Annotated in this window: 96 protein-coding genes and 1 pseudogene (1 of these 97 running past the window's edge); 61 read left to right on the top strand and 36 right to left on the bottom strand. The window is 53.7% G+C overall.

Annotation, left to right across the window (positions count from 1 at the left end):
• Together JMJ16_RS45695 and JMJ16_RS45690 are read right to left on the bottom strand one after the other, a co-directional pair.
• Nucleotides 1–1,148: the 5' portion of a dihydrodipicolinate synthase family protein gene (locus tag JMJ16_RS45695; protein WP_201392473.1), read on the bottom strand. The gene continues 16 nt to the left of window position 1, outside the view; 1,148 of the gene's 1,164 nt are visible here — the first part of the coding sequence; the start codon lies at nt 1,146–1,148; the stop codon falls past the left edge of the window.
• Nucleotides 1,149–1,166: 18 nt separating this feature from the next.
• Entirely contained in the window at nt 1,167–2,327 is a 1,161-nt protein-coding gene (locus JMJ16_RS45690; RefSeq protein ID WP_201392472.1) for a Gfo/Idh/MocA family protein, read from the bottom strand.
• Between the two features lie 389 nt (nt 2,328–2,716).
• Here JMJ16_RS45690 and JMJ16_RS45685 point away from each other — a divergent pair, with 389 nt between their 5' ends.
• The 5 genes from JMJ16_RS45685 to JMJ16_RS45665 all read left to right on the top strand — a co-directional run bounded on the left by JMJ16_RS45685 (nt 2,717) and on the right by JMJ16_RS45665 (nt 9,357).
• Nucleotides 2,717–3,769, top strand: coding sequence for a LacI family DNA-binding transcriptional regulator (locus JMJ16_RS45685; RefSeq protein ID WP_201392471.1), 1,053 nt, complete (start codon nt 2,717–2,719; stop codon nt 3,767–3,769).
• Nucleotides 3,770–3,982: 213 nt separating this feature from the next.
• Complete coding sequence (locus JMJ16_RS45680) at nt 3,983–4,516, top strand: (2Fe-2S)-binding protein (protein WP_201392470.1); 534 nt, start codon at nt 3,983–3,985, stop codon at nt 4,514–4,516.
• The gene (locus JMJ16_RS45675) at nt 4,513–7,032 is read left to right on the top strand and encodes a molybdopterin cofactor-binding domain-containing protein (protein WP_201392469.1); all 2,520 of its coding nucleotides are present in this window, start codon (nt 4,513–4,515) and stop codon (nt 7,030–7,032) included. The genes JMJ16_RS45680 and JMJ16_RS45675 overlap by 4 nt, the downstream gene beginning before the upstream one ends.
• Nucleotides 7,032–8,018 carry a xanthine dehydrogenase family protein subunit M gene (locus JMJ16_RS45670; RefSeq protein WP_201392468.1) on the top strand — a complete coding sequence of 329 codons (987 nt, stop codon included), beginning with the start codon at nt 7,032–7,034 and terminating at the stop codon, nt 8,016–8,018. The genes JMJ16_RS45675 and JMJ16_RS45670 overlap by 1 nt, the downstream gene beginning before the upstream one ends.
• A 64-nt stretch (nt 8,019–8,082) precedes the next feature.
• The gene (locus JMJ16_RS45665) at nt 8,083–9,357 is read left to right on the top strand and encodes a phenylacetate--CoA ligase family protein (protein ID WP_201392467.1); all 1,275 of its coding nucleotides are present in this window, start codon (nt 8,083–8,085) and stop codon (nt 9,355–9,357) included.
• Nucleotides 9,358–9,393: 36 nt separating this feature from the next.
• Here JMJ16_RS45665 and JMJ16_RS45660 read toward each other — a convergent pair whose 3' ends face one another.
• Entirely contained in the window at nt 9,394–10,293 is a 900-nt protein-coding gene (locus JMJ16_RS45660) for a class I SAM-dependent methyltransferase (RefSeq protein WP_201392466.1), read from the bottom strand.
• Nucleotides 10,294–10,670: 377 nt separating this feature from the next.
• On the opposite strand from JMJ16_RS45660, the gene JMJ16_RS45655 reads away from it, so the two are divergent.
• The 4 genes from JMJ16_RS45655 (at nt 10,671) to JMJ16_RS45640 (ending at nt 15,635) form a co-directional block, all read left to right on the top strand.
• Nucleotides 10,671–12,779: an ATP-binding protein gene (locus JMJ16_RS45655; protein ID WP_201392465.1), complete on the top strand. Its 2,109-nt coding sequence runs from the start codon at nt 10,671–10,673 to the stop codon at nt 12,777–12,779.
• Nucleotides 12,780–12,811: 32 nt separating this feature from the next.
• Nucleotides 12,812–13,558, top strand: a complete 747-nt coding sequence (locus tag JMJ16_RS45650) for a GntR family transcriptional regulator (protein WP_007919239.1) — start codon at nt 12,812–12,814, stop codon at nt 13,556–13,558.
• A 210-nt stretch (nt 13,559–13,768) separates the two neighbouring features.
• Complete coding sequence (locus JMJ16_RS45645; RefSeq protein WP_201392464.1) at nt 13,769–15,082, top strand: cytochrome P450; 1,314 nt, start codon at nt 13,769–13,771, stop codon at nt 15,080–15,082.
• Nucleotides 15,083–15,335: 253 nt separating this feature from the next.
• Nucleotides 15,336–15,635: a GlsB/YeaQ/YmgE family stress response membrane protein gene (locus JMJ16_RS45640; RefSeq protein ID WP_201392463.1), complete on the top strand. Its 300-nt coding sequence runs from the start codon at nt 15,336–15,338 to the stop codon at nt 15,633–15,635.
• A gap of 80 nt (nt 15,636–15,715) precedes the next feature.
• Here JMJ16_RS45640 and JMJ16_RS45635 read toward each other — a convergent pair whose 3' ends face one another.
• Together JMJ16_RS45635 and JMJ16_RS45630 are read right to left on the bottom strand one after the other, a co-directional pair.
• Nucleotides 15,716–17,041, bottom strand: a complete 1,326-nt coding sequence (locus JMJ16_RS45635) for a sulfatase (protein WP_201392462.1) — start codon at nt 17,039–17,041, stop codon at nt 15,716–15,718.
• 132 nt (nt 17,042–17,173) lie between these two features.
• Nucleotides 17,174–17,764: an HNH endonuclease signature motif containing protein gene (locus JMJ16_RS45630; protein ID WP_201392461.1), complete on the bottom strand. Its 591-nt coding sequence runs from the start codon at nt 17,762–17,764 to the stop codon at nt 17,174–17,176.
• Between the two features lie 463 nt (nt 17,765–18,227).
• Here JMJ16_RS45630 and JMJ16_RS45625 point away from each other — a divergent pair, with 463 nt between their 5' ends.
• From JMJ16_RS45625 to JMJ16_RS45610, 4 genes are all read left to right on the top strand, one after another.
• Nucleotides 18,228–19,235 (top strand): ABC transporter substrate-binding protein, encoded by a 1,008-nt coding sequence (locus tag JMJ16_RS45625; RefSeq protein ID WP_201392460.1) that lies wholly within the window; start codon nt 18,228–18,230, stop codon nt 19,233–19,235.
• Nucleotides 19,236–19,450: 215 nt separating this feature from the next.
• On the top strand, nt 19,451–20,383 hold the full coding sequence (locus JMJ16_RS45620) for an aldo/keto reductase (protein ID WP_201392459.1): 933 nt from the start codon (nt 19,451–19,453) through the stop codon (nt 20,381–20,383).
• Between the two features lie 529 nt (nt 20,384–20,912).
• On the top strand, nt 20,913–21,476 hold the full coding sequence (locus tag JMJ16_RS45615; protein ID WP_201392458.1) for a hypothetical protein: 564 nt from the start codon (nt 20,913–20,915) through the stop codon (nt 21,474–21,476).
• Between the two features lie 237 nt (nt 21,477–21,713).
• Entirely contained in the window at nt 21,714–23,492 is a 1,779-nt protein-coding gene (locus JMJ16_RS45610) for a diguanylate cyclase (RefSeq protein ID WP_201392457.1), read from the top strand.
• Nucleotides 23,493–23,827: 335 nt separating this feature from the next.
• Here the strand turns inward: JMJ16_RS45610 and JMJ16_RS45605 are convergent, their stop codons facing one another.
• The 3 genes from JMJ16_RS45605 to JMJ16_RS45595 all read right to left on the bottom strand — a co-directional run bounded on the left by JMJ16_RS45605 (nt 23,828) and on the right by JMJ16_RS45595 (nt 28,670).
• A complete protein-coding gene (locus JMJ16_RS45605; RefSeq protein WP_201392456.1) occupies nt 23,828–24,559 on the bottom strand; it encodes a pentapeptide repeat-containing protein in 732 nt (243 codons plus the stop codon).
• A 314-nt stretch (nt 24,560–24,873) separates the two neighbouring features.
• Nucleotides 24,874–26,745 carry an ABC transporter ATP-binding protein gene (locus JMJ16_RS45600; RefSeq protein ID WP_201392455.1) on the bottom strand — a complete coding sequence of 624 codons (1,872 nt, stop codon included), beginning with the start codon at nt 26,743–26,745 and terminating at the stop codon, nt 24,874–24,876.
• Nucleotides 26,742–28,670, bottom strand: coding sequence for an ABC transporter ATP-binding protein (locus tag JMJ16_RS45595; protein ID WP_201392454.1), 1,929 nt, complete (start codon nt 28,668–28,670; stop codon nt 26,742–26,744). Before JMJ16_RS45595 ends, JMJ16_RS45600 begins: the two co-directional genes overlap by 4 nt.
• Before the next feature lie 425 nt (nt 28,671–29,095).
• Between JMJ16_RS45595 and JMJ16_RS45590 the strand changes: the two genes are divergently transcribed.
• Nucleotides 29,096–30,778, top strand: a complete 1,683-nt coding sequence (locus tag JMJ16_RS45590; RefSeq protein WP_201392453.1) for a hypothetical protein — start codon at nt 29,096–29,098, stop codon at nt 30,776–30,778.
• Between the two features lie 154 nt (nt 30,779–30,932).
• On the top strand, nt 30,933–31,940 hold the full coding sequence (locus JMJ16_RS45585) for a YafY family protein (RefSeq protein ID WP_201392452.1): 1,008 nt from the start codon (nt 30,933–30,935) through the stop codon (nt 31,938–31,940).
• A gap of 39 nt (nt 31,941–31,979) precedes the next feature.
• Here JMJ16_RS45585 and JMJ16_RS45580 read toward each other — a convergent pair whose 3' ends face one another.
• On the bottom strand, nt 31,980–33,194 hold the full coding sequence (locus tag JMJ16_RS45580) for a glycosyltransferase (RefSeq protein WP_201392451.1): 1,215 nt from the start codon (nt 33,192–33,194) through the stop codon (nt 31,980–31,982).
• A 246-nt stretch (nt 33,195–33,440) separates the two neighbouring features.
• Here JMJ16_RS45580 and JMJ16_RS45575 point away from each other — a divergent pair, with 246 nt between their 5' ends.
• The 7 genes from JMJ16_RS45575 (at nt 33,441) to JMJ16_RS45545 (ending at nt 43,528) form a co-directional block, all read left to right on the top strand.
• Complete coding sequence (locus tag JMJ16_RS45575) at nt 33,441–36,647, top strand: HEAT repeat domain-containing protein (RefSeq protein WP_201392450.1); 3,207 nt, start codon at nt 33,441–33,443, stop codon at nt 36,645–36,647.
• Nucleotides 36,648–36,853: 206 nt separating this feature from the next.
• Nucleotides 36,854–37,438: a hypothetical protein gene (locus JMJ16_RS45570; RefSeq protein ID WP_201392449.1), complete on the top strand. Its 585-nt coding sequence runs from the start codon at nt 36,854–36,856 to the stop codon at nt 37,436–37,438.
• A gap of 274 nt (nt 37,439–37,712) precedes the next feature.
• Nucleotides 37,713–39,812 carry a PAS domain-containing sensor histidine kinase gene (locus JMJ16_RS45565; RefSeq protein ID WP_201392448.1) on the top strand — a complete coding sequence of 700 codons (2,100 nt, stop codon included), beginning with the start codon at nt 37,713–37,715 and terminating at the stop codon, nt 39,810–39,812.
• Nucleotides 39,802–40,296 (top strand): response regulator, encoded by a 495-nt coding sequence (locus tag JMJ16_RS45560; RefSeq protein WP_201392447.1) that lies wholly within the window; start codon nt 39,802–39,804, stop codon nt 40,294–40,296. The genes JMJ16_RS45565 and JMJ16_RS45560 overlap by 11 nt, the downstream gene beginning before the upstream one ends.
• Entirely contained in the window at nt 40,262–41,419 is a 1,158-nt protein-coding gene (locus tag JMJ16_RS45555; RefSeq protein WP_201392446.1) for an ATP-binding protein, read from the top strand. Before JMJ16_RS45560 ends, JMJ16_RS45555 begins: the two co-directional genes overlap by 35 nt.
• A gap of 186 nt (nt 41,420–41,605) precedes the next feature.
• Complete coding sequence (locus JMJ16_RS45550) at nt 41,606–42,199, top strand: nitroreductase family protein (protein WP_236602010.1); 594 nt, start codon at nt 41,606–41,608, stop codon at nt 42,197–42,199.
• A gap of 156 nt (nt 42,200–42,355) precedes the next feature.
• On the top strand, nt 42,356–43,528 hold the full coding sequence (locus JMJ16_RS45545) for an alpha-hydroxy-acid oxidizing protein (RefSeq protein WP_201392445.1): 1,173 nt from the start codon (nt 42,356–42,358) through the stop codon (nt 43,526–43,528).
• Nucleotides 43,529–43,639: 111 nt separating this feature from the next.
• Here JMJ16_RS45545 and JMJ16_RS45540 read toward each other — a convergent pair whose 3' ends face one another.
• Nucleotides 43,640–49,069 carry a type I polyketide synthase gene (locus JMJ16_RS45540; protein WP_201392444.1) on the bottom strand — a complete coding sequence of 1,810 codons (5,430 nt, stop codon included), beginning with the start codon at nt 49,067–49,069 and terminating at the stop codon, nt 43,640–43,642.
• Nucleotides 49,070–49,801: 732 nt separating this feature from the next.
• On the opposite strand from JMJ16_RS45540, the gene JMJ16_RS45535 reads away from it, so the two are divergent.
• On the top strand, nt 49,802–50,935 hold the full coding sequence (locus tag JMJ16_RS45535) for a hypothetical protein (protein WP_201392443.1): 1,134 nt from the start codon (nt 49,802–49,804) through the stop codon (nt 50,933–50,935).
• Between the two features lie 167 nt (nt 50,936–51,102).
• Here the strand turns inward: JMJ16_RS45535 and JMJ16_RS45530 are convergent, their stop codons facing one another.
• Nucleotides 51,103–51,639, bottom strand: coding sequence for a hypothetical protein (locus JMJ16_RS45530; RefSeq protein WP_201392442.1), 537 nt, complete (start codon nt 51,637–51,639; stop codon nt 51,103–51,105).
• 657 nt (nt 51,640–52,296) lie between these two features.
• Nucleotides 52,297–53,322 carry a LacI family DNA-binding transcriptional regulator gene (locus tag JMJ16_RS45525; protein WP_201392441.1) on the bottom strand — a complete coding sequence of 342 codons (1,026 nt, stop codon included), beginning with the start codon at nt 53,320–53,322 and terminating at the stop codon, nt 52,297–52,299.
• Nucleotides 53,323–53,504: 182 nt separating this feature from the next.
• Here JMJ16_RS45525 and JMJ16_RS45520 point away from each other — a divergent pair, with 182 nt between their 5' ends.
• Complete coding sequence (locus JMJ16_RS45520; RefSeq protein WP_201392440.1) at nt 53,505–54,446, top strand: DMT family transporter; 942 nt, start codon at nt 53,505–53,507, stop codon at nt 54,444–54,446.
• Here the strand turns inward: JMJ16_RS45520 and JMJ16_RS45515 are convergent.
• Together JMJ16_RS45515 and JMJ16_RS45510 are read right to left on the bottom strand one after the other, a co-directional pair.
• Nucleotides 54,443–54,985: a hypothetical protein gene (locus JMJ16_RS45515; protein ID WP_201392439.1), complete on the bottom strand. Its 543-nt coding sequence runs from the start codon at nt 54,983–54,985 to the stop codon at nt 54,443–54,445. The two genes, JMJ16_RS45520 and JMJ16_RS45515, sit on opposite strands and share 4 nt — an antisense overlap.
• 179 nt (nt 54,986–55,164) lie before the next feature.
• On the bottom strand, nt 55,165–56,697 hold the full coding sequence (locus JMJ16_RS45510) for a chitinase (RefSeq protein ID WP_201392438.1): 1,533 nt from the start codon (nt 56,695–56,697) through the stop codon (nt 55,165–55,167).
• Between the two features lie 412 nt (nt 56,698–57,109).
• On the opposite strand from JMJ16_RS45510, the gene JMJ16_RS45505 reads away from it, so the two are divergent.
• From JMJ16_RS45505 to JMJ16_RS45495, 3 genes are all read left to right on the top strand, one after another.
• Complete coding sequence (locus JMJ16_RS45505; protein ID WP_201392437.1) at nt 57,110–58,129, top strand: helix-turn-helix domain-containing protein; 1,020 nt, start codon at nt 57,110–57,112, stop codon at nt 58,127–58,129.
• Nucleotides 58,130–58,212: 83 nt separating this feature from the next.
• Nucleotides 58,213–58,395, top strand: coding sequence for a hypothetical protein (locus tag JMJ16_RS45500; RefSeq protein WP_201392436.1), 183 nt, complete (start codon nt 58,213–58,215; stop codon nt 58,393–58,395).
• A complete protein-coding gene (locus JMJ16_RS45495) occupies nt 58,379–58,810 on the top strand; it encodes a nitroreductase family protein (protein ID WP_201392434.1) in 432 nt (143 codons plus the stop codon). Before JMJ16_RS45500 ends, JMJ16_RS45495 begins: the two co-directional genes overlap by 17 nt.
• A 58-nt stretch (nt 58,811–58,868) precedes the next feature.
• Here the strand turns inward: JMJ16_RS45495 and JMJ16_RS45490 are convergent, their stop codons facing one another.
• Both JMJ16_RS45490 and JMJ16_RS45485 read right to left on the bottom strand, forming a co-directional pair.
• Nucleotides 58,869–59,078: a hypothetical protein gene (locus JMJ16_RS45490; protein WP_201392432.1), complete on the bottom strand. Its 210-nt coding sequence runs from the start codon at nt 59,076–59,078 to the stop codon at nt 58,869–58,871.
• 186 nt (nt 59,079–59,264) lie between these two features.
• Nucleotides 59,265–59,408, bottom strand: a pseudogene (locus tag JMJ16_RS45485) (LuxR C-terminal-related transcriptional regulator); the annotation flags it as partial.
• Between the two features lie 424 nt (nt 59,409–59,832).
• Between JMJ16_RS45485 and JMJ16_RS45480 the strand changes: the two are divergent.
• Together JMJ16_RS45480 and JMJ16_RS45475 are read left to right on the top strand one after the other, a co-directional pair.
• Nucleotides 59,833–60,732, top strand: coding sequence for an aldo/keto reductase (locus JMJ16_RS45480; RefSeq protein ID WP_201392430.1), 900 nt, complete (start codon nt 59,833–59,835; stop codon nt 60,730–60,732).
• Between the two features lie 200 nt (nt 60,733–60,932).
• Complete coding sequence (locus JMJ16_RS45475) at nt 60,933–61,802, top strand: LLM class F420-dependent oxidoreductase (RefSeq protein ID WP_201392428.1); 870 nt, start codon at nt 60,933–60,935, stop codon at nt 61,800–61,802.
• Nucleotides 61,803–61,821: 19 nt separating this feature from the next.
• On the opposite strand, the gene JMJ16_RS45470 is transcribed toward JMJ16_RS45475, so the two are convergent.
• From JMJ16_RS45470 to JMJ16_RS45445, 6 genes are all read right to left on the bottom strand, one after another.
• Complete coding sequence (locus JMJ16_RS45470; protein WP_201392426.1) at nt 61,822–63,996, bottom strand: FUSC family protein; 2,175 nt, start codon at nt 63,994–63,996, stop codon at nt 61,822–61,824.
• Between the two features lie 36 nt (nt 63,997–64,032).
• Nucleotides 64,033–64,599, bottom strand: coding sequence for a GNAT family N-acetyltransferase (locus JMJ16_RS45465; protein WP_201392424.1), 567 nt, complete (start codon nt 64,597–64,599; stop codon nt 64,033–64,035).
• Between the two features lie 101 nt (nt 64,600–64,700).
• Nucleotides 64,701–65,888, bottom strand: coding sequence for an FAD-dependent oxidoreductase (locus tag JMJ16_RS45460; RefSeq protein ID WP_201392422.1), 1,188 nt, complete (start codon nt 65,886–65,888; stop codon nt 64,701–64,703).
• Between the two features lie 107 nt (nt 65,889–65,995).
• On the bottom strand, nt 65,996–66,802 hold the full coding sequence (locus JMJ16_RS45455) for an amino acid ABC transporter ATP-binding protein (RefSeq protein ID WP_305068378.1): 807 nt from the start codon (nt 66,800–66,802) through the stop codon (nt 65,996–65,998).
• Nucleotides 66,803–66,816: 14 nt separating this feature from the next.
• Complete coding sequence (locus tag JMJ16_RS45450; protein ID WP_201392420.1) at nt 66,817–67,572, bottom strand: amino acid ABC transporter permease; 756 nt, start codon at nt 67,570–67,572, stop codon at nt 66,817–66,819.
• Between the two features lie 81 nt (nt 67,573–67,653).
• Nucleotides 67,654–68,484: an ABC transporter substrate-binding protein gene (locus JMJ16_RS45445; protein WP_236602081.1), complete on the bottom strand. Its 831-nt coding sequence runs from the start codon at nt 68,482–68,484 to the stop codon at nt 67,654–67,656.
• A gap of 531 nt (nt 68,485–69,015) precedes the next feature.
• Between JMJ16_RS45445 and thiO the strand changes: the two genes are divergently transcribed.
• Nucleotides 69,016–70,140, top strand: coding sequence for a glycine oxidase ThiO (gene thiO, locus JMJ16_RS45440; protein WP_201392416.1), 1,125 nt, complete (start codon nt 69,016–69,018; stop codon nt 70,138–70,140).
• A 97-nt stretch (nt 70,141–70,237) separates the two neighbouring features.
• Here the strand turns inward: thiO and JMJ16_RS45435 are convergent, their stop codons facing one another.
• Nucleotides 70,238–71,047, bottom strand: coding sequence for a phytanoyl-CoA dioxygenase family protein (locus JMJ16_RS45435; protein WP_201392414.1), 810 nt, complete (start codon nt 71,045–71,047; stop codon nt 70,238–70,240).
• A gap of 175 nt (nt 71,048–71,222) precedes the next feature.
• Here JMJ16_RS45435 and JMJ16_RS45430 point away from each other — a divergent pair, with 175 nt between their 5' ends.
• From JMJ16_RS45430 to JMJ16_RS45410, 5 genes are all read left to right on the top strand, one after another.
• Nucleotides 71,223–72,083: a helix-turn-helix domain-containing protein gene (locus JMJ16_RS45430; protein WP_201392412.1), complete on the top strand. Its 861-nt coding sequence runs from the start codon at nt 71,223–71,225 to the stop codon at nt 72,081–72,083.
• A gap of 36 nt (nt 72,084–72,119) precedes the next feature.
• A complete protein-coding gene (locus JMJ16_RS45425) occupies nt 72,120–72,293 on the top strand; it encodes a hypothetical protein (protein ID WP_201392410.1) in 174 nt (57 codons plus the stop codon).
• Between the two features lie 235 nt (nt 72,294–72,528).
• The gene (locus JMJ16_RS45420; protein ID WP_201392408.1) at nt 72,529–72,963 is read left to right on the top strand and encodes a hypothetical protein; all 435 of its coding nucleotides are present in this window, start codon (nt 72,529–72,531) and stop codon (nt 72,961–72,963) included.
• 129 nt (nt 72,964–73,092) lie between these two features.
• Nucleotides 73,093–73,605, top strand: coding sequence for a pentapeptide repeat-containing protein (locus JMJ16_RS45415; RefSeq protein ID WP_201392406.1), 513 nt, complete (start codon nt 73,093–73,095; stop codon nt 73,603–73,605).
• A gap of 197 nt (nt 73,606–73,802) precedes the next feature.
• The gene (locus JMJ16_RS45410; protein WP_201392404.1) at nt 73,803–74,033 is read left to right on the top strand and encodes a heavy-metal-associated domain-containing protein; all 231 of its coding nucleotides are present in this window, start codon (nt 73,803–73,805) and stop codon (nt 74,031–74,033) included.
• A 64-nt stretch (nt 74,034–74,097) separates the two neighbouring features.
• On the opposite strand, the gene JMJ16_RS45405 is transcribed toward JMJ16_RS45410, so the two are convergent.
• A complete protein-coding gene (locus JMJ16_RS45405) occupies nt 74,098–74,622 on the bottom strand; it encodes a DUF1326 domain-containing protein (RefSeq protein WP_201392402.1) in 525 nt (174 codons plus the stop codon).
• A 326-nt stretch (nt 74,623–74,948) separates the two neighbouring features.
• On the opposite strand from JMJ16_RS45405, the gene cbiM reads away from it, so the two are divergent.
• From cbiM to JMJ16_RS45385, 4 genes are all read left to right on the top strand, one after another.
• Complete coding sequence (gene cbiM / locus JMJ16_RS45400; RefSeq protein WP_201392400.1) at nt 74,949–76,259, top strand: cobalt transporter CbiM; 1,311 nt, start codon at nt 74,949–74,951, stop codon at nt 76,257–76,259.
• 42 nt (nt 76,260–76,301) lie between these two features.
• Nucleotides 76,302–77,177, top strand: coding sequence for a cobalt ECF transporter T component CbiQ (gene cbiQ / locus JMJ16_RS45395; protein WP_201392398.1), 876 nt, complete (start codon nt 76,302–76,304; stop codon nt 77,175–77,177).
• Nucleotides 77,174–77,992, top strand: a complete 819-nt coding sequence (locus JMJ16_RS45390; RefSeq protein ID WP_201392396.1) for an energy-coupling factor ABC transporter ATP-binding protein — start codon at nt 77,174–77,176, stop codon at nt 77,990–77,992. Before cbiQ ends, JMJ16_RS45390 begins: the two co-directional genes overlap by 4 nt.
• Nucleotides 77,993–78,186: 194 nt before the next feature.
• Complete coding sequence (locus JMJ16_RS45385) at nt 78,187–78,468, top strand: hypothetical protein (protein ID WP_201392394.1); 282 nt, start codon at nt 78,187–78,189, stop codon at nt 78,466–78,468.
• Nucleotides 78,469–78,594: 126 nt separating this feature from the next.
• Here the strand turns inward: JMJ16_RS45385 and JMJ16_RS45380 are convergent, their stop codons facing one another.
• Both JMJ16_RS45380 and JMJ16_RS45375 read right to left on the bottom strand, forming a co-directional pair.
• Complete coding sequence (locus JMJ16_RS45380) at nt 78,595–79,560, bottom strand: carbohydrate kinase (RefSeq protein WP_201392392.1); 966 nt, start codon at nt 79,558–79,560, stop codon at nt 78,595–78,597.
• 68 nt (nt 79,561–79,628) lie between these two features.
• Entirely contained in the window at nt 79,629–81,041 is a 1,413-nt protein-coding gene (locus JMJ16_RS45375) for a glycoside hydrolase family 32 protein (protein WP_201392390.1), read from the bottom strand.
• Nucleotides 81,042–81,369: 328 nt separating this feature from the next.
• Here JMJ16_RS45375 and JMJ16_RS45370 point away from each other — a divergent pair, with 328 nt between their 5' ends.
• Both JMJ16_RS45370 and JMJ16_RS45365 read left to right on the top strand, forming a co-directional pair.
• The gene (locus tag JMJ16_RS45370) at nt 81,370–83,067 is read left to right on the top strand and encodes a phosphatidylserine/phosphatidylglycerophosphate/cardiolipin synthase family protein (protein ID WP_201392388.1); all 1,698 of its coding nucleotides are present in this window, start codon (nt 81,370–81,372) and stop codon (nt 83,065–83,067) included.
• Nucleotides 83,068–83,158: 91 nt separating this feature from the next.
• Nucleotides 83,159–84,730 carry a serine/threonine-protein kinase gene (locus tag JMJ16_RS45365; RefSeq protein WP_201392386.1) on the top strand — a complete coding sequence of 524 codons (1,572 nt, stop codon included), beginning with the start codon at nt 83,159–83,161 and terminating at the stop codon, nt 84,728–84,730.
• Between the two features lie 91 nt (nt 84,731–84,821).
• Here the strand turns inward: JMJ16_RS45365 and JMJ16_RS45360 are convergent, their stop codons facing one another.
• On the bottom strand, nt 84,822–85,154 hold the full coding sequence (locus JMJ16_RS45360) for a helix-turn-helix transcriptional regulator (RefSeq protein ID WP_201392385.1): 333 nt from the start codon (nt 85,152–85,154) through the stop codon (nt 84,822–84,824).
• Between the two features lie 97 nt (nt 85,155–85,251).
• Here JMJ16_RS45360 and JMJ16_RS45355 point away from each other — a divergent pair, with 97 nt between their 5' ends.
• On the top strand, nt 85,252–86,424 hold the full coding sequence (locus tag JMJ16_RS45355; protein ID WP_201392384.1) for an MFS transporter: 1,173 nt from the start codon (nt 85,252–85,254) through the stop codon (nt 86,422–86,424).
• Between the two features lie 196 nt (nt 86,425–86,620).
• Here JMJ16_RS45355 and JMJ16_RS45350 read toward each other — a convergent pair whose 3' ends face one another.
• Complete coding sequence (locus JMJ16_RS45350; RefSeq protein ID WP_201392383.1) at nt 86,621–87,157, bottom strand: DinB family protein; 537 nt, start codon at nt 87,155–87,157, stop codon at nt 86,621–86,623.
• A 277-nt stretch (nt 87,158–87,434) separates the two neighbouring features.
• Between JMJ16_RS45350 and JMJ16_RS45345 the strand changes: the two genes are divergently transcribed.
• Nucleotides 87,435–88,316 carry a LysR family transcriptional regulator gene (locus JMJ16_RS45345; protein ID WP_201392382.1) on the top strand — a complete coding sequence of 294 codons (882 nt, stop codon included), beginning with the start codon at nt 87,435–87,437 and terminating at the stop codon, nt 88,314–88,316.
• 372 nt (nt 88,317–88,688) lie between these two features.
• On the top strand, nt 88,689–89,744 hold the full coding sequence (add, locus tag JMJ16_RS45340) for an adenosine deaminase (RefSeq protein ID WP_201392381.1): 1,056 nt from the start codon (nt 88,689–88,691) through the stop codon (nt 89,742–89,744).
• A gap of 79 nt (nt 89,745–89,823) precedes the next feature.
• Here the strand turns inward: add and JMJ16_RS45335 are convergent, their stop codons facing one another.
• Together JMJ16_RS45335 and JMJ16_RS45330 are read right to left on the bottom strand one after the other, a co-directional pair.
• Complete coding sequence (locus JMJ16_RS45335; RefSeq protein WP_201392380.1) at nt 89,824–90,807, bottom strand: DMT family transporter; 984 nt, start codon at nt 90,805–90,807, stop codon at nt 89,824–89,826.
• A gap of 144 nt (nt 90,808–90,951) precedes the next feature.
• Nucleotides 90,952–91,587 (bottom strand): pyridoxamine 5'-phosphate oxidase family protein, encoded by a 636-nt coding sequence (locus JMJ16_RS45330; protein WP_201392379.1) that lies wholly within the window; start codon nt 91,585–91,587, stop codon nt 90,952–90,954.
• Between the two features lie 403 nt (nt 91,588–91,990).
• Between JMJ16_RS45330 and JMJ16_RS45325 the strand changes: the two genes are divergently transcribed.
• Nucleotides 91,991–92,287: a hypothetical protein gene (locus tag JMJ16_RS45325; protein ID WP_201375565.1), complete on the top strand. Its 297-nt coding sequence runs from the start codon at nt 91,991–91,993 to the stop codon at nt 92,285–92,287.
• Nucleotides 92,288–92,467: 180 nt separating this feature from the next.
• Here JMJ16_RS45325 and JMJ16_RS45320 read toward each other — a convergent pair whose 3' ends face one another.
• The gene (locus tag JMJ16_RS45320; RefSeq protein ID WP_201392378.1) at nt 92,468–92,800 is read right to left on the bottom strand and encodes a hypothetical protein; all 333 of its coding nucleotides are present in this window, start codon (nt 92,798–92,800) and stop codon (nt 92,468–92,470) included.
• 760 nt (nt 92,801–93,560) lie between these two features.
• On the opposite strand from JMJ16_RS45320, the gene JMJ16_RS45315 reads away from it, so the two are divergent.
• The 3 genes from JMJ16_RS45315 (at nt 93,561) to JMJ16_RS45305 (ending at nt 96,844) form a co-directional block, all read left to right on the top strand.
• A complete protein-coding gene (locus JMJ16_RS45315; protein WP_236602009.1) occupies nt 93,561–94,499 on the top strand; it encodes an ABC transporter ATP-binding protein in 939 nt (312 codons plus the stop codon).
• Entirely contained in the window at nt 94,459–95,247 is a 789-nt protein-coding gene (locus JMJ16_RS45310) for an ABC transporter permease (protein ID WP_201392374.1), read from the top strand. The genes JMJ16_RS45315 and JMJ16_RS45310 overlap by 41 nt, the downstream gene beginning before the upstream one ends.
• Before the next feature lie 418 nt (nt 95,248–95,665).
• A complete protein-coding gene (locus JMJ16_RS45305) occupies nt 95,666–96,844 on the top strand; it encodes a peptidase S8 (RefSeq protein ID WP_201392372.1) in 1,179 nt (392 codons plus the stop codon).
• 195 nt (nt 96,845–97,039) lie between these two features.
• Here JMJ16_RS45305 and JMJ16_RS45300 read toward each other — a convergent pair whose 3' ends face one another.
• The 3 genes from JMJ16_RS45300 to JMJ16_RS45290 all read right to left on the bottom strand — a co-directional run bounded on the left by JMJ16_RS45300 (nt 97,040) and on the right by JMJ16_RS45290 (nt 100,853).
• Nucleotides 97,040–98,017: an ABC transporter permease gene (locus JMJ16_RS45300; RefSeq protein WP_201392371.1), complete on the bottom strand. Its 978-nt coding sequence runs from the start codon at nt 98,015–98,017 to the stop codon at nt 97,040–97,042.
• A gap of 14 nt (nt 98,018–98,031) precedes the next feature.
• Nucleotides 98,032–99,018, bottom strand: coding sequence for an ABC transporter permease (locus tag JMJ16_RS45295; protein ID WP_007919456.1), 987 nt, complete (start codon nt 99,016–99,018; stop codon nt 98,032–98,034).
• Nucleotides 99,019–99,170: 152 nt separating this feature from the next.
• Nucleotides 99,171–100,853 (bottom strand): ABC transporter substrate-binding protein, encoded by a 1,683-nt coding sequence (locus JMJ16_RS45290; RefSeq protein WP_201392370.1) that lies wholly within the window; start codon nt 100,851–100,853, stop codon nt 99,171–99,173.
• Between the two features lie 349 nt (nt 100,854–101,202).
• Here JMJ16_RS45290 and JMJ16_RS45285 point away from each other — a divergent pair, with 349 nt between their 5' ends.
• Together JMJ16_RS45285 and JMJ16_RS45280 are read left to right on the top strand one after the other, a co-directional pair.
• The gene (locus tag JMJ16_RS45285; RefSeq protein ID WP_201392369.1) at nt 101,203–102,282 is read left to right on the top strand and encodes a LacI family DNA-binding transcriptional regulator; all 1,080 of its coding nucleotides are present in this window, start codon (nt 101,203–101,205) and stop codon (nt 102,280–102,282) included.
• A 59-nt stretch (nt 102,283–102,341) separates the two neighbouring features.
• A complete protein-coding gene (locus JMJ16_RS45280) occupies nt 102,342–102,998 on the top strand; it encodes a nitroreductase family protein (RefSeq protein WP_201392368.1) in 657 nt (218 codons plus the stop codon).
• Nucleotides 102,999–103,051: 53 nt separating this feature from the next.
• On the opposite strand, the gene JMJ16_RS45275 is transcribed toward JMJ16_RS45280, so the two are convergent.
• Entirely contained in the window at nt 103,052–103,696 is a 645-nt protein-coding gene (locus tag JMJ16_RS45275; RefSeq protein ID WP_201392367.1) for a hypothetical protein, read from the bottom strand.
• Nucleotides 103,697–103,889: 193 nt separating this feature from the next.
• On the opposite strand from JMJ16_RS45275, the gene cobT reads away from it, so the two are divergent.
• The 3 genes from cobT (at nt 103,890) to JMJ16_RS45260 (ending at nt 108,417) form a co-directional block, all read left to right on the top strand.
• Nucleotides 103,890–104,948: a nicotinate-nucleotide--dimethylbenzimidazole phosphoribosyltransferase gene (gene cobT / locus JMJ16_RS45270; protein WP_374229181.1), complete on the top strand. Its 1,059-nt coding sequence runs from the start codon at nt 103,890–103,892 to the stop codon at nt 104,946–104,948.
• 181 nt (nt 104,949–105,129) lie between these two features.
• A complete protein-coding gene (locus tag JMJ16_RS45265; protein ID WP_201392365.1) occupies nt 105,130–106,971 on the top strand; it encodes a S8 family serine peptidase in 1,842 nt (613 codons plus the stop codon).
• Between the two features lie 570 nt (nt 106,972–107,541).
• Nucleotides 107,542–108,417 (top strand): metallophosphoesterase, encoded by an 876-nt coding sequence (locus JMJ16_RS45260; protein WP_201392364.1) that lies wholly within the window; start codon nt 107,542–107,544, stop codon nt 108,415–108,417.
• Between the two features lie 4 nt (nt 108,418–108,421).
• Here the strand turns inward: JMJ16_RS45260 and JMJ16_RS45255 are convergent, their stop codons facing one another.
• Nucleotides 108,422–109,258, bottom strand: a complete 837-nt coding sequence (locus JMJ16_RS45255) for an isocitrate lyase/phosphoenolpyruvate mutase family protein (protein ID WP_201392363.1) — start codon at nt 109,256–109,258, stop codon at nt 108,422–108,424.
• A gap of 349 nt (nt 109,259–109,607) precedes the next feature.
• Here JMJ16_RS45255 and JMJ16_RS45250 point away from each other — a divergent pair, with 349 nt between their 5' ends.
• The 8 genes from JMJ16_RS45250 to JMJ16_RS45215 form a co-directional block, all read left to right on the top strand.
• Nucleotides 109,608–110,153, top strand: coding sequence for a hypothetical protein (locus JMJ16_RS45250; RefSeq protein WP_201392362.1), 546 nt, complete (start codon nt 109,608–109,610; stop codon nt 110,151–110,153).
• A 156-nt stretch (nt 110,154–110,309) separates the two neighbouring features.
• Nucleotides 110,310–110,933 carry an RNA polymerase sigma factor gene (locus tag JMJ16_RS45245; RefSeq protein ID WP_201392361.1) on the top strand — a complete coding sequence of 208 codons (624 nt, stop codon included), beginning with the start codon at nt 110,310–110,312 and terminating at the stop codon, nt 110,931–110,933.
• Nucleotides 110,897–112,003: a HEAT repeat domain-containing protein gene (locus tag JMJ16_RS45240; RefSeq protein WP_201392360.1), complete on the top strand. Its 1,107-nt coding sequence runs from the start codon at nt 110,897–110,899 to the stop codon at nt 112,001–112,003. Before JMJ16_RS45245 ends, JMJ16_RS45240 begins: the two co-directional genes overlap by 37 nt.
• Nucleotides 112,004–112,077: 74 nt before the next feature.
• Nucleotides 112,078–112,806 (top strand): hypothetical protein, encoded by a 729-nt coding sequence (locus tag JMJ16_RS45235; protein WP_201392359.1) that lies wholly within the window; start codon nt 112,078–112,080, stop codon nt 112,804–112,806.
• 4 nt (nt 112,807–112,810) lie between these two features.
• Entirely contained in the window at nt 112,811–113,251 is a 441-nt protein-coding gene (locus JMJ16_RS45230; RefSeq protein ID WP_201392358.1) for a hypothetical protein, read from the top strand.
• A 77-nt stretch (nt 113,252–113,328) separates the two neighbouring features.
• Nucleotides 113,329–113,601, top strand: coding sequence for a hypothetical protein (locus JMJ16_RS45225; protein ID WP_201392357.1), 273 nt, complete (start codon nt 113,329–113,331; stop codon nt 113,599–113,601).
• Nucleotides 113,602–113,620: 19 nt separating this feature from the next.
• Nucleotides 113,621–114,511 (top strand): ABC transporter ATP-binding protein, encoded by an 891-nt coding sequence (locus tag JMJ16_RS45220; protein ID WP_201392356.1) that lies wholly within the window; start codon nt 113,621–113,623, stop codon nt 114,509–114,511.
• A gap of 173 nt (nt 114,512–114,684) precedes the next feature.
• On the top strand, nt 114,685–115,343 hold a 659-nt coding region (locus tag JMJ16_RS45215), incomplete at its 3' end, for an alpha/beta hydrolase (protein WP_201392355.1).

Genomic DNA, 115,343 nt, shown 5'->3' with positions numbered 1-115,343 from the left:
ACAGCCAGCACACGCCGCATGCGTTCACAGGCCATAGCGGGATCTACAAGCAGGCCGGCCTTATCCGCCAGGATAAACAGGTCGGACAGGTGCACAAGCGAGCGCGCGCTCTCCAAGCCTGCTACCAGGCGAAAATGCTCCTGGTGTCCATTCAGGTACGCCATAAAGACGACGCCGGTTTTGTAGTAATAGGTAGGAGGCTGGAAGATATGGCGCGAGAGCGGCACTGTGGGTGCCAGGATGGCTTCATAGCGCTCCCATTCCTGGGCGTCTAATGCTTGAAAAGCAGCAGCGGCGGCGGGCGCGATGGCATCAAAGATCCCCAGCAGAGCGTGACTATAGCCCTGTTCATCTCCACGAATGAGGCGGGCAAAGTTGAAGTCGTCGCCGGTATACATGCGCACTCCCTCCGGCAGGCGACGCCGCATCTCGACTTCGCGTTCAGCATCTAAGAGAGAGATCTTGATGCCATCAATCTTGCTAGTGTGGCGCTGAATGAGGTCAAGGCAGACCTCCATCGCCGCGCCATGCTCAGCATGCCCCCAGTAGGAGGCAAGAGCGGGATCGAACATCTCGCCAAGCCAGTGCAGAATAACGGGTTGGCTTATCTGCGAGAGAATGGCGTCGTAGACGTAGACGTAATCCTCTGGCGCACGCGCGCAGGCGGCAAGGGCGCGGCTCGCCATCAAGATGATGCGCCCACCCTGCCCCTCGATAAAGGCGCACTGCTCCTGATAGGCCTCTATGACACCGGCGAGGGTCAGGCCAGGCCTGGGCAGTAGGTGATCTGTACCTGCGCCACAGGCGATCTCGCCTCCACAGGACCGCGCCTCAGTCAGCGAACGGCGTATCAACTCCTGGGATATCGTCCAATCCAGGCCCATGCCGCGCTGCGCCGTATCCATGGCTTCTGCGACTGAGAAGCCCAGGCCCCAGAGATAGCGGCGATAGGCCAGCGTCGCATCCCAATCCAATGCCGCCCCCGCGCCAGGAGTATTATCGGCGAAGGGGTCGGCAACCACATGCGCAGCGGCGTAGGCCTTGCGCTGGCGCGCTGGCGCGCTTGTCAGGGAATATGGTGAGGCCTCTGAAAGGGTGTATGTTTCCAGCGTATGGTTAACGCGTGGCAGACGTATCTGATAGATCATGTGTGCTTCCCTCCTCACCTAACTCAGTTCAGCAGTCAGGTCGGGAACGTCTATCCAGCGTCTCTCCTGCCAGGAGCGTAGCCCCAATTCGGCTACCTGCACGCCTCGAGCGCCTGCCAGCAAATCCCATGGGAAGGGGGTGTCACAGGCGACATGCTTGAGAAACATCTCCCACTGGACCTTGAAGGCGTTCTCAAATATGGCATTATCTGGCACGTCCTGCCAGTTGGCATAGAAATCAATGGGGTTTGGAATGTCGGGGTTCCAGACCGCCTTTGGCGTGTTCACGCGGCTCTGCACCTTGCACTCGCGCAAGCCAGCGACCGCGCTACCATGGGTGCCATCAACCTGAATCGAAAGCAGTTCATCGCGATACACACGGACGCACCAGGATGAGTTAAAGTGAGCTATAATACCACCCGCTAGCTCAAATGTGGCATAAGCGGCATCGTCAGCGGTGCTGGCATAGGGCTGACCCTGCTCATCGACGCGCTCAGGAATATGCGTAGCTCCCAGGCAAGAGAGGGCCTGAACCTCACCAAAGAGGTTCGCCAGGACATAGCGCCAGTGACAGAGCATGTCTACAATGATGCCACCCCCATCCTCCTGGCGATAGTTCCAGGATGGTCGCTGTCCAGGCTGCCAATCGCCCTCAAAGACCCAGTAGCCAAACTCGCCGCGCACCGAGAGGATACGCCCAAAGAAACCGCTATCGATCACACGTTTGAGCTTTAAGAGACCCGGCAAAAAGAGCTTATCCTGCACCACACCATGTTTGATCCCCGCCTGGCGCGCCTGGACTGCCAGCGCGAGGGCTTCGCGCGTATCGGTCGCGGTCGGTTTCTCGCAGTAGATATGTTTCCCGGCGCGAATGGCGGCACTGACGCTCTCATAACGCTGCTTCGTCGTCTGGGCATCAAAGTAAATCTCGTCTTCCTGGCTGCGCAAACAGCTCTCCAGATCGGTGCTCCAGCGCGTGATGCCGTACGCTCGCGCCAGGGCCTCTATCTTTTGTGCATTGCGCCCAACCAGAATAGGATCGGGCATTAATACATCGCCATCCGACAACTTAACGCCCCCCTGCTCACGAATGGCGATAATCGAGCGAATCAAGTGCTGATTCATGCCCATGCGCCCGGTAACGCCATTCATAATGATGCCAATTCTACGTGTTGCCATTGTCCATTCCTTTCGCGGCTATGCCACACTATCTCGCCATCGAGAAAACGTTATCCTCTCGTTCTCATGTTCAGAATAAAATAGAAGGGCTTTATAAGCTCCTATCCCCAAGATATGGCTATTTTCAGATTTACTTTACAGTAAACGTTTACTATCACTAACTATAAACAACCTGGAGTATTTTTGTCAATATCTTTTCTCCTTCACTCGGGCTTCTCAAAAGTTATCCATGTCCTGATGCTCAACACGAAAGTTGATGCTCAAAAAGAACTTTTGAGCACCCCTATCTTCTACTTGACAAAAGTAGGGGACTCAGGAATACTTGCATAGTAATCCATTACTAATACAGCTTGCGTATGTGCGCAATGGGGGAGTAGAGAGTTAGAGCGATGGGGAAACAGTTAGTCTCAATTGTGGATGTGGCCAGGCGCGCCGGGGTCTCGGTGGCCAGCGCCAGTCGTGTTTTAAGTAACGCCTCCTATCCTGTTAGCGAGGAGACACGTGGCAAGGTGCTGCAGGCCGCCCGGGAATTACATTATGCACCCAACTCTCTGGCACGTAGCCTGCGCGCTCAGCGCAGCAACCTGATCGCAGTCCTCGTGGGCGATAACGCCGATTCCTATTTCGCTGAGATCACACGCGGCGTCGAAGAGGTGGCGAACGATTGCGGCTATCTCACTATCGTCTGCAATACTGAGCGCAAAGGTGAGCGCGAGCTACACTATCTCCAGATGCTCCAGGACTACCGCGCCGATGGTGTCATCTTCGCGGGAAGCGGCCTTAACGAACCTGGCCATACTGAGCGCCTCAATACCATAGTGCAAACTATGCGTGAGCGCGGGGCGGCAATAGTAACCCTGGCTCAACATACACTTCAGGTACCCACTATTCAGGTTGATAACGCTAGCGGTGCGCGCGCCATGACACGCTATCTATTGGAGCTGGGACACCGGCGAATCGCGTTTATAGGTGGTCCCTCCAACCTGATCGTGGCCAATATGCGTCTACAAGGCTACATGGCCGCGCTCATTGAAGCAGGCTTGGATGTTGATCACACGCTTATCCTGGCGGGAAGCTTTGACCGCGAGGGAGGCGAGCAGGCGGTGCGCAACCTGGAACAGTTGCCTGAGCCTCAGCGTCCCAGCGCGATTTTCGCCGCCAACGACGAGACAGCCTTTGGCGTTCTTCGAGGACTTAACAGCCTCGGCTGGCGCGTGCCAGAAGACATTTCCGTCTGTGGTTTTGGCGACCTCCCTATGGCCCAGGTGGTTGTTCCCTCCCTCACGACGATCCATATTGGCCTGCGCGATTTAGGCCGAAGTGGCATGCGCAAACTCCTGGCCCAGCTTCAACACAATGATACCGCAGACACTGAACTGCTATCCGTACAGGTCGTCCCCCGCGCTACAACCCAGACCTATTCACCTCCCATCACAGGCTAGCTATGTACCTGCGGTGCTCAGAGGGTATGTATGTGGCATGGAGGGCGTGCGAATGCACGCCCTCCATGCCACATACATACTTATGGGCGAGCTTGTGAGCTGAGAAGATACAGCTCTTGCATCTGCTCACCCCTGAACATATACTTGTTCTTATGAACTAACAAAATGTTCTTCAGTTTGAACAACGGGCTTCAAAAGGAGCGAGCACCAACTATGCAACGAACGCTCATTACGCTCACCGTCAACGGCGAAGAGAGAGAAGTCGCGGTCCTGCCTCATCATACCCTCATGGAGGTGCTGCGCGAGGATCTTGGGCTGACTGGCACTAAGCACGGCTGTGAACTGGGCGAGTGTGGGGCCTGCACCATCCTACTGGATGGCGAGCCTGTTCTCTCCTGCCTGGTGCTGCCTCTGGCAGTGCAGGATCGTGCTATTACAACTATAGAGGGTCTGGAACGCTATGGTCGACTTCACCCCCTACAGGAAGCCTTTGCAGAACTAGGCGCGGCCCAGTGTGGCTATTGCACTCCCGGAATGCTCCTGGCGGGCGCGGCCCTGCTGGCAAAAAACCCTCGACCTACCCCCACACAGATGAAGGAGGCCCTGGCAGGTAATCTCTGCCGTTGTACTGGCTATACCAAGATCTATGAGGCTCTGGAAAAGGTGGCTGAACGAGGGGAGGTAGAAAAGCACGAGACTGCCACGCCAGCTTCATCGTCGAACGGGATAGGAGGCAAACGACAATGAAAGAACAGCAATTGGACAACAGGCAGCCTCACCCCTATAGTATAATCGGTACGTCCAGACCTAAAGTCGATGCCTACCCAAAAGTTACTGGCCGCGCCCTGTATGCAGACGATATCTCGCTGCCACGCATGCTCTATGGCGCCCTGCTGCGCTCCCCTCATCCCCACGCCAATATTCTCGCCATTAATACACACCGCGCCCTCGATCTTCCAGGCGTGATTGCTATCCTCACAGGCTCAGACCTACCACACAAGTTCGGTATCCTCCCCTCCAGTCAAGACGAGTACGCCTTGGCACGCGATAAAGTACGCTATGTTGGCGATCCTGTAGCCGCCGTGGCTGCGCTCGATCCCGAGACCCTTGAGCAGGCCCTGAAGCTGATCGAGGTTGAGTACGAGGTCCTGCCCGCCTTGATAAGCATCGACGAAGCCCTGGCCCAACCCGATGTCAAGATCAATGAGGAGGCACGCATCGGCAATATCCACAAGGCCGTCGCCTACGAATTTGGAGATGTGGAGGCGGGCTTCGCTGAGGCCGACTACATGCGCGAGGACTGGTTCTACTACGAGGGCAATACACACGCGCCAATCGAGGAGCATGCCTGCGTGGCGAACTGGGAACCTAATCCCAGCGATCCCATAGGCGGAAAACTAATCCTCTGGAGCTCAACTCAAACGCCTCACTATGTGCATCGTGAGTTGAGCAAGGTCCTGGGCCTGCCTCAATCGCATGTGCGTGTGATCGTCCCCCATGTGGGTGGCGGCTTTGGTGGCAAGTCTGATCCTTTTTCACACGAGATCTGTGCTGCCGAACTCTCACGACGCACTGGACGACCCGTAAAGATTACCTGCACACGTGAGGAGGTCTTCCTGCTGCACCGGGGACGCCATCCAGTTAAGATGTGGATTAAGACGGGCGTAAAGCAGGATGGTACGCTAACAGCTATGCACTTCCGCTCCTTCCTGGATGGAGGGGCTTATGGCTCCTATGGCATCGCGACTACCTATTATACTGGCGTGCTCCAGACTGTCACCTACAAGTTGCCATCCTATAAGTTCGAGGGCATGCGCGTCTTTACCAATAAGCCTCCCTGTGGTCCCAAACGCGGACATGGCACAACCCAGCCACGCTATGCCCTGGAGGTCCACCTGGACAAACTGGCATACGACCTCAACATAGATCCTCTTGCCCTGCGCAAACATAACCTGATACAGCCCTATACCCGCACCATCAATGGGCTACGTGTAACCAGTTGCGCCCTGGACAAGTGCCTGGACGCTGTCACCGAGCGCTCCCACTGGTATGAAAGGCGCCAGAATACTCCAAATCAACCGTCTGTGGCGAGTCCACTTCGCCGGGGCCTGGGTATCGCCGCCGCCTCCTACATATGTGGAGCAGGTAAACCTATTTACTGGAACGATATGCCGCACTCCGCGGTGCAAATTCGCCTGGACCGTGGCGGCGGCGTGACCATCTACTGCGGCTCAACGGATATCGGGCAGGGCTCGACATCGATTCTGGCCTATATCGTTGCCGAGGAACTGGGCATCACACCAGAGCATATCCACGTGGAGACCGCTGACACCACACTTACTCCCGTTGATTTGGGTTCCTACTCCAGTCGTGTGACCTTCATGGCGGGCAACGCCGCCATCAGCGCCGCTCGTAAGCTCAAACAGCAACTTTTTGAGGTCGCCGCCACACGCCTGGCTGTTCCAGTTGAACGCCTGCTCGCAGCAGAAAACACTCTCTACGACGAGGCTGATCCTGGTCGCTCACTACCCTTCACATTGGCAGTCCAACTTGCCGAGACGAAGTTTGGCGCGCTGGTCGCGGCTGGAACATACGCGCCCCCCGAGGGCATTCACGGCAATTATAAGGGCGCGGGCGTCGGCCCATCACCAGCCTACTCCTACTCGGCCTGCGCGGCCCAGGTGGCGGTCGACATAGAGACTGGCGAGCTGACCGTTGAGAAGCTCTGGCTGGCCCATGATGTTGGGCAGGCCATCAATCCCCTGCTTGTGGCGGGCCAGGTCGAGGGCGGGGCATATATGGGCTATGGCGAGGCCGTGATGGAACAGCAAATTTTCCGCAAGGGTCGCCATAAGATCCCTTCACTGCTCGACTATAAGCTCCCTACAACCCTGGATACGCCCAAGATCGAGACGATTCTTATCGAAGAGGCCGACCCGGAGGGGCCCTTCGGAGCCAAGGAGGCGGGGCAGGGGCCGCTCAATCCCGTGATTCCAGCCATAGCCAACGCCGTTTACGACGCCATAGGCGTCCGCATTGATGAGACGCCCATCACGCCCGATAAGATCCTCCAGGCCCTCAAGGCCCTCTCTGGTCAACGCGTCCAGGAACGCAAGATACAACCTGTTACCGCTCCCAGTCCCTGGCCCACTCGCCTCATTCAATGGCAACCCGATGAGCAGGCAAAAGTTATTGAGCCTGCATCACGTTATGGCTATAAGAGCAATCAGCGCGCTACGTTGATGAAAGGAGGAGATGTCTGATGCTTCGCCTTCCCCCATTTCGTTACCTGGCACCCTCCACACTTGCTGAGGCCGCGCATATGCTCAGTGAGGAGGGCGAGCAGGCCATGCTGGTTGCGGGCGGTACCGACCTCTTCCCAAATATGAAACGCCGCCAGTTTACCCCGCAAGTCCTCATTGGCATCGGCAATCTTCCTGAGCTAAGCCATATCACAGGCTCGCCCGAGGGTGGGATGCACATTGGCGCGGGCGTGACACTCGCTAGGCTCTCCGAGCGGTCCGACATCCAGAGTGCTTACTCTGCCCTGGCCAGCGCGGCTAGCTCGGTCTCGACGCCTCAATTACGCGCTATGGGTACGCTTGGCGGCAATATCCTGCTTGATACACGCTGCAACTACTACAATCAGAGCGAGTTCTGGCGTCACTCCATTGGCTATTGCATGAAGAAAGATGGTGAGATCTGTCTGGTCGCGCCTGGTAGTCCACGCTGCTGGGCCATCTCCTCCGCCGATACCGCACCTGTACTGCTCAGCCTGAAGGCTCAGGCGCGACTCGTTAGCGCACGTGGAGAGCGCATGTTGCCAATCCAGGAACTTTATTGCGACGATGGCATGCATCCCTTTACCCATGAGCCTGATGAGATATTGCGCGAGATCTATCTTCCACCTGCTGAGGGCTGGAAGAGTACCTACCTCAAGCTACGGCGTCGTGGTTCGTTCGATTTTCCCCTACTGGGTGTAGCCATCGCTCTGTGTCAAGAGCACGATGGCACCATACAAGAAGCGCGCATCGTACTTGGTGCAGTCGCCTCGTATCCGATTGTAGCAGAGAAAGCCGCGGCGCTCCTACATGGTCAGCGCCTCAGCGTCAATCTCATTGAACATGTCGCCCAAGAGGCCACCAGGCTCGCCAAGCCACTCGATAATGCCGACCTTACTATCAACTACCGCAAACAGGTCACGCTCGTCTACATCCGGCGCGCCCTCAACCAGTTTCTCACTGAATAACGATCAATACGTAGAGTAGAAATTATCCGCATGAACGTGTACGTTCAGAGAGGATGACGGGACCATGATGGACCTGGAAGGTGCTACGAGAGCACAAATCGCTACACATCAACTGCAACGGCTCCAGGAAGGGCTACGCCGTATCTCCACTCATAACCGCTTCTATGAGCGCAAGTTCGCCTCCTCCGGGCTTAATATTGATGATATCCAATCTATAGCCGACCTGGCATGGCTCCCTTTTACTGTCAAACATGAGTTGGTGGCCGATCAAGAGGAGTATCCCCCCTTTGGGAGCAATCTGACTTATCCGCCATCGACCTATATACGCCTGCACCAGACCTCAGGTACTACAGGTCACCCATTGAAGATTATTGATACACAGGAGAGCTGGGACTGGTGGGCAAAGTGCTGGGAAACTGTGTATAGGGCGGCAAGCGTGACGAAGGAGGACATTCTCTTTCTGGCCTTTGGCTTTGGCCCTTTTATTGGCTTCTGGTCGGCTTATGAGGGGGCTAAACGCATAGGCACATTGACTGTGCCTGGCGGCGGCATGACCTCGCTACAGCGATTGCAGGTACTTCAGGATGTGGGCGCAACCGTCCTGGTCTGCACACCAAGCTATGCTCTGCACCTGGCCGAGATCGCTCGCGAGCAGCATATTCCTTTACATAAGAGCCGTATCCGCCTGACCATTCACGCAGGCGAGCCCGGGGCCTCAATTCCCGCAACGCGCAAACGGATTGAGGAGGCCTGGGGCGCGGAGACCTTCGATCATGCAGGTATGACGGAAATGGGAGCCTATGGCTTCACCTGTAGTGCCCATACCGGCATCCATATCAATGAAGAGGAGTTCATTGCCGAGATCGTTCAGCCTCATTCTGGACAGGCAGTTACGAAGGGCGAGAAGGGCGAGTTGGTACTGACCAACCTGGGACGCTGGGGCAGTCCCGCCTTGCGCTATCGCACGGGCGATCTGGTTGAGCATGGAGGCTATGCCTGCGCCTGTGGACGAGGCTCTCTCCTGCTGAAGGGAGGCATTCTCGGACGCGTGGATGATATGCTTATCGTACGTGGGGTCAATCTATATCCCTCGGCCCTGGCAGACGTACTGCATCGCTTCCCTGAGATTGCGGAGTACCAGGTGCTCGTTACTCGTGATGGCAGGATGGATGAAATTACCCTCAAGGTCGAGTGCCCCACAGAGCTTATTCCACGCCTTCAGGAGGATCTACGACTTGCATTCAACTTGCGCATCCCTATACAGGTCGTTGAGCCGCAGACACTGCCGCGCTTTGAACTAAAGGCCCGGCGTGTCATCGATCAACGACCTCGTACATGATTTAGGGAGAGGAGGTTACCTCCTTTCTCCCTTAGATCAAGCCTTATTTGGATCGGGAACTTCACCAAGCACGGTCACGAAGGTCCAAAGGGCGCAGAAGTCCGGCGAGTTCATGTCTTCCAGTGCCAGGTGATAGAGGCGGTCTAGCTCTTGCTGCGTCGCCAGTCCCAATTGGAGCAGGTATGGCTGCACCAGTTTATAGACCGTCTGCCCATTCTGATAGGCTCTCACACGCTCAAGGCTGCTTGCCGAACAATCAATGGCATAGCTAAAGAGGCGCACATTGCGACAACCTGCGTCCTGCAACAGGCGCTTCATCACTGGTATAAGGCCAAGGTGGCGCCCATCAGGTGAGAAACCAAGTCCTCCCGCCTTCATGCTCTGGGCAATCAAGGCGTTCAACTGTTCACAGGCGGCACTATTGGTGAGCGGCGCCTCCGCTTCTACGACGCGAATAGCTCCGCCCGGTCGCGTGATACGCGCACATTCCCGCAAAAAGGTGGGCCATTTGCTCGTTGGCATAAAGCTAGAGAGCAGCCTCGCATTGACGAGGTCGAATGTATTGTGGGGAAAATCCAATGGCCCGGTTGCGTCCATGAGGTGCAAGTGCAGATTCTGTACATCCTCTTCCTGAGCCTGTGAGCGTGCATATTCTAGCATTCCCGGGTTGATATCAACGCCCGTCACCTGGACAGTCGGGTGCTCAAGCGCGATATCAACGGCCCATCCTCCGGCACCACACGCAATATCAAGCACATCTTGAATATGGGAAAAGTCGCTTATCTCTGGCAGGGCACCTCCCATGCCATTCGCCAACAGACGATGCTGTTTACATAGGCGCGCGACCTCGCCGAAATTATCGGCATCTATAAAATATGTGCTCTCACCAACCTGTTCTTCTCTCTTCGCTTCAATAGCTTCCCATTGCTCCGACATAGAGTCCTACTTCCTTAAAGTATCAAAAATAACCTCTCTCCAAAACAATTATAATATGCTGACTTTAGTACCGCAATATAGCTTAACCTCTTGACACATGTCCTAGTTACGGTTTAGATTACAATAATTGCGTATTTCTGTTGCCTCTCATCCGCTATACACATATGTTTTAAAAAAAGTCCTGAAGTAGAACGCAGAAAGTAGCTACTCAGATCCTCTCTCCAAGAGACACTCGCAGCGTCTGCGACGCTGCGTAGGGTTATGGGATGTGGGAAAAAATGCCTTCGGCATTTTTTCCCACATCCCATAACCCTACAAGCCACGTAGTGGCGAGAAGTCCTGAGCAGTTGCCACAGCAATTTTAAGCAGGTGAGCTTATGAGTTCCCTTATGAATACCAGGCCATATCACTATGCGGAGACAATGTTAGAGCATACTCCAGTAGGTATGGCTATTTATGATGCTGCTGATTTTCGTTTGCTTGAGGCCAATTCGCGCTTCCTGGGCTTTTTTGATACCCACTTTGCGACTCAACCGGAGCATAAGCTCCGGCCCAATCAGACTGTTGCCGATTGGGTATATCATCCCCAGAGCGCGCAGCTTCTCGCCATCTTTCAGCAGGTCAAAGCCAGCGGCCAGGCCTATCAGAACCCTGAGTTTTGTTTCCACAGCGGCGAAGGCGTTTCTTATTGGAGTTGGACTCTCCAACCGGTCTTTGATGATCAGCAGAATATCACGCACATTATTCAGAGCATTACGGAAGTAACTGAGCAAGTCCTGGCACGCCAGAAAGCTGATGCGACTCTCAGCACAAAGAGCGATTTAGCCGAAATAGAGCACCAGGCGGTGGCAGTCATCGAACACATCGCGCGCAGCCTGCGCAACTCCCTCGAAATCGAAACCGTGTCTCAGACGGCTATTCATGCGATTGCACATCATATCCGTCCCCTCAAGGCCAGTCTCTTTGTCAGCGACACCACGCACCGCGCGCTACGTTGTCTGTCCTCGCACCAAGACGCCCAGGCCAAGCATCACCTGCTAGACGTTGACTACCTGCCCTTCGAGAGCCAGGATCTCCCTCTTACTTCCTCAATTCTCCAGCAGCGCGAACCTGTACTCATTACTGATCTCCAACTGGCCGCCGCTCAGGAGCGTGTGCCCGCCAGAAACCCATTCGTGACCGCCGGGATACTGGGCTATGCCTACCTGCCCCTCTGGCATAGCAATCGCTTTGAAGGAGCGCTCTGTGTACTCTTCCAGACCCCCATCGATCCAGCAGGACCTGAGATCCGCATCTTACGCGGATGCAGCGCGTATATCGCCTCGGCTATGGCGCATGCGCGCATCCATACCTCTGTCGAACGCGAACAATCCTATCTCCAGGCCGTTTTGGATCAACTCCCTGAAGGCATCCTGATTGTTGAGGCAGCCAACGCGACCATCAGTTACGCGAATGAGGCCGCCGCCAACATCCTCGGTTTAGAGTCACAGGATGTTATTAATCAGCCATTGCACCATTATCGACGGCAAATGAAGAACGTGGATATGCGCGTGGGTGGGCAAATGCTCACGCCCTGGACGGTTATCGTGGTGCGGGCACTCTGTGGCGAAACCATTAAAGGCAAAGAGGCTATCGTTGTGCATGCAGGAGGAAGTCGTCTGATTACACTGGCTTCCTGCGCGCCCTTCTACACAGAAGATGGTATTATGAAGGGCGCAGTCGTCGTCCTGCAGGACGTCACGACCCAGAAGACCTTCGAACAGCATAAAAATGAGTTCTTCTCTATCGCCAATCATGAGCTGCGCACACCAATCACGGTCATTCAGGGCTTTGCGGAGATCCTCCAGATGAAGGCCCAACAAGAGCCCATCTTTGATGGCACAACGAAATATGCCTTGAGCAGCATCTCGGAACAGAGCCAACATCTTACCCACTTGATCGAAGAGATGCTCGATATCTCGCGGATTGAGCAATCCCGCTTCACTCTTCAACGCCAGGCATATGACCTGCTACCCATCATCACCAATGTGTTTCAGGGTCAGCAGGTAGCGGCTCGCCAGCACCAGCTTCACTTTATACTGCGTGGTCTCAATGCCAGCGACCGCCTGCTGGCCCTGGTGGATGAAGAGCGTTTAATCCAGGCGCTCAACAATCTTATTGGCAACGCGATAAAATATAGCGCGCCAGGCAGTGAAATTGAGGTTGGTTTGCGTTACAATAGAGAGCAAGAGGGAGATCAGGGAGTTGTTTTCTGGGTTAGGGACCAGGGCATTGGCATCGCCAACGATGAAATCCCGCTGATCTTCAAGCGCTTCTATCGAGCGCGCAACGTTGATCAGAGCCAGAGCGGCTTCGGTATTGGCCTCTACCTGGTCAAAGAGGTAATTTCCAGGCACGGTGGGCGCATCTGGGTTGAAAGCAAGGAGGGCAAAGGGTCAACGTTCTATTGTGCCCTCCCAATCGTAACGCTCCAAACCACACCTTAACAGTGGTGTTCTTACATTGGGAAGATGTTTGCATGAGTATTATTTCTAGAAATAGTCCTTTACCGCGCTATTATCAGTTAAAAGAGATTATGCGCGAAAAGATCCGCAACGGTGAGTGGCAGCCAGGGAACCTTATTCCCTCGGAGCGCGAACTAAGCGAACAATACGGTATCAGTCGCATGACAGCGCGCCAGGCCATTACTGAACTGGTCAATGAAGGACTCTTTTACCGTGAGCAGGGGCGCGGCACCTTTGTGAGCCACCACCGCATTACGCAGCACCTGACGCAGCTAACTGGCTTTAGCGAGGACATGCACGCGCGCGGACAACGTCCCAGCGCCCACGTCCTTTCGGCGAAGATGTGGCCTGTTGACGAAACAGTGGCTGAACGCCTACATATTAAACCAGGCGACAAGGTCTTTCGCTTGCACCGTCTGCGCCTTGCTGATGGCGATCCGCTGGCCTTGGAGACCTCATTTATCCACTTTATGGGCTGCGAACGGCTGCTTGAAGAAGACCTCAATCAGCACTCGCTCTACTACCTGCTAGAAACAAAATACGGTCAGCCCCCCATGGAGGCCGATCAAGAGCTTGAGGCAGGCCTGGTGGGGCCAGAGGAGGCCAAAGTCTTAAAAATCGCCGTGGGTAGCCCCGTCCTCTACACACGCCGCACAACCTATACCGAGCGCAAGCAGCCTCTTGAGTATGCGACCTCCATGTACTGTGGCCACAAATATACCTTCTACACCCACCTGCAACGCGAACAGCTTACACGCTAACGAAGGTAGTTGTCCGACGCGTGCCTTGCGCCCTAAAGGGCGCAAGGCACGCGTCGGACAACTACTGTATGCTCCCTGTTTTCTACAACCTCTTTGCCATCACTACGTATCTCTTGACAGAGCCTACACGAAGAGTGATCTATGTTGAAGGACAACATATATTGTGTGGCGCCGATCTATCCATCTTTACAGATAGAAAAGAGCATGGCTATGACTACTTCCGAGATACGTCCTTATGAGGCCATTCCCCAGGTGGAGTTTCCTCAGGATTTCTATATGCAGGTGGGTCCCCTGCTCGCCAGTTACTATGAACAATATGGGCCAATCTTTCGCGCCGAGCGCTTCGGGCGCCAGATTACCTATATGCTTGGACCCGAGGCCAATCGTTTCATCCTGGTAAATAACCGCAAGAAGTTCTCACACCATATAGGTTGGAGCTCCATTTTCCAGGTCGAGCAGCTCCTGGGCCGCGGCCTGCTGATGATGGATGGCGAGGAGCACGCTCACCATCGCAAGATCATGAATCCCGCCTTTACCATTGGCTACATGTCGCGCTACCTGCCACTCATGCAGCGCATTATTCGTGAGCAGGCTGAAAGCTGGCTCGAACGCGGAGAGGTGGATATTTATGAAGAGATGCGCACAATCACCTTTAATGTCGCGGCAGAAGCGCTCACAGGTCTGAAAAGCGGCGCAGAGGTAGATACCTTCCGTCACCTCTTTGTCAGCCTGCTCAATCCCGCGGGTCCCTTCGAGTCGGATGAAGAGTACTATGCCTACATCACGCCCCTACAGGCCCAGCTCCGCGAGCTGCTCCTTCCCAGAATTGAAGAGCGCCGCAAGCAGCCAACCGACGATGTCTTTGGTCTGCTCGTACGCGCCCACGACGAGCATGGTCAATCTCTCTCAGATGAACAATTGATCTCGCATATCAATATTCTCCTGGTGGCAGGCCACGAAACTTCTACCAGCCTGAGTGCCTGGTTGCTCTATCTGCTCTCTCAGCATCCTGACTATACGCAACGCATCCTACAAGAGCAGACGCAGCTCCTTGCGCCTGGCAGCGAGCCAACATTAGAAGAGGTTAAGAAAATGAAGGTGCTGGACAATGCTTTAAGCGAGGCAGAGCGCCTTTATCCACCAGTTGCCAATGGACCACGCGGTGTAGCAGAGGATTTCGAATTCCACGGCTACCATGTTCCCGCAGGCACCTTTGTCTTCTACTCTATTGCCGGCGCTCATAGGCTTCCCAGCATTTTTAAAGATCCCGAGAACTTTGACCCCGACCGCTTCGCCCCACCTCGCGAGGAGCAGAAAAAATCTCCCTATGCTCTGGTTGGCTTTGGAGGCGGACCACGCATCTGTATTGGCATCAACTTTGCCCAGGTAGAAATTAAAGCCATTGCCTCACACATCCTGCGCAACTACCGCTTGACTCTCGCGCCAAATCAGCATATTCAACAGGTCTACGGCGTCACAGGCTTCCCCCTCAACGGCATCCGCATGCGCTTCAATCGCGCCTGAAAATATATTATAAGCACAATTTCTGGAGCGGCTGGCTAAGCCAGCCGCTCCAGAAATTGTGCTTATAATATATTTCTTAAAAAGCTTAGCATTGCTTTAGAGTATAATAAATTCCTCTATAATCGGTTATGATCTTGAAACTTTTTCTATCGCTAGCCCGTACTAGAAAATGTAAATGATACAGCAATGGTTTTTCATAAAAGGTATCAATTAAGTCACTTTTTCAGAGCAAGGAAATGGAGGATCTAGAGTTATGTTTACACAGGCTACTCTCGTACTTGCAGCCCTTGACCTTACCAGCATCGTATGGTGGCTGCTCGTCGGCTTGATCGCCGGTTTCCTGGCCAGCGTTGTGATGCGTGGTGGCGGCTATGGTATCCTCGGTGACATCGTCGTCGGTCTGATTGGCGCCTTCATCGGTGGCTTCCTGGCCAGCCTGGTGGGCCTGGGTTCGAGCGGTTTCATCGGCACGATTATCATCGCCTTCATCGGCGCGTGTGTGCTGATCGCCCTCTTGCGCCTCGTCTCCCGTGGTACGGCTCGCCGCTACTAATAGCGCCTCGTCAATCCACGAGAAAAATAGACAGAGAGAAGGAGCAGCCTCGCGAGGCTGCTCCTTCTCTCTGTCTGCGACTACTTACTATACTGCATGGGTTCATCAGGTGAGGTTTGGTCGGGGCTGTTAACTAGCGCACCTGCGGGCAAAGGGATGGCTCCATGCAGTAAGGGATCGTGTGTGGCCTGCATCCATTGCATTAAACGCTGGCGCATGGCGTCGGCAATTGTGGATAACTCAGGGTCATCGATGCGGTTACAGGCTTCATTTGGGTCAAAGAGCAGATCATAGAGCTCTTCATCACGCCTGGTCGCCTCTCCCCAGCCAGAACGCATCAGGAGATCCTTGGTGGGGCTGTCATCACAATTAGGCAGAACCAGCCTGCGATGGTGCGTATCGAAGTAGCGGATATACTTCCAGCGCTGCGTACGTACGGCCCGCTGTGGCTCGTAGGCGGCATGATAGTTCACCTCGGCGAAGATGGCCTCGTTAATCTGCTCACGCTCCTCGCGTATCAAGGGCAAGAGGGAGCGCCCCTGCACCCACTCAGGCCTGGGCACATGCAGCAACTCGCAGAGCGTTGGATAGATATCGATATGCGAGACCAGGGCATCACAGACCTTCCCGCCACGAAAGCCACCTGGGCCGCGCATCAAGAGCATCACCCCGATGCCATGATCGGTCAGGTTACACTTCATCCTGGGAAAAGCGAGGCCGTGATCGGTAGTACAGATTACCAGCGTATGCTCCGCCAGACCACTCTCCTCCAACGCTGCTAAGACCGCGCCAATAGCTTCATCAAGCTTTTGCACACTGGCCTTAAAGGCCGCCATGTCGCGCCTGACTTCAGGCGTATCAGGCAGTGGCGCGGGTGGCAACATATACTTTTCATCCTGGGTAGAGAACGGCTCGTGGAAGGGGCGATGCGTCTCCGAAAAACCAATGGAGAGAAAACAGGGTTGAGGCAGACCACTCCTCAAGAGTTGAACCGCCCTGGGAACAACATCTTTCGTGTCTGCACTGGCGACCTCTACTATCTCATCATAGCCAAGCAGAGCAGGATCGCGCGCCTCATGCTGCATACCAAGTAACAGCGAGGAGTAGCCCGCCGGGCGCAAAGCGTTCGCCAGGTGCTGTTGATAATCATAGAGTGAGAAGCCGCGATGAGCCAGGCCAAGCATACCCGCCGAATGAGGACTCTGCCCGGTAAGCAGAGCGGCACGACTGGGAGAGCAGGTAGAAGAGACAGAGAACGCCTGGCGAAACAGCACCCCCTGCTCCGCCAGGCGTTGCAGGTGTGGCGTGGGCAGAGCATGCCCATACGGTTGAATATAGCGACCAGTATCATGCGAGTGCAGATACAAAATATTAGGCTGCAAAATATTGGGTCGCGCTTGCTCCATAATTTTGCTCCTTCTTCTGGCTATCCGCTTACCTGGGCGTTGAAAGTCCATGCAAGCATGGACCCTACCAATATAACATAAGGTCTATGCCTAAGCATGGACCTTATGTTATATTCCTGGCAGGCAGGCTTATTAATTACCGCCCATTTTGTTATAGACGTTGAGCCAGTTGGTCGCGATCTCAATCTGGGCGTCTTTCAGGCTGATCGCGCCGGAGCACACCTGGTCGTGCAGGTAGTTCTCAACCTTGTCTTTCTCATGGAAGCCCGGCTTAGGGCTGGCAGCCTCGGGCCAGAGATTGGAGATGTCATTAGAGCCACCCAGTTCCAGGCTTACCAGGTGGTCGACCTCATACTCGCCCGTCGAGTGATGCGTAATGCCATACTCCTGGTAGACCTGATTCTTCTCGCTTGTTGGCACGTTGCGCACCGAGGAGGCATAGCCCGAGCGACAGATATCCGTCTTCGTCACGTTGGGGAAGATGGCACCTGGCGAACAGGCTTTATCCTGAAGCGGCCCCTGGGCCTGACAGCCAGAGGTCTTGCTTTGCACGCCCCAGTTCGGCGCACCACCGCTGCTCGAACCTGAGTTTGAACCTGTATTATCAGGACTTGAGGCCACACCCGGAACATCTGAACCACCATAGCTAGATGAGTTACATGCTGTAAGCAAAAGTGCTGCAACCATGCAGGCACCAAGCAGATGAATCCATACTTTGCGCATATTCTTTTCTCCTGTCGTCTACTCCACCCAACATTCACCCTGAGTACAAAGACTCATAAAGGGTCCATGCTTGCATGGACTAAAACGCTCAGGCAAGCATACTATTGCTATATATACATGTAGGGTCCATGCTTGCGTGGACTAAAACGCTCAGGCAAGCATACTATTGCTATATATAAAGGCTCTAGCTTATATACGTTTGTACAGTAGCAAATGGACGCACCTGTATTGAGCTCAATTCCGGCTCATCCGCCATTTGGTGATGAGGAGAATATCTGAACGGCAAAGCGTATTAAAACCCCGTCAATTTAGTTGGATGGAGCAGTATGTTTAGCGCCCAGGGGAATAATATCAAATTGTGTTTCTGTTTATAACTCTGATCGTTCGCCTTATCGTCCAGGTGGCTGAATTGGTCATGGCTAAATTCGTATATATTATATTTCACATATGGAGTAGGTAATTAATGTTCCGACGTCCTCGTTCGTTTTCCCTTCTGGTATTCGGCTTGTGGTTGTTGTCCATCAGCCTGTTAGCGAGTGGTTGCGGAGGAAGTACAACCACGACAACGGCCTCTTCAAATAGAGTACAACAGGTTTCTATTGGTCTAGGGTATATACCAGACATCCAGTTCGCACCTTTTTATGTCGCTCAATCAAAGGGGTATTATAGCGAGTCAGGTCTGAATGTTACCTTTCATCATGGTATCGTTCCAGACCTCATCGGTTCGATGGTGGCCGGAAAGAATACATTCGTTATGGCTGGTGGCGATGAATTGCTTACTGCTCGCAATGAGCATATACAGGCAAAAAACGTCGCAACAATCTTCCAGAAGTACCCTATCAGCTTAATTGTTCCTGCCGACTCACCAATTAAGTCTCCAGCCGATTTAAAGGGACACTCTGTCGGCATACCCGGTCCCTATGGGTCAAGCTATACTGCGCTGCAAGCATTTCTCTACAAGGAGCATCTCTCGCTTTCTGATATCAAGCTTCAACCAATAGGTTTTACACAGGTTGCGGCCTTGCTCGCTCATCGCGTGGATGCGATTATAGGCTTCTCCAATAACGAACCACTACAGCTTGCCAGGCGCAATGTACAGGTTCGCACATTTGCTGTCTCGGACTATCAACCACTCATCTCAGAAGGGATCATTGTCCCTGAAACCACACTTCAGGAGCAGCCGCAGGTGGTCCATGAGTTTGTGCAAGCCACATTAAAGGGGCTACAATATGTGATCGATCATCCTGAGGATGCGATCACGCTGAGTAAGCCTTATGTCCCCGGCATGACCAATACCCAGCAAACGCTGGAGATATTGAAGGCAACCATTCCTATTTGGCAAGGGAATGGAACACTTGGTACCAATGATGAGGCGGCCTGGCAAGCTATGGAGCAATTCATGGTTGCGCAGAAGATGATACGCCCCATCCAGAAGGTCTCGGACGCCTATACCAACCAGTACATAAAATAAACTCCACTCTCTTGTTTACACATGCTTCTTGGATGTGGCACGAAAGGTCGCTTTTCGTCTCAACCTCGTTCGTCATTGTGCAAGTGGCAAGATTGAGGTGGAGATGGAATATGTTACATCCCTGTTCCATGTAAAGCGCCATTAGTGCTGAGAAGCCTTCGGCAAACAGGTACTGAATAGTCACTACCAATGAAAAAATAAGGAGATCACTCACCATGCAAACACATCAGTTTGGCAAAACAGATATGCGGATTACAGCCATCGGGCTGGGAACATGGGCACTTGGTGGAAATCAATGGGGTCCTCAGGACGACCAGGAATCTATAGCAACAATACAACGAGCTCTGGACCTGGGTATCAACTGGATTGATACCGCTGCTATTTATGGGTTGGGAGGATCCGAGAAAGTGGTGGGAAGAGCCATTAAGGGGCGCAAACAACCCTATATCTTCACGAAATGCTCATTAATCTGGGATGAGGGGATGCAGGTAAGCAGCAGCCTGAAAGCCAGTTCGATCCGTCACGAAGTTGAGGAGAGCTTGAGACGACTCGATATTGAGACCATTGATTTGTACCAGATACACTGGCCCAATCCCGATCCAGAGATTGAAGAAGGGTGGAATACGCTTGCCGAACTCAAACGGGAAGGGAAAGTACGCCATATAGGCGTATCAAACTTCAACGTAGCGCAACTGCAGCGCGCGGAGAAGATAGCGCCCGTTGAAACGCTACAGCCACCATACTCATTAATTAATCGCCAGGCGGAGCACGAAATTCTGCCTTATTGCCAGCAAAACACGATTGGTACAATCGTCTATTCCCCTATGGCGTCGGGCCTCTTGTCTGGGCACATGACCCGTGAGCGCATTGCACAACTGCCAGATGGTGATTGGCGCAAACAGGGTCAGGAGTTTCAGGAGCCGCGCTTGACGCGTAATTTGGCGCTCGCTGATCTCCTCACGGCGATTGGAAAGGCACGCAATGTCACAGCGGGAACGGTCGCTATTGCTTGGGCGCTACATAACCCAGCAGTAACGGCGGCCATCGTTGGCGTGCGTCACCCGTATCAAGCCGATGAATTGGCTATCGTTGCCGATTTCCATCTGAGCGAGGCTGAATATCAGCAAATTGAACAGTTCTCCGTCTGAGTGTTGATCGGGGAAACACGCGAACCCTGGTGAGCATCTGCAATATGCAGAGAAGAAGGCCAGGATTTAGCTTCTCCAGCAGATTCAGACTATGCAGCAAGAGGGGCGAACTGGCAAACATAGTGTACGCATTGTCCCGTGCTGATTGCCAACAAAAGCCTCTGCTCAGCTGGATTGAGCCGAAGCGGGTTCAAGGCAAAAGAGTGATTGTCGAACCCGCTCAGTTTTTGACTGCTCGGGTACTCTCCCATCAGTCATTATTCCACACTATCTGAGGCACAGGGTATAACGAGGAAGTAGATTATATTCGTGTCTACTTGCATACTCTGCGCCTCAAGTGCGAAGACGACCTCAGGCGCCCTTGACCTTGCCACGCTTTTACGGAAGAGTAAAAGCTTTGGATATACTTTTCCTAAAGGAGAGTAAGAGGTTTGCCCGTCTAATGCGCGAAATGAAACCAGTTGCGTGCCACCCTCGACAGAAACACTTATTTTGCGCCTTACACAGAGTGAATATGTGGAGAATCTTCATGCATGATGCAAAGACAGTCGTTACCACCCCCAGACCAGTGTCAACTCTTAAATACGCTCTCCTCACGGCCCTTATCATCTTTGTGCTGAGAGTTATCCTCTTCGTGATGATGCCACAAAAGGCTATGTTCAGCTACCATTCAGATATGTCACTCACTTTTAAGACCAATGATGTCGTTGCTCTCACGGATACCCTCATCCTGAGTTTCATTAATCTCCCTTTTTATGCCTTCGCGGGGTGGCTCATAACCAGGAAAACAGGAAGCATTCGCACCGGCCTGCTAACAGGGCTAAAGGCTGGCCTCTTCAGCGGGTTGGCTATCTATATCATTATTGCGATTATTGCCATTTCGTTTGCCTCATTGCTCATGCTCGTGGCATCGGGCATCCCTCACGACCAGGGCACTTTCCCTCAACTTGTGGGCAATACGACGTGGTGGGTTGTCAGGACAATACTCGTCAATAACCTCTTGTTCATTGCCTTCGACATGGCCTGCGGTACTCTCATGGGCTGGTTCGGGGCCATGCTGGGCCTTACAAGCAAGAATACTTCTTGCTCGTAAGGAATATCAACAGGTTCCGCCAAAAATTAGGGGTTGAAAAAAGTTTGTTGCAACACAACCTCATTCATCGTATATCGCCAGTGTGTCCGCTGGCGGATAACGTTCTGACCATTGGAGTATATTGCAAAGAAGAGGGGCAATTCATGGGCCGATAGAGATATTTTCAGGGAGCAATGACAGCCGAAAACTGATACGAAAGTTCTAAAGCAAAGGAGATGCAGGAAAGGAAGAACAATCATGGACCACGAGAACTATGGACACCACAGCAACGCGTCCGAGCCTATCCCACGCTCGTCTCCTGATCTGCTGCTTGTGGCCAAGCTCCTTCTCCCAGTATTTGTCAAAATCAACCTTTATCGCCGCCGCTTTTTTAGCACTGCGGCCATAACTATGGCCGCCTCCCATGATAGTGAGACACCTGGTCCTACCACATCCATCCCCTGGCATCTGTTTGTGGGGCTCCTCCTGGGAAGCCTTGTCCTGGGGGCTTTCTCTTTTCTCATACCGTTCAGGCTGACGTTTGGTGGCCAACTCCTTGACGCTTTAAGCATATTGTATGCGCTGTTCCTGGCGCTGGTGTGTTTTCGCAGCTCATGGGGGCTGCTGAGCATGGTCGGTCCCCCTGGGACTGGCACGCTGACCGGACGGCATTTCATCCCGTTTCTGTTGGGCATGAGTACATTGTGGGCTGCTCTTGCACTCCTTGGCTGGGTGTCCGAGACCATGTGGACCCAGCGAGCATCGACCTATCCTACCCTGTTTCATGTGCTCGAGTTGGGAGTGTATCCGTTCTTCATTGCGGCGGTTCTGCTTCTGCCCTCGCCAAACCTCTCCCGGCTCTCGCGCCTGCGGATCCTGCTTGATAGCTTGATCATCCTGGCGACGGTCGTGACCCTCTATGTCTATGTGTTCGCGGTTCCCATGCTTGTCACGACCAGGCTAACACTCCTGGAAAAGACCTTGGGGAGTCTCTTCGTCACTGCCAACCTGGTGTCGCTCTTTTGCTTGCTGCTCGTCGCCTTCCAAACGGTCCATGTGGGTATACGACAGGTCATCGCTCTGCTCACGCTGGCCATGGTCATTTTCCTGGTCGGTCATGTGGTCTACTACACGCTCTTGCATTCGGCAGAGGCGAGCCTCACGACCGGACCAAACCCTGGCCTGCTTGGAAGTCTCACCCTGATCGCTATGGCAGCTCAAAGGATGCGGCGCGTGCTGGTTCAGGACGCACCTGCGGAACGTGGTCCCACGGTGCTTTTAGAGGAAACATGGGTATTTGCCCATTGGAAAACCTGGCTGGTGTCTCTCCTGGTGCTGATCTTTGCACTGCTGCTGGTGTCTCTCGCGATCCAGCCTGCCAATGTGTACACCCCCGCAAGGTTACAGGTCGTTGAGTTTGGTGGAACCGGTATTCTGATCTTGCTTGTTCTACGGCAGTTGCTAGTAACACATGAATTGTACAGCTTGAAGCAAGATCTCCGAGAGGCGAATGCGCAGTTAGACAGGCTGGCCGCTTCTGATCCCCTGACCGGTGTGCCCAACTATCGAACGCTAGTGAACACGCTTGGCGAAAAGTTGGAGCGCGCAAAGGCACAGCAGACGACGTGCTCCGTCCTGTTCATGGATATCGACCAATTTAAAGCTGTCAACGACCAGTACGGGCACGTAGTGGGAGATCTGGTCTTGTGCCAAGTTGCCGGGTTGGCAGTGTCACTTCTGCGCTCAGAAGATTGCCTGGGGCGGTGGGGAGGTGAGGAGTTTGTTGCTATTTTGCCAGGACAAGGTCCCACCGAAGCATTCACGGTAGCTGAACGAATACGGATGCGGGTCTCAGAGCAAGTATTTGCGGGTCAAAAAGACCTCCACGTGTCCTGTTCGCTAGGAGTGGCAACCTATCCACAGATGGCCACTGAGCGGGAACTGTTGCTGATTTGCGCCGATCAAGCCATGTATGAAGCCAAGCGTCTCGGACGCAATCAAACCTGTCTGGCGAAGCTGGAAAAGGACATAATATAGAGTCAGGTGCTAGTGTTGCAAAAAATTTAGAGCAAAGAAAACGAAGTAGGCAATTACGGCATAAGAATCATTTTACCGATCTGTAAGCAAACACAGGCATTGCTCAAGTTTGTCGAGAGCCATAAGCTGAAATTCCTTGTCACGTTGGTGCTGGTCACTGGTATGCGCAAAGGCGGGTAGAGTGCCTTGCACTGGTCAGATTTGGGCACTAAGAACGCTCTACAAGCGGGTTGCAAGAAGAAATACTCTCAAGGCTCTAGCTTATATACGTTTGTACAGTAACAAATAGACGCACAAACGCTTACAAGCTAGAGCCACACTATGCGCCTCTGCCATCATGACAATTCATCTGTCTGCGGTTGAGCATATGGCCACTCAATGACGACCCCTAACGCTTGAATCAGCGCCACCGCCTGCACGGGATCTATGACCAGGCCTTGCAATTCGGTCGGTCCAATATGTACGCCCTCGATCTCACAGCCGGCCAGGTTCACACCCTTGAGCCTGGTGCCCGAAAACTGCACATGGTTGAGGCGACAGCGCTCGAATACCGCACCTGCCAGGTCCGAGGCCTGAAAGTCCACGTCGCTAAGATCACACTCTTCAAAGCGGACCGAGCGAAACTTACTAAAACGGAACTGCGCCAGGTTCAAGGTACAGCCCTGGAATACCACGTCCTGGAAGCGCGATTCGTTGGCCTGGAAGCCAGTCAGAAGGCATGAACGAAACTCGACCCGGTCCATATTGACCTGCGGCCAGCAGGCGCTCGCCATTTCACACGCCTCCAGACGGCAATCCTCAAGGCGCGCAAGGTCGAACTGGCTCTCGTTCAGCTTTACCCGCTTGAGCAATACCTGCTCGACATGGACATGGGACGCGACCTGCCCACTCAACTCCTCACGCGCAAGAACGAACGTGCTATAGTGCCCATGGTCTTCCACATACGGCGTCGGCAACGCATGCGTCTCCATCCGCCGAGGCAAGAGCGGCGCTTTGATCGCTCTGACTACGGGCAATGGCCCGGTTTGACCAGCGGGAAGTGGACCAGATTGGTACTGGCTACACATTTCACTTCTCTCCTTTCAGCGAAGAACACCTACAGCAAGCGACACACAAAATTGGAGGGCGATCTACTCACCCTCCAGTGTACACTAAAATTTTTCGCTTGTCGTCTTGCTCTACTAAAATCTTTCAACCCTAGAATCTTTTAATCTCTATACGACGAGTCCACCCCCATCCATCACAAGTGTTGTTCCCGTCGTAAGGTTATACTTTCAAAAGCTCGTCGCCAAAATCCTTCTTCTACTATCACTACACACCAAAACAGGCCCGCGAAACACGACATGCTGTTTCGCGGGCCTGTTTTGGTGTGATACGGCGTTTAGACGGCTTCGGGCAGCGTCTCCTTCACATCCGTGTGGCGGAAGCCCATCGCGTAGAGCGAGGCATAGGCACCATCAGCCTTTAACAGCTCATCGTGCGTACCCTGCTCCATGATCTCGCCCTTCTGCAAGACAATGATCTTGTCCGCGTTCTTGATGGTCGAGAGACGGTGCGCGATGACGAAGGCGGTACGTCCATACAGCAGGCGGCGCAAGCCCTCCTGCACCAATACCTCTGTGAAGGTATCAATACTGGCCGTGGCCTCGTCGAGCACCAGAATACGAGGATCGGCCAGCAAGGCGCGCGCGAAGGAGATCAACTGGCGCTGGCCCACGCTCAGGTTGCGCCCACGCTCGCGAATGACGGTATCATAGCCATCAGGCATGCCAATGATCAGATCATGCACACCCACAACCTTCGCGGCCTCCTCCACCTCGGCGTCGCTGGCGTCCAGGCGTCCATAGCGAATGTTCTCGCGAATGGTACCCGTGAAGAGGAAGGGTTCCTGCAACACGATGCCGATCTGCCTGCGCAAGGACTGCTGCTTCACCTCGCGAATATCGTGCCCGTCAATGAGCAAGGCGCCATCCAATACCTCGTAGAAGCGCGGCAAGAGACTGATGATTGTGCTCTTACCCGCGCCCGTTGGTCCCACAATGGCGATAGTCTGGCCCGCCTGGGCCGTGAGATTCAGCCCACGCAGCACGGGATGCTCTTTTTTGTAGCCAAAGACTACGTTCTTGAACTCGACGTTGCCCACGACCTCTGGCATATCATAGGCATTTTCACGATCCTGAATGGAAATTGGTACATCCAGAATCTGGAAGATACGCTCAGCGGCAACGCCCGAGCGCTGCAACTGGGTATACAACATACTCAGGTCGCGAATGGGATCGAAGAAGCGGTTGATGTAGAGCGTAAAGGCGACCAGTACGCCAACCTGTAAATCACCATGCGCGACCAGCCAGCCGCCATAGACCACCGCCAGGGCCGTCGCCACCGCCGCTACGACCTCAACTAGTGGCAGGACAAGCGCGGCCACCCGGCTCGACTCCAGGTTCGTATCCAGGTTGTAACGATTCAACTCATCGAACTCGTTACGGTTGCGATCCTCACGCGCCAGGCTCTGGATGACGCGCATGCCGGAGATGTTCTCCTGCAAGGTCGCGTTTACCAGCGAGATGGCAGCACGCGTGCGACGGAAGGAACGCTGCGCATAACGCTGCCAGAAAATGGCGATGATGACCATGATTGGCAGAACGGTAAAGGTCAACAGGGCCAGACGCACGCTCAGCGCCAGCATGGTTCCGATAATCCCCACCAGGGCCACCAGCGAACCCAGCATGGAGAGCAGGCCCGAGCTAAGCATGGATTCCATGACATCGATGTCGCTTTGCAGGCGCGACATGACACGCCCAATCTGCGTGTGGTCATAGAAGCTCAGCGAGAGCCTCTGCAAGTGCGCGAACATGTCGGCACTGATTTTATACAGGATGCGCTGGCCCGCCCAGGACATGCTCCAGATCTGCCAGTACTGCGACTGCCACATCCCCACATTTACGAGCAAAAGGACTCCGCTAATCCAGGCCAGGGCAACCAGATCGCCATGACTGATAGAGCTATCGATTGCCAGACCAATCAGGTAGGGATTCGCCAGGTTGAAGGCGGTATACAGCAGCACCAGGACACAGCTCAGAATGGTCGCGGTCTTATATTTACCAACATAGGGACCAAAGCGACCAATCAGCTTCCAATCAAACTTGCCTTCGATATCTTCATCCGAGCCCGCCAGGCTATTCTCGCTCCAGGTACGGCGAGCTGAGAGCTTATCATACAAGTCGGACTTAGGTTTACTCTTGCGCAAAATCACCGCATCGCCTCCCTTTTCTCAACGTTCTCGGCATCCAGGCGAGGATACTGCTGCTGCTCCTCGCTCGCCTCTTTCTTCCCTTTAGAGCTCTTGCGCAGGTCCTCGTCCACCTGCTGCGCGAGCAAGCGAGCTTCGAACTCCTCCTGCTCACGTAGCTGTAGATCATACAGGTGAGCATAGGGGCCATCCTGCGTCACCAGGGTATCGTGCGTGCCGTGCTCGACGATATGCCCGTCCTCGATCACCAGGATCTGGTCGGCATTTTTGACGGTACGCAGGCGCGAGGCCACCACAAAGGAGGTGCGCCCCTTCATAACCGCTTCCAGCGCCTGCTGGATCAGGTACTCCGTCTCCATATCCACGCTGGAGGTCGAGTCGTCCAGGACCAGGATGCGCGGGTTCAGCAAGAGGGTACGCGCGATAGCGACACGCTGCTTCTGGCCGCCCGAGAGGGTGACACCACGCTCGCCAACCCAGGTCTCATAGCCATCAGGCAGGCTCAGGATAAATTCATGGATGCGTGCCACTTTGGCCGCCGCGATAATCTGCTCCTCGGTGGCATGCTCCACGCCATAGCCGATGTTATCGCGAATCGTCGCGTTAAAGAGGAAGACATCCTGCAAGACCAGGCCAATGTTGCGCCGCAGTGAACTCTGCGTGACCTCGCGTACATCCAGCCCATCAACCGTGATCGCGCCATCAGTGACATCATAGAAGCGCGGCAGCAGGTGCAGCAGTGTGCTCTTACCGCTACCCGTCACACCCAGCAAGGCCACAACCTGACCTGGCTGCGCATCAATATTCACATCATGAAGAATCTGACGACCACGGGCGTAGGAGAAGTCTACGTGCTCAAAGCGCACATGGCCCTCGATATTCTTCAGTTCCTTGGCATTGGGAGCATCGGTCACCGTCGACTTAGTATCCAGCACGGAGAAGATGCGCTCAGCGCCCGAGAGGCCACGCATAAACCAGTTCACCATAAAGCCAAAGGTACGTACAGGAGTCGCCAGCAAGAGCGCGTACTGCGTCACCGCGACCAGGGTTCCCAGGCTCAGATGGTGCTGAATAACCGCGATACCACCGACCCAGAGCACCAGCACAGTCACGACGTTCAGCACAAACACCAGCAGAGGCTGGTTCCAGGCCATGAAGCGCATGGCCTTCAGGCTGTAATCACGCAGATGCTGATTCTGCTTGTCGAACTTCTCCATTTCGAACTCTTCGCGCGCGAAGGACTTGACCACGCGCACACCACTCAGGCTCTCCTGCATAATGGTGCTGAGTTCGCCATTCTCATTCTGGACAGCCAGCCAGAGCGGGCGAATACGGATCGCCACCTGAGAGGTAAAGATCGCCAGGAAGGGGACGCAGATCAGGGTCACCAGCGCCAAAGCCCAGTCCAGCGAGAAGAGAATCGCCGCCACCGTGACAAACGTGACGAGGGCCAGGGCAGCACGCATCAAACCAAAAGGGAGAAAGTTACGCACCGCTTCAATATCCACCGTCATACGCGACATCAACTGTCCCGTCTCCGAGTCATCGTGAAAGGCGAAGCTCAGACCCTGAAGGTGGTCATACATCATGTTACGCAGGTCATACGCGACCTGGTTCGAGACTGCCTGAGAGAGGTAGCCCTGTCCATATGAGAAGAGACCACGCAATGAGCTGGCCCCTAAAATCGCTACTGCGGCAATGATCAGATCAGTAAGGTTGCCATTCCGCACACCGACATCGATCACCCACTGCAACAACTGCGGCACCACCAGTGAGGCGCCAGTTGCCAATGCGACGCATACGAGAGTAGTAATGGACCAGAACCAGTGAGGGCGCAATAAGCCTAGAATACGAGTAAAGATACGCCAATTAAACTTAAATGATTCAACATACGATGAGAACAATTTTTGCTTTTTTTCTAATGGCATTGCAAGCAGGTCCTTTCTTGACATGCCTAACCGCTACGCACATCCACTCCTTCTCTTAAAAGTCTAGCCTGCAATGGCTGACAAGGGGGTGTCAGTCTTTCGATGAGATTTGAGGGGGTATAAAAAAGAGCGACATGAGGTTGCGTACACCTCGTGGCTGCACACTGGCTTTCGTTGGCTATGCCTGTATAAGCAGAAGCACATAATTCGTGCCTACCAGCCAACCTATTATCGTACATACACAGCTATTTGTCGCCTATATAAGAAAATTGGTATAGTTCTACATGGTACTGTATGGAAGCAATGGGCGTAACGGAAAAGCTTGCTGGCACGTATCTGTTTTGGCGACATCCCTGCTTTATTGCTTTAGATAAACGTCAAGAAAGGCGATTGAATACCCAATTCAATCGAGAAACTGGTCTGTTATGCGGATTCGTGGAGATAGAGTACGTTGGCTCTTCTGGCTGCGTTGGAAAATGTTCTCGCGTATGTTTACCGCCCGCCAGACCAGGCAAATTACCGGCCTGGTGCTCTCCCTTCTCATCATCGTGCCGCTCTCACTAGGCATCGCTGCTGCGACATATCTCGCGTATCGCTTCTTGCCAGCACCAGCCAACGCTGAAGTCCTAACCCTTGTGTTAAACGGCTTATTCATTTTGTGGCTCACTCTACCACTTTTCGAATACAACGTCAATGAAGGTCTGAATGTCGCGAAATTGGTCCTATTTCCGCTTAGTCGCGAAGAATTAATGCTCAGCCTGTTGCTCTCAACCTTATTTGATGTTCCCACCCTCGGTATGCTCCTGCTCTGCCTCGCGGTCATCATTGGCTGGGCCAGTTCGCCTCTCGTGGTCCTTATGTCGAGCGTGACCATGCTCATCTTCTTCGCCCAGCTTATCGGGTGTAGCCAGCTTGTACTAGCCCTCCTGGGGCGCGTAATGCAGAGCCGCCGCTTCCGCGATGTCAGCATCCTGCTGGTTGGCCTCTTCTCCTCCTCGTGCTATCTCATCCAGCAACTGGTCTTTCGCGGCCTGGGCGCACGCCAACTGGTTCACGCCCTCTATGACCAGGCCTTCTCGCGCTACCTGCAATGGCTGCCACCTGGCATGGCGGCTCAGGTGATCTTACAGGCTACACGTGGCAACTGGCTTTTGAGCTTTGCCTGGCTGCTTCCGCTGCTGGCCATTACCTTGCTTGTCCTCTATCTCTGGCAGATCGTCGTCGAACGCGCGCTTACCGCTACCGAGGGCGCTGGAGCCGTCCGTGTACGCCGCGCACCTGCTAGCCAGCGTGACCTCGCCACCGCCGCTCCCACGACGCGCTCACGCCTGACGCACTGGCTACCGGAGCAGACCAGGGCCATCGCTCTCAAGGACTTGAAGTACTACCGACGCGATCCTATGCTCCTGCGCCTCATCATTCAATCCCTGATCTCGATGGTAGTGCTGATCGTGATTACGCTTTTTAGTCCCACGCGCTTTGGCGACGGCCTGCAATCCTCCTGGACCGTGCTGGCCGTTCCCTTTTACGCGCTCTTTTTCGTCACTAGCTTTTCGCATAATGTGCTTGGCCTTGAGCGCCAGAGCCTGGCCCTACTCTTTATCTTTCCTATCAAACCTCAGCAACTACTCTTTGGCAAGAACCTGATTGCCTTTGTGCTAGGCACCCTCAACCTGCTCATAGTAATCCTGCTGGGAGTGTATGTCGCGCACAGCTGGGAGTACGTGCTGCCCGCGCTGACTATTGGGCTAGCTGGTCTGGGGATTGTCCTGGGCTGTGGCAACCTCTCTTCCGTCTATTTTCCCAGCCGTATGCCTCAGGAGCAACGCGGCTACCAGGCCAGCGCCACCACGACCTCGCAAGAGAATGGCTGCCTGCGCCTGATTCAGACCTCGGCCCTCTTCCTGCTGATGCTGGTGCTCCTGGCACCGGTGGCCGCCGCCCTCCTCCTACCCGTCTTCTTCCATATACTCTGGCTCTGGAGTCTCTCTATTCCGGCCTCCCTCGTCTACGGCTGGCTGCTCTACTTTATAACCACCCACCTGGCCGCCCAACGCATGCTCCAGAAAGCCCCCGAAATCCTCCGCATCACCACCGCCCGCGAGTAAGAAAATAGGTGTGCTGGGTGTTCCTGGGCGTTGCCCAGGAACACCCAGCACACCTATTAATCAGGCGCCGCAGACGCAAAAAGTTTTGCCATACAAAACTTTTTGCGTCTACAATACCTTGCCTTTTGGCACAGCTTCATGCCACAATACAAGTATGCAAAAAATCGAGCGTCTCGTGGCTATTACACTGCTCCTACAAGCACGTGGAAAAATGACAGCCAGGAGACTGGCCGAGATTCTGGGGACATCCACACGCACCATCTACCGGGATATAACCTCGCTTTCACTGGCTCACGTACCAATCTCAATGGACTACGGCCCCGGCGGAGGCTACTATCTACCGGCGAACTATCAATTCGATTCGACCGTCTTCACACGTGAAGAGGCGGTCTCGCTTATTTTAAGCACAGATATTGCGGGCAACTATAGTCTCTTCGCGGGAGACGACGGGCTACAGCGCGCACTCATCAAACTGGAAGCGACGCTGCCGGAGGAGTATCGCGACAACGTACGCGCCGCGCGTGAGCGTATCTTCTTTGATACCAGCGCCTGGCACTACGGGAAGGCACAGCACACGACATATCTGGAACGCATTCGTTCCGCCGTGCTAGAGGCCTACCAGGTTGAGATTCTCTATCCTTGCGTCTCGTGCATTGATAAGCCTGGCATCAAATGGCGTCGGCTTGATCCCATCGGTCTGGTCTTCAAGGGCCTGTCGCTTAAACATATTCGTTCAGGTATCTGGTATCTCGTCGCGTATTGCCACACCTGTAGTGCGTACCAGACCTTCCGCGTAGCCAATATCGAGAATATGCGTGTCCTGAATGAGGCCACGTATACTCACCATGACTTCGATCTACAAAGCTACTGGGAAGAGGAGCATATCACTATCGATGCCATTCAGGCCCCCATCAATGTCATTCTGCACATCGACGCCCAGGGCCGCCACAAGCTTGAGGGACGCTATACCATTCTGGACTCCCGCCATGACGGCAGCATCGTTGTGGAGGTCAAAATGAACTCTATCGAGAGCGCGGTCCCCTACGTACTCGCCTTTGGCACCGAGGCACTTGTGCTCGAACCCCGCGAGCTACGTGACGCAATCGAGGTCGCCGCACGCCAGATTGCCGAAAAATACCTTGAAAATAGTAAATGCTGCTAGGCCAATGGCCTAGCAGCATTTACTATTTTCTTACCTCTTTTATTCCTCGGCCCCGTGATAGGTGCGCCCACGCCACTGCACGCCCTTGCGCGAGAGCACAAGCCAGGCCGAGCGGGCCAGAATACCCTCGAAGACAGCCGCGCCCAGAGGGTGGGTCAGGGCCTGCCAGCACGGTAAGCCTAGCTTGCGATTGAGCCAGAAGCGGTACGAGAGCAGCGCCCATAACTCCAGGGCCGTCGCCTGCGTAATATCCCTCTTATTCAGACCCTTGATCCGTGCAAAGAAGAGCAGTGGCAGGAGGAAGGGCACGATGCAAACGTTAAAGAGGCCAACAAGCTGCACTACTAAGAAGGGTAGACCCCCGCGATTGCCGAGATAGGCGTTCTTGAGCCAGCCGCGCCAGATCTCGCCAAAGTTGCGATACATACGCACAAAGACCAGGCCGCGCCCGTCCAGAAAATGCGTGCGATAGCCCTGGGCTTTGACCGTACGCGCCAGGTCCAGGTCATCAAGTACGGTGGCGCGCAGGTGTGGCGCAGCATAGCCACCGATGTGTTCATAGACCTCGCGACGAATCAGCATAAACTGACCGGCAGCAATGGCAAGTGGATTGGCGGGATCATTAACCTGTCGCGGCGGATAGAGCATGCTGATACCCATATAGGCGATAGGAATCAGCACCCTCTCCCAGAAGGTGGGTAGCTCCTGCTCCGCGCCCATACTAAAGAGGTCCGCACACTCCTCCTGCGCCCGCGCAAAGGCCGAGCGCAGCGCCTGAGGCGCGTGACAGGTATCAGCATCGGAGAAGACCAGCCACGCGCCACGCGCCGCCAGTGCCCCCTGGTGCATGGCGTGTGGCTTCCCCGCCCAGCCCGCAGGGAGTTCCTTTACCTCAACCACGTGCAGTAAATCGCCGTGTGGGTGCTGTCGCTGCATAGCTTGCAGAATCTTGCCCGTCCTGTCCTGTGAGTCATCATTGACAACAATGACCTCAAATTTACCATAATCCTGCCCCAGGAGCGACTCCACACAGCGCTGAATATTGTGCTCCTCGTCACGCGCCGGGACAATGATGGAGACCAGCGGAAGATCACTAACTCTCGGGCGCGCGGCAACCGAGAGACTCTCCACCTGGTCGCTCTCGCGCGGCCTTGTGCGCCACCAGTTGATCATATAAAAGCCCGCCACCGCTATAGCATGACTCCATAACAACAGACGCGGCCAGGATTGCTTCCAGAATGAGATTTTTCGCATACCCTTGATTGATTGCTTTCTATATAATTTCTTTATTTAGATTGTATCCGAACGACGCTGCAAAAGCACGCGTTTACATATCATGGTACGAGGCTCACAGTGCCATGATATGTAAACGCGTGCTTTTGCAGCGTCGTGTACCAACCCTGGATATTGACAGGCAAACTGCCTTCGCGTACGATGCTCAAGCATACAAGAAAACATAATAGCTACTCTTTGCTAAAGAGACGTGATGGAGAAGAGAGCATGACGCTGGAAGATTTGTTACAAGAGTGTGAGACTTTAACGCATCATGGGCGCATGTACCGCATGGTGGAACTGGGCCGCCTGTACGCGCAAGATGCCAGCATCCGCGAGCTTATAACAGCCCTGGCCCGCGGCAACGTCTATGAGCGCACCCTGGCGCTTCAATCCTGCTATGGCAGCCAGAACTCAGCCCTGGCTCTCCAGGCGCTCTCCGACCCCTCGCGCTGCGTGCGCTCTCTCGCGCTCTCTCTCGCCTCAATACTATGCAGCGATACCGAGATACAAGCCGCGCTAGAAACATTAGCTAATGACTTACAAGTTGTAATCCTCACTAATCTTGCACGCCACCGCAGGCAAGACCCCATCAATGCCTACATAGAGACACTTGCGACACGCCAGGATGCACGTCTCAAGCGGTTGCTCCCTTTCGCCTCGCTTGACATCGTCACGCACCATCTTGGACAGGTTATTGACAAATTTGAGCTTGATGATTGGAAGCGCTTGACCAGGAGCCATCCAGCCTTCGCGAGCACTCAGTTACGCGCTCGTATTACCGCCAGCGATGTCCTGGATCAACAATTCATCCTGCAAGTCAATACCGTTATGCCCCTGCTTGCTCAGCTAGATCCCGATGCCGGGCTTGAGCTGGTGCGCGGAGCGCTCACGCTTATTCCCTTTCAACGCTTGAGCATACAATCGCTCGTTCTCAGGCGCCCCAGAGAGATTTTCGACCTACTCAGGCATTCAGGCCAGCAGAGCAGCATAAACTTTAGCAGGGTCATACCCATCCTGGATGCAGAGCAGATTATCGCTCTGTTTACTCATTACGCGACAAACTTTGGCAGTCACCACTTTTTCCATAAATACTTTCGCAAGCTTAAGCCAGAACAGCGCCTTGAGATCTATACTGCCTGTGCACGTGGTTGGCGCGATAAAGATGGTATTTTACCATTAGACATTATCAAATCTCTGCCGACTGTTCAACGTATGCAGGAGGCACGCCGCCATATAGCGCTTCCGGCGCTGGCAACATCCCCTATCTCCAGACTACGCTATGCCGCCTTCCTACCCTGGGATGAAGCCCAAAACCTGGTGAGTAGTTATTTGAATATGCCTGACGCCGATCTGCGCGCCGCGGCTCTTAGCGCCTTGATTGCCTCAGCCCGCTATCAGCGGGAGCGCCTCGGTGATGTACTGCAACTTGTACGTGCCCGTCGCTACGAACAAGATCCTGTACGGCTCGCTTTACTTAATGCGCTTTCGGAGCTGCCACGTCATATCTGGTCCGCCACAGACCTGGACAACCTTGAGCAGATCATCCTTGATGCCCTCAATGCCCGCGACCTCTCAGCCGCTAGCGCAAACAAGCTTGAGCTTATCGTGCTACAGCTCTTTACCTTCCATCCAACATGGTGCGCAACGCAACTGACCAATGTCTATCGTAAACGCGGATACACGAGCGTCACTAAGCTCTACACCTATATCAGTAAAGCCCATACACAGCTCTTCGCAGATACACTCCTACCGTTGATAAAGGAATGGAAAGGACGCGAACGCGAGGCCGCGCTAGCAAGTCTGGCAAACGCCTTTGGTCCGCGCCTGCACGTGTTGGATAAATTGGCAGATATTCTAGAATCCCTGCTTGATCAGACACGTCAATCCTCAACCATGAATGCAGTTCTCCAGCTCTTCGCCAACTATCAAAAACAGCGCCTATCTACCCTTATTCCACAATTGCTGGAGCAAGATAAAAGCTGCATAACGCTAGCCCCTGTCTCCGCCTATCTCCATCGCTGGCGGCAAGACCTGCTGACGCCCTTCCTGGGACAGCAAGCCTATCGAGGTAGATTTAACACTGGTAAGACGCGCTATGTCCTCTCCTTTGAAAAAGGCTTCCACCGCTGGACACCAACGCAACAGGAACTCTTTGCACTCACACTACTTGAGATCGCCAATGATGAGAAGCGCTCCACATCTTCTTTAACCTATACTATTCACCAGTTGGCGGCCATGCCAGCGCTCGACCCGGCTTACCTCATTCCCTTCGCTAGCGACAAGCGTGAGCCAGTACGAGATACGGCTCTGCAAGTATTAGGTAAGTTGGATGCTGGCCAGGGTATTCCAACCCTACTTGAAGCCTTGAATGACACACGCGCACGCATCGCTATTTATGCTCTGCGCCAGGCCCTACTCTCATTGCCACAGGCTGAAGCGCTCAAGATTCTACGCAGCGTGCCAACCACCCAGGTTACAGTCGCTAAAGAGACTGTACGCCTGATCGGAGAACTGGCCACAGAGGAGGCGTATCGCGAATTGCTCACACTCAACACACATGAGCTACATCGTGATGTACGCGTGGCCCTCTTGCGCGCTTTCTGGTCCTATCTGGAGCGCGATGAGACCTGGGAGATATTCAACCAGGCGGCCCATGCCTCCGATATTTCCATCGCGCGTGGCGTGATCCAAATTCCTGCCGATGGGCTCTCACCTCAAACTCAGAAACACCTGGCAATCCTGCTCGCCACCTTACTTAACCACCCAGATCCCGTTGTGCGTACGCATGTGCTTCAGCGCTGCATGCATCATCCAGTAACCGATACTGAGCATACCCTGCTTACCCATCTCTCTGCGCTGCTGAATTCTCCACTACCAGGTGAATGTGCGCTCGCCTCCAGAGCCTTTTTTGCGATCTATATGGGAAGAGATGTCAACCTTGTCGGAGAAGCTATACGCCAGCTCCTCAATAACCGCCAGGCGTTATATATTGCCTACAACAATTATCTGCCCACGCTACGCAACGATCAACGACGCCTGGTACCCACCACGCGGGCCATCTTAAGCGCACTCGCCAGTGATCGGCTTACCATATCCATGCGCCTTAACCTTATTATTCAGGGCCTCCCCTGGTCGGAGGTAGCACCGGAAATTATGCGCCTGGCAAAGGATCTGCACCCTGATGCCCTGGCAAGAGCAATACAGGCTATCGAAGGGGTCGCGAAACGCCCTGATATTGATTTAGCAACCCTGGAGCAGGCACTTGCAAATAGTCGCGACGAGCGTTTACGTCGCCTCGCGCTCGCTGCTCTCATCACGCAAGGTAGGCAAGCCAGTGGTTGGACAGATGAACGAATCAAACGCCTGGAGCGCTATAAAACCGATCCCTCACCCCTGGTCGCTGAGACCGCGCAATTTACCTTTATCTCCTAACGCAAAGTGTGATCGATAGGCTTCTCGCCTCTATGCAAAAAGCTTCAACTGGAATATATATCGATCACACTTCTTCCTCCAATACTACCGCACACACGCACCTTGAGAGAAGCACTCAGAACATAGCCAGCCGCACCGAGAGGCGCTATGCTTGTTATGGCAAGAAATAGGAACGAACCTGAGCGCGCTTCAAGGAGGGAATCTCGATGCTCAAAACTATCCTGAAATACTGGCTGCTAACCGCTATTATTATCTCTGGTCTCTTTGTCATCATGTACGGTCTGGCGCAGCAGGTCGAGCGCCTTGGCGCGGATGATCCGCAGATCCAGATGGCCGAGGATGCAGCGGCACGCCTGGCAAGCGGGGCCTCTCCACAACAGGTGGTGCCTACGGAGAAGGTCGATATCGCTACCAGCCTGGCTCCCTACCTTATCGTTTTTGATCGCGACGGCAAGCCCCTTGCTTCCTCCGCGGAACTCAATGGCGGGACTCTTACTATCCCCTCGGGCATATTTGAGAGTGTAAAGCAACAGGGGGAGGATCGGATCTCCTGGCAACCACAACCCGGTGTCCGCAGCGCCATCGTTGTCACCCAGATAAAAGGGGGAGCAGGCTTTGTGCTGGCTGGTCGCTCCCTGCGCGAGGTAGAGAAGCGCGAGAACGGCCTTGAAGAAATCGCCCTTCTTGGCTGGGGTGGTCTTCTACTTGTGACGCTTCTCGCGATGTTTCTCCTCTTCTGGCGTCCCCTGAAGGGCGCATCGCCAGTTGCTACGCCTCTAGCTCAAGATTAAAAGACTCTGAATATATCGTACTGTTTCTTGCCAAAACCACTAACCTTTTGCTACCGTAGACATACACATTCACAATCAAAAGTAAGGTTCTTTCCCCAGCCTCATCTATTTGCGCTTCCCTTACGTGTTAAATAGTATGTGTCTCAGACACCGGCTATGAGAAACCCTATTCGGGCCATTTCCCATCTTTTTCAGCACCACCCGTCTGCGAAGACGCCAAAGTGCCCATCTCATCTTTATAGGAAACATAGGGAAAGGGAGAACAAACAGACGCATGACACAAAATATGCATACTTCCTCCTCGCAAGAAGATCCAGGCTCTATTTCACAACTCCAAAACAACGTACGCCAGGCTGAGCGTCGCTTTCAGGCTGTCTTCGACCAGGCCGCTGTCGGAATGGCTCTGATCTCCCTTGATGGGCAGTGGTTACAGGTCAATCAGAAACTATGCGATATTCTGGGCTATACACGCTTAGAGCTTCGTCACATGACCTTTCAGGATATTACTCATCCCGATGATCTGGATGCGGACCTGGCTTATGTTCAGCAGTTGCTGGCTGACGAGATCGAAACATATGCCATGGATAAGCGCTATTTTCGCAAAGATGGCTCTCTCGTCTGGGCACATCTTACGGTCTCCCTGGCTCGGGATAAAACCGAAGCAGCGCAATATTTTATCTCAGTCGTCGAGGATATTACCGAGCGCAAGCGCCTGGAAGAGGCGCTCTATGAGCAGCAAGAGGCCACGCGTCAGATGGCGGAAAAGGCTGAGGCCGAGCGTGGACGCCTCTATGAACTCTTTACTCAGGCTCCGGCCTTTATCTGTCTACTTCAAGGGCCACAGCATACGTTCGAGTTCGCCAATGAACACTATCGCCGCCTGATAGCAAATCGAGATTTCCTGCATAAACCTGTGCGTGAAGCTTTATCAGACTATGATCCACATTTCTTTGAGCTACTCGACACTGTGTATACCACCGGAGAACCATATATTGGCAAAGAAGTGCTCGTTTATAACAGCGGTCAGGAAAGCTATTTTGATTTTGTCTACCAACCTACTCGCGACGCTCTGGGCAAGATCGATGGTATTCTTGTGCATGCAGTCGAAGTCACCGAAAAGGTTCATGCCCGCGAAAACATTAAGAAAAGCGAGCAGCGCCTGCAACTGGCACAGCGCGTTGGGCGCATAGGTACCTTCGAGTGGAATATCCCCAGCAATAAAATCATCTGGACGCCAGAGCTAGAGGCACTCTATGGCCTACCAGCAGGTGGCTTCGAGGGCCGGTACGAGAACTGGGCACGGCGCGTTCATCCCGATGATATCGCGGCAACCGAAGAGAATCTACAACGTGCGATGGCTGGCGGACCTCCTTACAACGTAGAGTTTCGTGCGATCTGGCCTGATGGTACGACTCACTGGTTGCGTGGTATGGGTGAGATCACCTCCTACGACGACCAGGGCCGTCCCCAGGAGATGGTTGGCATTAATATTGATATCACCGGACGCAAGGAGACTGAACAACAACTGGTAGATATGACCCAGGAGCTACAGGACTTCGCCAGCATGCTGGAGGACCGCGTCAATCAGCGAACAGAAGCTCTGAACCAGACCAATAAAGAGTTGCAGCGAAGTAACCAGGAGTTACAGGAGTTTGCCTACGTCGCCTCCCATGACCTACAAGAGCCGTTGCGCAAAATCCAATCCTTTGGTAATCTCCTGGAAGAGGACCATGGTAAGGAATTGGGTTCGGGCAAAATGTACCTGGATCGGATGCGCCAGGCCGCCGCGCGTATGCAGATCTTAATCAACGATCTGCTTACCTTCTCACGCGTGACAACGAAAGCCCTCCCATTCTCTACCATTGATTTAAACCAGATTGCCCAGGAAGTCGTAGATGATTTAGAGGTACAAATCCAGACTACACAGGGGGCAGTCGAGATCGGCCAGCTACCCACCATCCAGGCCGATCCCGTACAAATGCGTCAGATGCTACAGAACTTGATCGGAAACGGGCTTAAATTTCACCAACGCGACGTTCCACCTGTAATTACCGTGTCGGCTGAACTTCTTCCCGCGACAGAAGAAGAAGGACAGGCAGAGAATCCTGCACCCGCGTATTGCCAGCTTACCATCAAGGATAACGGCATTGGCTTCGACGAGAAGTACCTGGATCGCATCTTTATTGTCTTCCAACGCCTGCATGGCAAAGGGCAGTATGAAGGAACAGGGATTGGCCTGGCCGTGGTGCGCAAAATTGTCGAGCGCCACGAGGGCACAATCAATGCTTCCAGCACCCTTGGCGAGGGTTCAACCTTCGTTGTAACCCTCCCTATTTCTCACGCAACACAACAGGAGTACACATATGACGAATAAAGAGACCCTTGTCATTCTAATGGCTGATGATGACGATGATGATATTTTGTTAGCCCAGAAGGCCCTGGAAAAAGGCAAACTACTCAATCCTCTCTACACAGTCCATAATGGCGAAGAGTTGCTCGATTACCTCTTACGTAGAGGCGAGTTTACAGATCCAGCCAATGCGCCACGCCCGGGAGTCATCCTGCTTGACCTCAATATGCCCCGCATGGATGGGCGCGAGGCACTTAAAGAGCTGAAATCTCACGAGGAATTGCGTGATATCCCCGTTGTGGTCTTTACTACCTCAAAGGCGGAAGAGGATATCTATCGCTCATACAAACTCGGAGTAAACTCTTTCATTACCAAGCCAGTTACCTTTGAAAACCTGATTGAAGTAATGCAGATGCTGGGAAAATACTGGTTTGAGATTGTCACTCTACCTCCTGAAGAAAAGAATAATGCGTATGACGATACCAATAATCAGAATTCTGCTCATTGAGGATGACGAGGAGGATTTTATCCTCCTCCGCAAGCACCTCTCGCGCATCTCGGGAGTGCGCTATGAGCTTGAATGGGAAACCTCGTATATCCATGGCCTGACGCACATGCTTGAAGATACCCAGCATGATCTCTGTATGCTTGACTATCGCCTGGGTGCTCACAATGGTATTGAACTGCTGACAGAGGCCCGCGAACGTGGATATGTACGTCCCATAGTTCTCCTCACGGGTGCGACTGAAGGCGAGATCGATATCCAGGCTCTACAGGCTGGCGCGGACGATTACATTGACAAGGGCCATTTGCAGGGCGAACTCCTACATCGTATCATTCGCTATGCCATCGAGCGTAAAAAGGCTGAGATTGAGCGCGAGAAGCTGATCAGAGAAACGATGGCGGCTCAGGAACTGGAGAAACGCAAAAATGAGTTCATGAGTATGGTAGTTCATGAGGTCAAAACGCCACTCACCAGCATCAAGGGCTATGCTCAATTGCTCAACAAACGTTACAAGCGCTCAGAAGATGATCAGGCCCTGCAACTGGTAAATCGCATGAACGCCCAGGTCTCTAAACTCACCAGCCTGCTCGATGACCTCCTCGATGTCACACGCATCTCTGGTGGAATGCTTTCGATCTCCGAGGAGTTTTTCCCCTTCGATGAGCTGGTAAAAGAGATCGTAGAAGATCTACAGGCAATCAATGAGCAATTTACGCTTGAGTTGGAAGGCGAGAGTGGCGTTACAATTTGGGGTGACCGCATGCGCCTTGGCCAGGTCATTACCAATTTTCTGACCAACGCCATGAAATACGCCAGTACTAGCCAACGCGTCGTTGTGAAGACCCGCCTCTCGGATCAGGATGTAACGCTCTGTGTACAGGATTTTGGTCCGGGCATTGCTAAAGATGTCCAGGAGAAAATTTTCACGCCTTTCTTTCGCCAGGAACGCCCCGAGCAACGCTCAATCCCGGGCCTGGGACTTGGCCTGCATATCGCCTCGGAGATTATCAGACAACATGAGGGTCGCATCTGGGTCGAGAGCGAAGAAGGCCAGGGCGCAACCTTCTGCTTCTCCCTCCCCCTTGAGCACAAGGAAAGCATCGTCACCCAACCCGAAACTGTGTAGGGCAAGGATAAGGGGCATGTATGTGGAAAATGAACTTAGCTCGTTTCCCACATACATGCCCCTTATCCTTTTGACGCAGATCTAGCCAAAGGGCTTGACAACCTCGTAGGCTTATGGTGAAATAATACAAGCGACTAATAATAAGTAACCTATATACGCAAATATATGCAATAGAGGAATAGAATAGTGACAACAACAACCCACCATAAACCTGCTGACAACCTGCATCCCATCCATGATTTGATTCGTCATCGCTGGAGTCCTCGTGCCTTCTCCAGTCGCTCTGTCGAACAGGAAAAGCTCGATAGCGTCTTTGAAGCCGCGCGCTGGGCCGCTTCCGCCAACAACATGCAGCCCTGGCATTTCATCTACGCAACTAATGAACAGCCAGAGGAGCACGCTCGCCTGACCTCGATTCTCTTTGAGCGCAATGCGATGTGGGCGCAGAAGGCCCCCGTCCTGGTCCTCGTCGTAGCCAAACTCTACGAAGCTCCTGGCAGAGAGACGGTCAGCTTCTATGATGTGGGCATGGCCTCTGGTGCCCTGGTTACGCAGGCGGTCGATCTTGGACTGGCTACGCACCAGATGGGTGGCTTCGACGCCAGCAAGGCTCGCGAAGAACTCAACATTCCCGAGGGCTATGTCCCCCTGACCATGATCGCAATCGGCTATCCCGGTCACGCTGACGACCTATCTGACGACTTCCGCGAGCGCGAACTGGCTCCTCGCGTCCGCAAAGAGCAGAAAGACTTCGTCTTCCAGGGCCGCTGGAACGGCTAATCCTACACTCATACTTATAATAGTAGGAGGGAGTCGAGCGCCGCTTGACCCTCTCCTACTATTATTTTCGCCCTTTTTTCTTGTGTGATGGGGTAGCTATAAGGCATACTTAGAGTGGTGGCGACACCGCTAACCGCACAGAGAAAGGATGACGACATGAGTTCTCTACCCCCTCCCTCTTCATATGGGCTACAGCGCCAGTTTCAGGTCTATATGGCTGGCCTGCAAGGTCAACGCCCCAGTCTGCCAGTTGATCCCGAAGCCCTGGAGCAGGCCGCGAATAGGGCAATGACGCCCGAGGCTAGTGGCTACCTCAATGGTATGGCGGATAGCATGCGTGCCAATCTGGCGGCCTTTCAGCGCTGGCGCATCGTTCCTCGCATGTTGCGCAATGTGGCAGAGCGCGATCTAAGCATCCAACTTTTCAATAAGCGCTATCCAGTCCCGATCTTGCTCGCGCCTATCGGTGTCCAGTCAATTGTCCATACGGAAGCCGAGACAGGGGCCGCACGCGCGGCGGCCTCGGTTGGCCTGCCCTTTATCTTCAGTACAGCCTCCTCGACGCCGCTCGAACAGGTGGCACAGGCAATGGGCGATGCGCCACGCTGGTTCCAGCTCTACTGGAGCAAGGACCCGGAATTCAATCAGAGCATTGTTCAGCGAGCGGAACGGGCCGGGTGCGAGGCTATCGTAGTCACGCTTGACACATATCTTCTAGCCTGGCGCCCCTCTGATATTCAAAACGCCTATCTCCCCTTTATCCTGGGCCAGGGCATTGGCAACTATCTGAGCGATCCCGCCTTCCGCAAGGGCCTCTCACAGCCGCCCGAGGTCAATCCCCAGGAAGCCATTCAGCGCTTTCTCGCTATTTTCACCAATCCCTCCCTGACCTGGCAGGACCTGGCTACCCTGCGCCAACAAACAAGGCTCCCCATCCTGCTCAAGGGCATTCTCCATCCCGATGACGCGCGCAAAGCCATCGACGCCGGCATGGATGGTATGATCGTTTCCAATCACGGTGGCCGCCAGGTAGAGGGCGCCATTGCCTCGCTCGATGCGCTTCCCGCCATCTCCGAGGCGGTACGGGGAGAAGTTCCCATCCTCCTCGATAGCGGCATCCGGCGGGCATCAGATGTACTTAAAGCCATCGCCCTGGGAGCGCAGGCGGTCCTCCTTGGACGCCCCTACATGTGGGCTTTGGCTCTAAATGGCGAACAGGGCGTTCGCGAACTACTGGCCAACCTGCTTGCCGACCTGGATCTCACCCTGGCCCTCAGCGGCTACACCTCCTTTGCCGAGGTCGATACCAAGGCCGTCGTGCGCATGTGACGACTCCACATGACTGGTGGAACTTTGCCAATGAAAAAAAGTGATAGGCCCCAGTAGCCGCGTATGCCAGTAGCGGGTACATTGCCCGCTACTGGCATACGCGGCTACTTGCTACAATTGTTCGCTGACCTGGGCGATAAGTTGCTCGAAGGTCACGCCTTGCAGGAAGGTGGTGACTGGCACGGTTATCTTCAGATCAGAGTTGATGCGGTTCTTGAGTTCGACGGACATGAGCGAGTCAATGCCCAGGCGGTTGAGCTGCTGCTGCGCGTCAAGCTTGAGCGAGGTGTGGCCCAGCACACGGGCGATCTGCGCGCTGAGGTACTGGCTGAGCGTTTCCCGGCGCTCCTCGTCGTTGAGGTCAGTCAGTACCGCGCGCGTCACGCCTGCGTTCTGGATTACGCTGGCTTCCTGGGCTTCTGTGACCAGGCGCGTGAAGAGTGAGGAATTGCGGAGATCGGGATAGAACTGACTCCACCTGGGCAGGTCAAAGGACATGACGCCGACCTGCGGTGGACTCTGGCGCAGCAGGCTTCCCAGGACCGCTAGCCCCTCCTTTGGCTTCATACTGGCAAAGCCACGGAAGTCCAGGCGCTCTCCTCGATCACCCTTTGTCGCCTGGCCGATCTCGCCCCAACGCCCCCAGTTGATACAGAGCGCGGGACACCCCTGCCGCCTGCGGTAAAAGGCCAGCGTATCCATGAAGGCGTTCGCCGCTGCATAGTTGCCCTGTCCCGGCGAACCGATAAGCGAGGCTGCCGAGGAGAAGAGGACAAAGTAGTCCAGCGGGTCTTCCAACGTCAGGCGATGCAAGTTCCAGGCGCCATCAACCTTGGGCGGCATCACGCCCAGGAAGCGCTCCTGGTCCAGTTGCAGAAGAATGCTGTCATCCAGCACAACGGCAGAGTGGAAGACACCACGCAGGGGTGGCATAGTCTGGCGTATCTCGCTGAGAGCACTCGCCAGTTGCTCTTCCAGGGCTACGTTCACCTGCATAGCGCGCACCCTGGCACCCTGGCTCTCCATGACTTGAATGGCCGCACTGGCCTCCTCGCCAGGGGCACGCCTTCCCATAAGAACGAGATGGCGCGCTCCCTGCTCAACCATCCACTGCGCGCTCCGCAGGCCGACGCCACCCAGGCCTCCCGTCACCAGGTAAGTTCCATCAGCGTGGAAGTGTGATTGATTCGTCGTTTCCGGCTCCGCCAGGGTGGCATGCGCCAGGCGAGCCAGGTAGCGTCTCTCGCCGCGCAAAGCCACCTCGTCCGCGCCGGCATCTGACCAGATTTCGCGGAAGAGCGCCTCAACAGTGTGCTCGTCGGTTGTGGCATCGAGGTCTATGAGCGTACTGTGAAGGTCCTCATGCTCGTAGACGATGACGCGCCCCAGGCCCCAAAGCTGGCTCTGCACTAGCGCGCTTGAGGTGTCACGTGCCTCTATTCCCTGAACGCCGCTCGTGACGATCCAGAGACGCGTGGAGTGCTCGCCTTTCGTGGCGTTTACAGCCTGAATCAGATGCAGCAGGCCGAGGCTAGATTGCTCCATGTCGGCATAGAAAGCCTGAGACGCCAGTTCTTCACTGGCCGGTTTCGTTCCCAAACCCCAGAGATAGACGATGCCGAGCGCCTGCGTACCATATGCATCATAGACCTCGTGAAAGAGCTGGTGGAAGTCAGCCGCCGAGGCTGCTGCCAGCTCATAATGCCCCATATCTATTTGGCTATAGGAATCGCCTGGAGTAACAGTGAGGCAACGCGCTCCAGAGGCTCGCAAACGCTCAGCCAGCGATTGTCCTGGTCCTTCTGGCTGGCTAAAAAGTAGCCAGGTGCGCGGCTGCGCGGACTGTTGTATAGCGTTCAGGGCCTGCTCTTCCCATTCAATGGTGTAGAGCAACTGGTTGAGGCGCTGACGCATGAGATCCTGCGAGCCGCTGTCCAGCGACTGCAAGCGGAAACCCAGCACCTCCAGTAAGACCTGGCCCTGCTCATCCAGCAGGAAGATATCTCCCTCCAGTATACGGGGATCGCGATTCTTCTCCATATCCACGAGCACGTGCGACCACAGGCTAGCCCCAGAAACGGGCCGCTGGTAATACTTGATACACCTGGCTTCCACCGGGACATAGCTATCATCATTCTCCTCCGGCAGGAAGGGCGTGATCGCCTGGAGAATTGAGTCCATCAGCGCCGGGTGAATCTGGTAGCCAGCCATATCGAAGACTACATCTTCTGGCAGTGAGAGGTGCGCCATAACCTCGCCTGGGCGCCGCCAGACATGCGTCACGCCCTGGAAAGGCTCACCGTGTTGAATGCCGCGGTTACGCAATCCCTGATAGTAGATCGGCGCCTCCATAGCTAAGGCCCAATCACGCTGCACCTCTTCGGGAATTGGATGCATCACACTCTCAGGGCTGAGTACCTCCTCTATACGACGCACGGTAACCCTGGCATGCTCGCTCCAGGTGCGCACCTCACTGCTCTGCCCCGCCTGAGTACTGAAGAAACGTAGCTCCATGTATCCCGACTGTTGTTCAGGTGCCATAATAAGCTGGAGTGTGAAGGGGGGCACGTCTTTGGGGAAGAAGAGCGCTTGTTTTAGTTCCAACACCTCCACCAGGAACTGCTGGGGACCAAAGATCTCTGTGGCCGCCGCCAGGGACAGTTCAATATAGGCCGCTCCCGGTAGCACCGGCACATCGTAGACTCGATGCTCGCCCAGGTAGGGGAGGATGTCCGGGCCAATCTGGGTAGTCCAGAAATAAGTGTCAGGATGAAGCGCCGACTGCGTGCTCAGCCCCAGTATCGCATGAGTCACTGCGTTCCTGGTACCCTGATGCTGAACTGGCGAGCCATAGAAGTAGTGTTCGGCATTGGAGTTCCAGTAGCGCTGGCGCTGCCAGGGGTAGGTTGGAAGAGCAACATGCTGAACGCTTGTGGGAAACAACTTGGCCCAATCAGGATCATATCCATGGGTATACAGCGTTCCCAGAGTCCCCAGCAGGGCCGCGCGACCTTCCTCCTCACGCCGTAGCGAAGCCAGGGCCAGGCCAGACATTTCGTACTCCTCCAACGTCTGCCTGATGGCTCCAACCAGGATCGGGTGCGGACTCATCTCCATAAAGACATCAATACCCTCCGCCAATAATGCCCTGGTGGCTTGCAAGAACAGCACGGGCTGGCGCAGGTTATCTACCCAGTAGGGGGCCACCAATTCAGCGCCCTGAAGATAGGCACCGCTAACGGTCGAGAACATAGGTATCCGGGCCGTGCGAGGCTGTACACGCTGCATCAAGGCCAGCAGGTCATCGTGTAAGGGGTCCATCTGTGGGCTATGCGAAGCCACATCCACGCGCACGAGGCGTCCAAAGATACCATTGCGTTCCAGCAGAGCCAGAATCTCGGTTAGCGCCTGGGGGTCTCCCGAGAGAACTGTTGAGTGAGGGCTATTGCTTACCGCGACGGAGACGCGTCCCTGGTAATCACGCACGAAGGCCTGCGCCTGGCCCATTGAGAGTTCTACGGCGGCCATCGCACCCTTGCCACTGACGTGTAATAATAGTTGACTACGCGCACAGATGATCCAGGCAGCATCCTCCAGACTCAGCGCACCCGCCACATACGCGGCTCCCACTTCGCCCATTGAGTGACCAACAACCACATCTGGTTCGATTCCCCACGAGCGCCAGAGGGCTGCCAGGGCCACTTCGATGGCGAAGAGTGCCGGCTGCACCACGTTGATCTCATTGAGTCGGGAATGCGCCTCGTCTGCCTGCAATTGCTCCAGCAAAGACCAATCGACATAGGTACGCATAACCCGGTCGCACTCCTCAATCATGGCTCGAAAGACTGGTTCGCGCTCCAGCAGATCGTGCCCCATCCCCAACCATTGCGAACCCTGGCCGGGAAAGATCCAGGCCACGCGGGGCCGCTGATCGTTGCACTTACACCCACTCATAATCTCCAGACCCGTCTCGCCGCGCGCAAACGCCTCAAGCTTCTGGCATACATCCTGGCGCGAGTGGCCAACGATGGTCAATCGTTGCTCAAAGTGTGAACGATGCTCGCTAGCTGTATAGCAGATGTCGCGCAGAGCCTGATCCGCGTATACCTCATCTTCGAGATGCTGAAGATACTTCGTCACCAGGTCTTGTAGCGCCTGCGTATTCTGCGCTGAAAGGGGCAGAAGATAGCTGGTCGGCTCAGCATCCGCCGCTAGTATGGCAGGCTCGCGGACAGAGGCCTCCTCCACAATCACATGCACATTTGTTCCGGCGATACCGAAACTGCTCACACCCGCCAGGCGTGGACCCTCGCTCTCGGGCCAGGGCGTCAGCTCCGTCGGCACCTTCAACGCGTAATCATCCCAGGGAATTTTTGGGCTGGGTTCTTGAAAATGCAGGTTGGGCGGGATCATCTTGTGCTTAAGACAAAGTACGACCTTGATCAAGCCCGCGAGACCAGCGGCTCCCTCAGTGTGACCGATATTGGTTTTCACTGAACCTACCAGCAGCGGCCTGGCAGATGAGCGACCAGCGCAAAGGACGCTGCCCAATGCATTGATCTCAACCGGGTCACCAGCCTGCGTGCCTGTGCCATGTGCCTCGACATACTGCACCTGTAGCGGGTCGAGACCCGCATCCTTGTACGCCAGGCGCAGGCCAGCCTGCTGTCCCTGTACGCTTGGCGCCATAAACAGGTCGCAATGTCCATCATTATTAGAAGAACTACCACGGATGACGGCGTGAATCTGATCACCATCCGCCAGGGCCTTCTCAAGCGTCTTCAAGGCTACCACACCGGCTCCCTCGCTACGCACATAGCCATCGGCCCTGGCATCAAACGCCTTACAATGCCCATCGGGAGCCATCATACGCCCTTGCGAGAAGCCAATGGTATGATCAGGATTCAGGATAATATTGACACCCCCGGCCAGGGCCATAGTGCAGGCACCTGTACGCAAGCTCTGGCATGCCAGGTGGACCGCGACCAGCGAGGAGGAGCAGGCGGCATCAAGGGCCACACTCACGCCTTGCAGACCGAGAGCATATGAAATACGACCAGCGGCACCACTACGTGCATTCCCCGCCGTGCTATAGACATCGAGATCGGTTGGATTGCGGAACTGCCTATCCCAATAATCGCTAGTAATCACACCAATAAAGACTCCAGCAACCTCGTCACGCAGCTTTCCCGGCACCAGGCCAGCGTCCTCCATCGCCTCCCATGCCACCTCGAGCAATAAACGATGCTGGGGGTCCATACGCGAAACTTCGCGTGGAGAGAGACCAAAAAACGCGGCGTCAAACTGATCTACCTGGGCTAAAAAACCACCAAAGCGGCTCATCACTTTCCCCGGCGTCGCGGGACGCGAATCGTACACAGCATCCACATCATACCGATCACGTGGTACCTCTGCAATCGCATCTCCACCCTCAGCCATTAATTTCCAGAATGCATAGAGGTTGGGTGCTCCAGGAAAGCGACAGCCCATACCAACAATAGCAATCGCATTTCCGGGTACATTGGACAAAGTGGTACTCAAGCTTTAGATATCCTTCCTGGTTACAGATCATAACAACTACTATTTGACGCATACTACTTTTCTTGTGTATTACCGCTGTAACAAAGCAAACAGTCAACATACATATTTGCATATAAGAGGCTGCAAAGATGCAAACATATTTTAACTAAATTTTTATAGCAAAATATACTTACATATGCTATCTTATACTACAAATATGGCAATATCATAATAACATATTCCTAAGGAGGTAAGATCCCTAACATAATCTTTTCCGCACAATTACCTTTACTGCTGATACGAAGACGAAAGAGAAGCGATCAGGAGCAGGCTAGTTTTTGCCATTTCTTGTCACAAAGAGACCCTACGATACCTTCTTTGTTGATGGTATAAGACAGCTTATCCAGCGCATCCCGAGGAAAATGAAAGGAAAAGCTACTGTTTCACCTGAAATGACTTTGCGTACACATCTCCAAAACACATCTGGCTGCTTTTGCACAACATGCGAGCACCAAATTTATGTATTTAAATAGTGTGGTTGTTATGAAGGAAAGGCAGAGATGTAAAAAAGTCTGGCAGGTTGAAAAGTGCGACGCGTAAAGTTGGTATCGCACATACATAGTGCAAATTTTAGATATAGAGCTTTTCAGGGCTTTATCGCACACAAAATGCTGCTTCGTGGAAGTGGCGCGAGCATTTTGAAGCTTGTTTTTTCTGCTCTCTTGCTTGTTGATGATGATGAGGAGGTTCTTTGTGTCGATGTCCACTAATAGTCAATCCTCTCAGGGTCGCTGGTCTCCATCCGATCTAATCGAACCAGACGTGAAAAAGAAAAGCAGCCTGATCCAACGCTGGAACGAGCTGACCTCTATTCCTGATGCTCCCCCTGACGCCGACTTTGCTAGGCGCGAAAATGTGCGCAAATCGCAGATGACCAGCAATATCCTCTTCTTTTTCACGATCATGGTCATCTTTCTCTTGCCAGCTTGCTACATAGCTCCCTATCCATCCTACTTCTGGCTGGATATAGTGCTTAGCATCACCTGCATCATCGCTTTGGTACTGAACCGTAGGGGGATGTCTCTGACGGCGGGTCTCCTTGTGACAATTGGTAGCTTTACGGTACTTACTGCCGCGCTCTTCTCCAGCGTCCCCTTTGATGAGACGACCCTTCAGGGCTACGATATGTATGTGATTGTCGAACTGCTCGCGGTCTCGCTATTGCCCAGTCGCAGCATCTTCGTCATCTTTGTCGCAAGTGTGGGCTGTACGCTGGCAACGCTGCTCTATATGCCGCACACAGCAGTGCTACAACAGGATATCCATGACCGTCTCCTCATCATCGCGGCACGCCCAGTAGGAACGCTCCTGCTGGTCGCGGGCGCGGCATATATTCTCTCCACCACCATGACAACCGCGATTAAGCGCGCAGGGCGAGCCGAACTGATCGCGAAATTGGAGCACGAGTTAGCGGACCAGAAGAACGATCTAGAGGAAGGCATACAACAGATTCTGGATACGCACGTCTCCGTCGCCAATGGAAATTTAAGCGCACGCGCCCCTCTCAACAAGGATAACGTTCTCTGGCAGATCGCCCGTGCGCTTAACGTACTGCTGGTGCGCCTGCAAAGAGCTGTGCAGGCGGAGAGAGAGCTTCAGCATGTTGAGCAGGCGGTAACGCACTACGTGAGCGCAATCCAACAGGCTGAGGCACAGCGGAAGACTCCAACCCTTCCTCTGAGCCATACCAAGATCGATCCCTTGATCGCGGCCTTGCAAGGCCAAACCATCAATCGTGCCCATCTGCCTTCGCCTACACCTCCCCCCATGCCTATGCCCAGCCAGGGATGGTCACGGCAAACAACGTCATTTCCCCACTCCAAGTGAATGTGTAGGCGCGTACGTAAGTAGCTTACATACGCGCCTACGCGTTTCCCGTTATAATGCATCCACTTGGCTTTGAGCACTCAAAAAGCAGTGCATCGGCTTTGATACACTGCTCCGTCAACTCAAACAATTGACTGTTGGAGAAAAAAAGTGGAGATAATACAGGGTTAGTTAATCGCAATAACCCCCAGGGAGAGAAGCACGCGTAGCGCCTCTTCGGTGACATTGGCCTGTAAGGGAACCTCCTTCTTCAAGGACTCAATATCCTTGCGGCTATCAATCGCCTCATAGACGGTCGAAAGCATTAACTTCTGCTTCGCGGACCACCCTCGCAAGAGTTCAAGATCCAATGGCGCAATCACTTTCGGCACAGGCGTGTTATATGTGGCATGCTCAAAGGTATGCACGGCTTTCGCCGTCGAAGGCGGCGCTGGCAGGGGTACAAGTTGCCAATCAAAGGGTCCGCGCTCGTCATCCACGGCAGCCAGGATAGTAGCCGAGATCGAGTGACGTCGCCCCTCCCTGTCCTCAACATAAGAAGAGGCGACCTTCCCCTCAACCAGTTGAATATACCCTTTACACCGACCACGTATACCAGGAACATGCTGTAATTCCGCCCGGAGCACGCCATTCTTTCGATAGCGCTCAAATAAGGTCAGACTAAAACGCAACCCGACACTTGCATCAATGTGTTCCTTACCCATGCCAAACCCTCTAACCCAAACTGTTCGACACTACTTCGATACATCGAATACCCTTGCTTCAAGCCAAGTATGACACGTAGCAGGTTATCTCTACCCCGTTAAACAGCCAGATACAACAAAAAGCGCCGCCAGGCGCAAACAACGCCGTCTCACCTGCTAAAATGAATGTAACATATTTGTATATATTAGTCCATTAAATGAAAATGAATATTCCTCTTTTTTATTCATTCAAAGATCATAAAAGGTTTAAACAGTAATAAGCTATTTCATATTTTTAGAGAATTTACGCTTTTTGATCAGCCTGCAAAGCCATATCGGAGCAGTCGCGACATTCTCAAGATGAGAATGTCAGCCATTAGCTAGATGTATTTTTTTTCATTTTATGGTGCAGAAGAAGCTCAATTTTTCCTTTGCAAATAGTAAGAAAGTCATAAGAACAGATACTTTCTTTAAACTATATTCATGTAGGAGCCGTACTTCTCTTGATGTAACTGCCAAACATCTATCCTACAACCCCTTCTGCTGACCCCTGGCCGTGGCATTACTTTCTCTATGAACATTTTGTAACTTGTAGATAGCATGATGCTGCTCAAGCACGCGTCTACATATGACATCTATATGTAGACGCGTGCTTGAGCAGCATCGGTTGGATACCTTCTATGCATTACCTGCAACCGCTGTAGTCGAGCCACGAACGCTCAGTTCCAGGGAAATAACCTCGCTATGCGGCTGTTCTAAAACTTCGAAATCGGCGAGTAGGACTTCTATTGCGCGCTTTCCCAGCGCAGCTGTGGGGATGGAGACCGTGGTAAGCTCTGGCGCGAGGGTTTGCGCGATGAGGCCATCGCCAAAGCCGACAATTGAGAGCTGGCGTGGCACCTCCCACCCTAGCTCAGCCGCCGCTTTATAGGCTCCAATCGCCAGCAGGTCATCGTCACAAAAAATCGCCGTGGGCGGCTCGGAGAGATGCAGCAGCTTGCGAGCCGCCTGAAAGGCCGAGGCAGGATTGAGAGCCGCACGTGCGGTATAGCGTGCCTCCAGGACAAGACCAAGGAGCGCCAATTCCTGCTCATAGGTGCGCTGGCGCTGGCGAAAGGTCTCCACATCGACATCCGCTGCCAGATGCGCAACCCGGCGATGACCAAGACCAAACAAATGGTGCATAGCCGCCTGCGTCCCGCCAACGATGTCCAGGCTCAGCGAAGAGAGGCCAGTCCAGGTTTCATCCACAATAACGGCGCGTGAACGCAAGATGGCGATATCCATATCGCCTGGCGGGCGAACCGCGCATAAGACAAAGCCTTCAATAGAATGCGTGGTCAGAGCGTCCATCACGACACGCTGCCACTCCTGGTCATCACCCGTACTTACCAAAATCACCGTATAGTTATGCAACCGCGCGGCCTGCTCGGCCCCTTTCAACACGGCGGCAAAGAAGGGATTGCTCACATCTGGAATAACAAACGCGATAATGTTGGTATGTCCAAGGCGCAGAGTGCGCGCCACTGTGTTGGGGCGATATCCCATCTCCTCGGCTATACGCAAGACTTCCTGCTGCGTCTGAGGAGAGACGCGCCCCGACGCTTTGCCCGCGAAGACAAGCGAGACGGTCGATTGCGAGACACCCGCTTTACGCGCGACATCGACGCTGGTAATACTCCTGCTCTCTTTTCCTCGTACCATGATGTACCTTCTCTTGCTTTAAGATGTGCTCATTGTAGCGCAAAGTGCTTTCGGTATAAAGGGTGCGTGATATCAGGCTGGAGTAGCCAACCTGATATCACGCACCCTTTATACCGATTTTTTCTCTATTGACAAAGTCATACGTATGACGTACTCTACAAAGAGAGAAGAGAAAGGATACGATGGTGAAAATAAAGGGATTTCTTTTGACGCTCGCTACGGCGTGTATGTTTGGTCTGGGCGCGGTTCTGGGCAAAATGGCCTCTTCTGTACTTAATCCGTTGCTGGTAACGTTCTTAAATTTCGCGGTGGGGGGCGGCTTGCTGCTTATTTTTCTCCTGGTACGCAGGATCGCTCTCTTTAAACGCTTGGAGCGACGTGACTGGCTGAATTTACTGTTGCTGGTGGTCTTTGGCACAACCCTGCCTGCCTGCTGTGTGCTCTATGGACTCGCCTTGACCAGCGCCATCAAGGCTGGCTTTCTCATGCAGATACAGGGCATCTCGTCGGTCCTATTTTCGGTACTCTTCCTGCGCGAGCGCCTGAACTGGAAGCAGGTGGGGGGAATGCTGTTACTCCTGCTTGGCAGCCTCTTTGTCGTTATGAAGACCACGCAAACGTCGATATTGAGCGCCTTTAACCTGGGGGATGTACTGGTTATTTTAGGGGCTATTGGCTTTGGCTATGCGATTCTCCCGGCAAAGGCACTAACAGGAAAAATAGATTCGCTGCCATTGACGGTCTGGAAGTTACTGCTCAGCGCCCTGATGATTCTCCCATTCCTCTCACTCCAGCCCACAGCATGGCCGACATATCTGCCACCATTTCTGCTCTGGCTGCTACCTGTCTATATCATCTCCAATTTCTGCATTGGCTATGTGACCCAGCAGGAGGGCCTCAAATACCTGCAAGCCTGGGAGTCGGCAACAACGATGCAGAGTACGCCTATCTTTTCCACACTCTTCGCCATGCTTCTCCTGGGAGACAGCCTCTCGCCGCTGCAACTGGTTGGAGGCATCATTGTGCTTGCAGGTGGCTGCGTTATCGCCCTGGGCGGGGCCAACCTTTCGCGCAAATCCCTGACACGCACCAGCCAGGTCGCACCAACGGGACAAGAAATCTAAATGGTTTGCTCACGAAAAACCTTATGTGTCACCTCGCGAAAACGCTCTAAATTGTGGAAATCTCCTGTTCTCTGGCATTCTTCGATATATTCCAACGCGTCCGGCGCCCATTCCTCCTGGATAGATTGAAGATAGCTTACTGTGGGAGCCACACCAGCACCGACCAGAAACTCGACATCAAAACCGCACATGGTATCAAAGCTAGTGGTTTTGGCCTCCCACAACAGACCGACATCCTCCACCTGCGCAAGAAGAGAGAGGAGAAAACCACACAAGCGGATGCTCTCGGAAATACTCCAGGCGTTTTCATGAACAGTAATTTCTTGTTTCAGGAGAAAGCGGATGAGGGGCCGATCTCCTGGTGAGAGGGTTTTATGCAATGCTTCCAGGACCGCCAAACGGAACTCTGCATTTTGATCCCCTCTCTCTTCGGTATTGGGGAAAATTTCTTCTTTGTAGGCAACCAATTGGAGTAGTTGTGGGGAAAGAAACTCGAACTGCGTGTTTCGAACCTCGCGTACAAAATCTTCTGCCTGCATCTGGCTTCTCTTTTCTACTGGTTTTTCTCAGCAAAACTCTCCAGTAGTATACAGGCAACAAAGCAATTGCTCAAGTTACAATGTAGGGTCCATGCTGGCATGGACTTGCCCGGGAAGCGGAACATTTCTCCCAAGAGCAGAGAGTCCATGCCAGCATGGACCCTACACATCCTGTCATATCAGGGCAAAGAGTTGAGGTGCGGTTTGACGGTATTGGCGAAATTGTAGCTATTGGAGGCATCCCAGCTTATCGACCATGTCATCGCGCCGCGAATGCTTGGATAGGTCGTAGCGGGCTTGAAGGAGCCGCAATTTGTGCCGTAGGCCAGGCAATCGAGCGCGGCATTGACCACCGAGGGCGAAACATAGCCGCTACCTGCTGCCGAGCTTGAGGCGGGCAAACCAAATCCGACCTGGTCCGCGCGCAATCCTCCCTGGAGCTGGATGCAAGCCAGGGCGGTCAGGAAGTTCACGCTTCCCTGGGAGTACACATTGCCATCGCAACCCAGCATAGAACCGGAGTTATAGTACTGTGTATTGACGACGGTAAGGATATCTTTGATGTTGAGGGCCAGTTGGAAGTAGGTCCCGCTCGTGGATTGCATATCAATCGTCTGAGGGGCCAGGGTGATAATGAGGCTTGAGCCAACCTTGGTGGAGAGCTGACGCAACGAGCTCGCCATATAGGTCGCATTAAGCCCATTTTCAAAATCGATATCTACGCCATCGAAACCATACTGCTGGATCAGGCTATAGACGCTGTTGGTGAAATTGGTCGCGCTCGTCGCATCATTGACCGTGACCGTTCCGTTCTGACCACCCACAGAGAGAATGACCTTTTTTCCCCTGGAGTGGAGCGTCGCGATATCGCTGGTAAACTGCGCATCGCTATAGCCACCAAGCGCGCTGGAGAGGCCTGAATCGATGCTAAACGTTACGCCACCCGTCTTCGACGTATCGGCATTGGCGAAGGCCACGGCGATCAAGTCATAGTTTGCATTGACATTGCTTAAGCGCAGAGGCGTAGCTCCATTAACGAAGTCCTGCCAATAACCAGTCAGGATATGCTTCGGGAGGCTACCTCCACAGGTGGGACATGGGGTTGGTGTGGGCGTGGGCATCGTAGTTGGGCTGGGCGTTGGGGTTGAGGTTGGAGTCTTTGTCGGAGTAGCCGTGGGCGTCATTGGCGTTGGGGTAGGCGTGCTAGATCCCCCGGGGCCGCTGAGCGTCACGTCGTCCACATAGACGTTCCCTTGCCCATACCAGCCATGCAGATAGATTGTTACGCTGGTAGCAGAAGCACCTGTGGTAAATGAATACGACAGCAGGGTATAGCTACTGCTGCTGGTCCAGTTATTACTGTAGCCATTGGCTCCAATATAGGCATAAGGGCCATTTACATACGCGCTGAGCGTGTATGCGGTATTGGGCTGCACACTAATCGTCTGAGAACACTGGCCGGTGGTAGAACTGCTGGGGGTAAGCTGGCCCGCGTAAGATCCACCATGTACGGGAGTCGAGGTCACGACGTCCCCAGGATCACAACTCCAGCTAGTGAGGTTGCCTGTTTCAAAACTGGGATTACTAACGAGGTTGTTTCCAGCGGCATGAGCCTGGGAAGATCCATAAAAGAACGAAATAGCGCCGATGCTACTCCCTACAAGAAACAGGGCGAAGGACATAAGCATGACGAGACGACGGTAACGCAACATGACAGCTCTCCTTGCATGAATGCGCGCAACAATACTATCAGGTCCGCACCACCATTGGGCGGGCCACATGCCTCGAGAACGCGATCCAGGCAATATGCCTGCAATTATGGCTTTCTTGCCAATCATCGCGTAGATCTCATGCATAAGATCTATGCTAAGCATAGCCAAAACAAGGTTACGTTGTCAAGTCATCTAGACCAATAAATCAGGGAACATCTAATACTTCTCTCATAACCGGCCTCGGCTCGCGTAGTGAGCTATTGAGTAAGGGTATGTGTGCGGAAAATTGGGCTAAACCTAATTTTTCGCATGCATACCCTTACTCCTGAGTGCCGCAGGCGCGAAGGCAGGAATTCGTGATAAAATAAGCGCATCTTTGCTACAACTGTTCTTGCATAGAAAGATCTCTATTATGCTACTGGACTCAATCAATATCCCAATTTACTCTCTTAGTACATGTTCTGGTATACTCTGGCGCAATTCACAGGGTCTGATCGGCTATGAACCTTTAACTGCAAGAGAGAAACTCACGGGGATGCACCTCGATGATATGTATACCCTGGAGCTAGTCTGCCAGGGTATGCAGGAGATCTATCTTGATGGGAGCTGGCGTCCTGTGCCTCCTTTACATATTGTCTGGACGAGCCCCAGAATTATGCATGCGCATCGCACCTCAGGCGAGCTGGAAACTATTTTCGCGCTCTTTCCATCGGCTATGGTCGAACATGTATGGGAAGAACTCTATGGAGGCTGCCCATTGCAGGTTCCACATGCCGCCATTCTCCCCTCTCCCCCTCAACTACAGAATGCGCTCCATCATCTTCTACAAGAGGTTCGTAGCTGTAATCAGGCCCCCGACTATATCATCTCCCTTCTTCTCCATCTTGCATTAGCCGAATTTCTGCGCCTTGCGGTTCAACCAACGCCGCCCGTTCCTTCAATTGCTACGCAGCCATTACCTCAAGAACGTATAAGCAGTGAGATGCTCCATGCTACCCAACTTTTGAAGGAGGCGCATACCTGTTCTTCGCTCTCACTAGAATATACGGCGCAATATGTTGGTCTAAGCCTGTTTCACTTCTCACGTCGCTTTAAACAGGAGGTCGGCATAACACCCGGTCACTATTTGCGCCAGCAGCGTTTGAATCATGCATTGCAGCTTCTCTTTAGCACAACACTAAGCATGGAAGAAGTCTCTTATCTGAGTGGCTTTGGTTCAGCTCGCCAGTTGACTGAAGCGTGTAAAGCCGCCTTCGGGCAATCCCCATCAACCTTGCGTAAAGAGCGTGGTTTCTTCTTTCTTTCCAGCAATTCATCTCCTTCAATGTATGTTTTGCCCTCTCCAGAGAACACCCATCCCTTAAGAGAGACACAAGCCCTTCTCATCACTAACGACGCCAAAGAGCAAAATTCCGTGGTAGAAGCGCAATAAAACGCGCGCCCTTTCCCTTTACAACCAATATAATTCTATCGTAACCACTCAGTTCTTCATCAATGATAAAAGGAAAAGGTATTATGCAAGAAATAAAAGGCAAAGCACAGGTAGCAGAGCTTATTCGTACACAGCGCGCAACACGCCAGTACAGCCAGCAAGCGGTATTAGAAGAGGATATCCGGACGATATTGAACGCGGGTCGGCGTGCGCAAAGTTCAAAAAAATACTCAACCATGGCAATTTATCGTGGTTCGCGACCGTGAGACACTAAAACAACTGGCGGAAGGCGGCATGTATGCTGCTCATGTGCCTCATGCCGCCTTTGCTATCGCACTTGTTACGTCGGAGGCTGGTCGTCCTAATTTTGATCTGGGACAGGCCGCTGCCTATTTGCAACTGGCTGCGTGGGACCTGGGCATTGGCTCATGCATTACCTGGATGCATTATCCGGAGAAAGCTAAAGAAGCGCTGCACATTCCCGCTGACCTGGAATTTCACGTAGTTCTCTCCTTCGGCTATCCAGCACCGCAAGAACACTCTCAGCCCCCAAAAAGAACGGTCGCAAGCCCTTTGATGAAGCGGTGCATTGGGAACGCTGGTCATAGAAACTCAATCCTACTAAACGACCTATGGCCTCTTTTTGTGAAGCATAAAGTAAACAGTAAAACAAGTGGCTAACGAACGCATTGTTCGGAAGGCCACTTGTTTTTGGTGCTCACTGCTGTTATGGTGTTTACTATTGCTGGCCGTTACTGCCACTGCCCAGGAGGCCACCGAGAAGAGAGTCCAAGACAGAAAGCATGGGGAGTGATCCAATCAGGTCGCCTCCAAGGCCACCTTCCACGCCTTCCAACTCCACATCATCTAATTCTCTCACCTGAGGCCCCTGTACAAAGGTTTCCTCGCTGGCATAGTTACGAGAGAAAAGATTTTTTACCCACTCCATGTGTGTGTTCCTTTCCTATCATATCCAGGATTTTTGAATGTAGCCTGGATAAAAAGCTGTATTTTTGTATGTGCTTGAAGCACCTTTCGAGCATTACTTGCTCTAAATCTAATTATACTTGCTCATATAAATCATATTCTTTTATGTATCTATAAGCGTTTAATATGCATGAATGATTGTTTGTCTTTATGGATCATGCAGCATGGCCAGCCCCTGCTGCCAGGCAAAGACCGCCGCCTGAATACGGTCAACCATGTGCAACTTGCCAAGAGTATTGCTGACATGTCCCTTGACCGTCTTCTCGCCGATAGGGAGGCTCTTCCTGATCTCCTGAACATCTATTACTGCGCGGGCTTCTGGCTTCTGCGCCTGGTCATCTGTAAGATTCGTGCTGGTTGTCATGTGCGAAATCCTTTCGAAATATTTGGATGTTTGTATTACCAACTAGAAGTTCTTGAACAGTTATCGTGCTCCAAGCACAAATTAAAAATCAAGATTTTCCATACGTCTGTAGACGTGTTATAAGCGAGACTTTAGGTAGGGATAAATTACGGAGAATTCACTACTAAAGGAGCATACAGGCAAGACGAAGAATACCCTTTTTTGCCACTATCAATAATTTTATGTAATGCCGCACTGCAAGCGGATACAGCTCAACTATGACAAGGCATTAAAGCTTGAGGTTTTGGAATATCTCTCCTCTTTGAGGTGTTTGATAACCAGTGTAAAGCCAAAAGAGAAGGAGAAAATCATTATGCAGAATATTCAGCAGAAACCAGCCCAGGCCAGTGGGACTCTAACGCTGGGTGGCGACCTTAAGGTCTATCGTCTCGGTTTTGGCGCGATGCGCATTACCGGCGAGGGCATCTGGGGCCCGCCCACGAACAAGCAGGAGGCTATCTCGCTACTTCGGCGCACGCTGGAGCTTGGTATCAACCTGATCGATACCGCCGACTCTTATGGACCTAATGTGAGCGAGGAACTGATCGCTGAGGCCCTCCATCCCTATCCTGAGGGGCTTGTCATCGCCACCAAGGGTGGGTTACTGCGCTCCGGCCCCGGCCAGTGGCCACAGGATGGGCGACCAGAACACCTGCGCGAGGCCCTGGAGGGAAGCCTGCGTCGCCTGCGTGTAGACCACATCGATATCTACCAGTTCCATCGCCCAGACCCCAAAGTACCCTTCGAGGACTCCGTGGGCGAGATCGCGAAGCTGCAAAAAGAGGGCAAGATTCGCCACGTCGGCCTCTCCAATGTGACGATTGATGAGCTAGCACGGGCGCAAAAGATTGTCCCCATCGTCACAGTTCAGAACCACTATAATCTCTCCAAGCGTGAGTCTGAACGCATGACTACTCAGCAATCCGAAGAGATGATTGATGTCTGCGCGCGCCAGGGTATTGGCTTCATCCCCTGGAATCCGCTCTCCACAGGCGCGCTGGCGCGTCCCGGCAGCACGCTTGAGCAAGTAGCCAAAAAGCATAACGCACAGCCCAGCCAGATTGCACTGGCCTGGCTCCTGCATCGTTCACCCACGCTGCTGCCTATCCCAGGTACCTCCTCCATCAAGCACCTTGAGGAAAACGTCCTGGGCGCAACCATCAAGCTCACCCAGGAAGAGTTTAACGCTATCAACCAAGGTAGCCAACAATAAGTTTCCTTGGCATAAAACTTTTGTGCATGCTTACAACCTTCTCTGGGTACTGGGATGTGTGCGACCGTTGCGAACGCAACGGTCGCACACATCCCAGTACCACCAACGAGCCACCGCAGGTGGGGAGAAGTCATGAACAGCTCCCCTGAGATATACTAAAGAGTTACGTGCAAACTATTTTAGTGGTGAAAAGGAACAAAATGACAGCAAAAAAGCCCTTAAGCTTTGGCATCAAGACCGCCCCTCAGCATACGACCTATGAGGATATGCTGGCCATATGGCTGGCGGCGGATGCCGAGCCGGCCCTGGAACATGCCTGGCTCTTCGATCACTTTATGCCTATCGTTGGCGACTATAAAGGTCCCTGCTTGGAGGGCTGGTCGCTCCTCTCCGCCTTTGCCGCGCTGACCAAACGTATTCGCATCGGTCTGATGGTCACCGGCAACACCTATCGCCATCCCGCCGTACTCGCCAACATTGGGGCGACCGTGGATGTGATCTCCAATGGCCGCCTGGACTTTGGTATTGGCGCGGGCTGGAATGAGCGCGAGCATAGCTCCTACGGCATTCCTCTCTATACGACGGGTGAGCGCATTCGCCGCTTTGGTGAGGCCTGCGAGGTCATTCGTCAGATGTGGACCGAGGAGGCTCCCACCTTTGAGGGACGCTATTACCAGATCAAAGAGGCCTATTGCGAACCCAAGCCAGTGCAGAAGCCCTATCCACCCTTCGTTATTGGCGGGAGCGGCGAAAAGCTCACACTGCGTATCGTGGCCCAGTATGCCGACATCTGGAATATGGCGGGTGGCTCTATCGACGACTTTAAGCATAAGAGCGCGGTCCTGGATGAGCACTGCGCCGCCATCGGCCGCGATCCCAATACGATCTTGCGCTCAATCCAGATTCCCATTACGCCCAACGACCTGGCCCAGGCACGTGAACTGACGCAGCAATTCATTGATGCGGGCGCGAACCATTTTATCCTGAACCTGCGCCCTCCCTTCCCCGAGGGCATCGTCCGCCGCCTCGTCGCCGAGGTGGTCGAGCCTCTCAAGGCCACAAACCAATAGTATCCACTTACACTAGAGCCTATGCGCGCGACTTCTCTCTCTCCGCGAGAAGTTGCGCCATAAGCGTTATAGCATTCACGATATGCCTGAGTTCGGCAACAATAGCTCGCATATCCGAACATTCCGTATAACCCCGTGCCTTTACCGCGCAATTCAGGTCATGCAGGGTCTGCTTGATTGGCGGCAACTGCTGCGCTGGCCTCTGCTCTCGTATCGCTTCTGCAAGCAGATGGAGCGCCTCCTCATACTGCTGCTTGAACGCGACCATCTCTGTTAGCTTGTGATTCACCGGGTGCGCTAAGAGGTGGGCTTCCAGGGCAAGCAGACTTTGCGCTATTGCGTCCTCTGCTTCAAGCAAGCTCTGGGCCAAATCGGGATCAAAATGATGGGAGACTGGCTCTTCGAGAGAGCGTCGAATGGATACATCGGCATTGGAACGCGCCAGGCGAGCCTGCTGCAACAACTCGTGGGACCGGACTGACTCATATGGCTGAGAAGTGGCATAGGCCGTAAGCACAGTAGAGCCATAGGCACACAGTGACTCCAGGTGGGCCGCAAGATCCCGTGGAACCTGTTTGAGTTGCCAGGTAGGCCAGGCGGTGTAGATAAGTAGCGCTAGTATCCCTCCTATAAGCGTGTCTAAGGCGCGATCCAGAGCGGTTGTGAGTGGTTGGGGAATCACAAAGGACAGGAGGAAGACGATCTGCATGGTAATAAAGGCTGAGAAGATGGCATAATTGGCATACAGAAAGGTAAAGGCCAGGTAGGCCATAACCGCGTCGATAACTACCAGGACTTCGTTTGCTGGCGCCAGCAATGCTATCAATAATGACGTCAACGCCGCCCCCAGCATAGTGCCCAGCATACGCGCCAGCCCCCGAGTAAAGGTCGTGCTAAAATCGGGCTTAAGCACAAGGAGAGCCGTCAATGGTATCCAGTAGCCACGCTCAATCGGCCAGGGGCCAACCCGGTAGAGCGCGGTCGCCAGGGTCAGAGTGACGCCCAGGCGAATGGCGTGCCGAAAGATAGTTGACTCCAGGGAGAGGTTAGCCCTTAGCGTTACCAGGGCATTACGCCATTGGAGGCGATTAGGATGCCGATTCCTGAAGCTCCCCAATAATTCCTGGGGCAGGTGAAGTTGCTTATATCGCAAGGATTTCGCCAACTTCTTCGTGGCATGCAACTGATCGCGCAAGGCGCTACTATAGCCAAGCACCTGTTGTATGCTTGCCTCGTCGCAGAAGGCTCCCAGTTCCTGCCGTAAGCCTGTGAGAGCCTCCTTCAACTCTTGCTGTGGCTTGTGAAAATGTACAAAGCTCTTCCGCGGCTCTAGCTCATCGGCGATATTATTCAGTTCTTCAGCCGTTGCTTCTAGCACGCGGTCCAGGTATGACGAACAGTGGGCGCCCCTCTCATCACTACCTATACTCTTCCGTAATTGCTGCAAGGCAAAACAATATAAGCGAATACGCTCCGCCGCCTCTAAAAGCCCATAGAGAACATTGCCTTCCCTCTCTGATATACTGCTCTCCGCCAGCACTGTCTGGGCATTTGACAGGGCATCTCGGGTCTGGGGAAATGTGCTACCGGGATCACTTGCATAGTCGGCAAGCTGCCGATACGCCGTCGCCAGGACATGACGCTCAATCTTGGTGCGCTGCCAGCGAGCCGTCAACAAGCCCAGTCCAGCTTGAAATAAAGCTCCTACAAACATCAATAACGCCTGGAGTGCAGCGTTAAGCGGATCAAGCTTAAAATGAGAAAGAATGATCAAGGCTATCGTGGATTGCAGGCCAATAATCATGGCGAAGCGATTGAGCGCCACAAGCATACCCGCGCCAAAGCCCCAGATACCAATCACCAGGATCGCCAGCCAGTCAATCTGGCTCGTGACGCTGCCCACAAAGGCAGAGGCCGCGATCCCCACGCATGCCAGAAACATGGTGCGCGTGCGCGCCGACGAAGAGGCATCCAGGGCTACGGAGCCAAGGCTAGCCGCGCCGCCAGCGATAGAGACGCCCTCCACTACGTGTCCAGTCGCCACACCAAGAGCCAGTGGAATGACAAAACCTAGCGTACTATACAAGGCCTGAATCGCCATGATCTGTGAGCGATCAATGCGCAGGGCTGTGCGCCAGGAAGACCTCAATGCCGAGAACCAGGATGTAATTTCCGTGTTTAGAACATAAGCCAATATTGTCCTCCCTCCCACTCACCTACTGCTTTATTCCTATTTTATATCCCTGTTCAACCACTTACCCATAAATACAAGATCGATATACTGACCTTCAGCAATCTTTACCTGCCGTTGCAGACGCCCCTCCTCGACAAAGCCCAGCGCCTGATAGAGGTGGATAGCGCGCATATTAGTGGCCACCACCTGCAAAGACAGCTTCTCGATACGTGGGTGTTTCTCGGCCCAGGCAAAGAGCGCCAGAAAAAGCTGGCGCCCCAGACCCTGGTCGCGCCACTCCTGCTTGACCGAAATACTTATCTCACCCTGGTGCGCCAGGCGCTTGAGATGCCCGTTGTTGAAACTGATAAAGCCGACCACGTCCCCCTGGCTCTCCGCCAGCAACAAAACCTTCTCTGGCGCCTGCTCCAGCATCTCCACCCACTTGCGTTCATGCTCCCTGGTGGGCAGATCCTCCAGCGTGTTCAAGTCGTGCACTTGCTCCTCAAGGACCGAGGCCCTGACAAGCACGAAGACCCGGTCGGCATCCGCGCATATGCCTGAGCGTATAAGCACCTCTCGTCCGCCTGGTAAAATGCATTTATACGCATCGATACTGCTCATACCTGTGTCTCTCCGATTCGTAGGGGCAGAGCTTGCTCTGCCTTGCATGCGTTTTTAGTCCATGCTTGCATGGGCCCTACATAAGATGCGCCAATACAGGGTCAGGCACCAGCGTGGTGTGTATTGAGGTGCTCGCGGATCGCGATGGCGGCGGCGGCACCCTCACCGGCAGCGCTGACCAGTTGCTTGGTGCTTCCGGCGCGTACGTCGCCCGCGGCGAAAATGCCCTCGATGTTCGTCTGGAAGTCCGCGCCTGTCCGTATAAAGCCCTGGGCATTGGAGGCAACGGTGGCGCGAAATGGCTCGCTATTGGGCTGGAGGCCGATAAAGATAAAGGCCGCGGCTGGATGCAGTTCCTCTTGCTTCCCACTCTGCGTGTCTTTGACTACAAGCGTCGTGATGCGATTATTCTCCCCCTTAAACTCCACAATCTCGGTGTTATAGCGCACCTTAATCTCGGGGGTCGTGAGTGCTTTATCAATCGCGAGCTTGCTGGCAGAGAGGCGCTCTCCTCGCGTGAGGATGGTTACCTGGGGACTGAAGCGCGTCAAGAAGACGGCCTCCTCTACAGCGCTATTGCCACTGCCCACCACTACAACATCCTGCCCCTTGTAGAAGGGCCCATCGCAGGTGGCACAGAAATGGATGCCCGCGCCAATATACTCACTTTCGCCGGGCACATCCAGGCGCTTATAGCTTGAACCTGTGGCAAGCAAAACGGCATTACAGCGATAGCGAGTCCCGTCCTCGGTCTCAACGTAGTGCGCGTCGAGATCGTTGCCCACGCGCACTACGTTCTGAGCCGAGATCATCTCGACGTCGAAGCGCTTTGCCTGCTCGATCACGCGCTCGGCGAACTCGCCACCCGTCACACCATGGGGAAAGCCGGGATAGTTGTCCAGGCGCTCGGTAATGCCCGCCTGCCCACCCAGGCTCGAACGCTCAATCACCAGTACATCGTAGCCATCGCGAGCAATATAAATCGCAGCGGTAAGAGCTGTGGGACCACCACCGACGACAATGAGATCATAGAAGGTACACTGTGCCTTGATATCCAGACCCAACTTCTCGGCAAGCTCCGCGTTTGATGGCTCTATGAGCACACCCTGGTCATCAAATACGATGGTTGGGATCGACATCCCGCCCTTTTGCAGTTCACGCACATACGCCTGCGCCTGCTCATCCTCTTCAATGTCGATGTAGTCATAGCGCACCCGCTGTTCGCCCAGGAACTTCTTGCTCCGCTTACAATCACTGCACCAGTTGGTGCCATATAACTTAATGGTCATACCTAGCCTTCTCCTCCCTGTTGTCACTATACCTTTATTCAGCATACCCGATAAAGAGCAAGAAAAAAAGCGGCTCGTGTGAGCCGCTTTTTTTCTTGCTTCTTCATCTAACCAAGCACACGTCCGAGGAATTTGCGCGTACGCTCGTTCTGTGTATCGTTGAAGATCTGTTGAGGGGGACCTTGCTCTACAATCTGGGCCTTATCCATAAAGACCACGTGATCCGCGACATCGCGGGCAAAGCCCATCTCGTGAGTCACAACAACCATAGTCATGCCCTCTTCGGCCAGCTGGCGCATAACGGCCAGTACCTCGCCCACCAGCTCGGGATCCAGAGCCGAGGTCGCTTCGTCAAAGAGCATCAATTTAGGGTTCATCGCCAGCGCACGTGCGATTGCCACGCGCTGCTGCTGACCACCAGAGAGCCGGTGTGGATAGGCATCGGCCTTCTCTGACAAACCAACCTTGCGCAATAATTCATAGGCCTGCTCGATTACTTCGGCCTTCGGGCGGCGCTGAACCTGGATAGGGGCCTCGATAATGTTTTGTAGGGCGGTCTTATGCGCAAAGAGATTAAAGCGCTGAAAGACAAAGCCAACCTGCGAGCGCATACGCGCGATATTGGCCTCGCTATCCTCGATCAGCTTGCCGTTCTTCTCGCGATAGCCAACAAGCTGCCCATCGATATAGATACGCCCACTATCAATCTTCTCAAGATGGTTCAAACAACGCAGCAAGGTTGTCTTGCCCGAGCCGCTGGGGCCGATGACGACGACCACCTGTCCGCGATCAACGGTAAAATCGACGCCGTCAAGCACAACGTTGCTACCAAAGCACTTCACCAGTTGTTCGGTGCGCACCATATGCGTTGCTGTCTGCGCCTCTGAGGCCGCTGTCTGTTGTACATCTTCCATTAATGCATTCCTCCTTATCTAGCAAATTCACGATCACGGCCACTACCAAAACCAAGGACACGCTGGCCGAAGCTCTTGTTAACACTGATTGCTGACTTGCGATCAGGATCCAGGCGGCGCTCAATCCAGCGCTGGATCACATCCCAGATGGTGGTCAGGATCAGGTAGTAGACGGTCGCCACGATGAGGAGTTCGAAGATGTTGAAGGTTGGCGCGCCAAAGGTACGCGCGGTGCCAGTCAGCTCAAGCATACCGATAACGGTCGCGATAGAGGTTGTCTTGAGCATGTTATTGAATTCGTTGCCGAGGGGAGGAATAACCACGCGCGCGGCCTGAGGAAGAATAATACGCCGCATCGCTACCCAGTAGCGCATGCCAAGCGCCTTAGAGGCCTCCATCTGACCGGGATCAACCGCGCCAATAGCCGCGCGAATAATTTCGGACATATATGCGCCTTCGTTAAGCGAGAAGGCCACCAGTATACAGGCAAAATCGGGGAGCAAGAGGCCAGGAACGATCTTCGGTAGACCGGTCCACAGGAGCAGCACCTGCACCAGCAGCGGGCTACCACGGAAGAACCAGAGGTATGCTCGCGCGATCCATTGCAGCGCCGGCCACTTCGACATCTGCATCAGGGCCAGGAACAAGCCCAGGATCACGCCCAGGGTCTGAGCCACGACGGAGACCCATAGCACGAGCCAGGCCGCCTTTAGGAAATAGAGGTTGGGGTCCTGGAAAAGGTAGAACCAGACAAGATCCCAGTTAAACATGAACGCCCTCCTGATAACCTAGGCTGATGTGTTTTTTCAGCCCTCCTGACATATGCCAGGAGGGCTGAAAAAACACATCAATTATATTTTCTCATCATTAGTAAAGCCCCACTTTGTAAAGAGCTTATCATAGGTGCCATCAGCTTTCAGCGCCTGAAACGCCTTCTGCACCGCATTCTGCATCTCCACATCTCCCTTGCGGATGACTATCCCACTGGGAGCGGCCTCGATCACGGGACCACCGTACGCGAACTGCTCAGGATGGAGCTTGTTATAGTAACCAGCGGAGAGCGAACCCTGGAAGGTCGCATCCACACGGCGGTCAACCAGCGCCTGAATAACATCGGTCTCCGTACCCAGTACCATCACCTTAATCGCAGACTTCCCTTTGGCCTCGCAGGCCTTTGAGGTCGCGGTCAACTTCTCCTGCTGGCTGGTACCGTTCTGTACACTGACATTCAGACCACACAGGTCATCAACACCTTTGACGTTCTTGGGATTGCCGTTCTGGACGAGAAGCGCCGAACCAGCCTGCATATACTTGACGAAATCAAATTTCGGCAGGCGCGCAGGGCTCATGTAGACACTTGCCACGATGATATCAAAGCGCTTATTATTCAAGTCGTCGAAGATGGTATCGAAGCTCGTCTTCACGACGTTTACCTTCACCCCCATATGCGCGGCCAGGGCCTGGGAGAGATCGATATCAAAGCCAGTATACTGATTGCTCGTTTGATCGACATACTCCATAGGGAAATAGGTTGGATCAGTGCCAATAGTGAGCGTATCTGCGGTCTGGAGGTCCTTGGGCGCGGGTACATTGGGTGTTACCTTGGTCAGTTGGTCATTCGAGGTTGTGCTACTGTTGCCACCGCAGGCGGAGATAATAAGGGTGAGCAGCAACATACACATAAGCACAATTGTAAAAGTTCTTGGGCGAAGGCGCCGAAGAGAAGCGTTCTTCTGCGAGTTCATGAAGTACATGTACCTTTCTCTTGTGCTTTGTGTCAACAGTTACGTTTCCACGCAGCACTCTTCTGCCCGCCCGATTCAGGAACAAATAGCTCTCTCAAATAAGACAACCCGAGGTACCATAGGAAGACGTTAACAAGACACAAATTTACAAAAATCGATGTATTAGAACACACCTTAAGGAGGAATGATAACACACCTCGCCCCTGATTAAAAGAGCAACACCCCAGCCAGGGAAAAGTATACGCACCATATTCGGATGGAGTGGCATAGTAAAAAAATACCTACGGCCTTCTCAATCACGATTACTTTGTACCATTAACCAGAATACTTGAGCTTGTATAAGCGTTATGCTTGTATGTATGCTTTAAAGAACAGAAGTAAAGAATATGGGGATTTGCGCAAGCCAGGAATATCGGCTTGCGACAATGCCGGGTGAAGGTCATGACATACAAAGGAGGATTTCTGTAAATGACCATTACAAGCAACGCAGACACCATCATTATGGGAGGGGGAGTTACAGGCTGCTCTATTGCTTATCATTTGCAACAAGCGGGGGCCAGAGTGACAGTCATAGAGCGCGAAGAGATCGCTTCCGAGTCTTCAAGTGCCGCCGCTGGTATGTTAGCGCCCATTGGAGGGATGCGTCAGGGAGATGCCTTTACCGACCTGCTCATCGCCGGGCGCAAACTCAACCTTGAGCTGCTACCACAAATCCAGGCAACCAGCGGCGTTCAGACGGAATATCATCGCCCGGGCTCACTACGCATCGCCAATAGCGAGGAGGAGGCACAGCGTTTACGCGAGCGCTTTAACGACTGGCAAAATCTGCAACAGGAGGTGCGCTGGCTCAATGGAGACGAGGCGCGAGAAATTGAGCCCTTACTCGGAGAGGAGACATGTGCAGCTGTCTACGCGCCTCACGAGGGATCGATGAAACCCGCGGGCGTCACCCGGGCATACGCAGGCGCAGCACGTGCCATAGGAGTACGCTTCATTGAACGCTGCGAGGTAATCGGCATCGAACGCGAGGACTATATGGTTACTGCTGTTCGCACCTCAACCGGAGATATCCTGCCCTGCCAGCACCTGATTGTCGCAGCCGGAGCCTGGTCGGGACGCTGTGGCGATTGGCTAGGCTTTGATCTCCCCGTCACGCCGACACGGGGACAAATCCTGGCCCTGCATCAGCCCGAGCCTCCCCTGACCCATATCCTCTCTGGCGAGGGCGTCTACCTGATTCCCAAGCCTGACAATACTATATTTGTAGGCGCAACAGTCGAAAAAGCCGGGTTCGACAAGCGCCTGACCGCTGGCGCCATCGCGACGCTACTCAATAGTGCCATTCGCGTCGCACCTTCGCTAGAGCAGGCCTTCATTGCCAGAATGTGGGCGGGCCTGCGCCCGGGCACACCCGATAACCGTCCTATCCTGGGACCCGCCCCCGGCTGGCACAACGTCACCCTGGCAACCGGCCATAATGGTGTGGGCTTCGAATTGAGCGCAATAACAGGCAAGCTAATTTCCGAGCTGATCCTGACAGGTCAAACGCCCTCCCTCCTCCAACCCTTCGGTGTCGAACGATTCACACAGTAGAGTAACGCTACTAAAGTACGCGTCTACATATCATGGTACGGAGTACGTCGCGCTATGATATGTAGACGCGTACTTTAGTAGCGTCGTGCCCCTCTCTCTAATGCGGGCCGCCGATCTCGACTCCACATGGGCCGCCGCCAGTGTTCTCATCGATTGTGACCTCTGCGCCCTGCATAGTCAGGATGGGGCGATACCAGCGCGACATGCGCTCAGATGAGCGGCCGATGTAGTGACAGATGAAGGAACGCCGGAAGCGGTCACGAGTCGAATTCGGCTGTGATCCATGCACTAAACTGCCATTGAAGAAGAGAACATCGCCAGAAGCTAGATTGACCGGAACCGCCTCCAGCCCCTCGGGGATCGGCACAAAATCGCGTGTAAAGGAGACGCTGGCATCCGCCTCCTCAGGACAGAAGATATCCATCTTATGTGTCCCGGGTACTACTTCCAGGCCGCCATTGGCGCGATCCGCGGGATCAAGCGCGACCCAGGCTGCGATACAGGTCCCAGGCTCGACGCGCAGGTAGAAATTATCCTGGTGCAGAGCCTGTCCACGCCCGCCTGCTGGCTTGAAGTAGAGCATACTCTGTGCCGCCAATGGCTCCTCGTCAAAGAGATCCTGTAAGATAACAGCCAGGCGTTGATCCAGCAGGTAGCGTCGCGCCACCTCGTTAAAGCGATGAGGATGCATGATGCGTGGATACTGCTTGAGAATGTCGCCACCACTCTGCTCAGGCGCCACTGGCTCAAAGAAGCCGGGTATGGGACCCTGTGCGTGGATGTCCATAAAATTGTCAATCAATGCCTGCACCTCGTCCTGGTTAAAGACTCCAGGTAAGACCAGGTAGCCTTGCTCATGAAAGCTTGCAAGCTGATCAGGTGTCAAACGTGTAGCCGCCGTTGTCATAATCTAGTCATCCTTCCTTCTAATTCTATGTTTATGTGTGGTGTGGATTGGCAGCCGCAGGCGCGAGAGGTCAAGCGAATCACTCGTACATAGGCATGAATCCTAAGAAGAATACTACCCAATAAAGCGCAGAAGAAGAATAGACGCGACAGTCAAAAATATGTACAATACTGCTATGCCACATTATGAGACACCCTCCCCACCCTCAGATATTTTTGTCAGTGGACATTTTAGGGAGCAGTATGAGTACGCGGTACAACGCTCCCACGGCTCGGGCAATTGGCTGATCACCTATACGCTGGAGGGAGAGGGACGCTACCGCCTATACGGCAAAACGATCTCGGCCAGGCCAGGTGATATTATTCTGCTCAAACCTGGCACGCCTCATGACTACTCCGTGCCACTGGGCGGCCTGTGGGACTTCTTCTGGGCACACTTCCAACCGCGCGTCGACTGGTTTAGCTGGTGGAATCTGCCCGAGCTGCAACCCGGCCTCTTCAAAGCAGCCCTCCGCACATCACACAGTCAGGAGAGAGCCTACCAGGCCTTTCTCCAATTACATACTGATAGTAACGCCTCGCTCCTGGAGCAAGCTCACCAGGTAGCCAGTGCCCGCGCCCTCCTCCGGCGCGAATTAGCCCTCAATCGGCTGGAAGAGCTACTCCTCCTCACTACGCTAGAGACAGAGCAGGAGAAACAACGCCTTCTCGATCCACGTGTGCAACAGGTCCTGGACATCATCAGTAAAAACCTGGGCGCCCGGCATACCGTGGCAACCCTCGCCCAGGAGGTCGCACTCTCCCCCTCCAGGCTAGCACATCTCTTCAAACAAGAGGTAGGCGATTCACTCATCAATACACTTGTAGGGTTGCGCCTGACGCACGCGGCTCGCCTACTGACCTTCACCAACGATAGCATGGCCACCATCGCCGACGAAGCTGGCTTCCACTCCGCCTTCTACTTTAGTCGCCAATTTCAGCAACACTTTGGCATGAGTCCACGAGCATATCGAACTACCCAGAAGCAGCATTCGTAGATAAATGAAAACGCCAGCGCAAGGAGAAAACAGAATATGCAACCAGAGGAGCAAAGAAACCAACTGAGCCAGCTGGTAAGGGAGAACTACGATCTAGGAGGTGATATCACACTGCACGATGTAGCCCACTACTGGTTCGAGGACCGAGGCATCTACCAGATCAGATTCGCCACCTCTCCCTCTCACAAAATGCGTAGTCACAAGCCCTGAACCGGACAATACAGGTATTGCTGTATTGGTGAGTCACCCTTTCTTTATAGTAAGGCGTGATAAGCATGGACAAAACAACAGGTACGAGTTTATAACTGAAAGAAGCATTATTTTTCCAGGCTGTTAGTGGAACTTGTAGTGTATTAGCGTGTATTTTACGTATAACGTTTAATTACAATGGCAAAGCATGCTTCAAATTGAAGCGTGCATATTACTGCATCATCTGGAGGCACTTATGAAAACGACTACAAGCTCCATCGTCGTTGGTATTTTTACGGATATACACAGGGCAACCCAGGCCGTAGAGCAGCTTTGTGTGGCAGAATTTCATAACTGGACACGGTGTAATGCCGCTATGTTCATCGCCCGAGATGCCGTAGGTACACCCATCAAGCTTAGCACCATTACCATCCAGGATCTGTTAGATACCCTCGCCTTCACTCCACTCAGCCAGGACGAGTGTTGTTATTACCAGAAAGAGTTGCTCAAAAAGAATCGCATTATTGTAGTTGTTCAGCCTCCCGAGCGCGTCCAGGAAGCCAGAGATATTTTGTTGCGACACGGCGCCTATGACGCACTCACACATATACCCTGTCACATGCCAGAAACCGTCATGAATATACACTTTGGTTTCTATAATCCCAACATTCCACAGGGAACGCTCCTGTAAACCATACTCACCTGTGCTCCCAGGATGCAGGAACTCGTGCCTGCACGCTCCTGGTGGGCTCCCTGACGAGCCTTCCATCCTGGAAGCAAATTGCTCTCTAGCCGAAGAAAGCAAAGTTGAGGTCTAAAAATGGCAAACCTGAATCACCTTGAACTGCTGAAGCAAGGCGTAGAGGCATGGAATCTCTGGCGGCAGCTTCATCATGAAATTCGCCCCAACCTGGCGGAGGCCAACCTGCGTGGCTGGTCCCTAGCGCATGTCAACTTGAGTGGTGTCTACCTGCATGAAGCCAACCTGAGCGATACCGACCTCAGAGAATCGCTCTTTATCGAGGCCGATTGCGGTGGCGCAAACTTCCACCGCGCTCGCCTCAATAGCGCCAATTTCCAGAAGGCAAACTTACGTGCCGCTATCTTGAGCGATACCGACCTGCGCAACGCGCTCCTGGCAAACGCAGATGTGAGCGATGCCGATTTGCGCGGAACTATTCTCGCGGGTGCCAATCTGGAGCAGGCCATCTTCTGCGGGGCCGCCTTTAAGGACGCCATCTTGAACGACGTTGATCTAAGCAAGGCCCACCTGCAAGGCGCACATCTCCTCAACGCCTACTTCTGCTCACGCCCTTTTGAAGATCTTAGATAGCCCAATGTGTAGGTTGCTTCTCAGGCTTACAATAGATAGGACGTCCCTAATTTAGGCTCATGTTGTGTTACGCGTTGTAATGCTGCACTCTGTACAACATCACAACGCGTAACACAATATAATAATTCAGGGAATAAAAGTTCTGAGCTAGTTACGAATCATTGTTGCACAAAACAAGTCGAAGGGGATAAAGAGCTATGCACACTACTATGAGGCTGACCCTACCAAAAATTGGTTGTCAGGGCTGTATGAAGAAGGTTGTCAACGCGCTCAGCGCGCTACCGAAAGTAGAGATCGTACAAACCGATGTCCCCAGCAAAACCGTCGTCCTGAGCTACCCAGCCGAAGAGATCTCCCTGACTCAGATCGAGGGCGAACTCGGCAAGATCAAACACATTATCGGCAACTCCGAACCCTGCGTCATTTAAAACATGAGGTGTGCTGTATTATGGTAGCTTGCGACTGCCACAATACAACACACCTCATATCTATCTACCGCAACGCCATAGGTCCGCTGTAGCGCCATTCTTTGAAGAGGCTCTCCGCGCTCTCGCGTAAGGGAAGCGCCTGCTCGGGCATGAACTCGACTTCAAGCCAGGAGCGTTGCTCATCACGATGGTAGCTCATTGGCACCTGGTACACTGAGCGCTGCCCACTGAAATGGGTGCCGATCTCCGCAGGGATGCTCGCCAGCCGCGCCTCAAAGGCGTTTAGCAGAGCAGCCGCCTGGGAGATGCTAGCTCGGCTGTCTATGAGCAGCACCTCCTGCCATGCGCCAGCCTCGCTCTCACCACACGGCTGCGCTAGAGAGAGTATCAGCAGTCCCGAGACGTCCAACGCCTCAAGCTCGCCCTTCTCTACAAAGTATCCACTGACACGCCAACGCGGAATCGCCACGCCATCACCGCAGTTACAAGGATTACAATCACAAGGATCGCAGGTACAGCCAGAGCAGCCTCGCGCGCCAAAGTTTTCACCCTGCATTACATAGCTTTGCTTCTCTAAGCTTGCTTTCATGTCGCATCCTTTCTTGGCAAACTCACACTCCCGCATAATGATTTACGTTTTCCATCACGACGAAGCTAGCAGGCACTATTTTTGCTTTCAATATTACTAAATGCATCTTAGTTTACATAAATATAACTTACACTATCTACCATTAGAAAATCAAGCTATTGAACACTGGACATTCAACGCTTCCAGCGTGTACACTGCTTATTGCGAAACATTTGCAATAAATAATATTTGTCAAAAGTTTCCAATTCCCATTACTCATCCTCCGTAACACGTGTATCTTAGTATCTTAGATGAGCTATTTTTAAGTAAAGGATTCGGAGGTCTCTATGCACATCCCTGACGGCTATCTCAGCCCCGTCTTTTCGCTTGGTACAGGTGTTATCACCATGCCGGGCTGGGCCATTGCCGCCCAACGTGTGCGTTCTGTACTCAATAATCGCACCATTCCGCTGCTCTCAATCTTTGCGGCGTTCTCTTTTACCATTATGATGTTTAACATTCCCGTGCCGGGTGGCACCACGGCCCACGCCGTTGGTGGAACGCTGATCGCGATTGTCCTGGGTCCCTGGGCCGCTATCATTGGGGTCAGCATCGCCCTAATCATTCAGGCCCTCTTCTTTGGTGATGGCGGCATCCTGGCTATTTTCACCAATTGCCTCAATATGGGGATTATCTTGCCCTTCGTGGGCTACTTCGCCTATCGCCTGATCTCTGGTCGCTCGCCGCTCCTCTCGACCAGGCGCGTCTGGGCCGCGGGCATTGGCTCTTACATTGGCATTACGGTAGCGGCTCTGGCTGTCGGCGTTGAACTAGGCGTACAACCGCTGCTCTTCTCCGATGGAGGCAGGCCGCTCTACAGTCCCTATGGACTTGAGGCCGCCATTCCGGCCATGCTGCTCTCACATGCCTTTGGGGCCGCGCTCGTTGAAGCCCTGGTGACCGCGCTAGGCCTGGCCTACATCCAGCGTAACCATCCTTACTACCTGACTTCGCTACGCACCATAGTCGCTGGGAAGACAGTCGAGGAAGGCGAACCAGCAAAGATACCACAGTGGCAGCTCTATACAGCCGCGCTTGTAGGTATCGCTGTGATCCTCTTGATCGCGGGCTTTATCACAGGCGGAGGCAGTATCAACCACCTCTTTGGCGCGGACTGGAGCAGCGTCAACTGGACGGATGTCGGAGTAATGCTGCTGATAGTACTGATCCTGGCCCTGGTACTGGTCCCCCTGGCCTGGTTCCTGCTTCCACGCTCAATACGCAAGGTAGGCGCGGCCTTCCTGGCTATCGCCATCATCGCCCCTGTTGGCCTGATTGCACCTGGCTTTGCCTTTGGCGAGGGAAGCACCCAGGATGTCCAGCAAGCCTTCCACTACGTCCCAAAGGGGTTGCAAGAGTTCTCTGGCATCTTTAGCGCGCCATTCTCTGGATATAACCTGCCGCTTCCATTCTTTAATGGTGATAGTGCGCCGCTATGGCACCAGGCAATCGGCTACGAGTTTTCAGGGATCGTTGGTATTCTGGTCTTAGGAGGGGCAGTCTTTGGTCTCCTCACGCTCCTAAAGCGGCTACGTGGCAATGAAGCTGCGCCTGTAAGAGAACCCCAACCAGTTGCAGCTACCAAGCATAACAAATAACTGGCCTTTGATGGCAAGTAATCGCTGGATAAGAAAGAATATATGCTTTCACACACCAATCAATCAACCAACAAAGAGCACAGGCGGCAATTTGGCTGGATCGAGAAGACCATTGGCGGTATCTCCGAGGCCATTGAGCGGGCCGTCTTTACGGAGGAGCATGCACATAAGGCCGGCTGGCTCCAGAAGCTCGATCCACGCGCCAAGCTGGGCATGTTCCTGGTGACAGTGCTGGCGGCTAGCCTATCACACTCGCTCTTCATGTTACTGGCCTTCTACCTCGTGCTACTCCTGGTAGCGCGGGGTAGCCAGGTCCCCTTCGACTTCTTTGTGCGCCGCGTCTGGCTGGGTATTCCCTTCTTCGCGGGAATCGTGATTCTCCCCGCGATCTTCCTGGTACCCAACGGGCCACGCCTCTTCGAGCTCTCCCTGGGAACCTGGCACCTTGGTCCAACGTATGCCAGCATCCTAAATGGCTTGATCTTTATCGCACGTGTGGGCGTCTCCGTCTCGCTGGCGGTGCTCCTGATTCTCACCACGGCCTGGGCCGATATTCTAAAAAGCTTGCAGGTCCTGCGTGTACCCCAGGTCTTTACCCTGCTGCTCTCCATGACCTATCGCTATATCTTTCTCTTTCTCCATACTGCCAATGGTATGTTTGAGGCACGCAAGAGCCGAACCGTGGGCCGCTTGAGCGGGAATGAACAGCGCAAATGGATTAGCGCTTCAATGGGAGTCTTGATGAATCGCTCGTTTCGCATGAGCAATGATGTCTATGCCGCAATGATGGCACGCGGCTTCACGGGAACCATCCACACACACCAGGACTATCGCATGAGCACCGATGATTGGATGGCGCTCTCGCTGGCAACCGGCCTGGCGCTGATTATCTTTTTCGTGGGAGGATACATATTATGAGCATTTCGCCTGATCAGTCGCGTCAGCAGCCACTCTTTCACTTACGTGATGTATGCTACAAATATCACAGCCAGCGCATGGCCCTGGCTGGCGTCGACCTGGACATCTACCCTGGCGAACAAGTAGCACTCCTGGGAGCCAACGGTAGCGGCAAATCGACCCTGCTCAAGCTCATGGACGGTATCTACGCTCCTACGTCTGGCACAATGCGTATGCTGGAACGTGACATTAAGGCGGTAGCGGCGGGCGAGGAGGCCTTCACCTTTCACCGCGAGGTTGGCCTGGTCTTTCAAGACCCGGATATCCAGCTCTTTAGCGCGACGGTCTATGATGACATTGCCTTTGGCCCGCTTCAGCTGGGCCTCTCGTCCGCGGAGGTACGCGAGCGCTGTGACGAAGCGTTGGAGCAAATGGAGATCACACACCTTGCCAGGCGTGCCCCCTTCGAGCTATCCGGTGGTGAGAAGAAGCGTGCCGCCATCGCCTCTGTACTCTCCCTCCGCCCCGATGTCATCCTACTTGATGAGCCTACGGCGGCCCTCGATCCCCGCACCAAGTGGGTCCTGGTGAACCTCATCCGCAAGTTGGGTCAGGCAGGCAAGACAATCATTACCTCCACCCACGAGCTAGATATTGTGCCCATCATCGCCGAACGCGTCATCGTCCTGGGTGAGGAGCGACGCATCCTGACCGATGGTACGCCTGAGCGCGTTCTCCGCAACCGCGATCTCCTGGTACAAGCCAACCTGATCCACCCGCAACTCCATCAGCTTGGTATAGAACAGCCACCACTCCAGGTAGTCGCCAATCTATAAGCATCATGTTTCCCTCCTTAGTAAGTAGTGTGGGGCGATTGGCGGGCGAATGCCCGCCAATCGCCCCACACTACTTACTTTTTGAGCGCCGCAGGCGCGAAAGGTCAAGCATAAGCATCTGTCTATAATAGAACTGTAAACGACCAGCGTAGATCGGGAGATCCATACAGGTCCTCTCGCAGGAGAACATACATATGACAGATCCACATCGGCCCGAAAACGAGCAGCCAGGACAGTTTGATGAGCAGATAGACTCCGCGCGCAAAGTGGCGGAAGAGCGAATTGACAAGGTCATTGGCGACTTCGCGAAGAAGGTTCCAGGTGGACAGCGATTCGAACAGCAGGCCAAAGACATGGCAAGCGGAGCGCTGAACGTGGTGCAAGACCAGGCGCGCAAGCACTCCGGCAATATTATTGGGCAGGCTGGCAATGTAATCAGTCGCCTCTTTGGAGGAGGGCGCGGGACAGAGCGCTAACTCTCTGGTATTCTTCATTCCAACAACATAACAAAGGGCTCTAGAGCAAGAACGTCTTTCTCTGCATAAGTTCTTGCTCTAGAGCTTTGTTATGTCTTTTCAATAGAAACGCATAGGATCTAAGCCTTACGCAAAAAAGGCTTCGACTTCCGCGCGCCGGGGTGCATTAGCTCCTGGCCTGATGCAATTGAGAGCGGATACGCCTGAGGCGAAGCGCAAAACCTGGCTCAACTGTTCCGGAGTGAGACTCTCCAGACGGCCGCGCTCGTCGATTCCAAGCTCGCTTAGTCGCGCCAGCAGGCCCGCGCAGAAGGAATCGCCTGCGCCCACCGTATCCGCGATCTCTACTGGAAATACGGGAACTCGCACAACCGGGCCATCTATGCGCGCTGCTATGGCTCCCTGCCCTCCCTGGGTGATGACAGCGAGCGCGGGTCCCTGTCGCAACAGCTCGGCGAGCGCCTCTTCATTGCCAAGCCCGGGATAAATCCACTCCAGGTCGGCATCGCTACATTTGACGATATCCGCCAAGGAGAAGGCCCGCCTGAGTAGTTCGCGATACGCCCGCTCATCCTGCACCAGGTTGGGGCGTAAATTAGGATCAAAGGAGAGTAACGCCTTCCCGCGTAGTTTCTCCAGTATGTGCAACACGGCCTGAGGCGTACTACCACGCAGCAGACTAATGGAACCAAAGTGCAAGATACGTGTCTCAATGTACAGTGCTTCAGGAATTTCATTCGCCATGAGAAGCGCCTCCGCCGCGCCCTCACCATAAAAGCTAAAGGTGGGATGGCCGTCTTGCTCGGCGACAAAAGCCAGCGTCGTGTGCGTACCAGACGCCTCGACGAGAAAACGCGTGTCGATCTGCTCACGCTGCATATATGTGCGTAAATACTGTCCAAAATAGTCATCTGCAACTTTGCAGGCGAAGGCCGTGGGTTGCTCCAGGCGCGCCAGGGCTACTGCGACATTAAAGATAGAGCCGCCCGCGTACATGCGAAAATCGACGCCATAGCCCAGGCTATGCTGGCCCTCTCTCAAGGGCATAAAGTCAATCAAACATTCACCAACACAAGTAATCAACCTACGCATAATATTTTTGCTCCCGAAGTTCGTGAATAGATCACTTAATCGCGCACCACTCCTATTATATGTTGCAATTATCGTTTCCAGGCGGAGCTCATGTGATACAGATCCAGGGAATGGAGTATCGTCTCGCCACCGCTAGTATAGAGTTCGATGCCCTGGCTAGAGACATTGGGAAAGATCAGGTCACTGATTACGACCTCTCCATCATTAGCAAAGACCTCGATGGAGGTACGATCTAGCAGAATACGCAGCGTAAGCATGTTGTTCTTCAACAGTAGGGAAGCTTCGTGCCGGGCCGCGAACCTGTTATTGAAATCGCTACGACCAGACTGAGCACGATCAACAAAGAGCCTGGAGGTTCGCGTGTCATAACCGACGAGGGTCTGCTCTTCCCCACCTGCGCGCAGCTTGAAGCCAAACTCTCTGCCACTCCCAGGCTGGAATGAGACCACAATATCCAGCGTATCACTCCTCATGTCTGCAAGCAGGTTTGCTCCCGGTGTAAGCTCGCTACGATCCAGGTGTACATGCTCGCTCCGCAGTTGCTCCAGCTCTCGTATGGGCATTTGCACGAGCCGCAAGCCCTGCGGGGTCATTTTCAGCTCCAGGCTGCGCGGTATAGATATAGTTCCACGCCAGGATGTGGCCGGAGTAACGTGGGCATAGCTCAGATCGGCCATCCATCCGATCCAGATACATCGCCCGTCGCTAGCGGGAATGTCGCTCCAGGACTGGGCCGCGTAAAAGTCTGACCCATAATCAGTCGTCAACAGATCAGACTCTTTGCTGAAGATATGACCATCAAAGCTACCGACATAATAGAAACGCCCGCCGAGGCTAAGTACCCATTTCTGCTTGTTAGGATCGCCATCTATCGCCAGTGGAAAGAGGTCAGGACACTCGGTATGGTCATCTAACTGGCTCTCCAGGCGCCAGTTCTTTAAATCGGGCGAGGAGTAGAAACGAACCTGGCCGCCCGCGACCACCATAACCCAACGCTGCTCTGACGCATACCAGAAGACCTTGGGATCGCGAAAATCGCTCACACCTGGATTCGCGATGACAGGATTGTACTTATACTTCGTCCAGGTTCTACCTCGATCACTACTATAGGCAAGGCACTGATGCTGTGGCACCGTATGAGCTCCCGTATAGAGGGCGGCCAACCCTGAACCACCAGGGAAAATGCCACTGGTATTGTTCGCGTCAACCACAGCGCTCCCTGACCAGGCATCCCCCTGTTCATCAGGATAAAGCGCGATGGAGAGATGTGTCCAATGCACCAGGTCACTGCTCACGGCATGCCCCCAATGCATTGGTCCCCAGACAATACCACCAGGATGATACTGGTAAAAGAGGTGATACTCACCCTGGTAATAGACAAGGCCATTGGGATCATTCATCCAGTTTGCCTGTGGCGTAAAGTGAAACTGCGGGCGCTCCGACTCATTAAAAATATCCCCTAGATTCGCATTTATACTCATGGCTGCCAGTCACTCACTTTCAATTGCTACTCAGATATGATAAGTATCAGGATCGCCAATTAGTATCAATCACACTTGACTTGTAACCGATACTACATTGTCCTGTCAAGCGTCGCTAGTTCTCGTAATTTGCAATTTCAGCTATTTGGTGCTACATTACTTCTACGGCAAAAGGTACAAAACAGTCACTTTTACATAAAAATCTCTTTCATTGCATAACACAATGATGACCTAGAACTAAATCTCTGCCTGATAAGTAATAAAGATATAGTTATGTCTAGCACACACGTAATATATGCTGGTAAAACGCTTGTAGAAGGTGGCAATTATGACGCAAGAAGCAAATATCAATACCCAACAACGGGACTGGTGGGCACAGGGCGATACGCCTGTCCGTGCGAACGATTCGCTTGTAACTTACCTGGTCGATGGCAGGCAGGCGATGTGGACCATATGTCGCCACTGTATTAAAGCACAGAAATACATCTATTTAGCCAACTGGGGCATGACAGCTAAAATGGAGTTGGTGCGAGGAGATGACTATCTCGGCGGACCCGATGGCAGCCCCCAGCGGGCAGCATTAATCGAGGGACTGCGCGTCGAGGGTTTCTCTGAGGCTGATATCCAGTTCTGGCTGACGCATAATCTTTCGGTTCAGGCCGTGCTGGGCTACGCGCGCAGCAAGGGAGTGGAGGTAAAAGTGCTCCTCTGGCACAGCCAGGAAGCGTTTTCACACTACCAGCCGCTTGAGACAAAACAGGAGCTTGAAGCAGTTGGAGTACACTGCATCCTGGATGATAGCGCACGCGGCCTGGTTCACCATCCCGTAGAGTCGCTGCATCAGAAGACGGCGGTTATCGATGGTACACATGCCTTTGTGGGTGGCGTGGATCTTCTGATTGAGAAACAGGGTGATTATGATCGCTGGGACACGCCCATGCACGCCTTCAATACTCCTCTCAGGCTCAACGAACAGCAGAAGACGCCACATCCCTGGCACGATGTCCACTCCCTCATTGAAGGCTGCGCAGCCGGTGATGTAGAGTTTAACTTCCGCCAGCGCTGGAACGATGTCGTCGCTCGCCAGCGCCTGGATACCAGCTTTACTATTCCAGAACGCCCCTTGCCTTTACCTGTACAGGGGGCGCAGACGGTTCAGGTCGTGCGCACGATTCCACAGCATACCTACGATTTTGATCCCGATCCTGGTCTGCAAGACATCGCGCAGGTCTACGCTAAGGCTCTGGGCAATATTCAGCGCTTCGCCTATCTGGAGAACCAGTATCTCTGGTTGCGCGCCTTTATCGGCGTCGACCTGCCCCTGATAGGTTCCGACAGCCCAGACATGGAGACAAACCTACGCACTCTGGGGGCTGCGCTCCAGCGTGGAGCCTTCGCCAGTATCATCCTGCCCGACCATCCCAATGTTGGGCGCGCCTTCAGCGACGCCGGCCTACAGCGCTTACACGCTGAGGCGCCCCAGGCCTTTGAGGAGGGGCGTTTTGAGGCCTTCTGCCTCGGCAGTAGTGGTCAGATTGATGGTAAGGTACATTACCGCCCCATCTACGTACACGCCAAGGTAGCCATCATCGACGACCTCTGGTCAACTGTAGGGTCCGCCAATCTCAACAATCGTGGGATGCGCGACGATACGGAGATCAACGTTGCCGTTCTCGATAGCAGGCTGGCCCGTAACCTGCGCCTGCTGCTGCAGGGCGAGCACCTGGGCCTGGTACAGGATGCGGACCTCTTTGTCCTCTCGCGGCTCCTGAGTCGCCAGCACCTCTCAGCCAGCGAGCAAGAGCGTGCTGTATACATCCATGATTACCTGGAGGAGCGCCTGAGTGAGCCACGAGCCGCGCTCCAGGCTATGCACGAGTGCGCCTGGAATAATCTCCAGCGCTACAAAGAGAACCAGCCTCTGATCGGACATCTCCTGCCCTACCTGAGCGCCGCCGAGGCCACTAACCAGGGCCTGAATTTCCGCGAAGAGCATGGCTGGCTTGAGGAAGAGGCTCAGAAATAAGCTCTTGTCTCCCTTTGGCGCTTACCACGCGTAATAAAATATGGGGCAGTAGACGCTGCCAGGATATGTACGAGGGAAAGGATTAGCCACTGTGTACGTTGATCTCCCAGCCGAAAATATCCTTTATGAGCGCTATATGGTAGATGAAGTGCTGGGAGAGGGGGGCTTTGGGTCTGTCTATCGCGTCCGAGATATGCAAGACAACGACCAGGTCTATGCGCTCAAAGAGGTATCGATTCGTCAGAAGACGGAATGGAAAAGCGTACAACTTGAGGCCGAGCTGCTCAAGCAGCTCGACCACTACGCTATTCCGCGCTTCTATGGCATGGTTGAAGACCCACTGCGCATGCGCGCCGGTATTTTAATGAGCTATATCGCTGGACCCAACCTGGAGAGTCTGCGCAGGCAACAGCCTGAGAAACGCTTCAAGCCCGCGCAGGTTTTCTCCATGATGACGCCGATTGTCGATGCTATTATCTATTTACACCGACAAACGCCATCCATTGTTCATCGTGATATCAAGCCCGCCAATATTATCATGCCAGCATTGGGCCAGGGAGCAGTCCTGGTCGATTTCGGCATCGCCAAGGTATACGAACAGGATAGCACAACCAGCATTCACCGCGTCTGCTCCGCCGGCTACAGCGCGCCTGAACAATATATGACCGGCACCTGTCCTCAGACAGATATCTATAGCCTGGGCGCCACCTTCTATACCCTCCTGACCGGCGAGGTACCCGCCGATGCCCTGACACGCCTCTCTCATATTAGCACCCACCAAGCCGATCCGCTCGTACCAGTCCTGCAACTGGCATCCAACCTCCCTGAGCATATCGCAGAGGCTATCGAATGCGCCCTAGCCATGGAGCCGCAGCACCGTTTCACCTCCGTCAGCGACTTCTGGCAGGCACTCCACACCCCCCTACCTATCGGCGAACAACCCACACGTAAACGGCCCGTGCCTGAAGCCATTATGTTAGGCACACCCGCAAACTCCTCGATCTCGCGCGTCGCTACGCAAGCACACACCCTACAGCGATCCTCACAGACAAAAACTAGCCAGGAGCGGCCCTGGAATGTGCATCGCGGCCTGGCAGCCCTGGCCCTGGTCGTAGTCCTGGCACTCATCCTGGGCACCATGATCTATGCCACAGCCCAGCAGGCAACGGCCAGGGATACACACGCGCAAACCATCACACCTACCAGCGCGCCCTCGATGTACAGTGCCCTCGCCAACTACTACACCGGAACAATGACCCCCAAAACATCTATCCATCACACCGCGCTCACCCTGAGCCAGGTCCAGCAACACAGCGCTAGCTTCAACGGAACTCTGTCCATGGCAGGCCAACCCGGCTCCCTGCATATTGAGGGCACAACCGCTATCGATCACACTCTCCAGTTCAACGTCGCCAGCAACAGCGGAACACTCCTCTTCAAGGGCCAGGTCTACCCCGATGGGCATCTCGCCGGCAGCTACTGCCCCCAGACCCAGAGCACCGCCTGCGGGACTGGCACCTGGAGCGCCACCCCCACGTCTCCCCCGCCCACGCCCACACCGACGAAATCTGTCACACCACCTCCAACTCAAATTAGTGGAGGTGGAAACAACAAGGGTAATAACAACGGCAATAAGAAAAAACACAAGGGAGAGGGCAACTAAGTAACGATAAGCATCTCACACCCATGCATGAAGTCTCCAGTAGCCGCGTACCTCAGTAGCGGGCGGCCCTCCTACATGGGCGGAAACACACTCACTCCTCTATCGCCATCGTCGCATGGTAAGCACGTAGAACCGCGTCCAGCAGGCCGGGGAAGCGCGCTTGCAGGTCCTCGCGGCGCAGGGTGATAAAGAGCCTCGTCCCCTGGGGCGTCGTATTGGTCACACCAGCTTCTCGCAAGACTTTGAAGTGGTGCGATTGGGTCGACTTGGCTATGCCCTGGCTCGCGGAACAGTCACTACAGCTGATGGCTTCATCTAGACCTGCCAGCTCTGTCACGATTTTCAAGCGCAGAGGGTCACTTAAGGCATATAAAACAGCGGGCAAGGAGATATCCTCGCGTTTGGGATGAAAAAGCGTTCTCATGCTTGACAGTATAGCATCTTTTGGTTTAAACTTCCAATGTTCGAATATATACGAACAACAAAACAAATAATTGCTCTCTGATGATAAGGAGTATCCTATGTGGTTTCGTATCCTCGTCCTGGCGTTGGGAACCTTCGCGATTGGGACCGATAGCTTTGTGATCGCGGGTATTCTACCAAATATCGCTGGCGGTTTACATATTTCTCTGGCGCTGGCCGGGCTGACTGTGACCGTTTTTGCTCTCGTCTATGCCTGTGGTGCGCCTATCCTGGCTACCTTTACGGGCTCCCTGGAACGACGGCGTCTCCTGCTCGCTAGCCTGGCGATCCTGGCGCTAGCAAATATCCTGTCGGCTCTGGCTACCAACCTGCCTATCTTTATGGCAGCACGGGTTCTGGCTGCCATCGGAGCCTCGCTCTATACTCCTACCGCGACCGCCGTTGTAACGACGCTTGCTCCTGAGCAGCAACGCGGCCGAGCGCTAGCCATGGTTATGACGGGTCTGACGGCCTCGACGGTCCTGGGTGTTCCTCTGGGCGTATTGATTGGCTCCTGGCTCAACTGGCAAGCGACATTGATGTTCGTCGCACTCTTGAGCGTTCTAGCTCTCGTCGGCGTCCTTACGCTCTTCCCTCAGGTTACGGCACCGCCAACGGTCACGCTTGGGACACGCATCGCATTCTTAAAGCGGCCCGAACTGCTCCTGGCGCTCTTTCAGACCCTGCTCTTCTTGAGTGGAACCCAGATTATCGCTACCTATAACCGCGTTCTCCTTCAGCAGGTTACCCATCTCGATGATCTGGCAATTAGCCTGATGCTCTTGCTCTTTGGCGTTGCAGGAGTTATTGGTGGTATTGTGGGAGGTTATAGCGCGGATCGCTGGGGAAATATACGGACCCTGGTCGGGGGGCTACTGATGCTGGTGGCTATACTCTTTCTCCTTCCCTGGCTGGCAAGCACTGCCCTGGGGAGCGCGTTCGCCCTCTGCGTCTGGGGTATCGCTGGCTGGTCCCTCCTGCCAGCTCAGCAACATCGCCTGGTCGCCTTCGCTCCCAGCACTGCTGGCATCATTCTCTCGCTAAACAGTTCCGCCATTTACCTGGGTATTAGCTCCGGTTCCGGATTAGGTAGTCTGCTCATTCAGACTAGCTCACTTTCGGTTATGTGCTGGATTGCCGCTAGCATTGAAGTCTTCGCGCTCGTGTTTATCCTGCTTACCTCACGCATCGGGAGGCAGGCAAAAGAGCAAAGCGTGATCAAGGCGGCCTAAGCCTCTAACACTCATCCAGATACAAAGGTCGTTTATGTGAAAACCGCCTGATCATACGCCTTAAACCAGGCGTATGATCAGGCGGGACCAGAAATACAGCTTCATATAAATCAGTGCAAAGAGAGAAGAGCTACAGCCCATCCTTTTATATTCAGAATTTGATCCTACTACTCTCTGTAATAGCAAAAATCTTTTTCTATTTACCAGCCCGCTTCATCATGGCCTTCAACGCCTCTATCTCGCCCAAGTGTCCACAGCTGCCCAGAAAGACCGTTTGTAGCATTTGCCGTTTTGTGAGTTCAGCTCCTGGATATATCGGCTGCTGCAATGGTTCGGAGGACGATAGAGAGTGCAAGAAGGTACATAGTGCCTCACATAGCTGGTCCAGGTACAAGAGTAGTTCCCTGGCACTAAGCTGCGGAATGGCAGCAACCTCTTGCAGTGTATAGCCCGTTACCACACCCAAGCCTTTCTCACCAATGCCTTGCGGATTATAGCCTGTGCTTTCAGCCCAGCCACGCGTAAGCCAGAGCTCCTCTGCTGGCTTTCTCCCATCTAGAAGACGCGCGACGACATCAAGCCAACGGCTAAAATGCCAGACCGTCACGCCAATAGAATTCCCTTCCGCGTCCGGTTGCCAGGCCAGCTCCTGCTCTGAAAGACCCTCCACCTCAAGATGCGCCCCCTTAGACAGCGACTCTATAAGCTCGGCATAAAGTTCGATATCCTGCATTATGATTTTTCTCCTTTGTTCATCCTATCAAACAAACACTCTTCCCTGGCACTACTTTCCGGCTCTCTTCTATCTCTTGTCTCGGCTCACTGCGCGAACCTCGGGGAAAGGACAATCTTCCCTTTGAGCACCACAGGCATGAAAGAGAGAATTCTCCCTTCGAGGCTCCACTTGTGGCGCGCCAATTGGCCTTCTCAAGCATAGGGCTTATTATGATATAGTGTCAATATCAAGTTTCTGAGCATTTATTTCATTTTTACTGAACGAAGGAGGCAGGATGGAACTACGCTACCTTGCGACATTTCAGACTATTGTGCGGGAAGGGAGCTTTATCAAAGCCGCCGAGACGCTTTCCTATGCCCCATCGACCATAACCCTACATGTACAGCACCTGGAGTCGGAGCTAGGGTTCAAGCTCTTTGTGCGCCAGGGGAAACAAATTCAGCTCTCAACTGCTGGGCAGGCACTCTATGAGCAGGCAGATACTCTACTTCAGCATGCCCGCACACTTGAGCAAACCATGAAAGAAATCGTTGCCGGCGAAAGCGGCAGTCTGCGCATAGGAGTTATCGAGCCAGCCGCCAGTGTGTACTTCATGCCCCTGCTGGCCGAATTCTGCCAGGAATATCCTAAAATGCATGTGACATTGGAGGTGACAAGCACACGCTTTATCTGCCAACGTGTAGCAACAGGCAAGCTGGAAATCGGTCTCTGTTCTCCTCCACCAGCCGAACTAGGCTTAACCTTTGAGCCGCTCTTTTTTGAACCCATCGCCCTCCTCATCCCTGCGACGCACCCCCTGGCCGAGCTTACACACGTGACACCAGCCGACTTACAAGATCAACGCCTGCTACTTACTGGTCAGTACTGCGCCTACCGTGAAACCATTGAGCATTTCTTCACGCAACGCGGCCTCAATATGCGCCCATGCATGGAGATCAGCAGCTTTGACACCCTTAAGCAAGGGGTAAAAGCCGGTATTGGTATCGCGGTTGTTCCCGCCAGAGCCGTCACACCTGCTCCAGAAGGAACTGTTCTCCACCCCCTTGCCGAATTTGAGCTGCGATTGCCCGTGGGCCTGGTTCGTTCATCACAACACTATATCTCCCGTCCTGTATTAGAAAAACTCATCACAAAGTTACGCACACAGGCTGAGTGATGAGATTTCCCTCCAGGGTCTTCAAAAGAAGAGGCTGTTGCATTTCCTCTGATCGTGACGTTTGTTGAGGTGAGATCTCTAAAAATTGAGGAATATGATGCATCAGTCCCAACCATCCTATAGATCCTTCTGTAGAGCCACCTGCTGCAACTCTCTATAGACACCATGGTAACTGGGAGAAAAAGACAGCTTGCACTCATGCAAGCTTTGATTCATAAGTCAGTGGTGGTGGCACAATCAAGGTATGGCGAGCAGAATAATTTGTGTGGGGACGACACTGTGTCGTCCCCACAATTTGCATCTCCCGCTAGAACCTCATACACTGTATGCAGATAGAAGAGAACTATGTTTATTCAGCATTGGGAGAGATGTATGTCGATAGAACAGTATTTACGGGAGGCACCGAAGGCGGAGCTGCATGTCCACCTGGAGGGCGCAGTCCGTCCCGATACGCTGTTAAAGCTGGCGCAGCGCAATGGAGCATCCTTGCCGGGTAAGAGCGTGGAGGAGCTTCAGCAGTGGTTTCAGTATCGTGATTTCAAGCATTTTATTGAGATTTACCTGGCTATTTCAAGCTGCCTAAAACAAGCTGAGGACTACGAACTAATTGCCTATGAGTTTGGCGAGATGATGGCGCAACAGAACATACGCTATGCCGAGGTGACCTTTTCGCCCTGCACACATGCCTTTACGTTGGGCGTGCCCTTCGATACCTATTTCGCGGGCCTGACACGTGGCCGGGAGCGGGCGCGCCAGGATTTTGGCGTCGAGATCAACTGGGTCTTTGATATCGTGCGCAATCTGTGCAACGAGCCAGGCGTCTCTGAGCGTGCCGACTACACCGTCAAGGTGGCAAAAGAAGGCATGCGCGACGGGGTGGTAGCTCTCGGCCTGGGCGGCAACGAGGTCGGCCACCCTCCTGAGTGGTTCGAACGCTGGTTTAATGAGGCACGCGCTGCTGGCCTGCATAGCAATCCTCACGCGGGCGAGATCGCGGGTCCCGAGAGCGTCTGGGGCGCGTTGAAGGTTCTGGGTGCTGAACGCATCGGGCATGGTGTACGCTCAGCCGAGGATGAGAGCCTGCTGACCTACCTCGCCGAGCACCAGATCCCCCTGGAGGTCAATCCAACCAGCAATATCTGCCTGGGCGTCTATCCCGATTACGCACACCATCCCCTGCTCAAATTGATGGACGCAGGCATTCCCGTCACGGTCAATACCGATGATCCGCCACTCTTTAATACGACGCTCAACCACGAGATAGGCCTGCTCCACAGCGCCTTCCAGCTCGAAGTGGCTACCATCAATACGCTCCTATTAAATGGGATACGCTACAGCTTCCTCCCCGCCGAGCGCAAAGCCACCCTGCTCGCGGAGTTCGAGGCTCAGATGCTAGACCTCACCAAGCGCCACCTGCTGGCAGAGTAACCTCTGATACATGTGGTCAATGTTTTTCATGCAATATAGGTGCCACGTTCACGGCGCGCCATGAACGTAGTGCCTATGTTTAATCACGTGCGCGTACCGGGCGGTTGATCAGGGCGATGCCGGCGGCAACCGCGACCAGGCCCAGGGCGTCGCGCAGTGTGAAGGGTTCGCCCAGCAGGAGGGCCGCCAGGGCCAGGCCCGCTATCGGCGTCAAGAAGTAGTAGGCGCTGACCACGCTGGCCTCACCTCGCCGCAGGAGCCAGAACCAGAGCAGCGAGGCCCCAATGCTGATCACCAGCACGAGGTAAAGGAAAGACTCGATCAGTGGCGCGTTCAGGGTAAACGGCTCAGGATGCTCAAAGAGCAAGGCTGGTATCAGCAACGCGAGGCCAGCAGCCCCCAGTTGCACAGTATTGACGACGAAGGCGTGCTCGCGTGGAGGATAGCGCTTGTAAAAAAGCGTAGCCGCAACCAGTCCAATGACGCCAATAAAGGAGATGAGCATACCACCCACAGTATCGAGCTGCCCATTGCCATTCAGCCTGGCTCCCATGACAAAGAGGACGCCGCCAAAGCCCAGGAGAAGTCCCAGGACACGCCACCATGTCAAGCGCTCACGCAGCACAAAAGGCGCAACCATGGTTAGCAGCAACGGATTTGTCGCCGCGATAATCGAGCCCATACCTGCCGAGAGGGAGCGCAGCGCCTCATAGTTACAGCCCAGGTAGAGGGCACAATTGAGCAGACCAAAGAGGGAGAGGCGTCCCCAGGCGGCCCAGCCACGCGGCCAGGGCACACGACAAACCCAGGCCAGAAGCGCCATTAGCAACGCAGCCGTCAGGAAGCGTACTGAGAGCAGGGTAAGCGGCGGACTATAGGTCACGCCAACTTTGGTGGCAATAAAGGCTGAACCCCAGAGCAGAATATAGAAGAGTGCCACAACCACTATCAGCGGCGAACGCCGGGTGGGAGAAGCTACCGTCCCCGCTGTACTCTCGTCCTGCCGAGAAAAATCTGTTGAAGGCTCTTGTTGCGTCGCGTGCGCTTGGTCTGCTGTATCCATCCGTTCAGTGACTCCATTCTAAATTGCCAAAGAAAGCCAAGTGATCCTTACCAGGGTAATGGTAGCTGTCCAGGAGCGCTTTTACTACAGCCAATCGCACGCAACCTGCCCCATATTGGCTGTAATCCGGCGCTACACATCTTACTAATACAGGCGCTTGCGGTAGCTTTCCTCTAGATAGGCATCCATGTCTGCAACAGAGGTGTTCGCGGGATGAATCTGCTCTACCAGGATTCGTCCCAGGGAGGGAATAACCGAGCGCTCAGGCCAGGTTGTGGGATCCCAGAGGTGTGAGCGTTTGGCCGCTTTGGCGCAGTGCATGAAGCATTCCTCAACCTCAAGCGCAATGGCGGCGAGCGGAAGCTTCCCCTGGGCCTCCATCCCTTCGAGCAGTGCGCGATCACGAATAATCTGCGCGCGCCCATTCACGCGCAGTATCTCCTCAACGCCTGGAATCAGGAAGAGCAGGCCAGCCACCGAGGTCTGGAGAATGTTGCGCAAGGAGTCGAGCCTGCGATTCCCGGGACGCTCAGGAATGAGCAGCGTCTTCTCATCTAACACCTGGACGAAACCGGGAGCATCACCACGCGGTGAGACATCGTAGTGCCCATCAGCGCTCGCCGTACCAAGCAACAGAAAGGGAGAGTGAGCGATAAAATTATGGCAGTGGCTATCCAGCGTGGAGAGCTGTTTGCGCACCACCAGCTCGCTAGGGAAACCTAACAGCTCACGCAGTTCTTCCTCAGAGGTAATGACCTCTTGAAATTGGGACGTGCTCATAAAATAAATACAACCTTTCGCTCTCGTTTTTCCAACCCATCACATAGCATACCACTAGAATGCCTTAGAAATAAAATGAGGGGAGTATTGAGTGCAACCAGAGAAGCGTTGTAGCACGCCACAACGTATACTCTAGTAACAGAGGCTATTCTGTGAGGAGCAGACTCAATGCCAGTGCATCTGTTTTATGCTTGCTTACCAGTGTTTCTCTTGTCTAAGCGTAAAGTATCAGGTTCCTTTGTATCAAGCTGAGAATTATTCGCCTGAGCAAACAGAGAACGGTAAGGCTCCTATCCATACCCGGTAGTGAAGAAAAGCTTACACTCAGGTACAATGAATACTAATAGCTTGCTTTTAGCTACTTGTGGTTCAGCCTTATCAACTGAACAAGAGAGAGAGATTGATGAGTATAGCGATAAAACACATGGATATAGATCAGTTACCAAAGACACCCTCTACATTTGCGAATGTTGTAGAGCAATTCTTGCAAGAATGCTGCATATTGGAAGAGCAGCAAAGCATTGAGGATGCTCAGCTCTTCGCCAATTTCCGCGCATACTACAAACGAGTATGGCAGGGCGAGCCGCATCCAGCGCTGCTTGGCCAATTTCGCGTTGAACTTACACAGCGAGGCTACCACTCCAGCAGCGACAAGCATCCTACCTGGTACGGCCTTACGCTTCGCCCCAAAGATACATAGATAGAACAGGTATCTCGGTTGGAAGTCTCTGAACGCCCCTTTCTAGTTGATGAACATAACAGGGCGCCTCGTGCCTTGCTTCAGCCCCAATCTTCCCTCGCCTCGCCTCTATGCAACTAATCTTTAAGGCAGGGTTTCTCAGCCAATTAACATAACTCTCCCTATGTCATCATTCCCTTATCACTCTTTCTCTGATGTATCCTCTTTCTCTGACTGGGCCTGATTCCAACTACGCAAAAGCTGCACAGTCATTTCTTTCTCTATGCTTGCGCGCTCTTCTTTGCTCGAGAGAGTCCAGTTCATGAGACGGTAAGAGCCTCCAAACGAGATAATAAACGCTGGAAGCGACACCAATACAATCAGGCTTCCAAACAAGAGATCGTGTGTGATAGCGAGTAGAATTCCACAGACAAGAGTCGCTAAACAACTTACCAGGGCAATACCTACAAAAATAAACGTCTCCTTGTTTGGCACCAGGCCTATGTTCCACAGCAGGCGTCGTACTTTCTCCATAGATGGCATCCCTTCATCTATTATAGCCAATAGCAATATATATTAAAACTTATTGTTATATATTGTTTTAACATCTCAGGAAATGCTTTGTCAAGGAATAGCTGTATCTAAGAAGAAAGAAGAACACAGATAAAACTGTCAGCGCTACTTCATAGCTCGTTTAGTATATGATGTGGGGTGGCAATACCTCGGCATTGCCACCCCACATCATATACTTCTGCGAAGCGTCTCAGACGCTAAGTCGTAACTAGAAGAAGAATAAGAGAGCACCAAACAACACGGCAACAGTAAAAGCGATCAAGAAAACATATATAGCATGTTTAGCATTGGAGCCACCATAATTTAAATTTGTCATTCCATACCCCCCAATAAACAACCGATAGGATCAGAAAACCTTCAGGTATCAACACGAACGATAAGAGGAAAAGTATTCAAAGAAACATAATGAATCACTAATACATAGTATGTACTAAACGCTCACGCGCCTCAATGCGCCACTTCATAAATTTTCTGTGAGTTTGCTCACATCACTTCCCATTCTCATCTGCTTCTTGCCTCGGCTCGCTACGCTCGCCTCGGGGGAAGTGGGTGTGGGCGCGAAGGGCTCCATATGTATGAGAGCTGGAAAGCCCTGGTTTCTATACAGCCCCGCTTGACAGTGCGGTTCTCTGCGTGTATCTTCTGGAAAACCCTACGCATTATGCACCGTCAGTCCCGCGTGTAATAATAATGTCGACCATTAAGAATGAAAGTAATATGCATGAGTGATTCAGTATATGTTGTTCATGACCTGGTCAAGCAGTATCCAGGGCAGGAGCAGCCAGCGAATAAGGATATTAACCTGGCGATTGAGCAGGGTGAGATCTTTGGTATTCTGGGCAGCAACGGCGCGGGCAAGACGACGCTGGTACGCCAGATGGTTAACCTGCAACGCAGCACTTCGGGTCAGATCACGCTCTATGGCAGGGATATTTGTCAGCATCCCTATCTCATCGCGCAATATGTTGGCTATATGCCCCAGGATAGCGAGGCCCTCAATAATATGAGTGTGAGCGAGGCCCTCTACTTTACGGCCCATTTGCGCGGAATGAGCCGATCAGATGCACGCCGCGAACGCGACGAGTTGCTCAAGCTCTGGCAGATCGAGGAGTTGCGCGATAAATATAGCCCCAGGCTCTCAGGCGGTCAGAAGCGTATCCTGCGCCTCGCCGTCGCCACCACCGCGCGTCCACCCATTCTGATCCTCGACGAACCCACAAACGATCTCGATCCCCAGAAGCGCAAGCTGGTCTGGGATGTGCTGCGCCACCTGAATAGCGCGTATGGCACGACGATTATCTTTATCACACACGATGCCATCGAGGCCGAGAAGACCGTACAACGCGTGGGCATTATGCGCCAGGGCAGTTTCGTGGCTATGGGTCCCCTGGCTGAGCTTAAGCGCGAGGTTGGCGAGAAGATGCGCCTGGAGCTCTTCTTTCCGGCTGAGTCTCCGCCATCACTGTCAGCACACCTGCAATACAACGAGCTCGCGCCTGGACGCTGGCTCGTGCTCTTAGAGCGCCACGAGGCTGGCGCGGTCATTGATGCCCTTCCCCTGCATACTATTGACGACTTCCACCTGTATTCCGCGACACTGGAGGATATTTACCTGCACTATGTCACAAAACATCCAGCTACCACAAACGCTGCCCAGTGAGCGCCGCGCGCCCTCGCTGCTCACGCAATTCCTCGACGTATTCTTGATTGAGCTGACCAACTGGCGCTGGTCCTGGCGCTCGCTTATCACCCTGGGCATGATCTCACCGTTACTGAGTATTACGGCTCTTGGCACCTTCGCCCGCGATTCTGGCTCGCTCTCGCTGAGCTATGTCCTGGTCGGCAATATTGTCCTGGCTGTCCTCTTCAACAACATGAATAACGTGAACGGGCATGTCTTCTTTATGCGCGAGCATGGAACACTCGACTATTTCGCAACCCTTCCCATCCGGCGCTATATCCTGATTCTGGCCATCCTGGCGGCTTTCCTCCTCCTCTCGCTCCCCTCTCTCCTGGTGACGATCATCGGCGGCACGCTGATCCTGGGCGTACACCTCCAGATCAGTCCCTTGCTGCTCATCGTGCTACCCCTGTGTACACTGCCTTTCTCCGCCATTGGGGCGCTGATAGGTGCTCGCATGCGCACGCCCGAGACCGCTAACGCCTTCAGCTATATCCTGACGCTGGTGCTACTTGCCCTCGGTCCCGTAGTCATTCCACCCGACCACCTCCCGCCCTTTATGATCTTCATTGGGCGCTTTAGCCCGGCAACTTACGCGGCCTCAGCCCTGCGCCAGGTCTTACTGGGACCCATCACCAACCAGCTCCTCATCGATATAGGCGTCATGGCTGGTCTCACCGTCATTGCCTTCTGGTTCGTCAACCGCAAACTGGACTGGAGTGTCTAGCACATACGTGCTCATGCAGTTTATGAGGACTTACGTGTTGTACGTAAGTCCTCATAAACTGCATGACGACTTCTTGCATCTGTTAAAAAAGATTAGAATCAGGTTAATTCCTTTAACACTTTTTACTTGACAATAATCAATATATATTTATACTTCTATCTAAGACACAATTCTTTGTGGTAATGTCGCAATTACTGCATCGAATATCTTGTGCCTTTTCTTAGGAGAGGAAATGTTTGTGCCAGACATGGAAGTCACCTCGCGACTTTTATGTGCCATTTCTTCTAAAGAACCTCTTTGCATTGTGTTTGATGCATTCTTCGCGCGAAAAAGGACGTTTCGCAGGCAAGAAAGCTGCTCGCCCACAGAAAAGCTCTCTTGCTGAAAGAGGAATTCGCATTAGCGAAAGGAAGGCACATTGAAAAGACTTATCAGTCTCTTCAGCATCGCAACCCTACTTTCCTTTATGCTGCTCAGCTTTAGCACCAGTGACGTATTTGCTCAGCAGCACCCATCCAAACTCCGCTACCATAGTGTTTGTGGCATTAAAGTGGTTGACCTCGCGCAATGTAACGCCATCCAGATTGATGCCAACACCAGCGGTGTGAAGCCCAATGCTAGTAGTCCCTCCGGTTACAATCCTGCCGATCTTCAGTCGGCGTACAAGCTGCCATCCGCCAGCGCGGGCAGCGGGCAGACCGTCGCCATCGTCGATGCTTACGACGATCCTAACGCGGAGTCGGACCTGGCCGTCTATCGCTCACATTTTGGTCTCCCCGCCTGTACCACAGCTAATGGCTGCTTCAGGAAGGTCAACCAAACTGGTGGCACCTCGTATCCTCGCGCCAATAGTGGCTGGGCTGAGGAGATCTCCCTCGACCTGGATATGGTCAGCGCCATCTGTCCTAACTGCCACATCCTGCTGGTCGAGGCCAAATCCTCTTCATTCGCCAACCTGGGCACAGCTGTAAACACAGCTATTAGCCTGGGTGCTAATACTGTCAGCAATAGCTACGGTGGCAGCGAGTCCAGTGGCGAATCGTCCTACGCCTCGTACTACAACCATCCCGGCCATATTATCACCGCCAGCTCTGGTGATAGCGGCTATGGCGCACAGGTTCCCGCAGCCTACAACACCGTTGTTGCGGTTGGTGGTACCTCGCTCAGCAAGAGCAGCAATAGCCGTGGCTGGACTGAAACGGCCTGGAACGGCGCAGGCAGCGGATGCAGCGCCTACATCTCCAAGCCAAGCTGGCAGAAAGATACTGGCTGCTCCAGGCGCACCATCGCCGATGTATCGGCGGTTGCCGATCCAAACACTGGCGTCTCAGTCTACGACACCTATGGGAATGTCGGCGGCTGGCTCGTCTTTGGCGGTACCAGCGTTTCTTCGCCCATTATCGCTAGCGTTTATGCTCTGGCCGGTAATGCCAGCACCGTCAACGCCGCTTCTTCTCTCTATAGCAACACCGGCAGCCTCTTTGATGTGACCAGTGGTAGCAATGGCAGCTGCGGCGGTTCCTACCTCTGCACAGCCGGTACTGGTTACGATGGACCCACTGGCCTGGGTACACCCAATGGAACCGGAGCCTTCTAGTTTGTAATTTCTAGCTTATAAACTAGCATTTCTTCTCTTTCAGGCCTTGCCGCGAGGTGGCAAGGCCTTTTCATATGCTCATCTCTAGTGCTTTATCAAAGCATGCTACGCCTCTGCTAAAGACATCACAAAGTTCGGTAGGGATCAGCTTTAGCGCGTCCCTACCGAACTTTGTGTGTTCCCCCAGAAGTCGTGTTATGCCTGCTCAACTGGGATTTGTGCCTCATTGAACTCGGGCGACGTGGCAGACCTCTTGTCGTTCTCTAGCCTCTTCTGTTTTCTTTTGCCTCGCAGGCGTGGATTGGCGATCTCGTCAATGCCAAAGTTGATAAAGGTGAGGCCCGCACCCAGCAGGGCGATACAGAGGCCCGGCGGCAGAAACCACCACCATGCACCCAATAACAGAGCATCATTGTTCCCAGCCCAGTAGAGCATCGTTCCCCAGCTCACAGCCGTGATATCGCCCAGGCCCAGGAACTCCAGACCTGTCTCCGCAAGAATAGCGTAGATAATGGTACCCAGTAGTTGCGCGGCCACAATGGCGATCTCATTAGGCAAGATCTCATAAAAAATAATGCGCCAGTCACTCTCACCACTGGCACGCGCTGATTCTATACACTCACGACTGCGCATCGAGAGCGTCTGGGCACGCAGGACCCGCGCTCCCCAGGACCAGCCAGTAACCGTGAGCACGATAACGATGGTCAATGGCCCTTTATAGGCAATAAAAGCCGCCAGCAGGATCGCCAGGGGCAGAGTAGGAAGCACGAGAAAGATATTCGTGATCATTGAGAGAATTTCATCTACCCAACCACCATAATAGCCTGAGGCCAGCCCAATTACGATAGAAATAAGCATGGTCATAACGCCAATAGCTATGCCCATGAAGACGGAGATACGCGTCCCGACAATCACCTGTGCCAGCACATCCTGTCCTGTCTGGGTTGTTCCCAGCCAGTGGGAGGCTGAAGGCGATGCCAGGCGATCCGGGCTAAAAGCATTGGGATCCTGCGGCACAATGAGAGGTCCCACAATCGCCAGGAGTAAGAAGAAACCCAACACAATCAGGCCAAAACTTACCTTGCGATTCTGCGTCAGAAGGCGCCAGAGGTCACTCAAGCGCAAGCTTCGAGCCGAGGGTCCGGTCGCCGTTTCACTCGTTGTTACCTGCATATACATTTCCCTCTCTAGCTTCTACTTATGCGCACACGTGGGTCGAGCACAACATAGAGCGCATCCGCCATGAGATTCGCCGCCAGCACGGCCACCGTAATTACCAGGAAAATTCCCTGCAAGAGCGCGTAATCCAGGTTATCCACTGCCTGCAAGATGGCAAAGCCAATCCCAGGATAGGAGAAGACAATCTCGGTCAAGAGCGAGCCGCTAACGACAAATCCCAGCGAGAGCGCAAAGGCAGTAATATTGGGTAGAATGGCGTTGCGGGCGGCATAAGAGAACATGACCCGCCAGGGTGAGAGACCTTTGGCCTCCGCCATCAGCACATAGTCCTCAGCCAGCGTCGTAACCATGGCATTACGCATACCCAACAGCCAGCCCGCCAGCGAGCCAATAATAATCGTCAAGGCGGGAAGAACGGCGTACCAGGCCGCACTCAGGATAAAATCGAGGTTCCAGCCTGGATCGGCTACGTCCGAGTCATAGCCGCCATGAATGGGAAACCAGTTCAGCTGAGAGCCAAGCACATAGAGCAGCACCAGTGCTAGCCAGAAATAGGGGATTGCCGAGATAAAAGTAAAGAAGGGCGAGAGTACCACGTCCATCAGCGAGCCACGCCGCCAAACAACGATGATGCCCAGTAATGTACCAATAACAAAGCTGATAACGAGGGCCGTCCCCACCAGGACCAGCGTCCAGGGCAGCTCTTGCATGATCACCTCAGAGACTGGAGTCGGCAGGTAGGTAATGGACGTCCCTAGATTTCCATGCATCAGGTTGTTTATATATTGTCCGTATTGCGACCAGAGCGAGTCATGGTTGACGCCCAAAGAGATCTCCAATGCGTGCTGGGCCTGCGGCGACAACTTACCACGCATGCGTGACATCATAGCGCTGGCTGGATTGCCTGGCGAGAGATGTGGAATGAGAAAATTGAGCGTGACTGATGCCCACAGGGCCAGGATGTAGAAGATAATACGGCGAAGCATATGGCGCATGCCTGCCCCCTTCTAGATGAAAAAATCACCGTATAAAAAGCCTTGTCACATGCAGAGAACACTACCAATAGGGGACCGGGCTGAGCGGCCATCAGCGACCCAACCCGGTATGTAAACGCTATGTTGGTATAGCGTCCATAAGCTCGAAATGCCTACTCAACCGGGTGCAGATTAAGCACAACATACTCGATATCTGGATAGGTGGCCGTGCCAGGGGCCGCATAGGGATGCTGCGCGTCAGGCCAGCCCGTGAACTTCTTAGTACTGTATTGATACCAGTACGGCTCATTGGTCAGGGGAATGCTGGGCAGTTGCTCGACCATGATCTTCTGCAAGGCCTGAATGGCCTGTTTCTGCGCGTTGGGATCGGTCGATGAGGCATATTGATCCAGCAATTTATCCGTATTGGGATCGTTCCAGCGCTCATAGTTCGAGGGTGCGGCCTGGCCATTGGGCGCGCTATTAGTGCTCCTGAGCAAACCATCAAAGATGTAGTAGGGGGTCGGACCGGGATTGGTCCAGAGCATCGCCAGGTCATAGTTGCCCTTCTGCAAGGCATCATAGTATGCATCAAAGGCGATGGTATTGACCGTCACCTTAATGCCGATAGCCTGCAAATCACTCGCTATAAGCTGGCAATCGGTAATCCAATCGGTATAGCCGCTGACGACATTGAGGTTGAAGGTCAGCTTCTTCCCCTGTTTGTCGGCATAAATGCCGTCTCCACCCTTGCTAAAGCCCGCGCTCTCCAATAGCTGTTGCGCCTTCGCGGCATCGACCGAAAAGGACAGCCCATTGTATTCAGGCGCCGTATAGTCTTTATTGGCAGGAAGGATCAGCGTCGGACTGGCGGCAGGTTCATAGCCACTCTCGCCAACCTTATTCAACTGGTCGCGATTGATAGCATCGCTGATCGCCTGGCGCACCGGGAGCTGGTTAAAGGGGTACTTTGTGATGTTCATGAAGAGCATGACCACGTCACTGGAGGGGAACCAGTAATGGTTATGCGCTGGATCGAGCTTGATGTATGTTTTCTCAATATCGGGAATATAGAGGTTGGTCCAGTCGATCTCGCCCTTTTGAAGAGCCAGTTCAGCACTGGTATTGGAGTTATAGGCTGGAATCTTTAGTTCGCTTACCTCAGGTTTACCAGGTTTCCAGAACCTGGAATTCTTGCTCAGAGTCACCAACTGAGGCGTGAAGGATTTCAGCACAAAGGGACCGGTGCCAACGGGATTAGGATCGGCATACTGCGCTGGATCTCCCTTCACAGCGGACCAGACGTGCTTGGGCAGAACGTAAGTCTGGCCACCTAAGTACCAGATAATGGGATAGTAGGGTGCGTTCAAGGTCACTTTCACGGTGCTACTATCGAGTGCGACAACATCTTTGAAGCGAGGCGAGATACCACTGACATCAATCGAGGGGTTCTGCTTGATCAGATTGAGAGTAAATACGACATCATCGCTGGTAAAAGGCTGACCATCCGACCACTTTACATCTTTGCGCAAGTGGAAGGTAATGCTCGTAGCATCGCTGGCAAGGTCATAGCTCTGGGCCAGCCAGGGTTTGATGTCGCCATTGAGGCGATTAAAATACAACAACGTCTCATAGATCATACCCGGTGTGCCGCTGATCACGCTGGATGAGTAAGGGTTGAAGTTCCGTGTGTAATCTCCGCCGGCATTCGCCAGCATCGTCAAGGATGTGCTTTTGTTGCTTTTGCTTGTAGTACTACCACCACAAGCAACAAACAAGAGAGAGAGCAGCATGAGCAGAGAGAGGCATGCCATCGTGGTTCTGCTCTTGCGCGTCAGCAAATTAGTGTGTGCCACCAGACACCTCCTGAAGCGACTGAGAAATACGCTCAGCTAAACAGAGTAGACAAAACGCCAATGAACCTCTTGCGCTATATTAATGATGAAATAACTATGTATCATTTTTACGCTCTTGTCAATATTAACCCTTCTCAAATATAGTAATATACATAGTGCCGTGCTGCTTCCAAAGCCATTTTATTTAAAATATAAAATCTGCTACATTCACTTCTGCTATCCTTAATAAAAATATGTTTTGGACTCAAATAGCAAAACACTATGTTCATGCATTGACTTTGAGGTGAAATTTGCTTATCATACTTTCATGAACTTATTGCGCATCATTTTTGCCGGAAAGTAGGAGAATGTGACAAGCTCAGTAACCGCCAGGGATGTCGCTAAACTGGCTGAAGTGTCCGTGGGGACCGTATCACGGGTCTTCAACAACCACAGCAACGTCAGTGAAGAGATTCGGCAACGTGTCCTCAAGGTAGCGGCCGAACTGGGCTACTACCGGAACACGGGGGGACAGGCAATCTTGCCGCGTATACAAAACAGGATATTGAAAGAGGTAGGCTTTCTCTATTGCTCAAGCATTGAGCCAACGCCTGCCACAATGGACCCCTACTGGGCGCCGATATTTCACGGCGTCGAAAGCGCTTCCCGGCCCTCAAATATTAAAATCACCTACCGCACTATCACCGATATTTACCTCAACCCGGCCCTGCTGACAACTGTTCTGTATGAGATGCGCCTGGGAGGCATCATCCTGGTTGGACAGGCCAACGCTCAGACCATCGCGGCCATTCATGCCACACATACGCCGGTTGTCCAGGTGGACAATTATGTCGCAGATCTGCCCACACCAATTGATACGATCCTTCCCGATAATCTCCAGGGTGCCCGGCTGGCTATGGATCATCTCTTTGAAGGGGGGCACCAGCAAATCGCTTTTATTGGCGGCCCAACACTTCCCGGACCCGCGCCTGCACAACAAATTTACTCCATTCAACAACGCTGGATGTGCTACTGTATGGCCTTCATCGACCGCAAGGTGCCCATCAACTTTGATCTCGTGGAGGCTGGTAATCTTACGATGGAGGGAGGGTACGCGGCCTGCAAACGCTTACTCGAGCGTGAGGTTACCTTCAGTGCGATCTTCTGTGCAGACGATATTACGGCCATTGGCGCGATGAAAGCCCTACGCGAGGCTGGCTGCCGTATACCAGGCGATGTCTCACTGATTGGCTTCGATGACATCGAGCTGGGACAACACGTCACCCCAGCTCTCACAACAATCCGCGTCGATACTACTACGATGGGAACTATCGCCCTACATACGTTAATCGAACGGGCAAATAATCCCGAGGCCCCCTATATAACCCGGCTGATAGGCACAGAACTGGTGATACGAGAATCGGTGACTCCGCCTCAGCACTCACGCTGAACAATGTAGTATGCTATGCAAGAAGGATCCATTTTATTTCTCGTCAGAAGGAGTAGAACATGTCATTACTCGACCTCTCGCCCGACCAGCTACTCACCACCACGCGCTCAGTACGTAAGCGGCTCGACTTCTCACGTCCCATTGAGCCAGAGATTCTGCAAGAATGCCTGGAGATCGCGCTCCAAGCGCCAACTGGCAGCAATATGCAGTCCTGGCACTTCGTTGTGGTAGATGATGCGCAGAAGAAGGCCGCCCTGGCAGAACTTTATCGCCGCAGCTACAAGGACTATCGCCAGGCCACTGCCGCCACGTCAGGTACGGCCTTCGCAAAAAATCCCGAGCGCGGTCGCGTGCAGGAGCGCGTCGGCAACTCGGCGGACTACCTGGCCGAGCATATGCACGAGGTTCCCGTCATGCTCATCCCCTGCTTCCGTGGCCGCACCGAAAACCTGCCGAGCGGCATTCAGGCCAGCATCTGGGGTTCCATCCTGCCCGCCGCCTGGAGCTTTATGCTTGCCGCGCGCGCCCGTGGACTGGGTAGCGCCTGGACCACCCTCCACCTTACCTATGAGAAAGAGGCCGCCGACATCCTCGATATCCCCTACAACAAAATCACGCAGGCCGCACTCTTACCCATCGCCTATACCCTCGGCACCGACTTTAAGCCCGCCCCCCGCGAGCCGCTAAGCAAAATCCTGCACTGGAACCAGTGGTAAGCTCTAGAATATGAGGAAAGAAGCAGCTCTCAGTACATAGGGGCTATATGCCCCTATGTACTGAGAGCTGCTTCTTTCCTCATATTTAATCGCTCGTTGATTATTCTTGCCAGCGCAGTGATGGGCACACGTAGCATTTTGCCGCTGGTGGCTACTACATAGGCGCTTTTGGCTGGCGGGATGCGATAGCGTCTGTAAAGCTCTTCGACCTGGTAGCGCAATTCATGTATCTGTTCCCAGCGGAGCGCGGCCTCTACCTTCTCGCGCCCCCTGAGCAAGAGAAAGCCCTCCGCACAGATATAGGCTCGCTCCTGCTTGACCAGGCGATTGATCACATTCATCAGCAGAACGCCTGCGCTCACAACAAGCAGCGCCCCCAGCACCAGCAGAAATATGTAGCTCCAGTGCGAGCGCGCCCATAACTCCAAATCAATCACACTTCCATCACGCTCAAAAACCGCGTCGAAGCGCCTAAATGGTCCCAGCACGTAGAGACTGCCCTGGTGGTCACCAAAATAGTAGAATAGCAACGGGCTGGTGTATAGGACAAGCTGATACCCGCCATAGAGGGCAGGCAACGCAAATAACAGGCTTAGAAGCGTTCGACGCACGCCTCCGCGCCGGAAGCAAAACTGAGGCGCACCCAGGCGATACTTCTCCGCCAGGCGATAGGCCTCCAATGGCAATGGTCGCACCACTATTGCCTCCTCAAAGGGAACTTTGACACATACACAAATAAGCTCTTGTGTATGCGCATACTATAACATGAAAATGGCTGTATGTGCGCCCTCACTATGCGCTATAATGACACGGTGAAGGAAACATCCAGCTTCTCATTGACAGACACCTGTTTTGTCCTTACGAGGCATGACGAGAGGATTTTCTATGTCTATAGAGCAAATTCAGGAGCGACTCGCGCTGGTGCAGCCGCTCGATAAAGAGGCCATGCAACAGGCTGCGCGGCGTCAGCAGCAGCTTACTAAGCCAGCGGGTAGCCTTGGTCGCCTCGAAGAGATAGCCGTGCGCCTGGCTGGCATTCAGGGTACACCTCTACCACACATCCAGCAGAAGAGCGTGATCGTGATGGCAGGCGACCACGGGGTAACGCGTGAGGGCGTCAGCGCCTATCCCGCCGAGGTGACGCCTCAGATGGTGTTGAACTTTCTCGCTGGGGGCGCGGCCATCAATGCCCTGGCGCGCCAGGCCCAGGCCGAGGTCGTCATTGTCGATATCGGCGTGGCCGCTCCCCTGACACATCCTCAACTTATTTCGCGCAAGGTAGCCCTGGGCAGTGCCAATATGGCCGAGGGACCTGCCCTAACCCGTGAGCAACTATTTGAGGCCATTCAGGTAGGCTTTGAGGTCCTGGATGCCACCGCTGAGAAGGGCTGCGATCTCATCGCGATTGGCGAGATGGGCATCGGTAATACTACCGCCGCCAGTGCTATCAGTGCCACGCTCCTGCGCCAGCCTGTTGATGCCCTCACCGGACATGGCACTGGCATCAGCGCCGAACAGCGCCAGCACAAGGTTCGCGTGCTCGAGCGCGCACTTGAGCTTAACCAGCCTGATCCCAACGATGCTCTGGATGTCCTGACTAAGGTTGGCGGCCTGGAGATCGCGGGCCTTACCGGCGTTATTATTGCCGCCACAGCACGCCGTATTCCCGTCTTGATCGATGGCTTTATCTCTAGCTCGGCCGCTCTTGCCGCCTGCGCGCTCAATCCCGCTATCCGCAACTATCTTTTTGCCGGTCACACCTCAGTTGAACCCGGGCACCGCCTGATCCTTGAGTACCTTCAGCTTCAACCCCTCCTCAATCTAAATATGCGCCTCGGCGAGGGCACGGGCGCGGTGCTCGCCATGCACATCCTCGAGGCCGCGCTCCACACCCATAACGAGATGGCTACCTTCGCCCAGGCTGGCGTCTCCGAAAAAGAAGAGGGATAAGATATTGGTGTAGTTGGCGGGCAGTTGTCCGCCAACTACACCAATATCTTATCAGTGTATTTAAAATGTATAAAGTATTGTGAAACGCAACTATTTCACAACCAGACTGTAACTTCAAGCTATTGCCTGAATAGCACCTTTCGCCAATAATGGGGAGCAATTGGACGAAAGGATCAAAGTAATGCGTATTTTTCGGCATCGCCTGACTCTCCCGGCACTCGTAGCCCTACTTGTGTTTGGAGTGGTCATCGTGTTCGCACCAACCTTTATCTCCCGCGCGGAGTTCCGCCAGAGCGAGGATAATTATATCGTCGTCTTCCAACCCAAACTTCGTATTGATACCCGACAGCTTCTCAATCATGGTCATAAAATTCTGCGTGACATGAGCAAGGCGAATATGCTGGTTGTACGCTCAAGTAACCGGGATGACCTGGCCACGCTACCCGGAGTAAAGAGCATCGCTCGCGACACCTTTACTCTGGCCATGCCAGACGAGAAACCCACCACCTTTACGCGTAACGAGTCTCTATCTAGCACTGACAGCTCAACTACCTCTCAAGGGTGCGCGACCACACAGAAAGCCTGCCCCCTCCAGTGGGACCTGGCCTTCATGAATATTCCCCAGGCCTGGCAGAAAACACAGGGCTCAGCCAAAGTGCGTGTCGCCAATCTCGACACAGGCCTGCTCTCAACTCACGAGGCCGTAGGAATGAACTATGACCGCGATCATAGCCGCTCCTTTGTTGAGGCCTCTTCCTCTTGTAACAAGACCGATGATCCCAGCAGCCTGGAAGACTTCGACGGCCACGGTACCTGGACCGCCACACATATCGCGGGCAAGGATGGTCCTCAGATCAGCGGTATTGCTCCTAACACGACGCTTATCAACATTCGTGTGCTCAACGCCTGCGGCAGCGGCGCGTTAAGCTGGCTGCTCGATGGCATGTATTACGCCAATAGCGTCGGCGCCCAGATCATCAATATGTCGATGGGAACCTACATCTGCGCTGATGGCGTTATCCCCGGCTCCGCTCGCTGTGGCAACCAGGAAGACGTCGGCAACGATGAGGCCATCTGGGATGCCTTCGCACGCATGGTTGACTATCTCAAGCAGAACGGTACCACCGTCATTGCCGCCGCTGGTAATGATCACGTCCAGCTCGACCAGAATGGGCGCGTTATCAGCGCTGGCAGTCTCCCCAGTGGTGATGGTGGGACCACTGCCGACCTGCATGGCACACGCATGGTTCCCGCAGGCATTCCAGGAGTCGTGGCCGTGAGTGCTGTCAATCGCGCTACAGGAACGGGCGATACCAGCACGACCAAATACGGTCAGTATGGCTCCTCAAAACGTGAACAGCTTGCCTACTACAGCAACTATGGGCCTCGCATAGACCTCTCGGCTCCCGGTGGGGCACGCAACTACAATGTTCCCGCAAGCGACTGCATCTCCAAAGAGTGCAGCCGCCTGGAGGCCAGCTCCTCGCTTATTGGTGCCAGCGACAACCCCGGCGTCTTCGGCGCCTATGGAACCGATAGCAATGGGCAGAGTTGCAATAACTGCTATGCCTACCTGCAAGGAACCTCAACAGCCGCGCCCCAGGTGGCTGGTGTAGCCGCGCTGGCCCTGGCGGCCCATCCCGATATGACGCCTACCGAGCTGGTCTCATGGTTACATCAATCGGTGAGCAAGTTCACCGATCCTAACGCGACTCCGCCCCTACCTACAGATGCTAATAGCACTTACTACAACACGACCCTGGACTACAAGGCCTCGCCCATCTCCAATAACGAAATGGGGACCGGTATTATTGATGCCGCCAGCGCCGTCAATACCAGCGATCAATACCAGCCCCAATATCAGCCTCAGAACCAAAGCCAGGATCAATCGCAAAACCAATCCACCAATCAACAGCAGCAGAACCAGGCACCAGATCAGGGGCAGGATACACCTTCTTCGCCCCCGCCAGCAACGCTGCCCCAGGGCCAACTGCCGAACACACCCCAGTCCCAGTTTCCGTGACGAATGTATCATCGGCCCGACGCTACTAAAGTACGCGTCTACATATTATGAGCATAATATGTAGACGCGTACTTTAGTAGCGTCACCCCACTACTGTTCGCGCCAGGCGAGGCCTTCGCGCCATATGAGCAGTTCAAAGGCGTCTGGGCGCTCGCTCCAGTCGTGCACTTCGGTACGTATCGCCTCTAATTCGTCGCTATTTATGCTTCCTGCACTTCTCTCACCCTGCTCTTTTAGGGCTATAAGAATATTTGGGGCTTGCAAGTATCCCACGTAGGTGGCGGCGGATGTTCGTACGCGCTCGGGGTGCCGTTAGCGACATTACAGACAAAAGCCATAGGCTCTGCTATAATACATACATCCCAAATACACAAAAGCGGAAAGCGTATTTCCCCTATCCATCACACCACATCGTTTTCGCTATTCATCACACTGCCAAACTTACTATATGGCCTGCTGAGTCCCCATAGCTGTGATAGAATACGAGGTAAATGTAGATAGAAACGTGATTTAACCTCATATAACCTCTCATCAACGCCTTGAATTTATGTGAAGCGAGTTTTATTTTATATGCATAAACGTCAATTTCTCAAAGTAGCTGGCGGGACTGTCGCTGGCACTGTCCTTCTCGGGACGAGCACCTCCTTCTACAGCACGCATATTGAGCCAGCAAATATAGATTGTACTCAGCTCTCACTCCGCTTACCACGCCTATCTCCCGCCTTCCATGGCTATCGCATCGCTCAGCTCAGTGACATTCACATCGACGATACCTGGATGGATTTTAAGCGTCTGAGCGACATCGTCAAACAGGTGAACGCGCAACATCCCGACCTAATCGTGATCACTGGCGATTTTGTCACGCGCTACTATCCCTGGGCGGCGCGTCCCCTGGCGGCTTTAGGAGACCTCCACGCCCGTGACGGCATCTTCTCCATCTATGGCAACCATGATGCCTGGAGTGGCACAGACTGGCTTGGCGCTCTCATCAAACCGCTTAGCATCAACGATCTCACCAATGAGTTTCACACTATCAAGCGCGAGAATGGCGCGATGCTGCATATCGTTGGCATCGAGGATCTCTGGCCAGATCCCTCATACATCAACTCGGTCTGGGAGTACAGCGATACCATCGCAGACCTGGTCAAGCGCCTTCCTTCGGAGGGGTCCGCCATCCTGCTCGCACATGAGCCAGATTTTGCCGATGTCGCTACTAAAACAGAGCGCTTCGATCTCCAACTCTCCGGCCATACCCATGGTGGGCAGGTGCGTATTCCTCTTGTCGGCACTCCCAGAACGCCGCCCCTGGGACACAAGTACGTCTCCGGTCTCTACTCGGTTGGCTCCATGCTCCAGTACACCAATCGCGGCCTAGGTATGGTCAAGCCCCAGGTACGCTTCGACTGCCGCCCCGAGATCACAATCATAGAGTGCCGGGCCTTGTAGCGATTTAGGAGAAAAGCGCCTTGAACTCCGTGCCTGAGAGAGCCTCGGCATGCAGGCTCTCATAGGTGCCATGCTCAAGCAACTCACGAGCAATGGTGCGCATATGCCCAAGTATTGAGAGCATCAACCTGCCGGCAAGACTAACGCGGGCAACTCCGAGTTGCGCAAGCACTGGAAGTGGGAGATCAGGAGAGCTACCAAGAATGTTAATGGGCCCATTGATGGCCCTGACAAGATCAGCAATCGTGGAGCGCTCAAGGAAGCCAATAGGATAGACACAATCGGCACCCGCTTGCAGATAGGCATTAGCTCTCTGAACGGCATGCTCAAAGCGGCTCTCTGGCTCACCAATGGCGAGTAAGAACACATCGACACGCGCGTTGATGACGAAGGGCACGCCCAGTGAGTTCGCTAATTCACGCAGTGCCTGTATCAATTCAACCTGGTAGGTAATATCGGCCAGCGTGTTTTCCTGGTGCTTGAGCGAATCTTCGATATTGATACCTACAACACCAGTCTCAATCACTGCTTTGACGGTTTGCAGTACCTCGTCAATGGAGTTGCCATACCCCGCCTCAATATCCGCTGTAACTGGGCAATCGACCACACGTGTGATCCGCGCAAGCGCCTCTATCAGCATGTCTCGGCTAATGTGCTGACCATCACTATAGCCCAGGGCAGTGGCAACTCCAGAGCTAGTGGTGGCAATAGCAGGGAAACCTGCCTGCTCAATAATTCGCGCACTCGCAGCATCCCAGACGTTTGGCAAGACCAGCAGAGGCGCATCGTGATGCAACTGGCGAAATTGCGCCGCTCTCTCTTGTTGTTTCTGATAATTCATAGATAGAACTCCCTCTATGCTATCGCACAATATTACAGGCTCTTTTCTCATCACTGTAGAGTAATATTGGCCTTAATACAAGGGCCGATTTTCATAATGCTTATAGGGCCATTATTATGTGAAGCGGCTTCTGCCTCTGCACCTGTTCAATTACGACGTTTTAGTTTTCGCATGAAGCGCTGATGTGATAATATGGAAGACAATAAATATTCTTCCTCAGAAACGCAGGGAAGCCACATCATGCCTTGCGTTTCTCTTTACTTTAAGCCGTTCAATTCGACCTCGTACACTTCCTCAATGCTGCGGAAGGATCATTAGCATATCTCTATCTACAGAAGGGGGATCTCTAGTGCAAGAGGCTGTGATATCGCCGCTTCCCACCTGGCAAAACTTTTACGTCATCGTCGGTTCCTCTGCTGCCGCGCTGACTGGACTGATGTTCATAGTCATTACCTTGATCGCAGGGCTTCGGGGTAGAAGATCAGGCGAGGCTATCGCGGCATTTAGCACGCCAAATGTCGTGCATTTCTGTGCTGCACTCTTTATTGCCGCGACAATGACTGCTCCCTGGCAGGTGCTCTGGAGCATGAGCTTCCCGCTTGGTCTCGCCGGTGTGGCAGGGATGATATACATCATAATCATCGTACGACGAACGCGCCGTCAAAACGACTATCAACCAGTTATGGAAGACTGGATCTTCCATACCATCCTACCGCTCGCCGCGTATACAACACTCTTTGTCGCAGCCATAGTGCTACCAACATACCCGGTGCCCACCCTGTTCGTCATCGGCGCGATGACGGTCCTGCTCATCTTCATCGGTATCCACAACGCCTGGGACAACATCACCTATATTGTCCTCACCCAGTTCAACCAATCAGAAGAAGAGAAGTAGCCACTGCGTGGCGCGCATGGATAAGGGGTGTATGGGTGGAAACGGCTTTGCCGTTTCCACCCATACACCCCTTATCCATGCGCAAAAGATGCAACCTTTGTGGGGCTTTCTGGTATCTACCCCATAGATGATGATTTCTTTCTGTGAAGGACGGATATGGAAGAGAGCGAGCAGGAACTACTGGCGCTGTTGGCAAGCGATCTACACGGCAATTTTTTGCGCGTGGTGGAGCATTACCAGCATCGCCTCTATACCTTCGCCCTACGCCTGACGCGCAGCTTTCAGGATGCGGAAGATATTGTGCAGGAGGCTCTGGTGGGCGCGTATGTCTCGTTGGAAAATTATACTCCCGAGCGTATACGCGCACTCAAGCTCCAGGCCTGGCTCTATCGCGTGGTCTTTAACGTCTATAGCCACTCCAGGCGCAATACACAGCTACACCTGGTGCCACTGGCGACGCTTGAGGAGCATCCCGAGCTAAACCCGGCTGACCGCGAGGAGGAACAACCCGAACTGCTTTGCACGACCTGGGAGCAACAACGCGAGCTAGAAGACCTCGTGGCCCGACTACCGGAGCGCTACCGCGTTGCGATTACTTGCTACTACTTCGAACAGCTCAGTTATCGCGAGATTGCCGAGCTGCTCGCTCAACCCATGGGAACCGTGAAATCGACCATCTCAAGGGGGCTACGCCTCTTGCGCGCCAGCATCGATACCCAAGAACAGGAGAGGGAGGAACAGTCATGGAGCCAGAGAACGCCCAGACACAAAAATCCATAAGCAAACCAACGGCATGGCAGTATGCCGCGCCCCCCTCGCTCCTGACAGGTGTCCAGCAACGCCTGAACCAGCGAGAAGCCCTGCTTTCTTCCGATGTAACGAAGCGCCCTGGCGAGCAGGAGTTGCTTGAGGCTCTCCGACACCCGGCGTGGGAGATGCGTAGCGCCGCTGCGAAGGCCCTCGCAAATCATGACACATCCGCCGCTGAGGCCGCGCTTGGCGAGGCTCTGCATGATGAACATCCACTCGTGCGTGTCGCAGTCTTGCGCGCCCTGGCAGCCTTGCGCCCAAACTCTTCGCTTGTGTATGAGTACATTATCCAGGCGCTTCGGGATGACAACGATGAAGTACGCGAGATAGCACTTGTCCTATTCAATAAGCAACCACGCGTAGAAAAGCTACCTGCGGTCTCACCACTGCGGCTCTTCTCCCAGCCCTGGCGCTATGCCTGGGGCCTCTTGTGGGCACAAATTCGCGTTCTTCCCAGGAGTATCTGGGCGAGTTCGGCAACAGTCCTGTTTATGATCCTGGCTTTGCTCCTGTTACGAGGCAACATGGTGCTTATTCAGGACCATGTAACGCGCGACCTGCTGGCGATCAGCATTACTGCCGCCTCTGTGATCAATATGGCTTATGTCTATGGGCGCGCGCACGATCCAGGCCTGGAGTTCGCCCTGGCGACCCCCACTTCGCCACGCTTGATCCTGCTCTGCCGCATGCTGCTGGTAACTGGCTATAATCTCACCCTGGCTGTGGCCTTCTCGGCGCTGCTCGTCCTGCTCAACGGCGGTACACTCTGGAGCATCATTCAGCTCTGGCTTGGTCCCCTGCTGCTGCTGTCGGCGGCCAGCCTGGCCATCTCGATGTTGCTAGGCTCCCTGGTGGCCATTATCACCACCCTGGCCTTTGAGCTGACCCAGATGCTCACAATACAGGTTCATGAGGGCATCCCACATCTAAATATGGCGCTCTCAGATCTCTGGCAAACTCAGCCTGCTGTGCTCCTGATAGCGGCCCTGTTACTCATCTTTGCCTTGCTCTATACACCCAAGAATATGCGTTTCGCCTGATCTCTTAACCTAAAAAGCTTTTAACACAACCTTACTCAAGACAGATTCAACTATATATAGAAATGGAGTTCCCGATGTCTCTTGATCGACTGCGTTATGAATTGAAGCTCATGGGAGGAAGGGTTACACTGACGCCTATTGTGAGCATGCTTAGCTTTGGTTTGTTCTCATTTCTGCTACCCTACAGTGATTTCGTCCCGCGCTTCCTGATGGGTGGGCTGGAGATGATTCTCCCCCTGGCAGCGGGCATTATTACTGTGATGCTTACCAGCTATGACCAGGCTATTGAGATCCAGCTTACGGTGCCTCGCCTCTATCATCTGACCATACTGCGGCGCCTGCTACTGCTGCTTGGCTGGTTTATCCTTGTAGGTTTACTTAGTAGCTTTTTTATCGCCGCGATAAATCTCAGCTGGCTGCATATCAACCTGGGCAGCTTGCCACTGGCACTTAGCTTCCCTCTGGCGCAACTGAGTTGGCTCACGCCCCTGGTCTGGTTCGTCTGTGCGGGCTTCTGCCTGGGTGCACTCCTGCGCAACTGGGTCGCGGGCACAACCATTCTCAGTGCCATCTGGCTGCTGGAGTTCGTCTTTAAAGACTATCTAAGGGCAACAGATTGGCTCCATTCAGTCTTCTTCTTCGCGACATCACTTACTCCCATTCAACAGGTTACTTCGAGCACGTTTGGAGCCTGGCTGACGACACGCTGGCAAATGTGTGCCATCGCGGCGGCGCTCCTCTTCCTCGGCTGGTTGCTCACGCATAATACTGAGGCCGTGTTGAAAAGTTCTAGTGAGGCATAAAACGATGGAACAGCTTACAAGCTTTTTAGGCACCTTCTACTATGAGTTTCGTATGCAGATTCGCCGTCCCGCGCTCTGGATCACGATGGCGATCATCATCTTCCTCATTCTCGCCTCGACGGGTCGCAGCACGTCTCTCGTCTCCTATGCGCAACATATCAATAAGCAGTCTGCGGCCTCGACACTGGTGGTATGGATGGACTTTCTCAGCATCCTGCTCCCCATTGGGGTCGGGCTGATGATGGCAGATCGTCTCTACCGTGACCGCAAGACGCGGGTCGAAGAACTCTTTACCTCTCTACCCAATGCACTGTCTTCGCGCTTGCTTGGTAAATACCTGGGTGGGCTGGGAGCCGCCGCGCTTCCTCTGTTTACCATCTATATGCTCGGTGTTCTGTATATCCTGTTTCAGACTGGCGACTGGCTGGTGCTCCCCAGGCGGTAGCCGTCTTCGCCCTGGTCAGCCTGCCGGGCCTGCTCTTCATTAGCGCGTTCTCGCTAGCCTGCCCACGTGTCATGTGGGTGCCGCTCTACCAGTTTCTCTTCGTTGGCTACTGGTTCTGGGGCAACCTCTTACACGGTCCCAAAATCCCTTCCTTGAGCTCTACCCTGCTCACGCCGATCGGCGATAATCTTAGCCGCGCCTTTTTTCCCGGTAGTGACCGTCTCTTTATCTCGCACGACCCTGTACCTCTAGTAAATGGCTTTATAAGCCTGGGTCTGCTCGTGGGCCTCGCGGCCCTGGTCTTAATCGTCCTTGTAGCGCTCATGAAGTGGCAACAGGCACAGCAATAGTTTGAGGAGAATAATTATCATGCAGATAGAAATTCAGCATCTAACCAAGGTCTATCGCGGAGGCGTACATGCCCTTCAGGATCTAAACCTGACTATCCCCAGCGGGATGTTTGGCCTGCTTGGCCCCAATGGCGCGGGTAAGACCACACTCATGCGCATCCTGGCGGGCATCCTGCCAGCTACGGAGGGCTCAATTCGCATCGGTAGCTATGATGGCACCACTGAACGTGGACGCACTGCCATCAAGCGTGTCTTGGGCTACCTGCCCCAGGACCTGGGGATGTATCCCGATCTCTCGGCCTACGAGTTCCTGGACTATATCGGCATCCTCAAAGGCCTTGACGAGCGCAAGCAACGCCAGCAACGCGTCAACGAGCTGCTAGAGACCGTGGCGCTCAGTGATGTCGCGCGTCGCAAGCTCAAGACCTTCTCCGGCGGCATGAAACGCCGCGTGGGCATCGCGCAGGCCCTGCTCAATGATCCCCAGCTCCTCATCGTCGACGAGCCAACGGCGGGCCTCGATCCCGAAGAGCGCATCCGCTTCCGCAACCTGCTCTCAGACCTGGCAGGCGAGCGCACCGTGCTCCTCTCCACACATATCATTGAGGATATCGCTCAGACCTGCCAGCAACTGGCCCTGATGAAGAACGGCCACGTCCTCTTCCAGGGCACAATCATGAGCATGCTTGAGGAGACACATGGCAAGGTCTGGCAGGTCACCACTCCAGGCCAGAAGCCCGAGGGCAACTTTACCGTTGTCTCGACCCTCAACATGGGCGACAGCGTCCAGTACCGCATTGTGGGCGAGAAGCCCTCCAGCTCCGACGCCATAGCCCTCGATCCCAGCCTGGAAGACAGCTACGTCTGGTTTATGCGTGACTCCCGGCGCACACCTGTTCCCGCCAGGTAGACACTTGTTACTATGGTGATGAGATGTGCTTCCGGGTTGCTTGCAGCAACCCGGAAGCACATCTCATCACCATATAATTTCTGTAGCTTGCTTCACAGTTCTTGTCTATGCTTGCCTGCTATAATCTGATCAGTCGCAAGGATAAGATAAGAGTGTGAAAGAGAGCATCCGCATTGACAAAAGAACATATATATGAGAAGGATACGCAACCCATATCCACCACTATAAAAAGGGCACGCAAGCCCTTTCTCATCTTCAAGATTCTGCTTGGTCTCTGCCTTGTTGTGTTATTTCTGGCCTGGGCGATTATCCCTGCCATCCGGGGCTATACGCTTGTAGAGAATAAGCGTCACTTTGTGCCCCAGGCCACCTCAGCCGGTATTCCAGTACAGGATGTCCAGTTTCAGGCCGTAGATGGGGTGCACCTCTCGGGCTGGTTGGCCCTGGCCTCGCCCAAGGCACCTACGATCATTCTTGTGCATGGCTTTAAGGAGAATCGTATGGGCATGCTGCCCGATGCACGCTTCCTCTACCAGGCTGGCTATAATGTCCTGCTCTATGATAGCCGGGGCTGTGGCGCGAGCGATGGCTGGGAGATTACCCTGGGCGCGCGTGAGCCAGATGATGTACTGGGAGCTGTGCGCTACCTCAAAGGGCGCTCGGACCTGCTGAACAAACATTTTGGTCTGATGGGGAATTCGCTTGGCGCGGGAATTGTCCTATTGGCGGCGGCCCGCGAGCCAGCGATCCTGGCGACGGTGGCCGATAGCTCCTGGATCGATGAACATGCCCAGCTAGACCGTATGTATGATCTCTCGGTCGGACGCCTGAC

The sequence above is a fragment of the Ktedonobacter sp. SOSP1-52 genome, assembly GCF_016587395.1.
Note: the sequence above shows the minus strand (reverse complement) of the source record. Positions and strands in the feature narration are given on the sequence as shown.

Excerpts from the sequence above, each read along its gene's own strand:
- JMJ16_RS45690 (WP_201392472.1), bottom strand. The coding sequence starts at position 2,327 with ATGGCAACACGTAGAATTGGCATCATTATGAATGGCGTTACCGGGCGC.
- JMJ16_RS45685 (WP_201392471.1), top strand. The coding sequence starts at position 2,717 with ATGGGGAAACAGTTAGTCTCAATTGTGGATGTGGCCAGGCGCGCCGGG.
- JMJ16_RS45680 (WP_201392470.1), top strand. The coding sequence starts at position 3,983 with ATGCAACGAACGCTCATTACGCTCACCGTCAACGGCGAAGAGAGAGAA.
- JMJ16_RS45675 (WP_201392469.1), top strand. The coding sequence starts at position 4,513 with ATGAAAGAACAGCAATTGGACAACAGGCAGCCTCACCCCTATAGTATA.
- JMJ16_RS45670 (WP_201392468.1), top strand. The coding sequence starts at position 7,032 with ATGCTTCGCCTTCCCCCATTTCGTTACCTGGCACCCTCCACACTTGCT.
- JMJ16_RS45665 (WP_201392467.1), top strand. The coding sequence starts at position 8,083 with ATGATGGACCTGGAAGGTGCTACGAGAGCACAAATCGCTACACATCAA.
- JMJ16_RS45660 (WP_201392466.1), bottom strand. The coding sequence starts at position 10,293 with ATGTCGGAGCAATGGGAAGCTATTGAAGCGAAGAGAGAAGAACAGGTT.
- JMJ16_RS45655 (WP_201392465.1), top strand. The coding sequence starts at position 10,671 with ATGAGTTCCCTTATGAATACCAGGCCATATCACTATGCGGAGACAATG.
- JMJ16_RS45650 (WP_007919239.1), top strand. The coding sequence starts at position 12,812 with ATGAGTATTATTTCTAGAAATAGTCCTTTACCGCGCTATTATCAGTTA.
- JMJ16_RS45645 (WP_201392464.1), top strand. The coding sequence starts at position 13,769 with ATGACTACTTCCGAGATACGTCCTTATGAGGCCATTCCCCAGGTGGAG.
- JMJ16_RS45640 (WP_201392463.1), top strand. The coding sequence starts at position 15,336 with ATGTTTACACAGGCTACTCTCGTACTTGCAGCCCTTGACCTTACCAGC.
- JMJ16_RS45635 (WP_201392462.1), bottom strand. The coding sequence starts at position 17,041 with ATGGAGCAAGCGCGACCCAATATTTTGCAGCCTAATATTTTGTATCTG.
- JMJ16_RS45630 (WP_201392461.1), bottom strand. The coding sequence starts at position 17,764 with ATGCGCAAAGTATGGATTCATCTGCTTGGTGCCTGCATGGTTGCAGCA.
- JMJ16_RS45625 (WP_201392460.1), top strand. The coding sequence starts at position 18,228 with ATGTTCCGACGTCCTCGTTCGTTTTCCCTTCTGGTATTCGGCTTGTGG.
- JMJ16_RS45620 (WP_201392459.1), top strand. The coding sequence starts at position 19,451 with ATGCAAACACATCAGTTTGGCAAAACAGATATGCGGATTACAGCCATC.
- JMJ16_RS45615 (WP_201392458.1), top strand. The coding sequence starts at position 20,913 with ATGCATGATGCAAAGACAGTCGTTACCACCCCCAGACCAGTGTCAACT.
- JMJ16_RS45610 (WP_201392457.1), top strand. The coding sequence starts at position 21,714 with ATGGACCACGAGAACTATGGACACCACAGCAACGCGTCCGAGCCTATC.
- JMJ16_RS45605 (WP_201392456.1), bottom strand. The coding sequence starts at position 24,559 with ATGTGTAGCCAGTACCAATCTGGTCCACTTCCCGCTGGTCAAACCGGG.
- JMJ16_RS45595 (WP_201392454.1), bottom strand. The coding sequence starts at position 28,670 with ATGCCATTAGAAAAAAAGCAAAAATTGTTCTCATCGTATGTTGAATCA.
- JMJ16_RS45590 (WP_201392453.1), top strand. The coding sequence starts at position 29,096 with ATGCGGATTCGTGGAGATAGAGTACGTTGGCTCTTCTGGCTGCGTTGG.
- JMJ16_RS45585 (WP_201392452.1), top strand. The coding sequence starts at position 30,933 with ATGCAAAAAATCGAGCGTCTCGTGGCTATTACACTGCTCCTACAAGCA.
- JMJ16_RS45580 (WP_201392451.1), bottom strand. The coding sequence starts at position 33,194 with ATGCGAAAAATCTCATTCTGGAAGCAATCCTGGCCGCGTCTGTTGTTA.
- JMJ16_RS45575 (WP_201392450.1), top strand. The coding sequence starts at position 33,441 with ATGACGCTGGAAGATTTGTTACAAGAGTGTGAGACTTTAACGCATCAT.
- JMJ16_RS45570 (WP_201392449.1), top strand. The coding sequence starts at position 36,854 with ATGCTCAAAACTATCCTGAAATACTGGCTGCTAACCGCTATTATTATC.
- JMJ16_RS45565 (WP_201392448.1), top strand. The coding sequence starts at position 37,713 with ATGACACAAAATATGCATACTTCCTCCTCGCAAGAAGATCCAGGCTCT.
- JMJ16_RS45560 (WP_201392447.1), top strand. The coding sequence starts at position 39,802 with ATGACGAATAAAGAGACCCTTGTCATTCTAATGGCTGATGATGACGAT.
- JMJ16_RS45555 (WP_201392446.1), top strand. The coding sequence starts at position 40,262 with ATGACGATACCAATAATCAGAATTCTGCTCATTGAGGATGACGAGGAG.
- JMJ16_RS45545 (WP_201392445.1), top strand. The coding sequence starts at position 42,356 with ATGAGTTCTCTACCCCCTCCCTCTTCATATGGGCTACAGCGCCAGTTT.
- JMJ16_RS45530 (WP_201392442.1), bottom strand. The coding sequence starts at position 51,639 with ATGGGTAAGGAACACATTGATGCAAGTGTCGGGTTGCGTTTTAGTCTG.
- JMJ16_RS45525 (WP_201392441.1), bottom strand. The coding sequence starts at position 53,322 with ATGGTACGAGGAAAAGAGAGCAGGAGTATTACCAGCGTCGATGTCGCG.
- JMJ16_RS45520 (WP_201392440.1), top strand. The coding sequence starts at position 53,505 with ATGGTGAAAATAAAGGGATTTCTTTTGACGCTCGCTACGGCGTGTATG.
- JMJ16_RS45515 (WP_201392439.1), bottom strand. The coding sequence starts at position 54,985 with ATGCAGGCAGAAGATTTTGTACGCGAGGTTCGAAACACGCAGTTCGAG.
- JMJ16_RS45510 (WP_201392438.1), bottom strand. The coding sequence starts at position 56,697 with ATGTTGCGTTACCGTCGTCTCGTCATGCTTATGTCCTTCGCCCTGTTT.
- JMJ16_RS45505 (WP_201392437.1), top strand. The coding sequence starts at position 57,110 with ATGCTACTGGACTCAATCAATATCCCAATTTACTCTCTTAGTACATGT.
- JMJ16_RS45500 (WP_201392436.1), top strand. The coding sequence starts at position 58,213 with ATGCAAGAAATAAAAGGCAAAGCACAGGTAGCAGAGCTTATTCGTACA.
- JMJ16_RS45490 (WP_201392432.1), bottom strand. The coding sequence starts at position 59,078 with ATGGAGTGGGTAAAAAATCTTTTCTCTCGTAACTATGCCAGCGAGGAA.
- JMJ16_RS45480 (WP_201392430.1), top strand. The coding sequence starts at position 59,833 with ATGCAGAATATTCAGCAGAAACCAGCCCAGGCCAGTGGGACTCTAACG.
- JMJ16_RS45475 (WP_201392428.1), top strand. The coding sequence starts at position 60,933 with ATGACAGCAAAAAAGCCCTTAAGCTTTGGCATCAAGACCGCCCCTCAG.
- JMJ16_RS45465 (WP_201392424.1), bottom strand. The coding sequence starts at position 64,599 with ATGAGCAGTATCGATGCGTATAAATGCATTTTACCAGGCGGACGAGAG.
- JMJ16_RS45460 (WP_201392422.1), bottom strand. The coding sequence starts at position 65,888 with ATGACCATTAAGTTATATGGCACCAACTGGTGCAGTGATTGTAAGCGG.
- JMJ16_RS45455 (WP_305068378.1), bottom strand. The coding sequence starts at position 66,802 with ATGGAAGATGTACAACAGACAGCGGCCTCAGAGGCGCAGACAGCAACG.
- JMJ16_RS45450 (WP_201392420.1), bottom strand. The coding sequence starts at position 67,572 with ATGTTTAACTGGGATCTTGTCTGGTTCTACCTTTTCCAGGACCCCAAC.
- JMJ16_RS45445 (WP_236602081.1), bottom strand. The coding sequence starts at position 68,484 with ATGTGTATGTTGCTGCTCACCCTTATTATCTCCGCCTGCGGTGGCAAC.
- thiO (WP_201392416.1), top strand. The coding sequence starts at position 69,016 with ATGACCATTACAAGCAACGCAGACACCATCATTATGGGAGGGGGAGTT.
- JMJ16_RS45435 (WP_201392414.1), bottom strand. The coding sequence starts at position 71,047 with ATGACAACGGCGGCTACACGTTTGACACCTGATCAGCTTGCAAGCTTT.
- JMJ16_RS45430 (WP_201392412.1), top strand. The coding sequence starts at position 71,223 with ATGCCACATTATGAGACACCCTCCCCACCCTCAGATATTTTTGTCAGT.
- JMJ16_RS45425 (WP_201392410.1), top strand. The coding sequence starts at position 72,120 with ATGCAACCAGAGGAGCAAAGAAACCAACTGAGCCAGCTGGTAAGGGAG.
- JMJ16_RS45420 (WP_201392408.1), top strand. The coding sequence starts at position 72,529 with ATGAAAACGACTACAAGCTCCATCGTCGTTGGTATTTTTACGGATATA.
- JMJ16_RS45415 (WP_201392406.1), top strand. The coding sequence starts at position 73,093 with ATGGCAAACCTGAATCACCTTGAACTGCTGAAGCAAGGCGTAGAGGCA.
- JMJ16_RS45410 (WP_201392404.1), top strand. The coding sequence starts at position 73,803 with ATGCACACTACTATGAGGCTGACCCTACCAAAAATTGGTTGTCAGGGC.
- JMJ16_RS45405 (WP_201392402.1), bottom strand. The coding sequence starts at position 74,622 with ATGAAAGCAAGCTTAGAGAAGCAAAGCTATGTAATGCAGGGTGAAAAC.
- cbiM (WP_201392400.1), top strand. The coding sequence starts at position 74,949 with ATGCACATCCCTGACGGCTATCTCAGCCCCGTCTTTTCGCTTGGTACA.
- cbiQ (WP_201392398.1), top strand. The coding sequence starts at position 76,302 with ATGCTTTCACACACCAATCAATCAACCAACAAAGAGCACAGGCGGCAA.
- JMJ16_RS45390 (WP_201392396.1), top strand. The coding sequence starts at position 77,174 with ATGAGCATTTCGCCTGATCAGTCGCGTCAGCAGCCACTCTTTCACTTA.
- JMJ16_RS45385 (WP_201392394.1), top strand. The coding sequence starts at position 78,187 with ATGACAGATCCACATCGGCCCGAAAACGAGCAGCCAGGACAGTTTGAT.
- JMJ16_RS45380 (WP_201392392.1), bottom strand. The coding sequence starts at position 79,560 with ATGCGTAGGTTGATTACTTGTGTTGGTGAATGTTTGATTGACTTTATG.
- JMJ16_RS45375 (WP_201392390.1), bottom strand. The coding sequence starts at position 81,041 with ATGAGTATAAATGCGAATCTAGGGGATATTTTTAATGAGTCGGAGCGC.
- JMJ16_RS45370 (WP_201392388.1), top strand. The coding sequence starts at position 81,370 with ATGACGCAAGAAGCAAATATCAATACCCAACAACGGGACTGGTGGGCA.
- JMJ16_RS45360 (WP_201392385.1), bottom strand. The coding sequence starts at position 85,154 with ATGAGAACGCTTTTTCATCCCAAACGCGAGGATATCTCCTTGCCCGCT.
- JMJ16_RS45355 (WP_201392384.1), top strand. The coding sequence starts at position 85,252 with ATGTGGTTTCGTATCCTCGTCCTGGCGTTGGGAACCTTCGCGATTGGG.
- JMJ16_RS45350 (WP_201392383.1), bottom strand. The coding sequence starts at position 87,157 with ATGCAGGATATCGAACTTTATGCCGAGCTTATAGAGTCGCTGTCTAAG.
- JMJ16_RS45345 (WP_201392382.1), top strand. The coding sequence starts at position 87,435 with ATGGAACTACGCTACCTTGCGACATTTCAGACTATTGTGCGGGAAGGG.
- add (WP_201392381.1), top strand. The coding sequence starts at position 88,689 with ATGTCGATAGAACAGTATTTACGGGAGGCACCGAAGGCGGAGCTGCAT.
- JMJ16_RS45335 (WP_201392380.1), bottom strand. The coding sequence starts at position 90,807 with ATGGATACAGCAGACCAAGCGCACGCGACGCAACAAGAGCCTTCAACA.
- JMJ16_RS45330 (WP_201392379.1), bottom strand. The coding sequence starts at position 91,587 with ATGAGCACGTCCCAATTTCAAGAGGTCATTACCTCTGAGGAAGAACTG.
- JMJ16_RS45325 (WP_201375565.1), top strand. The coding sequence starts at position 91,991 with ATGAGTATAGCGATAAAACACATGGATATAGATCAGTTACCAAAGACA.
- JMJ16_RS45320 (WP_201392378.1), bottom strand. The coding sequence starts at position 92,800 with ATGGAGAAAGTACGACGCCTGCTGTGGAACATAGGCCTGGTGCCAAAC.
- JMJ16_RS45315 (WP_236602009.1), top strand. The coding sequence starts at position 93,561 with ATGAGTGATTCAGTATATGTTGTTCATGACCTGGTCAAGCAGTATCCA.
- JMJ16_RS45310 (WP_201392374.1), top strand. The coding sequence starts at position 94,459 with ATGTCACAAAACATCCAGCTACCACAAACGCTGCCCAGTGAGCGCCGC.
- JMJ16_RS45300 (WP_201392371.1), bottom strand. The coding sequence starts at position 98,017 with ATGCAGGTAACAACGAGTGAAACGGCGACCGGACCCTCGGCTCGAAGC.
- JMJ16_RS45295 (WP_007919456.1), bottom strand. The coding sequence starts at position 99,018 with ATGCGCCATATGCTTCGCCGTATTATCTTCTACATCCTGGCCCTGTGG.
- JMJ16_RS45280 (WP_201392368.1), top strand. The coding sequence starts at position 102,342 with ATGTCATTACTCGACCTCTCGCCCGACCAGCTACTCACCACCACGCGC.
- JMJ16_RS45265 (WP_201392365.1), top strand. The coding sequence starts at position 105,130 with ATGCGTATTTTTCGGCATCGCCTGACTCTCCCGGCACTCGTAGCCCTA.
- JMJ16_RS45260 (WP_201392364.1), top strand. The coding sequence starts at position 107,542 with ATGCATAAACGTCAATTTCTCAAAGTAGCTGGCGGGACTGTCGCTGGC.
- JMJ16_RS45255 (WP_201392363.1), bottom strand. The coding sequence starts at position 109,258 with ATGAATTATCAGAAACAACAAGAGAGAGCGGCGCAATTTCGCCAGTTG.
- JMJ16_RS45245 (WP_201392361.1), top strand. The coding sequence starts at position 110,310 with ATGGAAGAGAGCGAGCAGGAACTACTGGCGCTGTTGGCAAGCGATCTA.
- JMJ16_RS45240 (WP_201392360.1), top strand. The coding sequence starts at position 110,897 with ATGGAGCCAGAGAACGCCCAGACACAAAAATCCATAAGCAAACCAACG.
- JMJ16_RS45235 (WP_201392359.1), top strand. The coding sequence starts at position 112,078 with ATGTCTCTTGATCGACTGCGTTATGAATTGAAGCTCATGGGAGGAAGG.
- JMJ16_RS45230 (WP_201392358.1), top strand. The coding sequence starts at position 112,811 with ATGGAACAGCTTACAAGCTTTTTAGGCACCTTCTACTATGAGTTTCGT.
- JMJ16_RS45220 (WP_201392356.1), top strand. The coding sequence starts at position 113,621 with ATGCAGATAGAAATTCAGCATCTAACCAAGGTCTATCGCGGAGGCGTA.